Source organism: Geobacillus sp. FSL W8-1251, assembly GCF_038005945.1.
Lineage (GTDB): Bacteria > Bacillota > Bacilli > Bacillales > Anoxybacillaceae > Geobacillus > Geobacillus stearothermophilus.
In genome coordinates, this window is record NZ_JBBOUF010000001.1 from 2432897 (window position 1) to 2548239 (window position 115343).

At 54.5% G+C, this 115343-nt stretch carries 108 protein-coding genes, 1 other RNA gene, 3 pseudogenes and 3 other annotated features (2 of these 115 running past the window's edge); of the genes and pseudogenes, 99 read left to right on the top strand and 13 right to left on the bottom strand.

Going from position 1 to position 115343, the window contains the following annotated elements; all coding sequences use genetic code 11:
- From lonB to yihA, 3 genes are all read left to right on the top strand, one after another.
- Positions 1-1272, top strand: partial view of an ATP-dependent protease LonB gene (gene lonB, locus NSS88_RS12800; protein WP_033014327.1) — the 3' portion only. It extends 402 nt beyond the left edge of the window; only the last 1272 of its 1674 coding nucleotides appear in the window; the start codon falls outside the window, past its left edge; its stop codon occupies positions 1270-1272.
- 230 nt (positions 1273-1502) lie between these two features.
- Positions 1503-3845, top strand: coding sequence for an endopeptidase La (gene lon, locus NSS88_RS12805; RefSeq protein WP_049626414.1), 2343 nt, complete (start codon positions 1503-1505; stop codon positions 3843-3845).
- Positions 3842-4429, top strand: coding sequence for a ribosome biogenesis GTP-binding protein YihA/YsxC (gene yihA / locus NSS88_RS12810; RefSeq protein WP_033014325.1), 588 nt, complete (start codon positions 3842-3844; stop codon positions 4427-4429). The genes lon and yihA overlap by 4 nt, the downstream gene beginning before the upstream one ends.
- Before the next feature lie 115 nt (positions 4430-4544).
- Here the strand turns inward: yihA and NSS88_RS12820 are convergent.
- Positions 4545-6093 (bottom strand): annotated as a pseudogene (locus NSS88_RS12820) (IS1182 family transposase).
- A gap of 149 nt (positions 6094-6242) precedes the next feature.
- The gene (locus NSS88_RS12825; RefSeq protein ID WP_033014324.1) at positions 6243-6728 is read right to left on the bottom strand and encodes a LiaI-LiaF-like domain-containing protein; all 486 of its coding nucleotides are present in this window, start codon (positions 6726-6728) and stop codon (positions 6243-6245) included.
- A gap of 166 nt (positions 6729-6894) precedes the next feature.
- Between NSS88_RS12825 and hemA the strand changes: the two genes are divergently transcribed.
- The 8 genes from hemA (at position 6895) to ysxE (ending at position 15323) form a co-directional block, all read left to right on the top strand.
- Positions 6895-8259 carry a glutamyl-tRNA reductase gene (hemA, locus tag NSS88_RS12830; RefSeq protein ID WP_033014323.1) on the top strand — a complete coding sequence of 455 codons (1365 nt, stop codon included), beginning with the start codon at positions 6895-6897 and terminating at the stop codon, positions 8257-8259.
- A gap of 10 nt (positions 8260-8269) precedes the next feature.
- Positions 8270-9088, top strand: a complete 819-nt coding sequence (ccsA, locus tag NSS88_RS12835; protein WP_050367627.1) for a cytochrome c biogenesis protein — start codon at positions 8270-8272, stop codon at positions 9086-9088.
- A gap of 15 nt (positions 9089-9103) precedes the next feature.
- Positions 9104-10036: a hydroxymethylbilane synthase gene (gene hemC, locus NSS88_RS12840; protein WP_033014321.1), complete on the top strand. Its 933-nt coding sequence runs from the start codon at positions 9104-9106 to the stop codon at positions 10034-10036.
- On the top strand, positions 10033-10800 hold the full coding sequence (locus NSS88_RS12845; RefSeq protein ID WP_049624175.1) for a uroporphyrinogen-III synthase: 768 nt from the start codon (positions 10033-10035) through the stop codon (positions 10798-10800). Before hemC ends, NSS88_RS12845 begins: the two co-directional genes overlap by 4 nt.
- Entirely contained in the window at positions 10801-11775 is a 975-nt protein-coding gene (hemB, locus tag NSS88_RS12850) for a porphobilinogen synthase (protein WP_011232119.1), read from the top strand.
- A gap of 16 nt (positions 11776-11791) precedes the next feature.
- Positions 11792-13081, top strand: coding sequence for a glutamate-1-semialdehyde 2,1-aminomutase (gene hemL / locus NSS88_RS12855; RefSeq protein ID WP_049624176.1), 1290 nt, complete (start codon positions 11792-11794; stop codon positions 13079-13081).
- 118 nt (positions 13082-13199) lie between these two features.
- Complete coding sequence (gene spoVID, locus NSS88_RS12860; protein ID WP_049626523.1) at positions 13200-14249, top strand: stage VI sporulation protein D; 1050 nt, start codon at positions 13200-13202, stop codon at positions 14247-14249.
- A 42-nt stretch (positions 14250-14291) separates the two neighbouring features.
- Positions 14292-15323, top strand: coding sequence for a spore coat protein YsxE (ysxE, locus tag NSS88_RS12865; protein ID WP_049624178.1), 1032 nt, complete (start codon positions 14292-14294; stop codon positions 15321-15323).
- Positions 15324-15361: 38 nt separating this feature from the next.
- Here ysxE and NSS88_RS12870 read toward each other — a convergent pair whose 3' ends face one another.
- On the bottom strand, positions 15362-15550 hold the full coding sequence (locus NSS88_RS12870) for a hypothetical protein (RefSeq protein ID WP_011232115.1): 189 nt from the start codon (positions 15548-15550) through the stop codon (positions 15362-15364).
- 139 nt (positions 15551-15689) lie between these two features.
- Positions 15690-16019, top strand: a binding site (T-box leader).
- A 100-nt stretch (positions 16020-16119) separates the two neighbouring features.
- Between NSS88_RS12870 and NSS88_RS12875 the strand changes: the two genes are divergently transcribed.
- From NSS88_RS12875 to NSS88_RS12885, 3 genes are all read left to right on the top strand, one after another.
- Complete coding sequence (locus tag NSS88_RS12875; protein WP_341084917.1) at positions 16120-18762, top strand: valine--tRNA ligase; 2643 nt, start codon at positions 16120-16122, stop codon at positions 18760-18762.
- Between the two features lie 183 nt (positions 18763-18945).
- Positions 18946-20295: a bifunctional folylpolyglutamate synthase/dihydrofolate synthase gene (locus NSS88_RS12880; RefSeq protein ID WP_049626522.1), complete on the top strand. Its 1350-nt coding sequence runs from the start codon at positions 18946-18948 to the stop codon at positions 20293-20295.
- Positions 20296-20324: 29 nt separating this feature from the next.
- Positions 20325-23207 carry a VWA domain-containing protein gene (locus tag NSS88_RS12885; protein WP_049626521.1) on the top strand — a complete coding sequence of 961 codons (2883 nt, stop codon included), beginning with the start codon at positions 20325-20327 and terminating at the stop codon, positions 23205-23207.
- A 66-nt stretch (positions 23208-23273) separates the two neighbouring features.
- Here NSS88_RS12885 and NSS88_RS12890 read toward each other — a convergent pair whose 3' ends face one another.
- From NSS88_RS12890 to NSS88_RS12900, 3 genes are read right to left on the bottom strand one after another with little or no spacing between them, the layout of a single operon-like run.
- The gene (locus tag NSS88_RS12890; RefSeq protein WP_021321851.1) at positions 23274-24995 is read right to left on the bottom strand and encodes a hypothetical protein; all 1722 of its coding nucleotides are present in this window, start codon (positions 24993-24995) and stop codon (positions 23274-23276) included.
- A gap of 12 nt (positions 24996-25007) precedes the next feature.
- On the bottom strand, positions 25008-25577 hold the full coding sequence (locus NSS88_RS12895) for a PilW family protein (RefSeq protein ID WP_021321852.1): 570 nt from the start codon (positions 25575-25577) through the stop codon (positions 25008-25010).
- Positions 25561-26193, bottom strand: coding sequence for a type IV pilus modification PilV family protein (locus NSS88_RS12900; RefSeq protein ID WP_049626520.1), 633 nt, complete (start codon positions 26191-26193; stop codon positions 25561-25563). The genes NSS88_RS12895 and NSS88_RS12900 overlap by 17 nt, the downstream gene beginning before the upstream one ends.
- 115 nt (positions 26194-26308) lie before the next feature.
- Between NSS88_RS12900 and NSS88_RS12905 the strand changes: the two genes are divergently transcribed.
- Genes NSS88_RS12905 through NSS88_RS12930 form a run of 6 tightly spaced genes read left to right on the top strand, consistent with a single transcriptional unit; the run spans position 26309 to position 33826 of the window.
- Positions 26309-27760 (top strand): hypothetical protein, encoded by a 1452-nt coding sequence (locus tag NSS88_RS12905; protein ID WP_049626519.1) that lies wholly within the window; start codon positions 26309-26311, stop codon positions 27758-27760.
- A gap of 10 nt (positions 27761-27770) precedes the next feature.
- Positions 27771-28541, top strand: coding sequence for a PRC-barrel domain-containing protein (locus NSS88_RS12910; protein ID WP_033025927.1), 771 nt, complete (start codon positions 27771-27773; stop codon positions 28539-28541).
- A gap of 17 nt (positions 28542-28558) precedes the next feature.
- Complete coding sequence (locus tag NSS88_RS12915; protein WP_049626518.1) at positions 28559-29899, top strand: VanW family protein; 1341 nt, start codon at positions 28559-28561, stop codon at positions 29897-29899.
- Positions 29896-31560 carry a GspE/PulE family protein gene (locus tag NSS88_RS12920; RefSeq protein WP_341084925.1) on the top strand — a complete coding sequence of 555 codons (1665 nt, stop codon included), beginning with the start codon at positions 29896-29898 and terminating at the stop codon, positions 31558-31560. Before NSS88_RS12915 ends, NSS88_RS12920 begins: the two co-directional genes overlap by 4 nt.
- A 12-nt stretch (positions 31561-31572) precedes the next feature.
- Positions 31573-32628, top strand: a complete 1056-nt coding sequence (locus tag NSS88_RS12925) for a type IV pilus twitching motility protein PilT (protein WP_341084927.1) — start codon at positions 31573-31575, stop codon at positions 32626-32628.
- Positions 32615-33826: a type II secretion system F family protein gene (locus NSS88_RS12930; RefSeq protein WP_341084929.1), complete on the top strand. Its 1212-nt coding sequence runs from the start codon at positions 32615-32617 to the stop codon at positions 33824-33826. The genes NSS88_RS12925 and NSS88_RS12930 overlap by 14 nt, the downstream gene beginning before the upstream one ends.
- Positions 33827-33890: 64 nt before the next feature.
- On the opposite strand, the pseudogene NSS88_RS12935 reads toward NSS88_RS12930, so the two are convergent.
- A pseudogene (locus NSS88_RS12935) lies at positions 33891-34190 on the bottom strand (zinc ribbon domain-containing protein); the annotation flags it as partial.
- Between the two features lie 117 nt (positions 34191-34307).
- On the opposite strand from NSS88_RS12935, the gene NSS88_RS12940 reads away from it, so the two are divergent.
- The 24 genes from NSS88_RS12940 to pheA all read left to right on the top strand — a co-directional run bounded on the left by NSS88_RS12940 (position 34308) and on the right by pheA (position 52995).
- Positions 34308-35495, top strand: a complete 1188-nt coding sequence (locus NSS88_RS12940; protein ID WP_339239558.1) for an IS701 family transposase — start codon at positions 34308-34310, stop codon at positions 35493-35495.
- Between the two features lie 147 nt (positions 35496-35642).
- Positions 35643-36065 carry a type II secretion system protein gene (locus tag NSS88_RS12945; RefSeq protein ID WP_341084930.1) on the top strand — a complete coding sequence of 141 codons (423 nt, stop codon included), beginning with the start codon at positions 35643-35645 and terminating at the stop codon, positions 36063-36065.
- Between the two features lie 43 nt (positions 36066-36108).
- Positions 36109-36870 (top strand): prepilin peptidase, encoded by a 762-nt coding sequence (locus NSS88_RS12950; protein WP_341084931.1) that lies wholly within the window; start codon positions 36109-36111, stop codon positions 36868-36870.
- A gap of 27 nt (positions 36871-36897) precedes the next feature.
- A complete protein-coding gene (gene pilM, locus NSS88_RS12955; RefSeq protein ID WP_011232100.1) occupies positions 36898-37830 on the top strand; it encodes a type IV pilus biogenesis protein PilM in 933 nt (310 codons plus the stop codon).
- Positions 37820-38395: a DUF2681 domain-containing protein gene (locus NSS88_RS12960; protein ID WP_011232099.1), complete on the top strand. Its 576-nt coding sequence runs from the start codon at positions 37820-37822 to the stop codon at positions 38393-38395. The genes pilM and NSS88_RS12960 overlap by 11 nt, the downstream gene beginning before the upstream one ends.
- Entirely contained in the window at positions 38392-39099 is a 708-nt protein-coding gene (locus tag NSS88_RS12965; protein ID WP_061580783.1) for a hypothetical protein, read from the top strand. The genes NSS88_RS12960 and NSS88_RS12965 overlap by 4 nt, the downstream gene beginning before the upstream one ends.
- Before the next feature lie 21 nt (positions 39100-39120).
- Positions 39121-39582: a type II secretion system protein gene (locus tag NSS88_RS12970; protein WP_341084935.1), complete on the top strand. Its 462-nt coding sequence runs from the start codon at positions 39121-39123 to the stop codon at positions 39580-39582.
- A 116-nt stretch (positions 39583-39698) separates the two neighbouring features.
- A complete protein-coding gene (locus tag NSS88_RS12975) occupies positions 39699-40814 on the top strand; it encodes a stage II sporulation protein D (RefSeq protein WP_328213410.1) in 1116 nt (371 codons plus the stop codon).
- Positions 40815-40924: 110 nt separating this feature from the next.
- A complete protein-coding gene (locus tag NSS88_RS12980; RefSeq protein WP_033014281.1) occupies positions 40925-41512 on the top strand; it encodes a Maf family protein in 588 nt (195 codons plus the stop codon).
- 139 nt (positions 41513-41651) lie between these two features.
- A complete protein-coding gene (gene radC, locus NSS88_RS12985) occupies positions 41652-42332 on the top strand; it encodes a RadC family protein (RefSeq protein ID WP_055357875.1) in 681 nt (226 codons plus the stop codon).
- A 160-nt stretch (positions 42333-42492) separates the two neighbouring features.
- Positions 42493-43515: a rod shape-determining protein gene (locus NSS88_RS12990; RefSeq protein WP_033014277.1), complete on the top strand. Its 1023-nt coding sequence runs from the start codon at positions 42493-42495 to the stop codon at positions 43513-43515.
- A gap of 20 nt (positions 43516-43535) precedes the next feature.
- Positions 43536-44402 carry a rod shape-determining protein MreC gene (gene mreC, locus NSS88_RS12995; RefSeq protein WP_055357874.1) on the top strand — a complete coding sequence of 289 codons (867 nt, stop codon included), beginning with the start codon at positions 43536-43538 and terminating at the stop codon, positions 44400-44402.
- Complete coding sequence (mreD, locus tag NSS88_RS13000) at positions 44399-44917, top strand: rod shape-determining protein MreD (protein ID WP_049624755.1); 519 nt, start codon at positions 44399-44401, stop codon at positions 44915-44917. Before mreC ends, mreD begins: the two co-directional genes overlap by 4 nt.
- A gap of 40 nt (positions 44918-44957) precedes the next feature.
- The gene (gene minC, locus NSS88_RS13005; protein WP_033010588.1) at positions 44958-45650 is read left to right on the top strand and encodes a septum site-determining protein MinC; all 693 of its coding nucleotides are present in this window, start codon (positions 44958-44960) and stop codon (positions 45648-45650) included.
- 2 nt (positions 45651-45652) lie between these two features.
- The gene (gene minD, locus NSS88_RS13010; protein WP_033014273.1) at positions 45653-46456 is read left to right on the top strand and encodes a septum site-determining protein MinD; all 804 of its coding nucleotides are present in this window, start codon (positions 45653-45655) and stop codon (positions 46454-46456) included.
- 263 nt (positions 46457-46719) lie between these two features.
- A complete protein-coding gene (locus NSS88_RS13015; protein ID WP_049624754.1) occupies positions 46720-47487 on the top strand; it encodes a M23 family metallopeptidase in 768 nt (255 codons plus the stop codon).
- Entirely contained in the window at positions 47480-48340 is an 861-nt protein-coding gene (locus NSS88_RS13020) for a M50 family metallopeptidase (RefSeq protein WP_049624753.1), read from the top strand. Before NSS88_RS13015 ends, NSS88_RS13020 begins: the two co-directional genes overlap by 8 nt.
- Positions 48341-48485: 145 nt before the next feature.
- Positions 48486-48565: a sequence feature (ribosomal protein L21 leader region), on the top strand.
- Between the two features lie 15 nt (positions 48566-48580).
- Positions 48581-48889 carry a 50S ribosomal protein L21 gene (gene rplU, locus NSS88_RS13025; protein WP_033010949.1) on the top strand — a complete coding sequence of 103 codons (309 nt, stop codon included), beginning with the start codon at positions 48581-48583 and terminating at the stop codon, positions 48887-48889.
- A 1-nt stretch (position 48890) separates the two neighbouring features.
- Entirely contained in the window at positions 48891-49223 is a 333-nt protein-coding gene (locus tag NSS88_RS13030) for a ribosomal-processing cysteine protease Prp (RefSeq protein ID WP_033010951.1), read from the top strand.
- Positions 49224-49238: 15 nt separating this feature from the next.
- Positions 49239-49529, top strand: coding sequence for a 50S ribosomal protein L27 (gene rpmA / locus NSS88_RS13035; RefSeq protein WP_008881065.1), 291 nt, complete (start codon positions 49239-49241; stop codon positions 49527-49529).
- 177 nt (positions 49530-49706) lie between these two features.
- The gene (locus NSS88_RS13040; protein ID WP_033010953.1) at positions 49707-50267 is read left to right on the top strand and encodes a sporulation initiation phosphotransferase B; all 561 of its coding nucleotides are present in this window, start codon (positions 49707-49709) and stop codon (positions 50265-50267) included.
- Positions 50268-50361: 94 nt separating this feature from the next.
- Positions 50362-51663 carry a GTPase ObgE gene (gene obgE / locus NSS88_RS13045; RefSeq protein ID WP_049624752.1) on the top strand — a complete coding sequence of 434 codons (1302 nt, stop codon included), beginning with the start codon at positions 50362-50364 and terminating at the stop codon, positions 51661-51663.
- 18 nt (positions 51664-51681) lie between these two features.
- Complete coding sequence (locus NSS88_RS13050) at positions 51682-52125, top strand: ACT domain-containing protein (protein ID WP_033010955.1); 444 nt, start codon at positions 51682-51684, stop codon at positions 52123-52125.
- A 21-nt stretch (positions 52126-52146) separates the two neighbouring features.
- Positions 52147-52995 carry a prephenate dehydratase gene (pheA, locus tag NSS88_RS13055; RefSeq protein WP_033010956.1) on the top strand — a complete coding sequence of 283 codons (849 nt, stop codon included), beginning with the start codon at positions 52147-52149 and terminating at the stop codon, positions 52993-52995.
- A 68-nt stretch (positions 52996-53063) separates the two neighbouring features.
- Here pheA and NSS88_RS13060 read toward each other — a convergent pair whose 3' ends face one another.
- Both NSS88_RS13060 and NSS88_RS13065 read right to left on the bottom strand, forming a co-directional pair.
- Positions 53064-53603, bottom strand: coding sequence for a transcription repressor NadR (locus tag NSS88_RS13060; protein WP_033014264.1), 540 nt, complete (start codon positions 53601-53603; stop codon positions 53064-53066).
- Entirely contained in the window at positions 53600-54745 is a 1146-nt protein-coding gene (locus NSS88_RS13065; RefSeq protein WP_047819372.1) for an IscS subfamily cysteine desulfurase, read from the bottom strand. Before NSS88_RS13065 ends, NSS88_RS13060 begins: the two co-directional genes overlap by 4 nt.
- Before the next feature lie 104 nt (positions 54746-54849).
- Between NSS88_RS13065 and nadB the strand changes: the two genes are divergently transcribed.
- The 15 genes from nadB (at position 54850) to yajC (ending at position 69442) form a co-directional block, all read left to right on the top strand.
- Complete coding sequence (gene nadB / locus NSS88_RS13070) at positions 54850-56400, top strand: L-aspartate oxidase (protein WP_049624751.1); 1551 nt, start codon at positions 54850-54852, stop codon at positions 56398-56400.
- A gap of 32 nt (positions 56401-56432) precedes the next feature.
- Positions 56433-57263, top strand: a complete 831-nt coding sequence (gene nadC / locus NSS88_RS13075; RefSeq protein WP_049624750.1) for a carboxylating nicotinate-nucleotide diphosphorylase — start codon at positions 56433-56435, stop codon at positions 57261-57263.
- Positions 57264-57278: 15 nt separating this feature from the next.
- Positions 57279-58382, top strand: coding sequence for a quinolinate synthase NadA (nadA, locus tag NSS88_RS13080; protein ID WP_049626406.1), 1104 nt, complete (start codon positions 57279-57281; stop codon positions 58380-58382).
- A 158-nt stretch (positions 58383-58540) separates the two neighbouring features.
- Entirely contained in the window at positions 58541-60475 is a 1935-nt protein-coding gene (gene safA / locus NSS88_RS13085; protein ID WP_341084962.1) for a SafA/ExsA family spore coat assembly protein, read from the top strand.
- Complete coding sequence (locus tag NSS88_RS13090) at positions 60459-61403, top strand: phosphotransferase (protein ID WP_049624747.1); 945 nt, start codon at positions 60459-60461, stop codon at positions 61401-61403. Before safA ends, NSS88_RS13090 begins: the two co-directional genes overlap by 17 nt.
- Before the next feature lie 34 nt (positions 61404-61437).
- On the top strand, positions 61438-62178 hold the full coding sequence (nadE, locus tag NSS88_RS13095; RefSeq protein ID WP_033014805.1) for an NAD(+) synthase: 741 nt from the start codon (positions 61438-61440) through the stop codon (positions 62176-62178).
- A gap of 116 nt (positions 62179-62294) precedes the next feature.
- Positions 62295-63029 carry a YhcN/YlaJ family sporulation lipoprotein gene (locus tag NSS88_RS13100; protein ID WP_033014804.1) on the top strand — a complete coding sequence of 245 codons (735 nt, stop codon included), beginning with the start codon at positions 62295-62297 and terminating at the stop codon, positions 63027-63029.
- A 138-nt stretch (positions 63030-63167) separates the two neighbouring features.
- Entirely contained in the window at positions 63168-63908 is a 741-nt protein-coding gene (locus NSS88_RS13105; protein ID WP_014196414.1) for a YebC/PmpR family DNA-binding transcriptional regulator, read from the top strand.
- Positions 63909-64135: 227 nt separating this feature from the next.
- A complete protein-coding gene (locus tag NSS88_RS13110) occupies positions 64136-64612 on the top strand; it encodes an intercompartmental signaling factor BofC (RefSeq protein WP_049626408.1) in 477 nt (158 codons plus the stop codon).
- A 103-nt stretch (positions 64613-64715) separates the two neighbouring features.
- On the top strand, positions 64716-65300 hold the full coding sequence (ruvA, locus tag NSS88_RS13115) for a Holliday junction branch migration protein RuvA (RefSeq protein ID WP_033014800.1): 585 nt from the start codon (positions 64716-64718) through the stop codon (positions 65298-65300).
- Positions 65301-65333: 33 nt separating this feature from the next.
- Positions 65334-66335 carry a Holliday junction branch migration DNA helicase RuvB gene (gene ruvB / locus NSS88_RS13120; protein WP_033014842.1) on the top strand — a complete coding sequence of 334 codons (1002 nt, stop codon included), beginning with the start codon at positions 65334-65336 and terminating at the stop codon, positions 66333-66335.
- Positions 66332-66538 (top strand): DUF2905 domain-containing protein, encoded by a 207-nt coding sequence (locus tag NSS88_RS13125; RefSeq protein ID WP_013524224.1) that lies wholly within the window; start codon positions 66332-66334, stop codon positions 66536-66538. Before ruvB ends, NSS88_RS13125 begins: the two co-directional genes overlap by 4 nt.
- A gap of 419 nt (positions 66539-66957) precedes the next feature.
- Positions 66958-67986, top strand: a complete 1029-nt coding sequence (queA, locus tag NSS88_RS13130) for a tRNA preQ1(34) S-adenosylmethionine ribosyltransferase-isomerase QueA (protein ID WP_033014798.1) — start codon at positions 66958-66960, stop codon at positions 67984-67986.
- 17 nt (positions 67987-68003) lie between these two features.
- The gene (tgt, locus tag NSS88_RS13135; RefSeq protein WP_033014797.1) at positions 68004-69146 is read left to right on the top strand and encodes a tRNA guanosine(34) transglycosylase Tgt; all 1143 of its coding nucleotides are present in this window, start codon (positions 68004-68006) and stop codon (positions 69144-69146) included.
- A 23-nt stretch (positions 69147-69169) separates the two neighbouring features.
- The gene (gene yajC, locus NSS88_RS13140; RefSeq protein ID WP_033014793.1) at positions 69170-69442 is read left to right on the top strand and encodes a preprotein translocase subunit YajC; all 273 of its coding nucleotides are present in this window, start codon (positions 69170-69172) and stop codon (positions 69440-69442) included.
- A 163-nt stretch (positions 69443-69605) separates the two neighbouring features.
- Here the strand turns inward: yajC and NSS88_RS13145 are convergent, their stop codons facing one another.
- The gene (locus NSS88_RS13145; protein WP_033006360.1) at positions 69606-69989 is read right to left on the bottom strand and encodes a TIGR04086 family membrane protein; all 384 of its coding nucleotides are present in this window, start codon (positions 69987-69989) and stop codon (positions 69606-69608) included.
- Between the two features lie 66 nt (positions 69990-70055).
- Positions 70056-71618, bottom strand: coding sequence for a stage V sporulation protein B (spoVB, locus tag NSS88_RS13150; RefSeq protein WP_049624741.1), 1563 nt, complete (start codon positions 71616-71618; stop codon positions 70056-70058).
- Positions 71619-71729: 111 nt separating this feature from the next.
- Between spoVB and NSS88_RS13155 the strand changes: the two genes are divergently transcribed.
- The 15 genes from NSS88_RS13155 (at position 71730) to NSS88_RS13225 (ending at position 90205) form a co-directional block, all read left to right on the top strand.
- Complete coding sequence (locus NSS88_RS13155; protein WP_033014790.1) at positions 71730-72017, top strand: post-transcriptional regulator; 288 nt, start codon at positions 71730-71732, stop codon at positions 72015-72017.
- A 112-nt stretch (positions 72018-72129) separates the two neighbouring features.
- Complete coding sequence (gene secDF, locus NSS88_RS13160) at positions 72130-74382, top strand: protein translocase subunit SecDF (RefSeq protein ID WP_049624740.1); 2253 nt, start codon at positions 72130-72132, stop codon at positions 74380-74382.
- 137 nt (positions 74383-74519) lie between these two features.
- The gene (locus NSS88_RS13165) at positions 74520-75428 is read left to right on the top strand and encodes a cation diffusion facilitator family transporter (RefSeq protein ID WP_080985658.1); all 909 of its coding nucleotides are present in this window, start codon (positions 74520-74522) and stop codon (positions 75426-75428) included.
- 57 nt (positions 75429-75485) lie between these two features.
- Positions 75486-77852, top strand: a complete 2367-nt coding sequence (gene recJ / locus NSS88_RS13170) for a single-stranded-DNA-specific exonuclease RecJ (protein ID WP_328063418.1) — start codon at positions 75486-75488, stop codon at positions 77850-77852.
- Complete coding sequence (locus tag NSS88_RS13175; RefSeq protein ID WP_033014788.1) at positions 77843-78355, top strand: adenine phosphoribosyltransferase; 513 nt, start codon at positions 77843-77845, stop codon at positions 78353-78355. The genes recJ and NSS88_RS13175 overlap by 10 nt, the downstream gene beginning before the upstream one ends.
- A gap of 148 nt (positions 78356-78503) precedes the next feature.
- The gene (locus NSS88_RS13180; protein ID WP_061580793.1) at positions 78504-80702 is read left to right on the top strand and encodes a RelA/SpoT family protein; all 2199 of its coding nucleotides are present in this window, start codon (positions 78504-78506) and stop codon (positions 80700-80702) included.
- A 23-nt stretch (positions 80703-80725) separates the two neighbouring features.
- Complete coding sequence (dtd, locus tag NSS88_RS13185; RefSeq protein ID WP_061580794.1) at positions 80726-81184, top strand: D-aminoacyl-tRNA deacylase; 459 nt, start codon at positions 80726-80728, stop codon at positions 81182-81184.
- Between the two features lie 80 nt (positions 81185-81264).
- Positions 81265-81438 (top strand): hypothetical protein, encoded by a 174-nt coding sequence (locus tag NSS88_RS13190; protein WP_201027876.1) that lies wholly within the window; start codon positions 81265-81267, stop codon positions 81436-81438.
- A 230-nt stretch (positions 81439-81668) separates the two neighbouring features.
- A complete protein-coding gene (gene ahpC / locus NSS88_RS13195) occupies positions 81669-82232 on the top strand; it encodes an alkyl hydroperoxide reductase subunit C (RefSeq protein WP_013144645.1) in 564 nt (187 codons plus the stop codon).
- A 13-nt stretch (positions 82233-82245) separates the two neighbouring features.
- Positions 82246-83775 (top strand): alkyl hydroperoxide reductase subunit F, encoded by a 1530-nt coding sequence (gene ahpF / locus NSS88_RS13200; protein WP_055357947.1) that lies wholly within the window; start codon positions 82246-82248, stop codon positions 83773-83775.
- A 332-nt stretch (positions 83776-84107) separates the two neighbouring features.
- Positions 84108-85475 carry an ISLre2 family transposase gene (locus tag NSS88_RS13205; protein WP_341082615.1) on the top strand — a complete coding sequence of 456 codons (1368 nt, stop codon included), beginning with the start codon at positions 84108-84110 and terminating at the stop codon, positions 85473-85475.
- 219 nt (positions 85476-85694) lie between these two features.
- Positions 85695-85926 (top strand) — a binding site (T-box leader).
- A gap of 45 nt (positions 85927-85971) precedes the next feature.
- A complete protein-coding gene (hisS, locus tag NSS88_RS13210) occupies positions 85972-87252 on the top strand; it encodes a histidine--tRNA ligase (RefSeq protein ID WP_055357948.1) in 1281 nt (426 codons plus the stop codon).
- Between the two features lie 4 nt (positions 87253-87256).
- Complete coding sequence (gene aspS, locus NSS88_RS13215; protein ID WP_055357949.1) at positions 87257-89029, top strand: aspartate--tRNA ligase; 1773 nt, start codon at positions 87257-87259, stop codon at positions 89027-89029.
- 76 nt (positions 89030-89105) lie between these two features.
- A non-coding RNA gene (gene ssrS, locus NSS88_RS13220) (6S RNA) lies at positions 89106-89292 on the top strand.
- Positions 89293-89443: 151 nt separating this feature from the next.
- A complete protein-coding gene (locus NSS88_RS13225; RefSeq protein WP_049625201.1) occupies positions 89444-90205 on the top strand; it encodes a tRNA threonylcarbamoyladenosine dehydratase in 762 nt (253 codons plus the stop codon).
- Between the two features lie 50 nt (positions 90206-90255).
- Here NSS88_RS13225 and NSS88_RS13230 read toward each other — a convergent pair whose 3' ends face one another.
- Positions 90256-90906, bottom strand: coding sequence for an RsfA family transcriptional regulator (locus NSS88_RS13230; protein WP_049625200.1), 651 nt, complete (start codon positions 90904-90906; stop codon positions 90256-90258).
- A gap of 181 nt (positions 90907-91087) precedes the next feature.
- Here NSS88_RS13230 and NSS88_RS13235 point away from each other — a divergent pair.
- The 25 genes and pseudogenes from NSS88_RS13235 to NSS88_RS13355 all read left to right on the top strand — a co-directional run bounded on the left by NSS88_RS13235 (position 91088) and on the right by NSS88_RS13355 (position 115216).
- Positions 91088-92679, top strand: a pseudogene (locus NSS88_RS13235) (efflux RND transporter permease subunit).
- Entirely contained in the window at positions 92654-93514 is an 861-nt protein-coding gene (locus tag NSS88_RS13240) for a TetR/AcrR family transcriptional regulator (RefSeq protein WP_055357951.1), read from the top strand. The pseudogene NSS88_RS13235 and the gene NSS88_RS13240 overlap by 26 nt, the downstream one beginning before the upstream one ends.
- 108 nt (positions 93515-93622) lie before the next feature.
- On the top strand, positions 93623-94918 hold the full coding sequence (locus NSS88_RS13245; protein WP_055357952.1) for a replication-associated recombination protein A: 1296 nt from the start codon (positions 93623-93625) through the stop codon (positions 94916-94918).
- 40 nt (positions 94919-94958) lie between these two features.
- Positions 94959-95183 (top strand): hypothetical protein, encoded by a 225-nt coding sequence (locus tag NSS88_RS13250; RefSeq protein WP_055357953.1) that lies wholly within the window; start codon positions 94959-94961, stop codon positions 95181-95183.
- Between the two features lie 19 nt (positions 95184-95202).
- Positions 95203-95619, top strand: coding sequence for a cysteine metabolism transcriptional regulator CymR (cymR, locus tag NSS88_RS13255; protein ID WP_011232042.1), 417 nt, complete (start codon positions 95203-95205; stop codon positions 95617-95619).
- Between the two features lie 27 nt (positions 95620-95646).
- Complete coding sequence (locus tag NSS88_RS13260) at positions 95647-96789, top strand: cysteine desulfurase family protein (RefSeq protein WP_049626599.1); 1143 nt, start codon at positions 95647-95649, stop codon at positions 96787-96789.
- Positions 96790-96888: 99 nt separating this feature from the next.
- A complete protein-coding gene (gene mnmA, locus NSS88_RS13265; RefSeq protein WP_033014767.1) occupies positions 96889-98004 on the top strand; it encodes a tRNA 2-thiouridine(34) synthase MnmA in 1116 nt (371 codons plus the stop codon).
- Between the two features lie 90 nt (positions 98005-98094).
- A complete protein-coding gene (locus NSS88_RS13270) occupies positions 98095-98757 on the top strand; it encodes a tetratricopeptide repeat protein (RefSeq protein ID WP_341084988.1) in 663 nt (220 codons plus the stop codon).
- Between the two features lie 19 nt (positions 98758-98776).
- Positions 98777-101137 (top strand): SF1B family DNA helicase RecD2, encoded by a 2361-nt coding sequence (gene recD2 / locus NSS88_RS13275; protein WP_081130657.1) that lies wholly within the window; start codon positions 98777-98779, stop codon positions 101135-101137.
- Positions 101138-101162: 25 nt separating this feature from the next.
- Complete coding sequence (locus NSS88_RS13280) at positions 101163-101636, top strand: PRC-barrel domain-containing protein (RefSeq protein WP_049625196.1); 474 nt, start codon at positions 101163-101165, stop codon at positions 101634-101636.
- A gap of 15 nt (positions 101637-101651) precedes the next feature.
- Entirely contained in the window at positions 101652-101843 is a 192-nt protein-coding gene (locus NSS88_RS13285; protein ID WP_008881018.1) for a hypothetical protein, read from the top strand.
- An 11-nt stretch (positions 101844-101854) separates the two neighbouring features.
- Positions 101855-101989 carry a YrzQ family protein gene (locus tag NSS88_RS13290; RefSeq protein WP_013144658.1) on the top strand — a complete coding sequence of 45 codons (135 nt, stop codon included), beginning with the start codon at positions 101855-101857 and terminating at the stop codon, positions 101987-101989.
- 118 nt (positions 101990-102107) lie between these two features.
- Positions 102108-103169 (top strand): AI-2E family transporter, encoded by a 1062-nt coding sequence (locus tag NSS88_RS13295; protein ID WP_033014760.1) that lies wholly within the window; start codon positions 102108-102110, stop codon positions 103167-103169.
- Positions 103170-103486: 317 nt separating this feature from the next.
- Entirely contained in the window at positions 103487-106123 is a 2637-nt protein-coding gene (gene alaS, locus NSS88_RS13300; RefSeq protein WP_033014758.1) for an alanine--tRNA ligase, read from the top strand.
- A gap of 67 nt (positions 106124-106190) precedes the next feature.
- Entirely contained in the window at positions 106191-106457 is a 267-nt protein-coding gene (locus NSS88_RS13305) for an IreB family regulatory phosphoprotein (RefSeq protein ID WP_055358087.1), read from the top strand.
- A gap of 4 nt (positions 106458-106461) precedes the next feature.
- On the top strand, positions 106462-106878 hold the full coding sequence (gene ruvX / locus NSS88_RS13310; RefSeq protein WP_055357957.1) for a Holliday junction resolvase RuvX: 417 nt from the start codon (positions 106462-106464) through the stop codon (positions 106876-106878).
- Positions 106879-106893: 15 nt separating this feature from the next.
- Complete coding sequence (locus NSS88_RS13315; RefSeq protein ID WP_044743322.1) at positions 106894-107193, top strand: DUF1292 domain-containing protein; 300 nt, start codon at positions 106894-106896, stop codon at positions 107191-107193.
- A 99-nt stretch (positions 107194-107292) separates the two neighbouring features.
- Positions 107293-108384, top strand: coding sequence for an endolytic transglycosylase MltG (mltG, locus tag NSS88_RS13320; RefSeq protein ID WP_341084999.1), 1092 nt, complete (start codon positions 107293-107295; stop codon positions 108382-108384).
- Between the two features lie 178 nt (positions 108385-108562).
- A complete protein-coding gene (locus NSS88_RS13325) occupies positions 108563-109216 on the top strand; it encodes an O-methyltransferase (RefSeq protein ID WP_033014754.1) in 654 nt (217 codons plus the stop codon).
- Positions 109213-110142, top strand: coding sequence for a peptidase U32 family protein (locus tag NSS88_RS13330; RefSeq protein ID WP_055357959.1), 930 nt, complete (start codon positions 109213-109215; stop codon positions 110140-110142). Before NSS88_RS13325 ends, NSS88_RS13330 begins: the two co-directional genes overlap by 4 nt.
- A gap of 17 nt (positions 110143-110159) precedes the next feature.
- Positions 110160-111428 carry a peptidase U32 family protein gene (locus NSS88_RS13335; protein ID WP_033014753.1) on the top strand — a complete coding sequence of 423 codons (1269 nt, stop codon included), beginning with the start codon at positions 110160-110162 and terminating at the stop codon, positions 111426-111428.
- A 1-nt stretch (position 111429) separates the two neighbouring features.
- Positions 111430-112065 carry a uridine kinase gene (gene udk / locus NSS88_RS13340; RefSeq protein ID WP_033014751.1) on the top strand — a complete coding sequence of 212 codons (636 nt, stop codon included), beginning with the start codon at positions 111430-111432 and terminating at the stop codon, positions 112063-112065.
- 107 nt (positions 112066-112172) lie between these two features.
- The gene (gene greA / locus NSS88_RS13345; protein WP_011232025.1) at positions 112173-112649 is read left to right on the top strand and encodes a transcription elongation factor GreA; all 477 of its coding nucleotides are present in this window, start codon (positions 112173-112175) and stop codon (positions 112647-112649) included.
- A 114-nt stretch (positions 112650-112763) separates the two neighbouring features.
- Complete coding sequence (locus NSS88_RS13350) at positions 112764-114536, top strand: peptidoglycan D,D-transpeptidase FtsI family protein (RefSeq protein WP_033014750.1); 1773 nt, start codon at positions 112764-112766, stop codon at positions 114534-114536.
- A 50-nt stretch (positions 114537-114586) separates the two neighbouring features.
- Positions 114587-115216, top strand: coding sequence for a YrrS family protein (locus NSS88_RS13355; protein ID WP_341085004.1), 630 nt, complete (start codon positions 114587-114589; stop codon positions 115214-115216).
- A 44-nt stretch (positions 115217-115260) separates the two neighbouring features.
- Here NSS88_RS13355 and NSS88_RS13360 read toward each other — a convergent pair whose 3' ends face one another.
- Positions 115261-115343 carry the final stretch of a YrzA family protein gene (locus NSS88_RS13360; RefSeq protein WP_063165193.1) on the bottom strand. 127 nt of this gene lie beyond the right edge of the window, so only the last 83 of its 210 coding nucleotides appear in the window; the start codon falls outside the window, past its right edge; the stop codon is at positions 115261-115263.

The following is a 115343-nucleotide window of genomic DNA, read 5'->3' on the forward strand; positions in this document are numbered from 1 at the left end:
ACGGCGCGTTTTGACGAGCGCGGCATTGCCGATCCGCTCATCGGTTCGGTGCACGACCCGATTTACCAAGGGGCCGGGGCGATGGGGCAAGCCGGCATTCCCCAGCCGAAGCAAGGGGCGGTGACGAACGCCCACGGCGGCGTTTTATTCATCGACGAAATCGGCGAGCTTCATCCGATCCAAATGAACAAGCTGCTGAAAGTGCTTGAGGACCGGAAAGTATTTTTTGAAAGCGCCTATTACAGCAAAGAAAATCTGCAAATCCCAAGCCATATTCACGATATTTTCCAAAATGGACTGCCGGCTGATTTCCGTCTTGTCGGGGCGACGACGCGCACGCCGAACGAAATTCCTCCGGCCATTCGCTCTCGTTGCCTGGAAGTATTTTTCCGTGAATTGGACCAAGATGAGATCGCCCTCATCGCCAAAAAGGCGGCGGAAAAAATCCGCCTGAACGTGTCAGAAAGCGGCATTCGCCTGCTTGCTGCCTATGCGCGCAACGGGCGGGAGGCGGTGAACATGATGCAAATCGCCGCCGGTCTTGCCATTACGGAAAACCGCGACAAAATTTTGGATAAAGACATTGAATGGGTCATTCATTCAAGCCAAATGGCCCCGCGCTATGAAAAGAAAATTGCGTCCGCCCCGGCGGTCGGCGTCGTCAATGGCCTTGCCGTGTACGGCCCGAACACCGGCGCGCTTCTTGAAATTGAAGTGACCGCCTTGCCGGCGAAAGGAAAAGGGACGATCAACGTCACGGGCATTATTGAGGAAGAGAGCATCGGCAGCGCCGAAAAATCGGTGCGCCGCAAAAGCATGGCGCGCGGTTCAGCAGAAAACGTCATCACTGTGTTGCGGGCGATGGGCGTGCCGGCCGACCGTTACGACATTCATGTCAACTTCCCGGGCGGGGTGCCGGTTGACGGCCCTTCAGCCGGGGTGGCGATTGCAGTCGGCATTTATTCCGCCATTTACCAGCTTCCAGTCGATCATACGGTCGCGATGACCGGAGAAATCAGTATCCGTGGCTGCGTGAAACCGGTCGGCGGCGTGTTCGCCAAAATCAAAGCGGCCAAACAAGCTGGGGCGAAAAAAGTCATCATCCCGATTGAGAATATGCAATCGTTGCTAGGCGAAGTCAGCGGCATTCAAATCATCGCCGTCCGCCGCCTCGAGGAAGTGCTCGTCCATGTGTTCGACGAAGAGGCGCTCCGCCGCGGCTCCGCGCTGCTGCCAGCGGCTATGGACCGCTCGGAGAAAAAGCTCGTCTAGCCAAAGGAAACGGCGGCAAGGCGAACGATTGGCAACGAAAGCGGGCGATCCGCTCGCAACCGAGTCGGGCGGTTCGCCCGGCCTCTCTTTTATGTACGGCTTCGGCGCAAGCGGATCGTCGCTGAAGTCGGTTTTTCTTTGCATGCAGATGGAGCGCCGCGCGCTTTTTCGTTCGTCAAATTTTACAAACCCGGCTACCGTACTATACAATAAACGAATAGAAGCGAGAGATGGAGGTGTTCGGCGTGAACGGAAAGAAAAAGGAGACGGTCGTTCCGCTTTTGCCGCTGCGTGGGCTGCTCGTGTTTCCGACGATGGTGCTCCATTTGGATGTCGGGCGCGAGAAATCGGTCAAAGCGCTCGAACAAGCCATGGTTGAGGATCATATGATTTTGCTGACGTCGCAAAAAGACGTTGCCATCGACGAACCGGACATGGATGACTTATATAAAATGGGAACGATCGCGCGCGTCAAGCAACTTCTAAAACTCCCGAACGGCACGTTCCGCGTGCTTGTCGAAGGCGTCGCTCGGGCGCTCATTACGGAAGTGATCAGCGAGGAGCCGTACTTTCTCGTCAAAGTCGAAAAGTTTGCTGATCGGGCGGCGAAAGATTTAGAAGATGAGGCGCTCAAGCGGACGATGCTTGAATATTTCGAGCAGTACATAAACTTGTCCAAGCGGCTGTCGGTCGACATTTACGCCTCGATCGTCGACATCGATGAGCCGGGGCGAATGGCGGACATCATCGCCTCGCACTTGCCACTTAAGCTTGAGGAAAAACAGCGTATTTTAGAAACGATCGACGTGAAAGAGCGCCTCAATAAAATCATCCAAATTTTGCACAACGAAAAAGAAGTGCTCCAGCTTGAGAAAAAGATCAGCGCCCGCGTCAAGCAGTCGATGGAGCGGACGCAAAAAGAGTATTATTTGCGCGAGCAAATGAAGGCGATTCAAAAAGAGCTTGGCGAAAAAGAAGGAAAAACGGGCGAAGTCGAGGAGCTGAAAGAAAAAATCGAGGCGGCCGGCATGCCGGAGCATGTGAAACAAACGGCATTGAAGGAGCTTGACCGCTATGAAAAAATTCCGGCGACCTCAGCGGAAAGCACAGTCATTCGCAACTACCTCGATTGGCTCATCGCCTTGCCGTGGTCGAAAGAAACAGAAGACATCCACGACATTAAGCAGGCGGAAGCGATTTTAAACGAGGAGCATTACGGGCTCGATAAAGTGAAAGAACGGGTGCTTGAATTTTTATCTGTCAAACAGCTGACGAAATCGTTAAAAGGTCCGATTCTTTGCCTCGCCGGACCGCCGGGGGTCGGCAAAACGTCGCTCGCTCGCTCGATCGCCAAAGCGCTCGGCCGCCGCTTCGTCCGCGTTTCGCTCGGCGGCGTCCGCGACGAATCGGAAATTCGCGGCCATCGCCGCACGTATGTCGGCGCCATGCCGGGACGCATTATCCAAGGGATGAAAAAAGCAGGCACGATCAACCCCGTCTTCTTGCTTGATGAAATCGACAAAATGTCGAGTGATTTCCGTGGCGATCCATCGGCGGCCATGCTGGAGGTGCTTGACCCGGAGCAAAATCATACGTTCAGCGATCATTACATTGAAGAGCCGTACGATTTGTCGAAGGTAATGTTTATTGCGACTGCCAACTATTTGGCGGCGATTCCGCAGCCGCTGTTGGACCGGATGGAAGTGATTGAGATTCCGGGCTATACCGAAGTTGAAAAGCTCCATATTGCGAAGCGGCATTTGCTGCCGAAGCAGCTCGATGAGCACGGCTTGAAAAAAGCGGCGCTGCAAGTGCGCGATGATGCGATGCTTGCCATCATCCGCCATTATACGCGCGAAGCTGGAGTGCGGGAGCTGGAGCGACAGTTGGCGGCGATTTGCCGGAAGGCGGCCCGCCTCATTGTCTCCGGTGAGAAAAAACGGGTCGTCATCACAGAAAACAATCTCGAAGAATTTTTAGGAAAACGAAAATACCGCTATGGACAGGCGGAAGCGGAGGACCAGATCGGCGTGGCGACCGGTCTTGCGTACACCGCGTTTGGCGGCGATACGCTCGCCATTGAGGTGTCGCTCGCGAAAGGTAACGGCAAACTTGTGTTGACCGGAAAACTCGGCGATGTGATGAAAGAATCGGCGCAGGCGGCGTTCAGTTATGTTCGATCGCGCGCTGAGGAACTCGGCATCGATCCGAAATTCCATGAAATGTACGATATCCATATCCATGTCCCGGAGGGTGCGGTGCCAAAAGACGGGCCGTCTGCAGGCATTACGATCGCCACCGCACTCATTTCCGCGCTGACGGGCAAGCCGGTGAGCCGCTTTGTTGGCATGACCGGCGAAATTACGCTGCGCGGCAGGGTGCTTGCGATCGGAGGCTTGAAAGAGAAAACGTTAAGTGCCCACCGCGCCGGGCTGAAAACGGTCATTTTGCCAAAAGACAATGAAAAAGATTTAGCGGACATTCCGGAAACGGTGAAGCGCGACTTGCGCTTTGTGCTCGTCTCCCATCTCGATGAGGTGCTGCCGCACGCGCTGGTGGGGTGGAAGCGATGAATGTGAAGAAAGCAGAGCTTGTGACCAGTGCCGTCAAGCCGGAACAATATCCGGACGGCGGACGGCCAGAGGTGGCGCTCGCCGGCCGTTCGAACGTCGGCAAATCATCATTCATCAACAAAATGATCAACCGGAAAAACTTGGCGCGCACCTCCTCAAAGCCAGGGAAAACGCAAACGTTGAATTTTTATTTGATTAACGACTCGTTTTACTTTGTGGACGTGCCAGGTTATGGTTTCGCCCGCGTGTCGAAGCAGGAGCGGCAAAAATGGGGGAACATGATGGAGACGTACTTTACGACGCGCGAGGTGCTTAAGGCGGCGGTCCTGCTCGTTGATTTGCGCCATCCGCCGACGAAAGACGATGTGATGATGTACGAGTTTTTGAAACATTACGAGATCCCGGTGATCGTCATCGCGACGAAAGCGGATAAAGTGCCGCGCGGCAAGCATCAAAAACACGCGAAAATCGCGCGCGAGACGCTGCGGATGGCTGACGGCGACCCGCTCATTTTGTTTTCCGCCGAGACCGGACAAGGGAAAGACGAAGCATGGGCGGCGCTTTTGCCGTTTGTGTCCTCATGACGAAAAGGGGCTGACCCAAAAGTCCGCCAAAAAGCGGACTTTTGGAGTCAGCCCTCTCTGGTTTTTGTATATTTTACCAAACGGAACAAAATTCCGACTCTGTTCTCCCCCTCATTTACGCCACCAAGGACAATTGCTTGTCCCTAGCGGCTTTTTTGAGAAGATTGTGGGCAGCACAAACCAGCCCCCATTCGATGGAAACTTTTTGGAGGCCTCGCAGGACAAAGCGACGAAACCCGCGATTTTGTTTGATTTGCCCAAATACACTCTCAATGTCGGTTTGGCGTTGGCGGTATCGGGCTTGCCCTTCTTCACTCTCCAACCGTTCGCGGGCTTTCTGTTTTTGTTCATGATAGATGGGGTTCCATTGCGTGGTTCGTCCATACTTGGAAGTCGTGCAGGGAACGGAACGGACATCCTTCGCATTCATGGCATTGGTAGTGTCGGGTGACCGAGGTGTATCCTGATTCCGTGGTCTGTTTCGAAGTTCCGGTGCGAACCAGCTTTTTCCCATTGGCGCAAATCCAAACGTCTTCTTCTTCCACATAGGTCCAATTCTGCTGATGATGCGGATTTTTCTTGACCTTGCGCGTGTTCTCCTTCTCATACGTATGGTACTTGATCAAGGCCGATATGTGCTTCTCTTCCAGCTTCACGTAGTTCTCTTCCGAGCCATAAGCCGCGTCAGCGATCAAACGTTCGGGTTCCACGCCGTACTTCTCTCGAACGGTCTCCAAATGCGGGAGAAGACAACGAGTGTCGCCCGGCCTCTGATGAAGGGAATACCCCAAAATAAATTGGCCGGAAGAACCCACCTGTACGTTATAGGCCGGCTTGAGCTGGCCGTTTCGCATGTGATCCTCCTTCAACCGCATGAAGGTGGCATCCACATCGGTCTTGGAATAGCTGTTGCGATCCCCGCATACATGGAGTTGGTGTTCATACTTTTCACTGCGGGGCAAGTAGTCCTCCTTCATCTTCTTGATGGCCTTCTTCAACGGTTGGTTGTCCGGCTCGGCCTCCAACCGTTTTTCCCACTCCTCGGTTTTCTTTCGGATTTCTTCTGACGTAAAGGCCGGCGAAGGGTCGATGTCTTCCGCCTTTTCTTCTTCCACGATCACCTCGATCTGGGCAATCAGCCGATCGACATTGGCTTGGAGTTTCTCCTGGTACTTCTCAGCCGATTTGCGCCAAACGAAGGTGTACCGGTTGGCATTCGCTTCAATTTTCGTTCCATCCACAAAATAATCTTCCATCTTGACATAGCCGTCGGCCACGAGCAGCGTGATCATTTCCCGGAACAGGTCGTCAATCAGGTCTTTCATCCGCTCCGAACGAAACCGATTGATGGAGCGGAAGTCCGGCTTTTGAAATCCACTTAGCCACATGAGGGGAAGGTGGACTTCGAGCTGCCGTGCAATCTCACGGCCATGATACATTTTTTGGGTGTAAGCGTAAAGGAGAATTTTGGTCATCATTTTCGGATGATAGGCGGAGGCGCCCCCTCCTTTGTAGTAAGCAAGAAACGTCTCCATCGGGATGCGTTCAACCATCTCATGAACCACGTGGGCCATGTTATCCCGTGGAATGAGATCGGCGATGTTGCTTGGCAAAGAGAGGTTGTCCATGGTATACTCTTTAAAGGAAATATGATCATGTTTCATAAAAGAATCGCCCTTCTTTCGGTGGTAGTGGTTTTGGTGACTCTATTCTACCAGAAAAAAGGGCGATTCTTCTATATTTGAGGCAAAAAAGTGGGGGCTGATCCCAAAACGCATTCGCGTTTTGGGTCAGCCCCTTTTCACTTCCAAGGCTATTTTCGCCTAGTCCATAATAGATAGACGCCGATGGCGATGAGTCCGAGCGGCCAAAACTTCCAGACAGAGGAAAGTCCGGCTTGGACGAGGTGAAAGAACGGCTGGCCGCGCCCGGAAAACGTCAGCACGACAGCGAGAAGCAAGAAAAGTACGCCAAAGCCGGCCCCGCCTTTTTGTTTGCGGCTGCTGGCGAAAAAAGCGAACGCAATGAGGAAAAAAAACATGTTCACGCCGCGGGGCCAGGCCGAAAATGCACTCGCAAGGAGCAACTCAACGCCAAATCCGAGTAAAAGAAAGCCGGGGAAAAGGTAAGCATATTCACGCGCTGAATGCGCCTGGCCAAGCAAAGCCGCGCCGCAAATGGCAAGCAAGGCCGGCCACCCTTGGAAGAAATGGAAAAGGGGGGATTCCAACTGTCCGGCGAGAAAATACAGCCCGAGGCCGATGAACAAGATGCCGGCGAATACCGTTCGGGTTTTCATGATCGTCGCGTCCTCCGTTTCCCTTTTGGACATGTTTATGATAGAATGATCACTGTCTACAGTTTAGCATAGCTTTGGAGGCATGTTCACAATTTTTTTAAATCGGAACGATGGACAGTTGTGATATAATGATGGAAGGGATTCGGTCAATAAGGGGGATGGCATCGTGCAAATCGTAGTCGTTGGCGTCGACTATAAAACCGCCCCTGTAGAAATCCGCGAAAAGCTCGCGTTTGCAGAAGCGGAACTCGGTGCGGCGATGAAACAGCTCGCCGAGCAAAAAAGCGTACTCGAAAATGTGATCGTCTCGACGTGCAACCGGACGGAAGTTTATGCAGTGGTTGATCAACTGCATACCGGACGTTACTATATGAAAGCATTTTTAGCCGAATGGTTTGGCGTCAAAGTGGAAGCGATTGCTCCGTATTTGCGTGTGCTTGAAGGAGAAGCGGCCATAAAGCATTTGTTCCGCGTGGCGGCCGGCCTTGATTCGATGGTGCTTGGGGAAACGCAAATTTTAGGGCAAGTGAAAGACAGCTATTTGCTCGCTCAAGAGGTCGGGACGAGCGGCACGATTTTCAATCATCTGTTCAAGCAGGCGGTGACCTTTGCGAAGCGCGCCCACTCGGAAACGGGCATCGGCGCGCACGCTGTATCGGTCAGCTATGCGGCGGTTGAGCTGGCGAAGAAAATTTTCGGCCGCCTTGCCGGCAAGCACGTCTTGATTATCGGGGCCGGCAAAATGGGGACGCTGGCGGCGCAAAACTTGTACGGCAGCGGCGTCGGGAAGGTGACGGTTGTCAATCGGACGCTTGAAAAAGCGAAACAGCTTGCTAAGCAGTTTGCCGGCGAAGCGAAGCCGCTCGGCGAATTGTCATGCGCTTTGCTGGAAGCAGATATCGTCATCAGCTCGACGGGAGCCAAAGGCTATATTTTGACGAAGGAAATGGTGGCGCCGCTTGAGAAAATGCGCAAAGGCCGCCCGCTCTTTATGGTTGACATCGCGGTGCCGCGCGATTTGGATCCGGCGTTGGCTGATTTGGAAACGGTGTTTTTGTACGACATTGACGATTTGCAAGATGTGGTGGCGGCCAACTTGGCGGAACGGCAAAAGGCAGCGGCTCGCATTGAAACGATGATCGAAGCGGAACTTATGGCGTTTAGCCAATGGCTGCAGACGCTCGGCGTCGTGCCAGTCATTGCCGCATTGCGCGAAAAGGCGCTGGCCATTCAAGCAGAAACGATGAAAAGTTTGGAGCGGAAACTGCCGCATTTGTCGGAGCGCGACTGGAAAGTGTTGAATAAGCATACGAAAAGCATTATTAACCAGCTGCTCCGCGATCCGATTTTGCAGGCGAAGGAACTCGCCGCCGGCCCGAATGCCGAGGAGGCGCTTTTGCTGTTTATGAAAATTTTCAATATCGAAGATGCGGTGAAAGCCGAGCGGCATATAGAGCAGGCGAAATCCGTGCAATGCGATGAACAAGACGCGGAAGCGGTCCGTGCCGCCCGCCCATCATGGCAGCTGTAAGGTGGGATGGATGGTGGCGCTGTTGTATGAGTTGTCCATTTTGCTTTACATCGCTTCGATCCTATTCTATTTCATCGATTTTTTGCAACAAAACCGGAAGGCGAACGACATCGCCTTCTGGTTGCTTTCTATTGTGTGGCTTTTGCAGACAGTGACGTTTGTTTCTCGCATCATGGAGACGAAGCGCTTTCCGATTTTAACGATGTCGGAAGGGCTTTATTTTTACGCTTGGCTGCTCATTACGCTGTCGCTCGTCATCAATCGGCTGCTGCGCGTCGATTTCATCGTCTTTTTTACGAACGTGCTTGCTTTTTTTATTTTGGCCATTCATACGTTTGCACCGTCTTCGCAGTCGCCGGCTGTTGCGGAGCGGCTCGTCTCGGAGCTGCTGATCATCCACATCACCCTTTCGCTCGGAGCGTATGCGGCGTTTACGCTGTCGTTTCTGTTTTCGGTGCTTTACATGTTGCAGTACAGTTTGCTGAAAAAGAAAAAGTGGGGGGCGCGCCTTTGGCGCATGGCGGATTTGTCGCGGCTTGATTGTTTGTCGTATGTTTTAAACGCGCTCGGCTTACCTATGTTGTTATTAGGGCTCATTCTTGGCGTGATTTGGGCGTATATTCAAATCGACCATTTCCATTGGTATGATGCGAAAGTGCTCGGGTCGTTTGTCGTTCTTCTCGTCTATGGCGTCTATTTTTACAAGCGAGCCGTCCGGCAGATGCAAGGGAAGGCGATCGCGCTATGGAATATCGGTTCGTTTTTATTTTTGCTTGTCAACTTTTTCTTGTTTGGTAGTTTGTCAAAATTTCATTTCTGGTATTCGTAATCGAGGTGGAACGAGATGCGGAACATTGTCGTTGGCTCGCGGCGCAGCAAGCTTGCCTTGACCCAGACGAAGTGGGTGATCAACGAATTGAAACAGCTTGGGGCGCCGTTTACGTTTGAAGTGAAAGAAATCGTCACGAAAGGAGATCGGGTGCTGGATGTTACGCTCTCGAAAGTCGGGGGCAAAGGGTTGTTTGTGAAAGAGATTGAGCATGAATTGCTCGCCGGCGGCATCGATATGGCGGTCCATAGCATGAAAGATATGCCGGCTGTGCTGCCCGAAGGTTTAGTGATCGGTGCGGTTCCGCGCCGCGAAGATGCACGCGATGTGCTTGTCAGCAAAGGAAACCGGATGCTCTCCGACTTGCCGCCTGGGTCGGTCATTGGCACGAGCAGCTTGCGCCGTTCGGCGCAGCTGCTTGCCTATCGCCCGGATTTGACGATCAAATGGATTCGCGGCAATATTGACACAAGGTTGGCGAAGCTCGAAAGCGAAGAGTACGATGCGATCGTGTTAGCGGCGGCGGGTCTTGCGCGCATGGGTTGGGGCGATGACGTCATCAGCGACTATCTTCCTTTTGATGTCTGTGTTCCGGCGGTCGGCCAAGGGGCGCTGGCGGTCGAATGCCGGGAGGATGATGACGAATTGCGCCAATGGCTCAGCCGGTTAAACGACGAGCAAACCGAGCGGGCTGTTCGGGCGGAGCGCGCCTTTTTGCAGCAAATGGAAGGAGGCTGTCAAGTGCCGATTGCCGGCTATGCGGAAGTGAAGGAGGGGACGGTGCGTCTTACCGCGCTTGTCGCCTCCCCGGATGGCAAAGAAATGTATAAAGAAATCGTCACTGGCGCCGATCCGGAAGCGGTCGGCCGACAGGCGGCTGCTGTCTTGATCGAACAAGGGGCGAAAGCGCTCATCGAGCGGGTGAAACAGGAGTTGAGCCAATCATGACACACAGCGCGCTCGCCGGCAAAACGGTGCTCGTGACGCGCGGCAAAGAGCAGGCGGCATCGTTTTCTGCCAAGCTGCGCGCTGTCGGCGCCGTGCCGGTCGAGATCCCGCTCATTGCCATCCGACCGGCGGCGCCGGAAGAAATCGCTTCTATGGTTGAGCGGCTTGGCGAATACCGTTGGCTCGTTTTCACAAGCGCGAACGCCGTCCGCTTCTTTTTTCCGCACGTTTCGTTGCCGCGGCCGCTGCCGAATGTCGCCGTCGTCGGGCGGAAGACGGCGGCCGCGCTCGCCGAGCATGGTCTTTCCCCGGCGCTTGTGCCGGATGATTACACCGCTGAACGGCTGGCTGACTTGCTCATGCCGCGCGTCAAACAAGGCGACCGGGTGCTGTTTGTCAAAGGCAATTTGGCGCGCCCGACCTTGCCTGAGGCGTTGCGAAACGCCGGCGCCGCGGTCGACGAGCTCACGGTGTATGAGACCGAGCCTGATGAAAACGGCCGGGAGCGGTTGTTGTCGCTGCTGCGCCGGCGGGAGCTTGATGCGGTCACCTTGATGAGCCCGTCGGCGGTTGACAGCCTTGTCCGCCTTCTCGACAAAGAAGTGGATGCCCTTCTTTCCGGTGTTGCGGTCGCCTGCATCGGACCGGTGACGAAAGAAGCGGCCGAGCGGGCGGGCATTTCGGTCCATATTTGTCCGACGGATTACACCACGGATGGTATAATCAAAGCGATGGAACAATATTTTTCCATGGAGGGACGATGAATGGCACTGTCATTTGACCGCCATCGCCGTTTGCGGCAAACGGCTGCGATTCGGGCGATGGTGCGTGAGACGCATCTTCGCGTCGAGGATCTCATTTATCCGCTGTTTGTGGTCGAGGGAAGCGGCATTAAGCGGGAAGTGCCGTCGATGCCAGGGGTTTACCATTTATCGCTTGACCGTTTATCTGAGGAAGTGGACGACATCGCCAAGCTTGGCATTCCCGCCGTCATGGTGTTTGGTGTGCCGAATGAAAAAGATGAAGTCGGTTCGCAGGCGTATTGCGAAACAGGGATTGTTCAGCGGGCGATCCGCCAAATCAAAGCTGAACACAAAGATCTAGTCGTCATTGCGGATACGTGTTTATGTGAATATACGAGCCACGGCCATTGCGGCGTCGTCGAAAACGAGCGCGTGCTGAACGACCCGTCGCTCGAGCTCCTCACCAAAACGGCGGTGAGCCAAGCGCAAGCCGGCGCCGACATCATCGCGCCGTCGAACATGATGGACGGCTTTGTCGCCGCCATTCGCCGTGGGCTTGATGAAGCAGGGTTTGAGTATGTGCCGATCATGTCGTATGCAATCAAATACGCTTCGGCATTTTACGGCCCGTTCCGTGATGCCGCCGACAGCGCGCCGCAGTTTGGCGACCGGAAGACGTACCAAATGGATCCGGCCAACCGCCTTGAGGCGTTTCGCGAGGCGGAGTCGGATGTCAAAGAAGGCGCTGATTTCTTGATGGTGAAGCCAGCGCTTGCCTACATGGATATTATCCGCGACGTCAAAAACCGTTTTCCGCTTCCGCTTGTCGCCTATAACGTGAGCGGCGAGTATGCGATGGTCAAAGCGGCGGCGCAAAACGGCTGGATCGATGAGAAGTCGGTCGTCATGGAAATGTTGACAGGGATGAAACGGGCGGGCGCAGATTTGATCATTACGTATTTTGCCAAAGATGTCGCCCGCTGGCTGGCTGAATAGAGAGGAGGGCGGAAGCATGCGAAGCTACGAACGGTCAAAAACCGCTTACGAAGAAGCGGTGAAATTGATGCCGGGCGGGGTGAACAGCCCGGTGCGCGCCTTCAAGTCGGTCGGGATGACGCCGATTTTCATGGCGCGCGGCCAAGGAGCGAAAATTTACGATATTGACGGCAATGAGTACATTGATTACGTACTGTCATGGGGTCCGCTCATTTTAGGGCATGCCAACCCGCAGGTCGTGGAAGCGTTGAAGCGCGTGGCGGAACAAGGCACAAGCTTTGGCGCTCCGACATTGCTTGAAAATGAGCTCGCCAAGCTCGTGATTGAGCGGGTGCCGTCGGTGGAAATCGTGCGGATGGTCAACTCCGGTACGGAGGCGACGATGAGCGCCCTCCGCTTAGCGCGCGGCTACACGAAGCGCAACAAAATTATCAAATTTGAAGGCAGCTACCACGGCCACGGCGATTCGCTGCTCATTAAAGCCGGATCCGGCGTGGCGACGCTCGGCCTGCCGGACAGCCCGGGCGTGCCGGAATCGGTCGCCCAGCATACCATCACGGTGCCGTACAACGATTTCGACAGCGTCCGCTATGCGTTTGAGCGGTTTGGCGAAGACATCGCCGCGGTGATCGTCGAACCGGTCGCCGGCAATATGGGCGTCGTTCCACCAGTGCCTGGCTTTTTGGAAGGGCTGCGCGAGGTGACGAAACAATACGGAGCCTTATTGATTTTCGACGAGGTCATGACCGGGTTCCGCGTCGATTACCACTGCGCCCAAGGGTATTATGGCATTGAGCCGGATTTGACGTGCCTTGGCAAAGTGATCGGCGGCGGCTTGCCGGTTGGGGCGTACGGGGGCAAAGCCGAGATCATGGAGCTTGTCGCGCCGAGCGGGCCGGTGTACCAAGCCGGCACGCTCTCCGGCAATCCGCTCGCCATGACGGCCGGGTACGAGACGCTCCGCCAGCTGACGCCGGAAACGTACGAAGAGCTTGGCCGCAAAGCGGCGCGCCTTGCGGATGGGCTTCATCAGGCAGCAGAGAAATACGATATCCCGCATACGATCAACCGCGCTGGGTCGATGATCGGCTTTTTCTTCACGAACGAGCCGGTGGTCAACTACGAGACAGCGAAAACGTCCGACTTGGAGCTGTTTGCCGCCTATTATCGGGAAATGGCGAATGAAGGCATTTTCCTGCCGCCGTCGCAATTTGAAGGGCTGTTTTTGTCGACGGCGCACAGTGATGATGATATTGAATATACGATTGCCGCTGCTGAGCGGGTGTTTGCCCGTCTGCGCGGATAAGGAAAGGGGCTGCCGACGGTCGGCAGCCCAATTTTTTATCATACCGCCTCGTTTCCGTTCATACAATGGATAATGTCATAGAAACTATTTGCCGAAGGGACGGAAGGAGGAGGCCCGGTTGGAGCAATCGTATTTGCGTTTTTCATTGGAAGAATCGGTCTGGTTTAAAAGAGGACAGGAAGTCGCCGAGTTTTTATCCATTTCTCTTGATCCGGTCATTTCCGTCGATGAGTACGACCAATATATTACGATCCGCGGCGCGCTTGAGTTGAGCGGCGAATTCCACCAAGCGGGCGAAGGGCAGGCTGAAGCGGATGACGACGTGTTTGAGCTGGCTGGTTATCGGTTCATTCAGCACATTTCGGTGCGCGAAGACGGGATCAGCGAACTGTCGCACCGCTTTCCAATCGATATTACGATTCCAAAAAACCGCATTCGTTCCCTTGAGGATGTGTACGTGACGGTTGAATCGTTTGATTATGATTTGGATGAAAACGGAAGATTGCTGATCACTGCCGACATTTCGATCAGCGGCATTAGTGAAGCGCCGCTTGACGATGATTTGCCGGACGATGAGGAGGACGATGAGCCGCTGTTTGCCCCGTTTGAATCAATCGCCCGCAAGGAAGCGGCCGGTGAGGAAACGTTTGCTTCCGTGGATGATCTCACCGATGAGGCGGATGAACAGCCGGCTTTTGCCGCCGACGAAACGACCGTTTCCGTCATGGAGCCGGCCGCCATGCGTCATGAAGAAACGGAGGCTGAGGAAGAAGAGGAGGCCAAAGAGCCGTTTTTGCCGCTTGAGACGGAAACGAAGGAGGTCAGCGCACAGACGGAGGAAGACATCGCTTCGCTGCTGCCGCCAACTGAGGCGAAGGTATCGATCGGGGCGGCGAAAAAGGCGGTTGAGGAAGAAGAAGAAACGAAAACAAAAAGCGAAAATGCGCTTTACTTGACGAAACTGTTTGCGAAAAGCGAGGAGAAAGAGTTTACGAAACTGAAAATTTGCATCGTCCAGCAAGGAGATTCATTGGACAAGATTGCCGAACGGTATGATGTGACCGTCTCGCAGCTTTTGCGCGCCAACGATTTGGAAGGCCCAGATGACGTGCACGAGGGGCAGCTGCTCTATATTCCGGCCATGGCGGGAAGCCGTTCTTTCGCCTGAAAGGGACGCTTTCCGTTTCTGATCAGTAAGGGGGCGTAACGAATGGCCGCACAGGCTGACCGATATGAGGCTGTGCTCGCCCAGTACGGTCTTCGTCCAGAGCGCATGGAGCAGCGAGGCAAAGCCGTCAAGGTATACACGAACCGCGGTGTTTTCGCCTTAAAGCCGCTTGAAAGCGAGCAAGAAGCCGCCGCCGTTTGGCAGTCTCTCCAGCATGGCGGCCCCCGTTGTCTCCCACTTTACCTGACGCGGCGGCGGTCGCTGTTTGCCACAGAAGGCGGCCGTCTTTATTATTTGCAAGCATGGCATGGCGGCGAATCAAAGGTGGAGAAGGATGCGGTGGACGCCTTTTTTCGCGAGCTCGCCCGCCTCCATCGCGCCACCGTCCGTACGATCGAGGTGAGTGAGGAAGAGGCGGCGGCGTACCGAAAGCAAAAAAAGGACGAATGGCAACGGGCGCGGATGGTTTGGGAAGAACGGATTGAGCGGTACGAAGCGGCGTGGTACATGTCTCCGTTTCAGCTCCAATGCTGCACCTATTTTCATGAGGTGATGCGCGCGTACTCGTTCGCTGAAGAACGGCTCGATGTGTGGGAAGAGACGCTCAAAGAGACGAAGCAATGGCGCATCGCCTGGGTGCACGGCAAAGCGCGCCTCTCCCACCATCTCCCGCCGTATTGGATCAGTTGGGAGCGGGCGCATTGGAATTCGCCGCTCTTTGATGTGATCGCCGCGCTCCGTTTTCACGTACAGACAATGCCGCCGCTTGGGCGCGAGTGGCTTGAAGGGATGGGGGAGTACGAGAAGGAGCTGCCGCTGTCCGACGGGGAGCGGGCGTTTTTATACAGCCATTTGGCGGAGCCGCGTGGGTTTGTCCGCTGTTTGGAGCGGTATGAGGCCGCTTCGCGGAACGAGCGGAACGAACGGGAATATGTGGCCGCGTTGCAGCGTCGTTATTTGGCGTTCAAAAATATGGAGGTGCTCGTTATGCACCTTGTCCAACGCGACGCCGCGCGGCAGCAGGAAGAAGCGGTGGACAACGAACCGCCGGTGGATGAAAGCAGCAATGGTTAAATCGATTTTGAATGCAGCCCAAACAAAATGGCGTCCCACTAAATCCATTCCAGATGGAGCGCCACGGCAATGAAAACGAAGATGGCCAATAAAATGACATCAAACGTCGTTGGCAGAAAAATAGTGCGGATCGCTTGAAAAATGGTGAGCGGGATGATCACTTGGGCGCAGACGGCGCGCACTTGCCGAAGCCACGGCGGCCATGAATACGGGTTGAATCGCCGCATCGGTGTTCCCTCCTTCCCGGGTTTACTATACAATATGAAACAACAAAATGTTTGTCACCAACCGCCGGCCAATGGAATAAATAAATAAAAACTTGGCAAAGATGATGGACAATGGTAGTATAATAATCGAATCATGACGACAAAAGCGAAGACGGGGAGGAGTACAGCGGTCCGCGCCTGCAGAGAGGGAAATCGGAAGCTGCGAGATTTCCTAGGATGACGGCTGCTGGAAGGTCGCCCTTGAGCTGCTTCTTTGAAAGGCGCTGCTGCCGAGTAGAGGAAGCCGGCATCATGCCGTTATGCCAATGAAGCGCTTAAGCTTCTAGAAGGCCGGTCAACCAAACTGATTGTGGGCTCGCCAGCCGATGTTTCACCGGTGGGTTGGCCGTGTTGCAGTTCTCTTCATCACCAGCCTTCTAGGCTTAAGAAAAAAGGTGGTACCGCGAAAGTAGCTCCTTTCGTCCTTTTTGGATGAAAGGGGCTTTTTTGCTTGCCGGCTGTGCGGCATTGCTTAGTGGGAAGCCGCCGTCGGCCGCATTGTCCATCATGTTGAAGGAGGGAAATGAAACATGGCACAGCACGAAGTGTCGATGCCGCCCAAATACGACCATCGCGCCGTTGAAGCCGGGCGCTACGAATGGTGGCTGAAAGGAAAATTTTTTGAAGCGACCGGTGATCCGAACAAACGACCGTTTACGATCGTCATCCCGCCGCCCAACGTCACCGGCAAATTGCACTTAGGGCATGCGTGGGATACGACGCTGCAAGACATCATTACGCGCATGAAGCGGATGCAAGGGTATGACGTCCTGTGGCTTCCGGGAATGGATCACGCCGGCATCGCCACCCAGGCGAAAGTCGAGGAAAAATTGCGCCAGCAAGGGCTGTCGCGCTACGATTTAGGCCGGGAAAAATTTTTAGAAGAAACGTGGAAGTGGAAGGAAGAATACGCCGGCCATATTCGCAGCCAATGGGCGAAGTTAGGGCTTGGGCTTGATTACACGCGCGAGCGGTTTACACTTGACGAAGGGCTTTCCAAAGCGGTGCGCGAAGTGTTCGTCTCGCTCTACCGGAAAGGGCTCATTTACCGCGGCGAATACATCATCAACTGGGATCCGGTGACGAAAACCGCGTTGTCGGACATTGAGGTTATTTATAAAGAAGTGAAAGGCGCGCTCTACCATATGCGCTATCCGCTCGCCGACGGCTCCGGCTTCATCGAGGTGGCGACGACCCGTCCGGAGACGATGCTCGGCGATACGGCCGTTGCCGTGCATCCGGATGACGAGCGGTACAAGCACTTGATCGGCAAAATGGTGAAACTGCCGATCGTTGGCCGCGAAATTCCGATCATTGCCGACGAATATGTCGATATGGAGTTCGGATCCGGAGCGGTCAAAATTACGCCGGCGCACGACCCGAACGACTTTGAAATCGGCAATCGCCACAACTTGCCGCGCATTCTCGTCATGAACGAAGACGGCACGATGAATGAAAACGCCATGCAATACCAGGGGCTTGACCGGTTTGAATGCCGGAAGCAGATCGTCCGCGATTTGCAAGAACAAGGCGTTCTCTTTAAGATTGAAGAGCATGTTCACTCGGTCGGCCATAGCGAACGAAGCGGCGCAGTTATTGAACCGTATTTGTCGACGCAATGGTTCGTGAAAATGAAGCCGCTCGCCGAAGCCGCCATCAAGCTCCAGCAAACCGACGGCAAAGTGCAGTTCGTGCCGGAACGGTTTGAAAAAACGTATTTGCATTGGCTTGAAAACATCCGCGACTGGTGCATTTCACGCCAGCTTTGGTGGGGGCATCGCATCCCGGCATGGTACCATAAAGAAACGGGTAAAATTTACGTCGACTATGAACCGCCCAAAGACATCGAAAACTGGGAACAAGACCCCGATGTGCTCGACACATGGTTCAGCTCGGCGCTTTGGCCGTTCTCGACCATGGGCTGGCCGGATGTGGAATCGCCGGATTACAAGCGCTACTACCCGACCGATGTGCTGGTCACCGGTTATGACATCATTTTCTTCTGGGTGTCGCGCATGATTTTCCAAGGGCTCGAATTCACCGGCAAGCGCCCGTTCAAAGACGTGCTCATCCACGGCCTCGTCCGCGACGCCCAAGGGCGGAAAATGAGCAAGTCGCTCGGCAACGGCGTCGATCCGATGGATGTGATCGACCAGTACGGCGCCGATGCGCTCCGTTACTTCTTGGCGACCGGCAGCTCGCCGGGGCAAGACTTGCGCTTCAGCACAGAAAAAGTCGAAGCGACGTGGAATTTTGCTAACAAAATTTGGAACGCCTCGCGCTTTACCTTGATGAACATGGGCGGCATGACGTACGAGGAGCTTGATTTGAGCGGCGAAAAAACGGTCGCCGACCATTGGATTTTAACGCGTCTGAACGAAACGATCGAGACGGTGACGAAGCTCGCTGAGAAATACGAATTCGGCGAAGCGGGGCGTACGCTGTACAACTTTATTTGGGACGACTTGTGCGACTGGTACATTGAAATGGCGAAATTGCCGCTTTACGGTGACGACGAAGCGGCGAAAAAGACGACGCGCTCCGTGTTGGCGTATGTGCTCGACAACACGATGCGCCTGCTTCACCCGTTCATGCCGTTCATTACCGAGGAAATTTGGCAAAACTTGCCGCATGAAGGCGAATCGATCACCGTCGCTCCGTGGCCGCAAGTGCGCCCTGAGCTGTCGAACGAAGAAGCCGCGGAAGAAATGCGGATGCTCGTCGACATCATCCGCGCCGTCCGCAACGTCCGCGCCGAAGTGAACACGCCGCCGAGCAAGCCGATTGCGCTCTATATTAAGGTGAAAGATGAACAAGTGCGGGCGGCGCTCATGAAAAACCGCGCCTATCTTGAGCGGTTCTGCAACCCGAGCGAGCTCTTGATTGATACAAACGTTCCCGCGCCGGACAAAGCGATGACGGCGGTCGTCACCGGCGCCGAGCTCATCATGCCGCTTGAAGGATTGATCAATATTGAGGAAGAAATGAAGCGGCTTGAAAAAGAGCTCGACAAATGGAACAAAGAAGTCGAGCGCGTCGAAAAGAAACTGGCGAATGAAGGCTTTTTGGCGAAAGCGCCGGCTCATGTCGTCGAAGAAGAGCGGCGCAAGCGGCAAGATTACATCGAAAAACGCGAAGCCGTCAAGGCGCGCCTCGCCGAGCTCAAACGGTAGACAAACGATCTTGCTGTTGATTATGATGAAGACGAATCCGCTTGCGGGCGGGTTCGTCTTTTTCGATAGGGATGATGATGCCGAAGGAAAATGCCTTCGACATATACGATCCAGTCTTGGCCCCGATTGCCGCATGAAACCGGAAGCAGGACAAGACAACAACGAACAAGGAGGATGATGAACATGGTTCGAACGTATGAAGAAGCAGTCGCTTGGATTCACGGGCGGCTGCGGCTCGGCATGAAACCCGGGTTGAAACGGATGGAATGGATGATGGAACAACTCGGGCACCCGGAACGCCGCGTCCGCGCCGTCCATATCGGGGGAACGAACGGCAAAGGGTCAACGGTCGCCTATTTGCGCTCGATTTTGCAGGCGGCGGGCTATTCGGTCGGCACGTTCACCTCGCCGTATGTCGAGCAGTTTAACGAACGAATCAGCATAAACGGCCAACCGATTCGCGATGAAGAGATCGTAGAGCTCGTGCAAACGATCAAACCGCTTGCGGACGAATTGGAACAGACGGAACTTGGCGGACCGACCGAGTTTGAAGTGATCACGGCGATGATGTTGTATTATTTCGGCAAACAAAACATCCAAGACATCGTGCTCATTGAAGTCGGGCTCGGCGGCCGCTTGGACTCAACTAACATCATTTATCCGCTCCTTTCCGTCATTACGAACGTCAGCTACGATCATATGAACATCTTAGGCGATACGCTCGATCAGATCGCCGCGGAAAAAGCGGGGATCATTAAATCAGGGATTCCGCTTGTGACAGCGGTCAACGAGCCCGAGGCGTGGGAAGTGATCGCCAAAACGGCGGCGGAGCGGAAGGCGAAAACATATCGTCTCGGCGTTGATTTTACTGTAACAGACTGGAAAACGATCGCCGAAGGAGAGCAGTTTTCCCTCGCCACGCCGTTTGCCGAATATCGCGATTTGCGCATTCAAATGCCCGGCGCCCATCAAGTCGAAAACGCGGCGGTGGCGGTGATGGCGGCCGAACTATTGCGCCTTGGCTATTCGTTTTTGATCGAGCCGGAGCATATCGCCGATGGGCTGGCCACAGCCGCTTGGCCCGGCCGGTTTGAGCGGGTGAGCGGCAAACCGCTCATCATTCTCGACGGCGCCCATAACGAAGCCGGAATTCGCGCCCTTGTCGAGACGGTGCGCGCTCATTATCCCGACAAGCGCGTCCATGTCTTGTTCGCCGCGCTGACCGACAAGCCGCTGGAGCGGATGATTCAACGGCTTGATGAGCTCGCGGATACAATCACGTTTACCACGTTTGATTTTCCGCGCGCGGCAGCGGCGGAACAGTTGTATGCTCTTTCATCCCATCGGCATAAGGCGACTGTTCATCGTTGGAAGAAGTGGATCGGTGAGCAGAAAACACGTTTGTCGGCTCAAGAAATGTTGCTGATTACGGGGTCTTTATACTTTATTTCCGAAGTGAAAAAAAGCTTGTGTAAGAAAAATTTGCTATCAACAACGTCTATGAAATGGTATAATGAAGATAAAGAAAAATAGGTAATTTGTCATGAAACGGGGAGAGGAACATGAGGAAAAGGAGGTTTTTCCAAGCTCTTACAGCGTCGGTCTGGGCATTTTTGCTCATGTTTTGCACAGGTGGGAAGGAGGTTGCCGTTCAAGCCGCTTCTTCCTCTCTGCCATCGCTTCAATTGCAGTTTTCTTCGTCACAATCAGAGTACGCCAAGCCGCCAAACGGCGATGCCCAAGGCCGGCTCGATGTGACGCTCGTTCCACAAGGCGCTGTTTCAGGAATCATCCGCCCGCCGATCGATGTCGTGTTTGTCATGGACGTGTCGGGGTCGATGACGGCAATGAAGCTGCAAAGCGCCAAATCCGCTCTGCAAGCGGCGGTCAACTACTTTAAGTCCAATTACAACCAAAATGACCGCTTTGCTCTTATTCCGTTTTCCGATGGAGTGCGGGAAGCAAGTGTGGTTCCGTTTGGGAAGTACTCGAATGTTGCAAGTCAGCTTGATGCCATTCTCAATACCGGCAACAGCTTGACCGCCGGCGGCGGAACGAACTATTCGGCTGCTTTGTCTCTTGCTAAATCGTATTTCACGGATCCAACGAGGAAAAAGTATATCATTTTCTTAACGGATGGCATGCCGACGGTGTTGAATACAGTCGATACGATTACGTATCGGGAGGTTAAACCGAAATTTCGGGGCGGATATCGGTATACAGGGAATAGAGTAACCGGTTCTCTTTCGGTCACATACGAATTGTACAGCGATGGATGGACTGCCGGTATCCGTTTTACCGACAACAAAGGATATTCTCGCCAATTTTACAGCGATGGGCAAGATTATGTTAATGGATGGTGGGTGTCTTGGGATAACGGCTATTCGTTCACTTACAGCAGCATCGAAAGGAAAATCCGAGCCGATGCCACAGCGGTGGCGAAAACGCTCGGGATGAACAATATCACTCTTTACTCAATCGGCTTCGGCGACAATGATGAAGTCGATATGGACTATTTACGGTCGCTTTCAGCGACTGCCGGCGGCGAGGCGCGGCAAGGAACGACGCAAAATTTGACCGCCTTGTTCCAACAGTTTTCCCAGCTTGCCACCACGCCGGCGATCACCGGAACGATCCGCATCCCGCTTTCGTCGTTTGGCGGCAATGTCGCCGTTGCGGAAAACGGCCAAGTATGGCTGGATGAAAACAAGCAAAACGCGTATATTTCGTTTTCCATCCCATACCAAGTTGGTCAAGGCACTCCGGCGCCGGTGACGATTCCGATTCCCGTGTCATTTAAAGCAAAAGGGACATATACGTTCACTGCTGAACTGACGTATCGCGATGTGTATGGCCAACCACAGCCGGTTGTGACGAAAACGGTGACCGTCACGGTCAAAGACGAAGCGCCGCCGTCGTTTACTGGAACGGTGAAGCTGCAAGGGTTGACCAATGATGTCACAAGCTTAATCAAACGGGGGGCAACCGATGGCGACGACAACCGCTTCCGGGCCACGTATTCGTTGTCGCTTGTCGGGTATGTCGGCAATGCGACCGGGACGATCAGCAATGTGAGCATTGTCCAAGAACTGCCCGATGGCATCTCCGTTGTTCCCGATGGCAAAGTCACAACCTATGTGGAGAATGGCAAGCGTTATGCCAAATGGTCTTTCACCAATCAAACGTTCGACTACAGCCAGCTCAACAAACTGACGCTCTCGGCGCAATGGGTGATGCAGGCTGATTTTGCCATGAACAGTGTTCAATTGCCGCCAGCTTTGGTGACATTCACCGACAGCCGTTATGGTACCAAAACATCGACGCTCGTTCCGCCGGCGGAACGAATCGGCATGACAGTTCGCTTGGATGATTTTCCGAACGTTTACTATGAAGGGAATGGAATGGGGACTATTACCAAACACAAATTTTCTGCTTTATCAGACGACATCGTCGGGCGGGCGGATCCTAATGCAAATGGATTATTGCCGTTGCCTGTCAAAGCGATGCAGTATGACCCAAATGATGACGGCGTGCTGCTTGTCACGTACAGCAACGGCCGGACGGTGCGCGTTGCCTTGAAACCGCAGCTGTCGATCATAACGGAAAGCGGTGTGGCGGAAAGCGGCGCTGTGATCACGGAAGCACCGACTGTCAAAATGGTGGGGCTTGTCGCTGGCGAAGGGGTGAAGTACGAGTACCAAGTCGTACGAAATGGCGTGGTTTCAGACTGGCAGCCGCTCGCTTCGCCGTATATGATTTCCATTTCCGATGACGGTGAGTATACTGTCGCGGTGCGTTCGGCTGGGGGGCTGACGCGCGGTGACGGAACGACGAAGGTAGCGTTCCGTTATAAGAAATTAATCCGCCACTTAGTGCTTGGCGATTACGACCCGACGATGAATGTCGGAGATACGCAGAAGATTTCAGTGACGATCGTTCCGAGCGATGCGACGAACAAAACGCTTGCGTGGACATCAAGCGACCCGAGTGTCGCATCCGTAGATCAAAACGGCATGGTGACAGCGCGAAAGCCTGGAACGGTGACGATCACCGTCCGCGCGACAGACGGAGGAAATGCGTCAGAGACGGCAACGATTCGTGTGATTGATCCGTACGTACCGCTTACAGGCATGGCGTTCCGCAATCCAATTCTATACATGAATGTCGGCGATGATCCACTCGAAGTGGCGTCAGAACTCCGTTTCATTCCGGAAAATGCGACGGACACGGCGCTTCGCTCTGTTGCAACGTCTGACGATCGGTTTGTCAAGGTGGTTCAAGAAAACGGGAAATGGTATTTGCAAGCGGTTGATGTCGGATATGCCACCATCACGGCGACAGCCAAGGTGAAAGCGCTGGATGGCCGGGATATTCAAGCTGAGGCGACCGTCATTGTCCGATCGCCTTCCACCAACCAAAATGGCGGGAACGGCGGCAAATGGTAGCCATGAATAAAGCGCGGCCTCCCTTTCGGGAGCGCCGCTTTCCGTTTTGAATCAAAAATGCCTCCTTCATTCTACTTCCAATCGGTCGACCACGAGCGAAATGCGATTGACAAAAGGAAGTCCTGTCCCTTGTTCAACAAGCATTTCAGGACGATAGCGGACGACGAGGCGTGAGGATAACGGATCACTTCCTGGCGTAAACCGGTCCGGTTCTCCGTTTTCCCCATTGACTTGACCGCGGAATGCGTTGACGACAAGCCCATTGATGTCTGTGTCTGGAGCTGTTGCTCTGTTTCCGCGGGCGAACAGCCCGCCTTCGATATACAAGTAGGATCCAACGGCATAAATCGTGGCGCTGCTGTCTGTGTAAAAGTATCCTTTCAAATTCGGTGTCGGAATGGTTGGGTTATTGAATTCATTAATACGGGAAATATCGAGCGGACCTTTCGACAGCAACACAACACCTTTGTTGTTTAGCGCCCGTTCGATCCGGCTTTGGTAAATTTTCGTGCTCCCGGTGACGTAGATGCTTGCGTCAAGCCGCAAGTTGCCTGTCAAAGTTAAATCACCGAGGACGATAAAATTTCCGCGTACGCTGACAAATGTACTGGGATTTGTCGGCCCATCAAGGCGAAGATCGCCGTTGACAATGAGCCATTGGTTGACTCCGCTGTTCTGAATATCGACATCTCCTCTCAAAACGCTGTTTCCATCGAGGTAGAGCGGTTTGGTTTTGGACTGCTCTTTGATCACTTCTTCAAGCGTTTTACGTGGATCGTTTGGATCCGGTTGATTCGATTGGATCGAGGTCCATTGATTGGACAACTCTGCCACTAACGTGTGAAGTTGGCTATTTTTGTCCCCGGCTTCTTGAATGGATTCCATTCGCTCAATGTAATCGGATGACGGGGGCAAAATTCCCGATGCTTGCAACAGTTTGTCGGCCACAGTAAGGTCAAAATCGACATCGATAAAATCTTCGTTTTCTTGCCTGATGGTTGGCGCCGGTTCTGGCACATCCGTCGGCCAACGAGGCGCCCAATTGGTCTTCATGCGAAAACGGCCTTGTGATGCTTCCCAGCAACCGGTCGTTTGCCCGCATGCATTCAATTGTCCGTCGTTTGTATACCAAATCGAGGAAGAGGATAAAAGCGGCATGCCGGCGTTAGACGAATTGACGGTCAGCTGTCCGTTTGCCTTCACATAGTTGGTCGCGTTGCTGGCATAGGCGTTTTGCCCTGTGTATACATTCCCGTTTTCGACATAAACCCCGCCGTTGAGGACCACTGTTTCCTTTGAGCCAAGCGCATATTTCAAAAAGCTTGGCGTATTGGTCACAAAGACGAGCCGCTTGACGGTTCGCGTCCGATGGCCGTCATTGAACGTTTTCGTTAAACGAAGGGCGCGAAGAAACACTTGGTTTTTGGGAATATCATATTGCTCGCTTTCATCTTCCATGATCACCCCGTAGCGGTCGCGCAGGCGGCCGGCGATCGTGTCTTCTCCAGGAGACGAGCTGCCAAGCCCGAGAAACTGATCCCATTGGTCAGGCGCAAAAATACGATGGCGGACCAAAAAATTTGGATCCGATAACTCTGCTTTCAGATCGGCGACCGCCTCGTTGACATCCGTCTTCGCCTCATGCAGCGATTGTACGTCATCCACGCGCACGGTGGTGAATTGGGCGTGCTCGACGGCGGTGGTGACAATGGTTAGACCTAGCAATAAAAAGACGGTGATGACCAACAATGTTGTAATCAAACTATATCCTCGCTGATCTCGGCGCATAGGGCCTCCCCCCTAAAAACCGAATTCCGTCTGTAAAGTGAAAGGTTTTATTGAAAGCATCCCGTTGTTATTCCCATCTTTGATCGTTAAGATGATGGTGATAACCCCACTTCGGCAAATTTCTCCGTCTCTGCGCGCGCAACGGAACGAAAAGGAGGAAGAATCGTCCAGCAAAAGGCGTGTGGATGTAATCGCTTCCCCGTCCATCATCAGTTTTCCGTCTTTAATCGAAATGATTCGATGGACCGATTGCGCCGCGGTTTCGCGGGAAACAAGACCGACTTGGTTGTTCGTTTTGAATTGCTCGTTTTTGACAAACGACAGTTGACTAAGCGTTTTGTTTTCTTGGCTCCGATCGGCTTCAAGGCCGTCCGGCGAGAACATGTACAAGGCATTCATGATGCGTGCCACCGCGTAATCCGCCTCGCTCCGCAATTCACTTTCAATGCCGATGTGCTGATAAACGCGAATGCCCGCTAGAAAAACAGTATAGATGGCGCCAATGATCAACATGGAAATGGAAATGGCGGCCAACAGCTCGACAAGCGTCATCCCATCTTGGGTGTTAACGGATCGTCTCATCGGTCACCACTCCTTCCACCCATGTGATGTCGCCGTTTCGTTCTCCCCAACGGACAACGGCGTACAGTTTCGCCATGTAGGTGCCGGCTTCGGAGGAGATCATGTTGTTTCGTTCAAGACGGATCTCTTCTTTGAGCCGCTCCGGCAATGACGCAAATTCAGAGGAGGTGAGGAATCCGTCCCATCCTTTTTGATCGCAGCGGATGATGTACACCGTTGTTTCGTATTGAACATCATTGATTGTTGGGGCGAGCTGGGCGGTGCATGATTGTTGAGAGCTTATCGTTTCGCCCTGATTTCCGCTTGGAAACAATAAAGAGGACAAGGCTTCATGGCTGCAGCTGTTTTTCTCTACTTTAAGAAATGAAAGATTGTTCTCTGTCATGTAATTCGATAAGGAAGAAAAGAGAACATTTTTTTCAAAGTACGCCATCGTTCCACGCGCCACGTTGATGGCCACCGTTCGTCGTTCGTTATCGGCTGTATACGTCATAGCGTGGGTGAAAAAGGAAAACAAGCCGATCGCCACCGCAGACAACAGCGTGATGGACAACAATGTCTCGATAAGGGTGAACCCTAAAGTGCGTCGGCAGGAAAAAAAATTCTTGTCCGTCATTGATCACAACCTTCTTTCAAAATATGTAACTTTATTATACAATAAGTAAGAGTCGAATGTTGCAGATTTTTAGTATAAAAGAGGTCTTTTGTCATAGAAGAAACGGGGGGGCATGATGAAAGAGGCGCTCATGTATGCCGGTGCTTTTGTCGTGGCGCTGCTGCTGATTTGGCTTCTTCCGCTTGGCTTCAGCCGGCTTGGGGGGCTTACAGCGGTTGTTATGGCGCTGTTGGCTGCGCTTTTGGCCGAATTTGCTAGTTCGATCATTCCGCTTTGGCAGGCCGGGCTTCTTGTTCTTTTGTTGTTGGCGGCTGCATCGTATTTGCTTGACCGCCGATTTGGCGCTGTTCTTTACCGCGCCGGGGCTTCTCGTGAATCAAGTTTTGTAAAAGAAGAAAAAGAGGAGCGGTCGGCGCCGGAATCTTTGGCTTCTGTCCCTGTTTTGCCAAAGGCGCCGTTGCCGTCGATCCAGTTTGATCAAGCGCCGCCCCTTTCTGAACCTAATGAATCATCATCGATAGAGCAGACAGCAGAACGGTCGGAAGAAGTGAACCATTCTCCCGCTGACTTGTTGATGGAGGCAGCGGCAGAAACTGTTCCACCGTGGGAGCAAGCGGAAGAAATCGTTGGAGCGTCCGAACCGCTGCGGCGTGTTTCCGATTGGTTGGATCAGTGGCCGGGCGCTGTGACGCCGGACCTTGAGACAGCGGTGCTTGATGAAGTGTCAAAAGAGAGCGGAAATGAAGGATCGCAAGCCGATGAGCCGGTTCTGAATGCAGCAGAAATCGTTAAGGGTGAGAGCCGCGGCGAGAATGAATGGGATGCATGGATGAGCATGGATGATCGTTTCTCAGAGCGCGTGGAAGGCGGAGAATACGAGTTCTCTTCAACGGACAGCGTCAAACGGGAGCACGGAGGCGTCTTTTTCGAGGCGGCCGTGGCTCCGGATGAGGATGGATTTGCCGGAATCCATGACATCTGGCATCATAAAGAAGGACAACGCGTGGAGGCGGAAAGCTTCGAGGACGATGGCGTGATGTTTGCTGATGGCCTTGAGATTGGACATGATCAAGACAGCGGTGCGGTCGATTGGATGGATCGGCTCGTGGATGATGCCGTTTCGTTGAGATCAGCTGCTGAAGCGATGGTCAGCGAAAAAACAGCGGACGCTTCCGAGCAGCAAGAGGAACAAAAGGCGGATTCCGAAGAGAATCCTCAATATGAAGAATGCGTCGAGGCGGCAGATGAGCCGTTTGCTGAAGAACCAATGCATTTGGTTGCTTCGGAAAAAGCGCAAATGGCGGCAGCGGAATTGATGCTGAGCCGCCGCCGTTTGACGGCCGATGCGTATGAACAATGCCTGCATCAATGTTTGCAAGCCCCGCTTTCCGATCGCGATTACTACGTATTCGCCCGCCTGCTGTTGGAGCATTATGCACTGGAACAAAATGGCCAACAGCTTCGTGCGTGGGTTGACCAGCTCGAGCGACGTTTTTCAAACTATCCAGCTATCGCGGCTGAACTGGCACTCTGGCGGGAAATCGCCGCTACATTAGCAAATGGTTGAGGTGAAGAGGATGAAAGCGAGCGCGCAAATCATCGGATTGCCGATCATCAGCATTGCGGATGGGATGCAAATCGGCGCCGTGAAAAGCTTTGTCATTAATCCTGATAAAGGTTCCATCGATTTTTTGACTGTCGAGCAAGAAGATGTGCAACTCAGTTTAAAAGCGATTCCGTTTAAAAAAATCGTCGGAATCGGCGAATTCGCCGTTACGGTGGCAAGCAGCCATGATGTCATTGATTTGGCGGAAATTCCGATTGCCAACCAGCTTGTCAACAAGCAAATCCGCATCAAAAATACAAAAGCCATCACGCGCAAAGGACAGCTTTTGGGGGAAGTCCATGAGTTTTTCCTAAACGAAGAGACAGGGGATATTATCGGCATCGCCCTTCGCCTTGAAAGTGGAGAAGCGGTGTTGCCATCCGCCCAAGTGTTGACTTATGGAAAGGATATATTGATCGTCAGCGACGACGCTTCGGGAGCTCTCCTTTCCGATGCGTCGATGCTCATTCAAAAGAATGAAAAAGAAACAGAGGCCAGCAACATTCCTGAACAGATCCAAGCTATGTCGGAGACAGCGGAAAATGTCGAAGCGCTTGAATCGCTCCGTGAAAAGCAAGTGGCGCTTCTTGCGGGGAAACGGGTGACCAAGGATATTTATGATTTGAACGGCGAACTTCTGTTTCCAGCGGGAACGACGCTTCGCGAAGAAGATGTGAGAAAAGCGCAAGAGGCGGGTCCAAGCGTCATTGTTGATGTGTCGATGAACATCGAAGCTGAGTGAAAAAGGGGGAGCTCGAGGTGAGAGCGGCTTCCATAGGAAAACTGTTTATCGTGATGGCGGTTTGCACCGTTTATTTCCTCACCTTTGCCCGCTTGGGCGTTTTGGCTTATGAGTCGTTTGGCCCTGATCAAGACCGCTATCGCTCCGGGACGTACGTCGGGCCGATTTCGCTTGCTGGGATGACGAGAGCGGAAGCCCAACAGGCGGTGGCAGACAAGGTGAGCGACTGGCGATCGACAGCTTCGATTTCGGTCCGCTATCAAGAAAAGAAAGCCGAGCTGCCGGCTGACATCTTTACATTTCGCTTGTCGGAAAGCACAAAAAACGTGGTCAACGGCCGTTCCTCGCCGCTTCTTGTGTTGGCTGACATGAGCGCTTGCATGGAAACCGTTGAACGCCTTCTCCCGCCGGCGGCAGTCCCCGCCTTGGATCTCAAAGCGTTGGAAGCGGATTTGGAGGCGGCGGCGTCCCAGCTTGCCGTTCCGAACAAGCCGCTCGACTTGGCCCATTATCTTCCCTCTTCCGGGAAGGGGCAGACGGTCGTGAGTGAAGCGGCTGTTGCCGTTCGCGATCAAAGTCTCTCCCGTTTTCTTGCTTCGGAACGCCGTGTCGTCCTCCGCTCCAATCAATTGGTCTCGTTGCGCGCCGTGATTCAGCAGGCTGGTGGCGGGCTGTCGAATCAGGCTGTCGACGCATTGGCATCAGCGGTGTATCGTGCTGTGCTGTCGACGAATTTTTTGTTGATGGAACGGTATGCGGGAAGTTCGCTTCCAGATGGCATTCCTCCGGGATTTGAGGCCAAGGTGGATGACAAACGCGATTTACAATGGTTGAATCCGAACTCGACGGACTATACGCTCATTCTTCGCTACGATGGCCGCCAAGTGAAAGCGTTAGTGTACGGTTGGCCGTTTGCGTATCAATATATCGTGCGCACGAGCGGGCTAGAGCGGATCGAACCGCGCAAAATCATTCAATACGATGCCCGGTTGGCGCCGGATGAAACCGTGACGAAACAAGTCGGCCGTTCTGGATTGCTTGTAAAAGTCGAACGCGAAGTGCGCGATGGCTCCCGGCTGATCCGCAAAGAGACGGTGAGCGAGGATTTTTACCCTCCGACGTATGCGGTTGAGGTAAGAGGGCTTGAAGTCCCAGAATCTTCATCCAATACAACGGGGGAAGGAAGCGAAACGCCATCTTCACCGTCTGATGCAACGAATAGCGGTCAGACTGAAGCGGAAAGCGGTCAAGAGAAATCAGAAGTCCAAAACGGCGAAGGGCAAAGCGGCAGCGACCAGACCAACGCAGCCCCTTCAACCGAATCGAAGCAAAGCGGGGAAAGCGGGGGAAGCCGATGAACAAAAAACGTGAGCGGAAACGCCTCGGTGATTTGTTGGTGGAAGCGGGGCTGATTACGGAAGAACAGCTGGCTGAAGCGTTGCGTGAGAAAACGCCTGGGCAAAAGCTTGGCGATGCGTTGCTGCAGCGAGGTTACATCACAGAGCAGCAGCTCATTGAGGCGCTTGAGTTTCAGTTCGGCATTCCTCATGTCAGCTTGTATCGCTACCCGATTGATCCGAAAGCGACGAGCCTAGTGCCAAAAGAGTTTGCTCGCCGCCATCTGATCATGCCCCTTAAGGTGGAAGACGATCGATTGCTCGTTGCAATGGCTGATCCAATGGATTTTTTTGCTATTGATGATTTGCGCTTGTCAACGGGGTTTCAGATCGAAACAGCGATCGCTTCAAAGGATGATATTTTGCGGGCGATCAATAAATATTATGACATGGACGAATCGTTTGATGATTTGCTGCCAGCGCCGCCGACGGAGATGCGCGAAGACGGGCGGACGGCCGAGGACGATTCCCCGATTGTTCGCCTAGTGAACCAAATTTTGCAGCTTGCTGTCGAACAGCGGGCAAGCGATATTCATATCGATCCGCAGGAGACAAAAGTGCTCATCCGTTATCGAATTGACGGCTTGCTTCGAACGGAGAGGGCGCTGCCGAAACATATGCAAAGCATGTTGACGGCGAGGATCAAAATTTTGGCCAACATGGACATCACCGAGCATCGTGTGCCGCAAGACGGGCGGATCAAAATGAACATCGATTTTCATCCCGTTGATTTGCGCGTGTCGACATTGCCGACGGTGTATGGGGAGAAAATCGTGATGCGCGTCCTCGATTTGGGTGCGGCGTTAAACGATATTCATAAACTTGGCTTCAACCCGGTCAATTTAGATCGGTTCATCCGTTTGATCGAGCGTCCGAACGGCATCATTTTGATCACCGGGCCGACCGGTTCGGGGAAATCGTCGACGCTTTACGCGGCGCTCAATCATTTAAACAGCGAACATGTCAACATCATTACGATCGAAGATCCGGTTGAATATCAGATCGAAGGCGTCAACCAAATTCAAGTCAACCCGAATTTCGGCTTGACGTTCGCCCAAGGGCTCCGCTCGATTTTGCGTCAAGACCCGAACATCATCATGGTTGGGGAGATTCGCGACCGCGAGACGGCGGAAGTGGCGATCCGCGCCTCACTCACCGGGCATTTAGTGTTGAGCACGCTCCATACGAACGATGCATTAAGCACGATCACCCGCCTGATCGATATGGGGATTGAGCCGTTTTTAGTGGCCACATCACTCGCCGGCGTTGTCTCGCAGCGGCTTGTGCGCCGCGTCTGCCGCGACTGTCAAGAGGTGTATGAGCCGACGAAGCGGGAGCGGGACATTTTCGCCCGCCGCGGCATTGAGGTTCATCAACTTGTCCGCGGCCGCGGCTGCCCGATGTGCAACATGACCGGTTATCGCGGACGGCTGGCGATTCACGAGCTGCTTATTGTCACCGATGAGATGCGGCGCGTCATTTTAAACAACGAGCCGTTTTCGAAATTGCGAGAGCTTGCCCTGCAAAACAAAATGATTTTTTTGCTGGATGATGGGCTGTTGAAAGTGAAGCAAGGGTTGACCACGCTTGAAGAAGTGCTGAAAGTGGCCATTTTGCATTGATGGGTGAGACGGATGAAGGAAAAGCTTGAGGCGTTATTGCGCGCGTCCTTTGAATGCCGCGCTTCCGACGTGCATTTGACCGTCGGCGCGCCGCCGATTTTTCGCGTGAACGGGGAGTTGAGAGCTTACGGCCATGAGCGCCTGCACCCGGAGGAAACAGAGCAAATGGCGAAAGCCGTCATTCCGGCGCCGCTTTGGCAGCAGTTTCAGGAAACCGGAGAGCTTGATTTTTCGTATGGCATTGCCGGCGTTTCCCGCTTTCGCTTAAACGTGTTTAAACAGCGGTCATGCGTGTCGCTCGCCGTGCGCCTCATCCCGGTGCGCATCCCGACGCTGGAGGAACTTGGCCTGCCGGATGTTTTAAAGCGCATCGCCGAAAAGCCGCACGGACTCGTGCTTGTCACCGGACCGACCGGCAGCGGCAAATCGACGACATTGGCGGCGATGATCGACTATATGAACAAAACGATGTCGAAACATATCATCACGCTGGAAGATCCAATCGAGTATTTGCATAAACACGGGAAATCGATCATCGACCAACGCGAGGTGGGATTCGACACTGGCAGTTTTGCCGCCGGATTGCGCGCTGCGCTTCGTCAAGATCCAGACGTCATTTTAGTCGGGGAAATGCGCGATTTGGAAACAATCCAAACGGCAATCACCGCCGCGGAAACGGGCCATTTAGTGCTTGGCACGCTTCATACGGCGAGCGCGCCGGCGGCGATTGAGCGGATGATTGACGTCTTTCCGCCGGCCCAGCAGGCGCAAATCCGGCTGCAGCTTGCTTCCGTGCTCGTGGCCATCATCGCTCAGCGCTTGTTTCCAAACAGACACAAAACCGGGCGGACGGCAGCGCTGGAAATTTTAGTGAACAATGCGGCCGTCGCCAACTTAATCCGAAACGAAAAAGAACATCAAATCATCAACATTATGCAAACGAGCCGCAGCCTCGGCATGCAGACGATGGAAATGAGCGTTAAGGAACTTGCAGCCGCTGGACGCATCGATCCGCTGGCGGCTGAAGTGTATTTGGCGGGGGAGCGTGGGGACGATGGCGCAGTTTAAGTACGAGGGGCGCGACCGAAGCGGACGGAAAAAAGCGGGAGTGATCACTGCCGTTTCGCGGCGCGAGGCGGCGGCAAAGCTTCGGGAAAAAGGAATTCGCCCGCTGGCGCTTGCCGAAGTGCCGCCGTCCATATGGAACAAAGAAATTTCGTTTGGCCGCGCCGTCAAACTGCAGCACTTTGTCATCTTTTTGCGCCAGTTCGCAACGCTTGTGCGCGCCGGAGTGACGATCGTCGATTCGATCCGCATTTTGGCGGAGCAAACGGAAAGCAAGCCGCTCGCTAAGACGCTTCTTGACATCGAACAGTCATTGCGCGGCGGGAACCCGCTCTCAGCGGCAGCGGCGAATCATCCGCGCATCTTTCCGCCGCTGTTTGTCAACATGGTGCGCGCCGGTGAAGCGAGCGGCACGCTCGATGAAACGCTCGACCGGCTTGCCGACCATTTTGAAAAAATGCATCGGACGCGGCAAAAAATCGCCTCGGCACTCGCCTATCCGATTGCCGTTGCCATCGTTGCCACCGCGGTTGTCATTTTTTTGCTTGTCGCCGTTGTGCCAACGTTCGTCGAGATGTTCGCTGAGTTCCATGCTGAACTGCCGGCGATTACGAAGTTTGTGCTCAAAGCAAGCAGTGTGATGCAGCGGTATTGGTGGGCCGTCGTCCTGCTTTTTGCCGGCGTGTACGCATCGTTTGTGGTTCTTCGGCGGCAAAAGACAACGAAGTACTATTTGGATTATGCCGCCTTGCGGCTGCCGATTTTTGGCACGCTCGTGCAAAAAGCGGCGCTTGCCCGCCTGACGCGGACGCTCAGCTCGCTTGTTGCAAGCTCGGTGCCGATTTTAGAGGCGCTTTCTATCGCCGGGCGCGTCGTGGAAAATGAAGTGATCGCATCTGTGCTGGCTGAAGCGCGAACCTCCCTCGAGCGCGGGCAATCGCTCTCGGAGCCGCTCCGCCGCCATTGGGCGTTTCCGCCGCTTGTTGCGCAAATGATCACGATCGGCGAACAGACCGGTGCGCTTGACGCCATGCTCGGCAAAGTCGCCGATTTTTACGAAGCGGAAGTCGATGCGGCCACCGACCGATTGAAATCGCTCATCGAACCGCTTATGATCGTGCTTCTCGCCGGCGTCGTCGGGACGATCGTCACTTCGATCATCGTGCCGATGTATGATATTTTCAACCATATTCAACAGTGAACTACCCCCACTTAATTTTCTAGCGAAAATTTGAAGTGGGGGCTTCCAAAGAAGTTTGACTGCTTCAAGCAATCCTTATTCTTTGAGGCGTGTCCACTTCGCCGCTAGAGCATAAGACACTCAGGTCTACAGCTTTACTTTTCTTTAAGATGTTTAATGCGCCATTGACATCAGCATTCATTAGTTTGCCAGACTTTGTTCGATACAAGCCGCGCTTAATACGTTTGCCGCTGAACTTATATTCTTTTGGATTGTCGGCATTATATTCAGGAATCTCATCGCCGTCAAAAAAGCTGGCTTGAGACGTATATGATTCTTCCTGTTTCAAGAATTCAATGCCGTAAAATTCACAAAGATATTCTACTGTAGATGAGTAAATTCACTGACATAAATTGACAACTAAACAAAAAAGGAGACATGAACCCGATTCCTTGGTTAGAATAGATGTACCACCAACTATCCACAAGGAGGTTCATGTCTCATGAATAGATTAGCACATCACCAAGGAATCCACAAGTTTTTCTTCACGCTGGGGTTGACGCTGCAGCTTTCCAAACCGGTCATCAAGCATCTCATTCATATTGTCGATGCCTTGACCACCAAGGGATTCTCGGGAACATTGACTGATATTCATTACTGGAGCTTTCATCCGAATCATCGAACGACGCTCCGTCACTTTTTCACGAAAAGCCCTTGGAACGAGGAAAGGCTGCTTGGGAAGCTTCAAGAGTGGATCCTTTCCCAGGTCGAACGACTGGCCAAACGGAAGAATCAACCCCTTTTTGTTTCGATTGATGATACGATTTGCCAAAAAACAAAGCCTTCGTCACGGGCTGTGCACGCCATTCAAGGGTGCGACTGGCACTACTCGCATAAAGATCATCAATCGGTCTGGGGGCATTCGCTCGTTTGGCTGATGGTGCACACCTTCACGCAGGCGTTCCCATTTGCGTTCCGCCTGTATGACAAGAAAGCGGGAAAAAGCAAGATCGACCTGGCGATCGAGATGCTTTCCTCGCTCAAGGTGAAGCGGGCTCAGCCGGTGTATGTGCTCATGGATTCGTGGTATCCGTCCAAAAAGCTCATCGAAGCCTGTCTGAAACAGGGATTCCATGTCATCGCGATGCTCAAGACGAACCGGATTCTCTACCCGAAAGGCATCGCCATCCAAGCCAAGCAGTTTGCCCGCTATATCGAGTCCAAAGACACCCGCCTCGTCACGGTGGGGCAGGAGCGTTATCGCGTGTATCGCTATGAGGGGGCCATCCATGGCCTCGATGACGCGGTGGTGCTGCTGGCTTGGAAGGCGGATCAGCCGATGGCGCCGGAACATCTTCATTGCATCTTGAGCACCGACCGGGAACTCGGGGACGAAGACATCTTGCGTTACTATGCTCAGCGTTGGACGATCGAGTGCTTTTTCCGGCAGGCGAAAGATCAACTGAAGCTGGATGGATACCGCGTTCGCCACATTCGGGCGGTGAAACGGTATTGGGCGGTGGTGCTGCTCTCCTGCGTGTACAGCATCGCCGAATCCCGCCAAAACCTCTCCACCGGGCTGGAGCTTCTTCGGTCGCGGAAAGACCACAGCGTCGTCGAGTTCATTTATGACGCTGCGAAGCAAGAGATTCCTATTGATGTGATCAAAAAACAGCTCCGTATCGCGTAAGGGGTACCCTGTTTGTCTCTCTAACCATGGAAATTATTGTAATGAAAAATGCTCATCTACAGATAAGAATATATTCCTATTTTTCTTCCTATGTTGTAGAATAAATAGGGAAAACAGGCTAAAAATGAAAGAAAGGGAGAGTGAACCATGTTCAAACGGGTGTTGAAAAACGAGCGCGGCTTGACGCTCATCGAACTGCTCGCCGTCATCGTCATTTTAGGGATCGTCGCGGCGATTGCGATTCCGGCGATTGGGGGGTTGATTAACAAGTCAAAAGATGACGCCAAAATTGCTGAAGGAATTCAAATTATCAATGCAGCGAAATTGTATATGACGGCCAATACTCCAGCAAACTTTCCGCATACTTTAAGCAAAACGGAATTAGATTCTTATTTAGACAATGTCAAAGACCAAGATTATGAGGTTGAGGTCAGCAAAGACGGTGTAAACGGAAAGTATTCTTATGTATTAAAAAAACATGACGCTAACACCGTGCTGAATGATGCTGAATTGACAGAAGAAGAATTGCAAAATAAAAAAAGTGACAAAGTAATCAACAAGAAAGAGTAATAATAACACGGGTAATTTAGAATAAATTATCGGGGCTCTTGTAATGGCAAGTGACGTTGGAGTATATGTATATATTGCTTTAGTAGGATTGCTCCTCGCCTCCTTTTTCAACGTCGTCGGGCTGCGGGTGCCGGCCGGAGAGTCAATCATCAGGCCGCGGTCGCATTGCCCGGCGTGCGGACGGACGCTATCGGCTGGGGAGCTCATCCCGGTTGTTTCGTATGTCGCGCAAAAAGGAAGATGCAAAGGGTGCGGGGGGCGCATCTCCCCCCTTTACCCGGCGATGGAATTGGCCACCGCTGCCTTGTTTACGGCCGCGCCGATGTGGGTCGGCTGGAGCGGGCGGCTCGTTGTGGCGTGGACGTTGATCAGCTTGTTTGCCATCATTGTCGTCTCCGATCTTCGCTACATGCTCATCCCCGACCGGGTGCTTTTGGTGTTTGTCGGTTTGTTTTTGGTTGAGCGGCTTGTGATTCCGTTTTTGCCGTGGGCCGATATGCTCCTTGGGGCGGCGGTCGGATTTTCGCTTTTATGGCTGATCGCCGTTTTGTCCAAAGGCGGGATGGGCGGCGGCGATGTGAAGCTGTTTGCCGTGCTTGGGTTTGTGCTCGGTTGGAAAATGGTGTTGCTCGCGTTTTTCTTGGCGACGTTGTACGGAACGGTGATCGGGCTTGTCGGCATGGCGTTGGGCCGCGTGCGGCGCGGAAAGCCGATGCCGTTTGCGCCGGCGATTGCGCTCGGGTCATTGACGGCGCTGTTTTTCGGTGATCAGCTTGTCGATGCGTATATGGATCTTTTTGTGTAAGGATGGGAAGAAAGGGGGCGAACGAGAATGGCGTTATGGTGGGGAAAGTCCAAATATGTGAACATCGTCGTAAAAGATCATGCCATTCGCTATGTGGAAGTCAAGCTAGGGCATCCGCCTGAAGTGAAACGATGGGGCGAACGGGCATTGCCAGTAGGGGTTGTTCGCGACGGCCGCATCGTCGATGGGGAAACATTGGCCATGATTTTGGACGAATGCGTGGAGGAATGGAAAATAGACGGCCATCGCGCGCGCTTTGTCGTCCCTGATCCATTCGTCATGATCCGCAGTTTGCCCCTTCCTTCTCATTTGTCGGATGAAGAAATTCGCGGCTATTTATTTCTGGAGCTTGGCGAGTCGATTCCGCTTCCTTTTGCCGATCCGGTGTTTGATTATGTGGTGATGGAGAGAACGAGCGAGGCGGTGTCGATTTTGCTGTTTGCGGCGCCGGAAGAGGCGGTGTCGGAATACGCGGCGCTTTTGGAAGAAGCCGATTTGCGCCCGGTGGCCGCGGATGTATCGCCGCTTTGCGCTTATCGTCCGTTTTATGCGGCGGGACAAGCTGCGCCGGACGATCATATTTTGCTTGTGCAGTTTGACGAATCCGCCGTGAATTTGAGCGTGTTTCATCGTCATTTGCCGTTGTTTATGCGCCATTTGCCGCTTGAAGCCTATCGTGACCGGACGGCGGCGATTGTGGATCCGTTCGTCGATGTGTATAAGGAAATGGAACGGATCATGAGCTTTTATTCGTTTTCCCTCCAACAAGGCAAACAGTCCATCACACGCCTGTTTCTCGCCGGCGATCATCCAGAGTTGGGCCATGTGTTCACGGCTTTGACAGAGCGGCTTGAAGTGCCTGTAGAACGGCTCAGCGCGTCTCTTGATCCGCTGCCGGACCGCTTTCATCTCGCCTGGGGATTGGCGTTGAAAGAAGGAAGGGCTGACGATGATCGCTGAAATCAATTTATTGCCGAAAAAAGAAACGAGGCAGCCGATCCGTCTCGTTTTGTTGTTCGGGGCGGCGCTGCTTCTCCTAGCCGGTTCGGTGCTGTATTGGTTGATCGATCGTGCGGATCATCGCCAGGCCATGTTGGAGGCGGAATTAAAAAAAGTGCGAGCGGAGCAAGATGTACTGGCGGCGAAAATGAAAAATATAGACGAACAGAAGGAGCAAGAAGAGCTGGCGAAGGCGGTGAAATGGGCGGAACGCTATCCGCTGAAATCAGTGCCGTTGCTGCGGGCATTGACAAAGCAGCTTCCCGAACGCGGATTCATGATGAATGTGACGTACTCGGATCAGACAAAGATGACCATGGTGGTGCAGTTTGATGCGCCGGAAGAGGCGGCCTATTATTTGGATCGATTAGAAAAAGTGAGAATGGTGAAAAACGTCAAACTGGTCAATGTGGCGGCCAATAGCGAGACGAGTGGCGAACCGGAAGATCATCAAGTCGTGCCAAGATATATGGCGCAATATGAGCTGGAGCTGCAACAGGCTGATGGGGAGGGAAAAAAATCATGAGCCGCTTTGGCAAATGGCCGCTTCTTGTTGCGGCAATGGCTGCGGTCACCGCGCTTTTGTTTGCGGCCGCCTATTCATGGCTGGTCATGCCTCGCTACAGCCAGCTCGAGCAGATGGAGCAAACGGTGCAAAGCGAGAAAAAGGTGCTCGCCGCTTTGAAGCAAAAGCTGCCTCCTTCTTCAGAGGAAACAGCACAAACCGTTGCTTCATTGCAAAAAAAAGTCCCTGTCCATCCGCTTACGGACCAGTTGTTGCTCTTGTTTCAGAAAGCGGAATATATCGCTGACAGCCAGCTGGTGAGCGTCAATTTTTCTGATGAAGGAGCAGCATCTTCACAGCAGAACGACAGTGGAACGAACAACGGAAGCGAAGGAAATCGAGCGGTTTCTCCGTCAAGCAGCATTCAATCCATCACCGCCCAACTGACCGTGCAGTCGCCTTCCTATTATCAGCTTGAACGGTTTTTAGAGGTGTTGGAGCAGTCGGAGCGCATCGTGGCGATTGAAGGGTTGACCGTCACTGGGCCTCCGGAGCTGATGTCCATCGCTGATGAAGTCCAACCGTTGACGTATTCGGTGACCGTTCGTGCGTTTTATGCTCCGAAGCTTGAGAAATGGAAACAGTTGTCTCCCATCCGCGATGTCCCTCCGCCAAGCGGTAAAGACAATCCGCTCGTGGAAATGGCGCCGTCTTCGGACCGATAGAGAGGATGGTGGAAGTCCGATATGCTCATTCGCATGAAGAGGGGAATGACCCTCATCGAGCTCTTGGCTGTGCTTGTGATCATCGGCATGGTGGCGATGATCGTCGGTCTTGCTATGTGGACGGTGATCGACCGTGCGCGCGAGCGGGCGTTTGTTTCCGATGCGTATGGACTATATGAAGCGGCGCGGCTGTATGTCGGCGCCGAGAAAATGGAATTTTTGACAGCCCGTTCTTCTGCCATATTGTTGTATGGCGAATTGGTGGGCAACGGTTTGTTGGATCCAATCGAAGATCCGTTTACCGGAAATGTATTGCCGCCGGAAACAAATCCATCGTACGTGCTTGCCACAAAGCGGGAAGACGGCGGGATTGAGTACGCTGTCTGCTTGAAAGGCGAGACAAAGCAGCTTTGCACCTATGAGGGGCGCGAGCAGCCGATTCCTGTCGAAGCGCTGGGGACGGAGATGATTCGTGACCGATAATGTCGGAAAATGAAGAAAAGAAGCAGGAACAAGGCGACAAATGTCTTGTTCTTTTTTTTTCTCTTTATGGTAAGATAGGCGAAAGAAATCGAAGTGTGAAAAAGGACGGTGGCAAAATGGACAAGCAGCGTCCGGGCATTATGGTGAACATTAACGGACAATCGCGGCCGTTTACCATTGAACAACCATCGGACGAGCAACAGGATGAACCCAGCGGACAGAAGCACAGAGCGGCTTCGCCGGCCGCTTCTTCCGTTGGTGGAACCTCGGTCGGATATCTTTCGCTCAGCCCTCGGCAGGGGGGCAGCCTTCCAGACGGTGGAGACGCAACGGATTGCGGGCGCAACGGCGGACAAGAAACGGAAACAGAAGTGATGGCCGTTGCTGAAAAGGAGGGGGCTGCCGCTATGGAAGATGATGAACCGATCTTTTCCATTTCAGAGGCAGTCCCCAAGAAGAAAGTCGGCAAAACGCGCCGGCCGTGGCTGCCGTCGCACGTTAAGCCGCTGTTTCTCGCGGCGGCAGTCGCGGCGCTTGTCGGCATGGCATTTGGCATGGTGATGCTTCGTCTTGTCCCGAAGGAAAAAGCGGAGCCATCGCCGGCGGCGGAAGCGTTGACAGAACTGACGGAGGATGGAGCGGTTTCGGGCAGAGGACGTGCGGAAAGCGAGTTGCCCGCCCCGTTTTCGGTCGATGTCATTCAGGCCGGCGTCTACTCAAATGCGGATTCGGCGGCGCGGGCAGCCGAATCGATTCGACAGGCCGACGTGCCGGTCGTGGTGGCTGGAAAACAGCCGGCGGCTCTCTATATTGCGGTTGGCGCGGATAAGGAAGCGCTGCGGGCGGTCAACGACCAATACCGAGGAGCGGTGCCGAGCACGTACGTAAAGGAGCTGTCGTTTGCGGCCGACACGAAGGCGCGCCGGTCGGATATCGTCCAAAAAGGAGAGGCGCTATACAAAAGCATGGCAGCAGTTTCCGCCGCTTTGCTCGCCGGCAAGGATGTGAGCGACGGGGAATGGGAGGCGCTGAGCAAGGTGTACGGCTCGTTTGAAAAAAGCGAAACACCCAACGACAACACGGTCAAGAAATATGCCGAGTCGCTGAAGCAGGCGTATTTGGCGCTTGTTGCCTACAAGGAGGGGGAGGAAAAAGAGCTGCTGAACAAAACCCAGCAGCTGCTGCTTGAGGCGCTTGCCGTTTACATGGAGTTGGTTCCGCTGCGGAGCTGAACGGCTCCGTTTTTTGTTTTTTCGCCCACCTGCAGAAATTGCCTTTCACCGCAAAATTTGCTACGATACAAATGAATCTTCCGAACCGAAACGAAGAAAGGAGAATGACGATGCCCCCACGGTTCGTGCTTGCCTCTCGTTCCCCGCGCCGCAGGCAAATCCTCGAGCTGGCCGGCTGGGCGTTTGACGTGCAGGAAAGCCAGGCCGATGAGACGATCCCCCCCGGAATGCCGCCCGACGCAGCCGTTCAATTGCTGGCCCGCCGGAAAGTGGGAGCGGTTGCGCCGTCTGCGCCCGGTGCCTTCGTTCTTGGCGCCGACACGATCGTTGTGTGCAACGGACGCTTGTTGGGAAAACCGCGCACCGAAACAGAAGCGTTTGACATGCTGCGGCTTTTGTCCGGACGAACGCATGATGTTTGGACCGGTGTCGCGATCGCGGCGCCGCACGGGAAGACTGTGTCATTCGCTGAAAAAACAGCGGTGACGTTTTGGGAGTTGAGCGATGAGGAAATCACATCCTACATCGCCACCGGAGAGCCGATGGACAAGGCGGGGGCGTACGGCATTCAAGGCCGGGCTGCCTTGTTTGTCAGGCGGATTGAGGGGGATTATTTGACGGTCGTCGGCTTGCCGCTGTCGCGGACGGCACGGGAGCTGCGCCGGCTTGGATGGCCGCCTTACGGAATGGAGACGTGATTGTTTCAGCAAAGGATGTTCAGTCTGGGGCTTCGCCATGGCCGCGAGACGGCATGGGGACGCGATGTGGCCAAGCAGCTGGGCGCCTGCAGCGCGCCAGCCGTTTGGTCGAACAAACATACGAAAAGGGAGGAATACAATGGCGTGGATGATCCGCGATGTGCCGAAAGACAGCCGTCCGCGCGAACGGATGTTGTCGTCGGGGCCGGAAAGCTTGGCAGACCATGAACTGCTGGCGATTTTGTTGCGCACCGGAACGAAGGACGAGTCGGTCGTGCAGCTTGCCCAACGCTTCCTTCGCCACTTTGAAGGGCTAAGGTTGCTCAAAGACGCAACAGTGGAAGAAATGACGAATATTAAAGGAATCGGGCCGACAAAAGCGGCGCAAATTTTGGCGGCGTTGGAACTCGGCCGCCGCATCCACCAATCCGGCTATAACGACCGCTATGTGATCCGCTGCCCGGAGGACGGAGCCAAATATGTGATGGAAGATATGCGGTTTTTGTCGCAAGAACATTTTGTTGCGATTTATTTGAATACAAAAAACCAAGTTATTTATCGCAAAACGGTGTTCATCGGCAGCTTAAACGCTTCAATTGTCCACCCGCGCGAAGTGTTTAAAGAGGCGATCAAACGATCCGCCGCCTCTGTCATTTGCGTGCACAACCACCCCTCCGGTGATCCAACCCCAAGCCGCGAAGACATCGATGTCACCAAACGGCTCGCGGAATGCGGCCGCATTATCGGCATTGAGCTGTTGGACCATCTTATCATCGGCGATCAAAAATTCATCAGTCTGAAAGAAAAAGGCTATGTCTAACGGTTCTCATTTTTTGTCGAATCAGTTATAATATCAACTATGAGTTTTTCCGAATCCGTTTAGGCGGTGCTGTACAATTTATAAATGACTGACATCCGACCAATTGGGCCAATAGAAAAATGATAATACGCATTTCGTTTCGGAAAGGAAGATCAACGATATGTTTGGGATTGGAACGAAAGATCTTGGGATCGATTTAGGGACAGCGAACACGCTTGTTTATGTCAAAGGAAAAGGGATCGTCTTGCGCGAGCCGTCCGTCGTCGCCATTCAGCGCGACACGAAGCAAATTGTTGCGGTCGGCAACGAGGCGAAAAACATGATCGGGCGCACGCCCGGCAACATCGTGGCGCTGCGGCCGATGAAAGACGGCGTCATCGCCGATTATGAGACGACAGCGACGATGATGAAATATTATATTCGCAAAGCCATCAAGACGAAGGGATTGTTTGCCGGCAAGCCGTATGTGATGGTGTGCGTGCCGTATGGCATTACAGCGGTCGAGGAGCGGGCGGTCATCGATGCGACGCGCCAGGCCGGAGCGCGCGACGCCTATACGATTGAAGAGCCGTTTGCGGCTGCAATCGGCGCTAACTTGCCGGTATGGGAGCCGACTGGCAGCATGGTCGTCGACATCGGCGGCGGCACGACCGAAGTGGCGGTCATTTCGCTCGGCGGCATCGTGACGAGCCAGTCGATCCGCATTGCCGGTGATGAAATGGATGAAGCGATCATCCAATACATTCGCAAGTCGTATAACCTCATGATCGGCGAACGGACAGCCGAGGCGATTAAAATGGAAATCGGTTCAGCCGGAAATCCGGAAGGAATCGGAAACATGGAAATTCGCGGCCGCGATTTATTGACGGGCTTGCCGAAAACGATCGAAATCAGCGCCGAGGAAGTGGCTGAGGCGCTTCGCGACACGGTTTATGCCATTGTGGAATCCGTGAAAAACACGCTTGAAAAAACGCCGCCGGAGCTAGCGGCCGACATTATGGATCGCGGCATCGTCCTGACGGGCGGCGGAGCTTTGTTGCGCAATTTGGATAAGGTCATCAGCCAAGAAACGGATATGCCGGTCATCGTCGCCGAAAATCCGCTTGACTGCGTGGCCATCGGCACAGGAAAAGCGCTCGACCACATCGACTTGTTCAAAAACAAGGCGAGAGACCATCGCTGACAGCAAGAAGGTGCCGACGCATGCCACAGTTTTTCGGAAATAAGCGCCTCATTTTTTTGCTTGTCAGCATCGTCATTCTCGTCATGTTGATCGGGTTTTCGCTGCGCAGCCGCGAGCAACTGACGTGGCCGGAGCAGTTTGTGAAAGACACGGTTGGTTTTGTCCAGCTTCTGTTCGGGAAGCCTGCGCAAGTGGTCGCGGGCTTCCTTGAAAATGTGAGCGACCTTCGCCATACATATGAGGAAAATCAATTGCTGAAGGCGAGGCTTGAGGAGTATGCGGCGCTGCAGGCCGAAGTGGAGTCGCTGCGCCAGGAAAACGAACGGTTGCGGGCGCTTCTCGATAAAAAAGAGAGTTTGCGCGATTTTATCCCCATTCAAGCGACCGTGATCGGACGGAATCCAGACCGTTGGCGGGAGACGGTGATTGTCAACAAAGGTGCGCAACACGGGGTGAAAAAAGATATGGCCGTCATTACCCCGGCTGGACTTGTCGGCAAAGTGCAGCATGCTTCCCAATTCACATCCACCGTCCAGCTGTTGAGCGCGCTTGACCAAAACAACCGCATTTCCGCGTATGTCCAAGGAAACGAAAATGTATTCGGCTTAATTGAAGGGTATGACAGCAAACGACGCGAACTGATCCTTGGCGAAATTCCAATTGACGCCAAAGTGAAGGAGAAGCAAAAAGTATTGACTTCCGGCCTCGGCGGCGTGTTTCCAAAGGGATTGCCGATCGGTGAAGTGACGGAAGTCAAACCGGATCAGTACGGGCTGACGCAAGTCATCTATGTCAAGCCGTTTGCCAACTTGTACGATGTGGACGACGTTATGATTGTGAAACGGACGATCGATGCAACACTGCAAGAAAAGGAGGAGGCAAAGTGAATAAGTGGCGTCTCCCTTTCCTTGCGGTGTTATGTTTTGTCAGTGAAAGCATTTTGGTTGATGTATGGCCGAAAGGCGATGTATACATCCGGTATTTTTTTGTTCCCCGCTTTTTTCTCATTTTTTTGGTGCTGATGGCTGTGCACTTCGGCGGAACGCGGGCGATGGGATACGGGGTTGTTTTCGGGTTTCTGTATGATTGCGTCTATACGGAGCTGCTCGGCGTTTACGCGTTTGCCTATGCGCTCATCGCCTATGGAGCGGGCAAAGTGATGAGATGGTTTCACCAGAACTGGCTCGTTCTTTTTTTGTTGTCGTTGTTGGCTGTCGCGGTGCTTGACAGTTATGTGTACGGCATCCAGCTGTTGATCGGACGGACGGATTGGCCGTTTGCCGTCTTTTGGGGGCGCCGCTTATGGCCAACGCTGCTGTTAAACGCCGTGTTTTTGCTCGTCTTTTTGCACCCGCTTGAACGGTGGATGGCAAAAATTCGCCGGTCGGAGCAGGAAGAATAAAAGAGGAAAAACGGCCCGTTTTGTAGAATTATTCGTTGGGGTGAACGTTGTGGCAAAGCAAAAGCAGCAGTACGTGACGATTAAAGGGACGAAAGACGGGCTGACGCTGCAGTTGGATGACCGCTGTTCGTACGAGGACTTGTTGAAAGAAATCGAAGAGCGGCTCATCAAACGCGCCGGCGTTGCGCCAAACAGTCCGCTCGTCTCCGTGCATCTCAAAGTCGGGAACCGTTACTTGACGCCCGAACAAGAAGAGGAGCTGCGCGCGCTCATCCGCCGTTCCAAAAACTTGGTCGTCGATTCAATCGAAAGCAATGTCATATCGAAAGCGGAAGCGCTCGAATGGGTGCAAAAAATGAAAATTTCGGCTGTCCCGCGCATCGTCCGTTCCGGGCAAGTGCTTCATGTCGAAGGGGATTTGCTGCTGATCGGCGACGTCAACCCTGGCGGAACAGTCATCGCCGGGGGGAACATTTTCATCCTCGGCGCTTTGCGCGGCATTGCTCATGCAGGGTATAGCGGGAACAAAGAAGCTGTCATCGCCGCGTCGGTGATGAAGCCGATGCAGCTGCGCATCGGCGATGTGATGAACCGCGCTCCCGACTACAAAACGGACGAAGGAAATGAAATGGAATGCGCTTATGTTGATGAACATAACCAGATTGTTGTCGACCGCTTGCAGCTGCTCATGCATTTGCGGCCGAATTTGACGCGCTTAGAAAGGAGAATGTGACCGTGGGAGAAGCGATCGTCATCACTTCCGGGAAAGGCGGCGTCGGCAAAACGACGACGACCGCGAACCTTGGGACGGCCCTTGCCATTTTGGGGAAGCGGGTGTGCCTGGTCGATACGGACATCGGGCTGCGCAACCTTGATGTTGTGCTGGGGCTTGAAAACCGCATTATTTACGACTTAGTCGATGTCGTCGAAGGGCGCTGCACCGTGCAAAAGGCGCTTGTCAAAGATAAGCGGTTCGAAAACCATTTGTATTTGCTGCCGGCTGCGCAAACGAGCGATAAATCGGCGGTCAATCCGGGGCAGATGAAAGAGCTGATCGAGCAGCTGAAGCAAGAATACGACTATGTGCTCATCGACTGTCCAGCTGGCATTGAGCAAGGATACCGCAACGCCGTCGCCGGCGCGGATGAGGCGATCGTCGTCACGACGCCGGAAGTGTCGGCCGTCCGCGACGCCGACCGCATCATCGGCTTGCTTGAAGCGGAAGAGCACGTCAAGTCGCCGCGCTTGATCATCAACCGCATTCGCAGCCATATGATGAAAAACGGAGATATGCTCGATGTCGATGAAATCGTCATGCATTTGTCGATCGAGCTGCTCGGCATTATTGTCGACGATGAAAACGTGATCAAAGCGTCGAACCGAGGCGAACCGATCGTGCTCGACCCTAACAGCAAGGCGTCGATCGCTTACCGCAACATCGCCCGCCGCATCCTCGGCGAATCGGTGCCGCTGCCGCCGCTTGAGGAAGAGGAGAAGGGGCTGTTTTCAAAGATTCGGAAAATATTTAGTTTGAAATAATAGAGTTGGCGCAAGAAGGCCGTTGAATGGGCCTTCTTTTTTTATTCATAATTGTTGTGCTGTTTGGAATTCCTGATCTGTAACAACGGAAGCAGATGGTATCGATCGGTTGCGGCGCTCAGCCGAAACGTTGGTGTGAAACCGTTTGAGGGATTTGTTCGCGGACGTGTTCGGCGAGGCGCGGCGAAAAACGCTCGTTCATATTCCATGAGGTTGTCTCATAAATTAGTACAAACGTTGTTGGAAAGGTGGAGGGGGGACGTATGGATCGACGCGTCCGTGAGATGAAAAAACGCATTGAAAAACGAAGAAGGGAACGTCAATATAAGGGGCAGGATCCAAAAGAATCTAGATGGAGCGCCGCTGATGAGGAGCGGTACGGGCTGCCGGTCGTTACGTACGACCGCTATTCGTTTGAATCGGGGCCGCACCCGCTGTTCCGCAAAGAGTGGTTTCTTTTTCAAACGCTCATCGCCGCTTGCCTTGTGCTCGTCACCGCCATTTTGTTCAAACATCCGTCCGCTTCGCTCGAGCCGGCCCGGCAGTTTGTCGCTCGGACGATGGAGACGGAATTTCAGTTCGCCGCTGTCTCGGCTTGGTATGAACAAACGTTTGGCGAGCCGCTCGCTTTTTTTGCCCCGAAAAAGGAAGAAAAGGTGAAAACGGCTTCATCCTATGCAGTGCCGGCTTCTGGACGGATTCTCGAAAGTTTTGAAAAAAACGGGGAGGGTGTGACGATCGAAACTGAGAATGGAGCCAAAGTGGAAGCGATGAAAGAAGGGATCGTCACCTTTGCCGGCATGAAAGAGAATCTCGGGAAAACAGTCGTCATTCAGCATGCCGACGGCAGCGAGACGTGGTATGGCCATTTAGGGACGATATCGGTGAAACTATACGATTTTGTCGAAATGGGAAAAGAGATCGGCACCGTCCAAGCGAGCGAAACGGATAACCAAAAAGGGCTGTTTTATTTTGCCATTAAGCAGGGAGATAAATTTATTGACCCCATCCAGGTGATCTCCTTTGAATAAGTATATCGGGCTGCTTGGCAAACTGCATGTTCATCCGTTGTTATGGCTGATCGGCGGCATGGCGGTGCTGACCGCCCATTTTAAGCAGCTTTGTTTGCTGTTTTTTATCGTCCTTGTTCATGAGCTCGGCCATGCGGCGGCCGCGGCGTTTTTTTCGTGGCGGGTGAAACGGATTTTGCTGCTGCCGTTTGGCGGGGTAGCGGAAGTGGAAGAGCATGGAAACCGGCCGTTTCGCGAGGAGTGGATCGTGACGCTCGCCGGGCCGGCGCAGCATCTTTGGCTCGGGGCCGCAGCGTGTTTTTTCTGGAAGGCCGGTTGGATGGATGACGGGAGCTGGGAATTGTTTTTTCACTATAACGTTGCTGTCTTCGGGCTGAACCTGCTGCCGGTTTGGCCGCTTGATGGCGGCAAACTGTTGTTTTTGCTGCTTTCGTATCGCCGCCCGTTCAGTGAGGCGCACCGGAATATGGTTGCCATCTCAGCGGCGATGCTCGTTGCCGGCGTGATCCTTTTGCTCGTCGCGGTGCCGCGCCAGTTGGAGTTGTGGGTGATCGCCGCTTTTTTGGCGCATGCCGTCTGGCAGGAGTGGAAGCAGCATCCGTATATCGTGATGCGCTTTTTGCTTGAACGGTATTACGGAAAAAAAGGCGACTATACAAGGCTGCAGACAATCACCGCCTCCGCCGAGGAGCGCATCTCGGCCGTGCTGCACCGCTTTTACCGTGGACAAAAGCATGCGATCGAGGTCACTGGCGGGAGCGGCGAGCGGATGACGCTCGATGAAAATGAGCTGCTGCATGCGTTTTTTGCGGAAAAGCGGACCGACGCGCCACTAGGTGCACTCATTTATTAAAGCGGCGACCGCCGCTTTTTTGTTGGCTTTTGTGGGGAAAATAGTGGTTGACGATAGGCTGTTTCTATGTTATTATAAATGACGTTGTAGACTTTTTGTCCCTTTCGGAAAGGACAAAAGAGGGCGGCTGTCGCAAAAAGACGCACCCGTACTACAACCGCTCAGCGCGGGTTGTGAAGCGTTCCATTCGGAACCGCCTTGACGCTGGCGAGTCTGAGTATTATGAAGGAGGTGCGATGCATGTACGCAATTATCGAAACTGGTGGCAAACAATTGAAAGTGGAAGAAGGCCAAGAAATTTACATTGAAAAATTGGATGCCAATGAAGGCGATACGGTCACGTTTGACAAAGTGTTGTTCATCGGCGGGGAAACGGTGAAAATCGGAAACCCGACGGTCGAAGGCGCAACCGTGACGGCGAAAGTGCAAAAACATGGCCGGCAAAAGAAAATCATCGTCTTCAAATATAAAGCGAAAAAGAACTATCGCCGCAAACAAGGCCACCGTCAGCCGTACACCAAAGTCGTGATCGAAAAAATCAACGCATAAGATGATTCGCGTCACGATTGAACGGGAGGCGGACGGCTGCATTCGCGCGTTTACGATGGAAGGGCATGCCCATTTTGCGAAACGCGGAGAGGACATTGTATGCGCCGGTGCTTCGGCGGTTTCGTTCGGCACGATCAACGCCATTGAGGAGCTCACCGGCGTCCGCCCGAATGTGTCGCTCGGCCAAGACGGCGGCTATCTTCGCTGTGAGCTTCCGGAGCTGGAAGAAGCAGCGACGGCAGAAAAAGTGCAGCTTTTGCTCAAAGCGATGGTCGTCTCGCTGAAGACGATCGAACGCGATTACGGAAAATTCATCCGTGTAACATGGAAGTAGCAGGAGGTGACTGCCATGCTGAGACTCGATTTGCAATTTTTCGCTTCGAAAAAAGGGGTCGGTTCGACGAAAAACGGCCGCGACTCGATCGCGAAACGCCTTGGCGCGAAACGCGCTGACGGCCAATTCGTCACGGGCGGCTCGATTTTGTACCGCCAACGCGGAACGAAAGTCCATCCGGGCTTGAACGTCGGCCGTGGCGGCGATGACACGCTGTACGCCAAAATCGACGGCATCGTCCGTTTTGAACGGCTCGGCCGCGACCGCAAACGCGTGAGCGTCTATCCGGTCAGTCAAGAAGCGTAATATTGTTTCGAAAAACTCTAACCGTGGCGGTTAGAGTTTTTCTTTTTCCCCTCGAAAAACCGCTCCCGTTCGCTGTCAGAAAATGCTATAGTAAAAGTAAACTGTCCTCTCTAAAAAGGGAGAAGGAAACAACAGGCGGCGCGGGAAGCTGCGCTGCATTGAATAGGGGAGCGTTGCATGGAAAAGCGATGGACTGTCGTCGAAGTGATGCGCCATGCCCGCCATGACTGGCTGAACAAAATCCAGCTCATTAAAGGCCATTTGGCGCTCAATAAAGTGGAGCGGGTGCAAGAAATCATCAACGGCATTATCGGCGAAGCGCAGCAGGAAACGCGGTTAACGAACTTAAAGGCCGAACGGTTTGCTGAGCTGATGATGACGTACAACTGGGAGCCGCACCCGATTTTTCTTGAGTATGAAATTGTCGGCGGCGAGGCTGATTTGTCGCCGTATGACGAACAATTGAGCGAATGGTGCCGCCGGTTTTTTCGTCTGCTTGAGGCGCAGGCCGATGAGCAGGCGGAAAACCATTTATGCGTGACGATTGAGATTGCGGATGGGCGGGTGGGGCTCTTTTTTGACGGCCGCGGCGCATGGCGGGATGGTGATGCCATTCGCGCCTGCCTCGAGCGCTGTGAGCCATCAGCACCGCTTCGGCTCGTGTCGTTTGCTGTCGGGGCGGACGAATTGACGGTGGAGCTCGAGCTGCCGCTCGGCTCCGGGTCGCCTTATTGGTAAGCACATATTGACAGCATTGAATTGGCTCTGTATACAATAATAAATATTAGCTACACTCATTTTGTCATGATGGAAGCGAATCGGAGGAACAGCCATGTTTGTCGATCAAGTGAAAATTTATGTAAAAGGCGGGGACGGCGGCAACGGCATGGTCGCGTTCCGCCGGGAAAAATACGTCCCGAAAGGCGGTCCGGCCGGCGGGGACGGCGGCAAGGGCGGCGACGTCGTCTTCGTCGTGGACGAAGGGCTGCGAACGCTAATGGATTTTCGCTACCAGCGCCATTTTAAAGCGCCGCGTGGCGAAAACGGCATGTCGAAAAACCAGCATGGGAAAAATGCGGAAGACCTGCTCGTCAAAGTGCCGCCTGGGACGGTCGTTATCGATGCCGATACAAATGAGGTGCTCGCCGATTTGACGGAAGCCGGACAGCGGTTTGTCGTCGCCAGAGGCGGGCGCGGCGGGCGCGGCAACACCCGGTTCGCGACTGCGGCCAATCCGGCGCCGGAAATCGCCGAAAACGGCGAACCGGGCGAAGAGCGAAACGTCATTTTGGAATTGAAGCTGCTTGCCGATGTCGGGCTTGTTGGCTTCCCAAGCGTCGGCAAATCGACGTTGCTGTCGGTTGTTTCCGCCGCGCGGCCGAAAATCGCGGAATATCATTTTACAACGCTTGTGCCCAACCTAGGTGTTGTCGAAACAGAAGACGGCCGCAGCTTTGTCATGGCCGACTTGCCGGGGCTGATTGAAGGCGCCCATCAAGGGGTGGGGCTTGGGCATCAGTTTTTGCGCCATATTGAACGGACACGCGTCATCGTCCATGTCATCGACATGGCGGCGGTGGAAGGACGCGACCCGTATGACGATTACGTCGTCATCAACGAGGAGCTGAAACAGTACAATTTGCGCTTGACCGAGCGGCCGCAAATTGTTGCCGCCAATAAAATGGACATGCCAGGTGCCGAAGAAAACTTGCGCCGCTTCAAAGAGAAAGTCGGCGAGGCGGTGCCGATCTTTCCAATTTCAGCCGCGACAAGGCAAGGGGTGCGCGAGCTTTTGTTTGCCATTGCGGATTTATTGGAAACAACGCCGGAGTTCCCGCTCCATGAACCGGAAGAGCCGGCTGTGCAGCGTGTCGTCTATAAGTATGAGAAAGAGAAGCCGCCGTTTACGATCACCCGCGGCAGCGACGGAGCGTTTATTCTATCTGGCGATAAAATCGAAAAGCTGTTGAAAATGACCGATTTTTCGCGTGAAGAATCGGTGCGCCGCTTCGCCCGCCAGCTGCGGGCCATGGGGGTGGACGATGCGCTGCGCGAGCGCGGGGCGCAAGACGGCGACACCGTCCGGCTGCTCGATTACGAGTTTGAGTTTGTCGACGACTGGGATGAACGGTAAAAAGCGGGGGAAGGTGCGGTGGAGAAAAAATTTTACTTGGTGCGCGAAGATGTTCTGCCGGAAGCGATGAAAAAAGTCGTGCTGGCTAAGCAGCTGCTTGAGCGGAAAAAAGCCGCCTCGGTCGCCGAGGCGGCGCAACTTGCGAACATCAGCCGCGGCGTCTTTTACAAATACCGCGACGCCATTTTTCCGTTTCAGGCGGTGACGAAAGAAAATATCGTGACGTTGTTTTTCCATTTGGAAGACCGCTCGGGCACGCTGTCACAGCTGCTTGGCGTCGTGGCGGCGGCCGGCTGCAACGTGTTGACGATTCACCAGACGATCCCGCTGCAAGGGCGGGCGAACGTGACGCTTTCCGTCAGTACGAACGATATGCATGAAGACATCGATGACCTGTTGGGGAAGTTGAGAAGGCTTGAATTTGTCGAAAAAGTGGAAATTGTCGGTTCAGGAGTGTATTAAAGCAAGGGAGAGGCAAGCGAAATGAAAATCGGCTATTTAGGACCGAAGGCGACGTTTACCGAAGCGGCGGTCGCGGCGCTGTTTCCGTCGGAGCCGCGCGAGCCGTACAATACGATTCCCGACTGCATCGACGCCGCCGCCGCTGGGGAAATTAAGGCGGCCGTTGTGCCGCTTGAGAATGCATTGGAAGGGTCGGTCAACTTAACGCTCGATTATTTGATTCATGAACAGCCGCTGCCGATCATCGGCGAAATTGTCGTCCCAATCGAGCAGCATTTGCTTGTGCACCCGTATCATGCCCCACACTGGCGCGAAGTGAAAGAGGTGTACTCGCACGCACACGCCATCGCCCAATGCCGCAAATTTTTACATACGGTGCTCAAAGGCGCCAGTCAAGTGCCGATGACATCGACGAGCGCTGCCGCCAAATTTGTGAGCGAACACCCCCACTTGCCGGCGGCCGCGATCGCCAACCGGCTCGCTGCCAACGAATATGGGCTGGTGATCGTCCAAGAGAATATTCACGACTATGACTACAACCATACGCGCTTCATCGTTGTCAGCCGGCGGAATGAGCCGCTTTCGCCCAACTCGCCGCTTTATGCCGGCGACAAAACGACTGTCGTTGTGATGTTGCCGCAAGACCATCCTGGCGCGCTCCATCAGGTGCTGTCGGCGTTTGCCTGGCGGCGGCTCAACTTGACGAAAATTGAGTCGCGTCCGGCGAAAACAGGTCTCGGAAACTACTTTTTCATCATTGATATCGACGCGCCGCTCGACGAGGTGCTCATTCCGGGAGCGATCGCCGAAATCGAAGCGCTCGGCTGCACGGTGCAGCTGTTGGGCAGTTATCCATATTATTTTGCCTAAAACAGGTGAAAAACGCGAACGGTGTGTTCCTGTCCGCGTTTTTTTCTTTACGTGCATGCGGTTTCCGTTTAGGCTTCAATTAAAAAGCCGGCTTGTTTCAAAGCGTGGCAGGCGGCATCCAGTTTCAGCGGTGAGTCGGCCTCAAGCGTATGCAAATGCGTCCCATCCGTCAACTGAAGCAAATACGACGATTTCGTCGCTTCGATTTTGGCGATAAACTGGTCCACTTCCAGGCGGTTGCTGACCATGATCGACGCGGTCAAGTCGCCGTAGACCGGATGTTCGATTTTGACGTCTTTCACCGTCACGCCGCAGTCCACGAGCAAATACAGCTCTTCTTTCGTCCGCTCGGGTGTATGGAAGCAGGCGACCGTTCGCGTATACGTTTTGGCCGGCTCAGCCGGCTTTAAATACAGATATCCTTGGCTTGTCGCGATAATCGGTTCGTTGCGCGCCTTTAACAGCGAAATGTCTTGGACGATCACCTGGCGGCTGACGTTCGTTTTCGCCGCCAACTCGGCGCCGGTAAGCGGTGTGTCGCTTTCTTTCAGCCACTGCAAAATGAGCTGGCGCCTTGCTTCCCCTAAAATTTTCTTTTCCTCCTTCATCCTGTCCATCCCCCCTTTTGCGGCAAGATCATCTGTTCGAGCGTGGATACGAGTTCGTCAATGTCAGATTGTGTCGTCGCCATGCCGAAGGAGATGCGGACGAACTGCTTCGCTTCTTCCGGCGTTTTTCCGACGGCGAGCATCGTCCGCGACGGCGCCTGCTGTCCAACCTGGCAGGCGCTGCCGGTGGAAATGGCGATGCCGGCGCGGTTGCATTCGAGCATCACCAGCTGCCCGTCCAACCCGTTAACGGTCAAACCGACAATGTGGGCGAGCCGGTAGTCGGGATGGCCTTCGACCGTGATCGGCAGCTGTTTGACGGTGATGGCGTCAAGCAGCCGGCGGCGCAGCCGTTCGAAGTGCGCTTGCTCGCTTTCCATCCGATCGTACAGCTGCTTTGCGGCTGTGATGAAGGCGGCGATGCCCGGCACGTTGACCGTTCCCGGGCGAAAGCCGGATTCATGCGTCGCTCCCCGAAACACCGGACTCCAATGGCGGCGCGGATCGATATACACCGCTCCGACGCCTTTCGGCCCGTACACTTTATGGGCGGACACCGAGATGCTGTCAATCGCCATGGCTTTGACGTCTAGCTGTATTTTAGCAAAAGTTTGGACGCAATCGCTATGGAAAAGGACGCCGCGCGCCCGCAGCAGGCGGCCGATGTCGGCAAGCGGCTGGGTGGTGCCGATTTCCGAGTTGGCGTGCTGGATGGAAGCGAGAATCGTCTGCGGCGTGATCGCCCGCTCCAAATCTTCGAGACGGATGCGTCCAAAACGGTCGACCGGCAAGTAAGTGACACGGTACCCCTCTGTTTCCAACTGTTTGAACAGATGATGGAGAGAGGCGTGCTCGATTTCCGTCGTAATCAAATGATTTCCGTTCTGCCGGCGGGCGGCGACGAGCGAACGGACCGCGAGCACGTTCGCTTCCGTGCCGCCGCTTGTGAAATACACCCCTTCCGCTTCCCCGTTGATCATGGCGGCCAACTCGCGCCGGCATAAGGTGAGCAGTTGTTTTGCTTTCGTTCCGATGTCATGCAGGCTGCTTTCGTTGCCAAAATAAACAGCTGCTGCTTCGGCGTAGGCCGCAATGGCTTCTTGGCACATCGGTGTAGTCGCTGCATAGTCCAAATAAATCATCGTTTCCCGCCTCACTTCATTTTTTTCAGCCAACCTCTTGCCATTAGTTTAAATATGTGTAAATATAGATGTCAAGACAGTAGGAAAGAAAGGAGCGTCCAAACATGGGAGAAGGCGGCGTTGTGATTGTCGGCAGCGGACTGGCGGCGTTAACGGTCGCTTACTATTTGCCGCGGCATGAAAATGTGATGATCTTCACAAAGAAAGGCCGATCGGACAGCAACTCATGGCGGGCGCAAGGCGGGGTGGCGGCGGCGTTGGCGGAAGGAGATGGTTGGCGCAGCCATTTTCACGATACAATGACCGCCGGTTGTCTCCATAACGATGAACGAATGGTTGAGCTCATCGTCCGCGAGGGGCCGGAGCGGCTGCAGGAATGGATGAACGCCGGCATGGCGTTTGATCTCGACGAATCAGGCCGGATTTCTGTCGGTCTTGAGGGCGGGCACAGCTTCCGCCGCATTTTGCATGCCGGCGGCGACCAAACCGGAAAGGCGCTCGTTTCGTTTTTGCTTCAGCAGCTGAATGACCGTGTGCCGATCGTCGAGGGGGAACAAGTGATTGACTTGTTGATCGAAGACGGCCGTTGCGTCGGGGTGAAAACGAAGCGGGAAGACGGCCGTGTTTCGGTCTGGCGTGCGTCCGCTGTCGTATTGGCGTCCGGCGGCTGCGCGGGGTTGTACACGTTTACTTCGAATGCGCCAACGGCAACAGGCGACGGCATTGCCATGGCGTATCGCGCCGGTGCGGCGGTGGCGGATATGGAGTTCATCCAGTTTCATCCGACGATGTTGGCCGCCATGGGAAAAGCGGTCGGGCTTGTATCGGAGGCGGTGCGCGGCGAGGGAGCGGTGTTAGAGACGGAAGACGGGCGGCGCGTGATGGACGGCGTCCATCCGCTTGGCGATTTGGCGCCGCGCGATATCGTCGCGCGCGCCATCGCTGCCGAGATTGACCGCGGCGGCTGCGTCTATTTGAATATTTCCGCTGTCCCCCATTTTCGCCGCCGCTTTCCCACGATTGCCGCGCTGTGCGAAGCGCATGGGATCGATTGGGAAGCCGGCCGGCTTCCGGTCGTGCCGGGCGCCCACTTTGTCATGGGCGGCATCGTCGTCAATGAGTGGGGGCAGACGACCGTACCGGGTTTATACGCTGTCGGGGAAGCGGCATGCACCGGCGTGCACGGCGCCAATCGGCTTGCCAGCAATTCCTTGCTTGAAGCGATTGTATTTGGCGCCCGCGCCGCCTGTTCGATCAGCCGCCGGGACGACTGGCCGGCGAAAGGAGGGCGCGCCCGAAGGTCCAATTGCCCATTCGGCCCGACGCTGCCGGAGCGGGCGTTGATTCGCGAACAGCTGTCTACACGCGTCGGCATCGTGCGTGATGGCAGCCGGCTTCGTGAGGCGGTTGATTGGCTGGAACAATTTTCTCTGCCGTATTGGCTTGAAGGTGATGTCGAGACGTTGGCGGCCGAGGACATCGAAACAGGGTATATGCTGCTTGCCGGGTGGCTGATCGCCTCTTCGGCGCTTCGCCGCACAGAAAGCCGCGGCGGCCATTACCGGAGCGATTTTCCGCATCCGCATCCGAGCTGGCAAGGGCGGCGCCTCGTGCGGACGAAAGAAGAATGGGCCTGTTTGCCGGCTGGACGGTGAATGAGCCAAGTGAACAAAGAGGGGGATGGGACATGAACGAGGTAAAGCTTGAGCAATTGCTGCGGCAGTTTTTTCTTGAAGATATCGGCGATGGCGATATCACATGTGAAACGGTTTTTCCCGCTGATGAGCGGGCGGCGGGCGTGTTTGCCGCGAAAGCGGACGGGGTCATAGCAGGCGTCGGCATCATTGCAGCCGGATATCGGCTGCTTGATCCGCGCGTCGAAGTATCGATTATGAAACGGGACGGCGAGCGGGTCGCAGCCGGCGAAGCGATCGCCGCTGCATCCGGCCCGGTCAGAGCGCTGTTGTCCGGCGAGCGCGTCATTTTGAATTTGCTTCAGCGCCTAAGCGGCATCGCCACCGTGACGCGCCAAGCCGTCGATTTGCTCGGTGACAGTCATACGCGCATTTGCGACACAAGGAAAACAACTCCCGGGCTGCGCATGCTTGAAAAGTATGCCGTCACGTGCGGGGGCGGCTACAACCATCGCTTTGGCTTGTATGATGGCGTCATGATCAAAGACAACCATATCGCCTTTTGCGGATCGATCGCCGACGCGGTCAAAGCGGTGCGGGAGCGGCTCGGCCATATGGTGAAAATCGAGGTGGAAACGGAAACGGAAGCGGAAGTGCTCGAGGCGGTCGAAGCGGGGGCAGACGTCATTATGTTTGACAACCGGACGCCGGATGAAGTGCGTTCGTTTGTCCGGCTCGTGCCAAAGCCGATCATCACCGAAGCGTCCGGGGGAATTACGCTCGCCAACGTAGCAGCGTACGGCGCGACCGGCGTCGACTACATTTCGCTCGGATGTTTAACCCATTCCGCTCGAGCGCTTGACATTAGTTTTGATTTACAATGACGGGGGGAGAAAATAATGAACGTACTGGAGCAGCTAAAACGGCTCGATGACATGCCAGAGCGCTATAGAACGATGGAAAAAAGCGAGCTCGAGGCCCGCGCTCGGTCGATAAAAGAGCGGCTCGGCCGCCGCTTGTTTATCCCTGGGCATCACTACCAAAAAGATGAAGTCATCCAGTTTGCCGGTGCGACCGGCGATTCGCTTCAACTGGCCCAACTGGCGGCAAAAAACGATGAAGCGGAGTATATCGTATTTTGCGGCGTCCACTTTATGGCGGAAACGGCCGACATTTTGACGAGAGAGGAACAAGTGGTCATTTTGCCCGATATGCGCGCTGGCTGTTCGATGGCCGATATGGCTGATCTTTTCCAAGTCGAGCGGGCGTGGGCAGCGCTCACGGATCTATTTGGCGAAACGATCATCCCGCTTGTGTATGTCAACTCGACGGCGGCGATTAAAGCGTTTGTCGGCCGCCATGGCGGGGCGACGGTGACGTCATCCAACGCGAAAAACATGGTCAAATGGGCGTTTTCGCAAAAAGAGCGGGTTTTCTTTTTGCCGGATCAACATTTAGGGAGAAACACCGCCTATGCGCTCGGCGTCAGTCTCGATGAGATGGCGGTCTGGGATCCGCGTGAAGAGTCGCTGCAATGCAGCGGGCCGGTTGACAATGTCAAAGTCATCCTTTGGAAAGGGCATTGCTCGGTGCATGAAAACTTCACCGTCCGGCAAATCGAACAAATTCGGAGGACGAAACCGGAAATGAACATTATCGTTCACCCGGAATGCAGCTGGGAAGTCGTCCAGCAGGCGGATTACGCCGGATCGACGAAATATATTATCGAAATGATCCGCAACGCCCCGCCCGGCAGTCAATGGGCCATCGGGACGGAAATGAACTTGGTCAACCGGTTAAAGAACGAACATCCGGATAAGGAGATTATTTCTTTAAATCCGTACATGTGTCCGTGTTTGACGATGAATCGGATTGATTTGCCGCATTTCGTTTGGGCGCTTGAATCACTGGAACAAGGTGTGGTCGTCAACCGCATCACCGTTCCGAACGAAGTGGCCTGTCAGGCGAAAGCGGCGCTTGACCGCATGCTTGCTCTTGCCTAGTTCCCCAACCCGGCGTGACGGAATCGCTTCCGTCCGGCCGGGGATTTTTTTATCATAAATGGGCGCTCATCGTCATACATTGTGTTGAAAGACGATATCGGGAAACAAGCATCGGTCGGATAGAGTGCAAACAGTATCGGTGTAGGAGGGGGAGCGGAGTGAAAATCCATATTGTTCAGAAGGGAGATACTCTTTGGAAAATAGCCCAAAAATATGGGGTTGATTTTGAACAATTGAAAAAAATAAATGGGCATGTAAGCGACCCGGATATGATTATGCCCGGAATGAAAATCAAAGTGCCGACGGCGGGAGTGCCGGTCAAAAAAGAAACAAAATGGCAGGCGCCGCCGAAAAAAGCGAAAATAGAAGAGCACCCATACGCGGAAGCCAAGCCGTTCGTTTCGATCGACATTGATACAGAGTTCGGCGCCGTTGCTCCAGAAGGCAAAACGCCGGCGAATGACGCACCGGCCAACGAAGCGTCGAAAGCGGTGGTGAAGGAAGCACCGAAGGCGCCGGTGAGCGAAGCGCCGAAAGCGGCGGTGAAGGAAGCACCGAAGGCGCCGGTGAGCGAAGCGCCGAAAGCGGCAGTGAAGGAAGCACCGAAGGCGCCGGTGAGCGAAGCGCCGAAAGCGGCGGTGAAGGAAGCACCGAAGGCGCCGGTGAGCGAAGCGCCGAAAGCGGCAGTGAAGGAAGCACCGAAGGCGCCGGTGAGCGAAGCGCCGAAAGCGGCGGTGAAGGAAGCACCGAAGGCGCCGGTGAGCGAAGCGCCGAAAGCGGCAGTGAAGGAAGCACCGAAGGCGCCGGTGAGCGAAGCGCCGAAAGCGGCGGTGAAGGAAGCACCGAAGGCGCCGGTGAGCGAAGCGCCGAAAGCGGCGGTGAAGGAAGCACCGAAGGCGCCGGTGAGCGAAGCGCCGAAAGCGGCGGTGAAGGAAGCACCGAAGGCGCCGGTGAGCGAAGCGCCGAAAGCGGCGGTGAAGGAAGCACCGAAGGCGCCGGTGAGCGAAGCGCCGAAAGCGGCGGTGAAGGAAGCACCGAAGGCGCCGGTGAGCGAAGCGCCGAAAGCGGCGGTGAAGGAAGCACCGAAGGCGCCGGTGAGCGAAGCGCCGAAAGCGGCAGTGAAGGAAGCACCGAAGGCGCCAGTCAGCGAAACACCGAAAGCGACGGGGAAAGGGGAGCTGAAAGTACCTGTCAACGAAACACCAAACGCACCAGTAAATGAAACACCGAATGTGCCGGTCAATGAGGCGCCAAATGCCGCGAACGCCGAGGGAGCGAAAACGCCGACTGTCGAACCGCCGTTTGTGCATACGATCCCGCCGGCCGCTGCGTCCTCTCACGTTTCATTTGCCAAATCGTTGTCGAATCTGCCGCCGATTCCGCCGAAGCCGAGCAATATTTTACCTGGCATTATGAAAGAGGAAACAGGAGAAAGCCCGGATAAACTGAAAGGGGAGCAGATGGAACCGGAAAGTGATGAAGCGCCGCCGCTTCCGAACATTCCATACGTTCCGGTCGCGCCGCCGCCAGCGCCGGCGTTTGGCAGTGATCAAGGATGTGTGCCGGTGACGCCGATTTTGCCGGGGCCAGGGTTTTATGTGCCGCCGTTGCCAGCGATGCCGCCGTATTCTCCGCTGCCCAATCCGCCGGCCGGGGAAAGCCCAGAAAGCGGTGCAGCACCTTATCCAGGCATCAGTGAAAGCAGCAGTGAATCGGCGGAGTCCCCACCGCTTCTTGGGCCGGGTGGACATGGGGCTGCCATCCCGCCGACGCCGCCAGCGGGAGCCGCTTTCGCTTCGCCGGGATACGCGCCGCCCGGGGTGTATGCGCCTCCGGCTGGGTATCCGCCAGTTGCCTATATGCCTGTATATTCGCCGGTTCCGCACTATGGGGGGTATGCACCGCCTGGCGTGTACGTGCCGCCGGCTCCATACGGGTATGCCCCACAACAGGCGGCGCCGCTTCCGTGGCCGGGCGTCGTCTACCCGACAAGCCCGCCTGGGTATGCGCCTTCGCCTGCTCCGCCGGCCGCCAGCCCGCGCCTGTTTGCCGGGCCGCCGGATGAGGAGAGCGAACATGGTGAAGAACAATAATCCAATCGAAAGAGACGCCGTCGGCCGTCTCTTTTTTCTTCTTGACCGCCAATATCGGCTTGTTATTCAACAAGTTGTGGCATTGAAACCGCATGTCTTCGCCATTGCCGCCCGGCAAGGAATGTTTGTCGCCAAAGCGTATCGCTTTCCTGTTGCGGCCGCGCGGCACGCCTGGCTTCTTGCCGCATTAAGGAAGACCGGTTTTTCCGACGCGCCGGCCCCTATGCCGATCGGGCGCGGAGGAGTGGTTGAAGCCGGCGGATGCTATTGGCTGCTGACGGAATATGTAGCCGGAGCGCGTCCAATCTCGTTTGCCGCTTGGGCTGACGCCGCTGACGGACTTCATTTGCTCGAACGTTACCATACCATAACGGCAAACATCGCCAGCAGCAAGCAGGAGGCGATAGGGCTACCGCGTGCGCAGCTGTATGACAAATGGCGGCGCTGCTATGAGGAGTTTTGCCGACATTTGCCTGTTGTTGAAACGATCATGGACAAAGAAGACATTTTATTTACGCTGCGCTGGGCGGATTACTGTCTATCAACGTGTCGCGAGCATGCTCCAGAGTTGACGGAGGATTCTGCTGCCATCATTCATGGTGATGTCGCCTCCCATAATTTTTTGCGCACCACAACCGGCCAGATGTACCTCATCGACTATGACGCGGCCGCTCTTGCCTCGCCCGGGCTTGACTATTGCCAATACGCCAATCGCCTCTTGCCGTATATCGGTTGGTCATATTCAACACTCGCCCGTTTCGCTCCGCTTCGCCGTTGGTTGGAAAAACGCTGGTTTTTGCATGCGCTCTTATTTCCGGCTGATGTGTTTCGTGAATGGCGGTCAGCCGCCGCGCGCCGCCGCCCTCTTGTGTTTGACCGCAAGCGGAGAGAACGGTTTGTCCGTAGCCTTTATGCTATGCTACAATGAGAAATGGAATCTTTGGAAAAGGAGTCGAGGGCGGATGCAAGAAAAAATTGACAAACTCGTGCAATGGTTGCGTGACCAAGTCTCATCAGCCGGTTTAAACGGGGCGGTCGTCGGCATCAGCGGCGGCATCGACTCGGCGGTTGTCGCCCATTTGATTAAGCGTGCCTTTCCGGACGATTCGCTGGGGCTGATCATGCCTTGCAAAAGCAATCCGAAAGATATGGAAGATGCGCTGAAAGTGGTGAAAAGCTGCGGCATCCGGCATTTGGTCATCGATTTGACCGAGGCGCACCGGACGTTGTTTGGCGCGGTCGAGGCCGAGCTGAAAGCCATCGGGGAATGGAGCGAAGAGCGCGCGCGCCTCGGAGATGCGAATACAAGGGCGCGTTTGCGCATGACAACGTTGTATGCGGTCGCCAACAATTACGGCTATCTCGTCGTCGGTACGGACAACGCCGCCGAATGGCATACGGGCTACTTTACGAAATACGGTGACGGTGGAGTCGATTTAGTGCCGCTCATTCACTTTACAAAAGGCGAAGTGCGCGAAATGGGTCGTCTGCTCGGCGTCCCGGAAGAAATTATCAAGAAAGCTCCAAGCGCCGGACTGTGGGAAGGGCAGACGGATGAAAGCGAAATGGGCACGACGTATGAAATGATCGATAAATATTTAAAAGGGGAAGAGATTCCAGAACGCGATCGGAAAATTATTGAACGGCTTCATGAACGTTCGCATCATAAACGACAGTTGGCGATTGCGCCGCCGAAGTTTTAAGCTGTCATCTCGTTGGGTTGAACTAACAGCGATAAACCCCCCGCGTTTGCCGCAAGCTAAACGTAAGGCTGGCTTCATGCCAGCCTTGGGCGAAGGAAACCAAGGGGGGTTTTCCATTGAGATACGCGGTCAGATGGATCGGCGTGTTGTCGGTCGCCGGATTGCTCGCCTCATGCACCAACTACCGGGCGAATGAGGAAGGGGCGCAGCGTTATCATGATGCGGCGAGACCGATCGGTTTTTACTCGACGGAGCGAGGCGACGATTTCCGCTATGGCCAATATGGGACGAATGCGCTCAATTATGACAACCGTTATATATGGGCGCGCCGCGGTCCGGTCACCGATTATTTGACGGACGACGGCCGCCTCGGAGGACCAGCAGCGACCCGGTTTGACACGGACGTTCCGGCTCTTCCGCCCGACGTCGATTTCGGTGACAGTGATTACAACTACCATGGGCATTTGCACTCGCTAAACGTCGATCCGCACCCGTCGTACTACCGAAGCTATGCCGGCGGTTTGGCTGAGAAGCTTTCCCGCCGCGCCGCAGCGGTGAACGGAGTCGACGATGCCCGCGCGGTTGTGTATGGCGATCAGGCGCTCATCGCGATTGCCACAGACGCCCGCCATCCCAAGCGGCTTGAGAAGCGTGTCGAGCAAGCGGTCGCTCCGTACGCGGACGGCAAGCGGGTGCGCGTCACCTCGAATCCGAGCATGTACCACCGCATTCGCACGATTGACAACGCGCTTCGACGCGGGACTCCAATCAATATGGAAGAAATCCGCCGTGATTTGCGCACCATTTTTATCGATGGCACGATTCAAGAACGGCCGGAAAACACTCGGTGACAAACCGAAAAAGGCGTCCCAAAAAAGCGGGGCGCCTTTTTTCATGGCTGCTCCTTCGCTGGAGCTGGCTGACAATTTCCGCGTTTTTTGCTATAGTAATAATCGGAACATTCCGTTGCGATGAGAGGAGAACTGTCGATGGCTGGACATTCGAAGTGGAAAAATATCCAACGGCGGAAAAATGCTCAAGATGCCAAACGCGGCAAACTGTTCATGAAACTGGCGAAGGAAATTTATGTGGCCGCCAAAAGCGGCGGAGGCGATCCAGCGTCCAATCCGAGCCTGCGCCTTGTCATTGAGAAGGCGAAAGCGGCCAACATGCCAAGCGAAAACATCGAACGGGCGATTAAAAAAGCAACTGGAACCCAAGAACATACCAACTATGAGGAAATTCGCTACGAAGGATATGGACCAGGCGGCGTTGCCGTCATGGTCGTTTGCCTGACCGACAATAAAAACCGCACTGCCGCAAACGTACGCGCCGCTTTTTCGAAAAACGGCGGCAATTTAGGGGAAACGGGTTGCGTCTCCTATTTGTTCGAGCGCAAAGGGCTGCTCGTGATTGACCGCGAACAGCATAACGTTGATGAGGATGAATTGCTGCTGTTGGCCATTGAAGCGGGCGCCGAGGAGATGGAAACAACGGACGAATCGTTCGAAATTTATACAGCGCCCGAATCGTTTGAAACGGTGAAAGACGAGCTGGAACAGCAAGGATTCACGTTTGCCAGCGCGGAAATTACGATGATTCCGCAAACGTATACGACGCTTGAGGGCGACGATTTGAAAAAAATGCTGAAGTTGATCGATACGCTTGAAGATGATGATGACGTCCAAGAAGTGTACCATAATTTGGACGAATCGGTGCTTGAGGAGTAGCGACGTCCGTCGGCGAAGCCGGCGGATTTTTTTGTACATACGTTCGAAGGTCGTGGAACATAATGGAATATGATGATCGAGCGCCGTTGGCTCGAATCCCCGCCCCACTTTTTGGATCGGCGGCAGCTTGCTTGGCAAAAAAGCTGATGGATCAAGGAATAAAATGGCGTCCGCTGGTAAAACTAGTGGCGTAAAGGAACCATCATCCGAGAAGAGAGGAACAAACGATGCGAATTCTTTCCCTCATAATGTGGATCGCCGCCATCGTGTTACCGGTTCATTCGGCCTCCGCCGCACCGGTTAAGATGACGATTGTGCTCGAGCGGCAATACTTGGACGGAGAGATGAGCGAAGAGAAAGTCACCGAAACCGTCGATTCGATGACAGAAATATGGAAAAAATATCGCGGTTGGCAACTCGTGACGCTCGATGATCAGACGATCGTGTTTCTCAAAACAATCAACGACATTTCGCCGTTGTTAAAAACAAACGGCTACTTCGGAATTACGGACGATGGCACGTTGTCTATCTTCAACGGCAAACCGGGCCAGTCGAGCGAAATCATCCAGTCGTTTTTCCAAATCGACGTGCAAAAGCTCGAAAGCCGTCAGCAAGAAAAGCTGAAGAAAGGAATTCGCGTCCTCTCGAAAGAACAATACGAACAAGTGATTGAAATGTACCGCCATTTTGCGGTTGTCCAGTAAAGCGGCAACAATCCCGTGGTGCGATGCGCATCACGGGATTTCTTTTTGCTATAATGAAATCATATGATACAATGAAAGGACGAGAAAAGGAGAGGAGCATCCATTGATCGAGTTTATCCGCGGGTACGTCGACTACGTCTGCCCGGAATATATCGTCATTGACCATCATGGCATCGGCTACGAAATTTTTACGCCGAATCCGTTTGCCTTTCGCGAGAGCCGCGAGGCGGTGGTGACGGTGTATACATACGAATATGTGCGCGAAGATGTGCACGCTTTATACGGGTTTTCCACGCGCGAAGAGCGCAACTTGTTCACTAAGCTGCTTCAAGTGTCTGGCATCGGTCCGAAAGGGGGTCTTGCCATTTTGGCGGCCGGGCGTCCGGATGAACTGGCGCGGGCCATCGAGGAAGAAAACGAGGCGTTTTTATGCAAGTTTCCAGGCGTAGGCAAAAAGACGGCTCGGCAAATGATTTTGGATTTAAAAGGGAAGCTCGGAGCGCTTGCGGCGCCGGCGGCTGCACGTTCGGCCGCCCCGCTTTCCGGAGAGCTGGCTGAGGCGGTCGCTGCGCTCAAGGCGCTCGGTTACGCCGAGCGGGAAATTGAAAAAATCATTCCGGCGCTCCGCAGTGAAGCGATGTCGACGGAGCAATATGTGAAGCGGGCGTTGGCACTCTTGCTCAAGTAAGGAAAGGAGGAAACCAAGAAGGGAGGGATGGCGATGGATGACCGGATCGTATCCAGCGCTGCCCTAGGCGGCGAGGCGGCATTGGAACCGAGTTTGCGTCCGCAATATTTGCATGAGTATATCGGGCAAGATAAAGTGAAAGAAAACTTGCGGGTGTTCATTGAAGCGGCCAAGCTGCGCGAGGAGACGCTTGACCATGTGCTGCTGTATGGGCCGCCGGGGCTTGGGAAAACGACGCTGGCCGTGATCATCGCCAATGAAATGGGCGTCAAGCTGCGAGCGACATCTGGACCGGCGCTCGAGCGGCCGGGAGATTTGGCGGCGCTTCTCACTTCGCTTGAGCCGGGGGATGTGCTCTTTATTGATGAGATCCACCGGCTGCCGCGGGCGGTGGAAGAGGTGCTCTATCCGGCGATGGAAGATTATTGCTTAGATATCTCGATTGGCAAAGGGCCGGATGCGCGCACGCTTCGCCTCGACTTGCCGCCGTTTACGCTCGTCGGGGCGACGACGAGAGCCGGGGCGCTGTCGGCGCCGCTTCGCGACCGGTTTGGTGTCATCAGCCGGCTCGAATACTATCACGTCGACCAACTCGCCCAAATCATTGAGCGGGCGGCGGCCATCTTGCAAATCGGCATCGAGCGCGAAGCGGCGCTTGAGCTTGCCCGTCGGGCGCGCGGCACGCCGCGCATCGCCAACCGTTTGCTGCGGCGCGTCCGCGATTTTGCGCAAGTGCGCGGGGACGGTGAAATTACCCTGCCGCTCGCTGTCGAGGCGCTCGAGCGGCTGCAGGTCGACCGGCTCGGGCTTGATCACATTGACCATAAGCTGCTTTTAGCGATCATTGAGAAGTTCGCCGGCGGCCCGGTCGGGCTTGAAACGATGGCGGCGGTGATCGGGGAAGAGGCGCAGACGATTGAAGAAGTGTATGAGCCGTATTTGCTGCAAATCGGTTTGCTGCAGCGGACGCCGCGCGGGCGCGTCGTCACGCCGGCTGCGTATGCCCATTTCGAAATGGAGGTTCCGAAGCGGTGAACAGCTTGCCAAAGTTGATCATGACGATCGGCGTTGTGCTCATCATTGTCGGGTTTGTCATGCAGTTTGTCAAACTCGGCCGCTTGCCGGGGGATATCGTCATCCGCAAAGGGAATATGACGTTTTATTTTCCCGTTGTGACATCCATCTTGCTGAGCGTTGTGTTATCGTTGATTTTTTACGTACTCGGACGATTTCGCTGAAGGAAGGAGAACTGCGTCAACTACCCCCACTTAGCTAACGCTTGAAGTGGGGGCTTGCAACTCCCCAGAAGTGCAAACGGACTTCGTCCTCCTTCCTTGACTTGGGGTTGCATCAGGGGGCAGGTTGACGACTACCCAACGACGCAGGTCATGCCTGCATCGTTACCGATTCTCTCGGTGTGTCTGTTGGCAGTACTTGGCTTCCACACACAACAGACGGACCTACGCTCGATGTTTTACGGTTACAACGTTTCCTGTAACCAACTCCATACATCGAGTAGCCGTGATTGGAGTGCCTTTATTGAACGGTTTTCTCCACGCCTTTATTATATCATACACAAAAGAAAGGGGGGAACGCGCATTCCTCTCCCACTTACTCCCTTTGGTCGTTGAAGTGGGAGTCTCCTGCGCGAAATAGGATGAAAGTCGATTTGTTTGATTTTCATTTGCCGGAAGAGTTGATTGCGCAAACGCCGCTTCCAGACCGGGCGGCATCAAGGCTCATGGTGCTCGATAAACGAACGGGCGCCATTCGCCATGAAACGTTTCGAAACATTATTTCGTACTTGAATCCGGGCGATTGCCTCGTGTTAAACGATACGCGCGTCATGCCGGCGCGTCTTTACGGCGAAAAAGAGGAAACGGGCGGGACGGTGGAAGTGCTGCTTTTAAAGCACCTTGACGGCGACCGTTGGGAGACGCTCGTTAAGCCGGGCAAACGGGTCAAGCCGGGGACGAAGCTCACCTTTGGCGGTGGGAAGCTTCAAGCCGTCTGCCTCGATACGCTGGAACACGGCGGGCGAGTGCTTGAGTTTTCGTATGACGGCCTGTTTTATGAAGTATTGGCCGAGCTTGGCGAGATGCCGCTGCCGCCGTACATTAAAGAAAAGCTCGACGACCCGGAGCGGTATCAGACGGTGTACGCCCGTGAAATTGGTTCGGCAGCGGCGCCAACCGCCGGTTTGCATTTCACCGAAGAGCTGCTTGACGCCATTCGCGAAAAAGGGGTGCATATCGTCTTCATCACCCTTCATGTCGGGCTTGGCACGTTTCGGCCAGTGCAAGTGGACGAAGTCGAGAAGCACGATATGCACGCCGAATTTTATCAAATGAGCGAGGAAACGGCTGAGACGTTAAACCGCGTCCGGGAGCAGGGCGGCCGCATCATCGCCGTCGGCACGACGTCGACACGGACGCTCGAGACGGTCGCCGGCAAACATAACGGCCGATTTGTTGCAGAAAGTGGCTGGACCGACATTTTCATCTATCCGGGCTATGAGTTCAAAGGGATTGATGGGCTGGTGACGAACTTCCACCTGCCGAAATCGACGCTCATCATGCTCGTGAGTGCGCTCGCCGGGCGCGAAAATATTTTGCACGCGTATCAAGTAGCGGTCAAAGAGCGATACCGCTTTTTCAGCTTCGGTGATGCGATGCTCATCATTTGAGAAAGGAGAAGAGCACGTTGACGACACCGATTCGCTTTGAACTGATCAAAACGTGCCGGCAGACGGGCGCGCGCCTTGGCATCCTCCATACGCCGCACGGCTCGTTTGAAACGCCGATGTTTATGCCGGTTGGGACGCTCGCCACGGTCAAGACGCTGTCGCCGGAAGAGCTGAAGACAATGGGGGCCGGCGTCATTTTAAGCAACACCTATCATCTTTGGCTGCGCCCGGGGCATGACATTGTCGCGGAAGCGGGCGGATTGCATGCGTTTATGAATTGGGATCGCGGCATTTTGACGGATTCCGGCGGCTTCCAAGTGTTCAGCCTCAGTGAATTCCGCCGCATCGAGGAAGAAGGCGTCTATTTCCGCAACCATTTAAACGGCGATAAGCTGTTTTTATCGCCGGAAAAAGCAGTCGAGATTCAAAATGCGCTTGGCGCCGACATCATCATGGCGTTTGATGAGTGCCCGCCGTATCCAGCGACATATGAATACATGAAACAGTCCATCGAGCGGACGAGCCGTTGGGCGGAGCGCTGCTTGAAGGCGCACCGCCGCCCGAATGAGCAAGGGCTGTTTGGCATCGTCCAAGGCGGTGAATATGAAGATTTGCGCCGGCAAAGCGCCCGCGATTTAGTGTCGCTCGATTTCCCGGGCTATGCGGTCGGCGGGTTGTCGGTCGGCGAGCCGAAGGAGGTCATGAATCGGGTGCTTGAGTTTACGACGCCGCTTCTGCCGGCGGACAAGCCCCGCTATTTAATGGGCGTCGGTTCGCCGGATTCGCTCATCGACGGGGCGATCCGCGGCATCGACATGTTCGACTGCGTATTGCCGACGCGCATCGGCCGCAACGGCACCGTGATGACGAGCGAAGGACGGGTGGTGATCAAAAATGCCCAGTACGCTCGCGACTTCTCGCCGCTCGATCCGAACTGCGACTGCTACACGTGCCGGAACTATACGCGTGCGTACATCCGCCATCTCATCAAATGTGATGAAACATTTGGCATCCGCCTCACGTCTTATCATAACGTCTATTTTTTGATAAAATTGATGGAGCAGGTGAGACAAGCGATCCGCGAAGATCGACTCGCCGATTTCCGTGAGGAATTTTTCGAACGCTACGGCTTCAACAAGCCGAATGCAAAAAACTTTTGACGACCGGAAAGGAGGGGGATTGCATGAACGCAGTGATCGCCAATTTGTTGCCGATTGTGCTGTTTTTTGTGTTTTTCTACTTTTTGCTCATTCGCCCGCAACAAAAACGGCAACGCGCCATCCAGCAAATGCAGGCGAATTTGAAAAAAGGCGATAAAATCATCACGATCGGTGGATTGCACGGCATCATCGACTCGGTCGATGAGGACAAAATCATCGTTCGCGCCGGCGACGGCACGCGACTGACGTTCGACCGCTCCGCGGTGAGAGAAGTGGTGGCGGAAAGTAAGGCGTAGCGAAAGCGCGGCCATCGGCATCTAAGCTTGAGCGCCGATTTGAACGGCGGTGTGAAAAGCGCGAGCGAGACGCAATCTCGTTTCTTACCATCGCGCTCTCCATCACAAAAGGTGTCCCGTTTGCCTTGAGGACACCTTTTGCTTTTGCGATGGTTTGTCGTTTTTACGTCCGTTCATAGCGCGACGATGACAAATTGACTCCGACGATGCCACCTAAGGAAGCAGCGGCGAAAAAGGCAAGGTGGTACAGCCATTGTTCGACGGTAAACGATTTTTCCATGCCAAGAAATTGAAACAAAAAGATGATCGCCGTAAATAAGAGGCCGGTCAGCCCGCCGGCGAGCCATCCTTTTTCTTGGCTTTTTCCGCCGGCGACAACGCCGCCGATAAACAGCGAGACAACCGAGGCGGCAAACACGATCCAGGTGAGCGACGATTCGTGAATGTCCGTCCATTTGAGCAACAACGAAAAAATGAAGCTGACGAGCGCCGCCAACACAAAAACTGTGGCGATTCCATACACCAGTGCGCTGCCAAGCCGTGACACCGCAATCCCTCCTTGGCCCAAACGCTTTTTACCACAATATATTCACCGCCGGACAGGTTTAGACGTTTATTTTCGCTTGTTTTTTCCGGCCAGCCAGTGCAGCCCCGGAAGGTAGACGAGCTCTTCGCGCCGGATGAGCCGGAACAGAATGAGGCAGGCGGCATATAGGGCGGCTGTCGCGGCCATGGCAAGCAGCGTCCAAAGCGGTGCGGGCACCGCCAAAAGCGGATGGCGGGAGAGCGCATAGCCGATTGCGCCCGCAGCGATGATGGCGCCAAGCGCTTTGATGTACTCGCGTGCATCGATGGAAAAAGACACCATCTTGACGACCGTGGCAAAGTGAAGCAACGTCACAAGAACGGTGCTGACTGCAGTCGCCAGCGCCGCGCCCATAATGCCCAAACTTGGACGGGAAGCAAGGACGAAGATGCACACGAGCTTCACCACTGCTCCGATCAAGCTGTTCGTCATGGCGGCTTTCGCCAAGTCCAGTCCTTGCAAGACCGCCTGCAGCGGGCCTTGGAAATAATACAATAAGAAAAACGGCGCCATCACTTGAATAAAGATCGCGGCTTCACTTGTGCCGTACATCCAGCGCATGAGCGGATCGGCGAACAAGTAAAGAATGACGGTGGAAAGGCCGCCGGTGATAAGCGACAAGCGCATCGCCTGGGTGATCCGGTATTCGACCAAAAGCAGCTTGCGTTGCGCCATGGCTTCGCTGATGGCCGGCACCAGGGTGGTCGAAAGCGCGTACGTAATAAACGACGGCAACGTCAACAACGGCAGCGCGTAGCCGACAAGCTGTCCGTATTGCCTTGTGGCAGTGGAGGCGGCGATGCCGGCCAATGCCAAGCTGTTGGCGACGACGATTGGCTCAAAAAACCAAGAAAGCGAGCCGATCAAACGGCCGCCGGTCGTTGGCAAGGCAATGCGCATGAGGCGGACGAACGTCTCTTTGCCGGCTTGGACGTAGTGAAAAAACTTTGTCCGCAGGCGAATCGATTTTTTAACCTTAAATAAAAACAGTAAATACAATAATGCTGCCAGCTCGCCGAGAACGGAAGACGCCATGGCGCCGGCGGCGGCATACTCGACGCCGTACGGCAAAAGCGGCTGTGTGCATAAGGCGATCAAGCTGATGCGGACGATTTGTTCCAGCAAGAGCGAGTAGGCGTACGGTTTCATTTGCTGGCGTCCTTGAAAGTAGCCGCGCAGCACCGAAGAGATGGCGACGATCGGCACAATTGGAGCGATGGCAAGAAGCGGATAGTACGTACGCGGGTCGGTGAACATCGTCCGGGAGAGCCATGGCGCAACAGCGATCAACGCCGGCAGAAGCACGATGCTTAGCGCGCCGGTGGTGGCCAGCGACACGACGAGAATTTGTTTCACCCGTTGCCGGTCGCCGGCCGCCTCTGCTTCGGCGACGAGTTTGGAAATGGCGACCGGAAGCCCGATCTGCGTCGCGGTAATCGCTAAAACGAGCGTCGGCACGGCCATCATGTACAGCCCGACTCCTTCATCGCCGATCATGCGGGCGACGACAATTCGGTTGATGAAGCCGAGAATTTTCGTAATAAAGCCAGCGACGATTAAAATGACCGTACCTTGTAAAAATTTAGACATTTTCTCCCCCTGCCTTCTCAAATGCCTCCATCTTTTATACAATATATGCAAGGCCCATGGCCAAGCATGACAAGATTGGCAGGCGGCAATGGATACAAGGGGGTATGGGGGATGGATGAAAACCGGAAGCTGCGCGAACAGCTCATGCCGGCGCTCGAGTCGAAGTGCGATGAGTTTCGTCTTCTCGGCTATACGCAAGTGACGATGGACGGGCTGTGGGAATGTTTATGTTCCCGAAAGTGGAAGCATCGGCCGGCGGAAAAAAAACTGCATGAGTTGGTCAGCGACATTTTCTCTCTTTCGCCGAGCGAGTATATGATATTTTTGACGATGCGTTCGTATAAGCAGCAGGCGGCCGGCGATGATGAGTTGGAGCGGGTTTTAAAGGAGTTGTTATAGTGGAAAATTGACACTTGCCGGCTGCTGTTTCATAATGGAAGGCGAGGCCAATGTTTTGCTTGGCGCGACACCGGACGGCTCTGAAGCAAGTTGAAGGAGGATCTTAAGGAGAATGGTAAAACGAAACCGCATCGTCGCCTTTTTTCTGCTCCTGCTTTTGTTCGCCGGAGTGATGGGGCCGACGATTCAAGGAATTGTACATAACATCAAACTGGGCCTTGACTTGCAAGGCGGTTTTGAAGTGCTGTATGAAGTGAAGCCGGCCAAAAAAGGCGATAAGATTGACCAAGAGACGCTGCAAAGCACCGTCAGTGCGCTGAATAAACGGATCAACGTCCTTGGCGTCAGCGAGCCGCGCGTTGACATCGAGGGAGGAAACCGCATCCGCGTCCAGCTCGCCGGGGTGAAAGACCAAAATGAGGCGCGCGAAATTTTGTCCACGCAGGCGAAATTGACGTTCCGCGATGTCAATGACAACGTGCTTATGGATGGAAGCGACCTCGTCCAAGGCGGAGCGAAGCTGTCGTTTGATGAAAACGGCCGGCCGAGCGTCGCTCTGAAATTGAAAGACGCCGACAAGTTCCGCCAGGTGACGGAAAAAGTATATAAAATGGGGCCGCCAAACAACATTTTAGTCATTTGGCTCGATTTTAAAGAAGGGGTGGACTCCTACCGGAAAGAAGCGGGCAAAACGGATCCGAAATTTATTTCCGCCGCTTCAGTCAACCAAGTGTTCAATCAGACGGATGTGTCGATCGTCGGCAATTTTACGGTCAAAGAAGCGCAACAGCTGGCCGATTTGCTCAATGCCGGCGCGCTGCCGGTCGAGCTGCATGAAATTTACTCCACGTCCGTCGGCGCTCAGTTTGGGAAAAACGCCCTGCAAAAAACGGTGTTGGCCGGCATCATCGGTGTGGCGGCGATCTTCTTGTTCATGATTTGGTTTTACCGGCTTCCCGGGATCATCGCCGTCATTACGCTGTCGGTATACATTTATTTGATTTTGCTTTTGTTTGATTGGATGAACGTCGTGATGACGCTGCCGGGCATTGCCGCCCTGATTTTAGGGGTTGGGATGGCGGTCGATGCCAACATTATTACGTACGAACGGATCAAAGAGGAGCTGAAGCTCGGCAAGTCGATGCTGTCGGCGTTCCGTGCTGGCAACCGCGGGTCGTTTGCGACGATTTTTGACGCCAACCTTACGACGATCATCGCCGGCGCTGTTCTTTTTATTTACGGGACAAGCTCGGTGAAAGGGTTTGCGACGACGCTCATCATCAGCATCGTCGTCAGCTTTCTCACCGCTGTTTATGGCACGCGGCTGTTGCTCGGACTGCTTGTGTCAAGCCGCTGGCTCGATAAAAAGCCGGAGTGGTTTGGCGTCAAAAAGTCGCAAATCTTAAACATTGCCGAAACGACCGAGGAAACGGAAGTGCCGACGAAGTTTGACCGCTGGGATTTTGTCAAACATAGCAAAAAGTTTTTCATTTTCTCTGGCGCATTGGCGATCGCCGGCGTCATCTCGTTGTTTGCCCTGGGGCTGAATCTTGGCATTGACTTCACGAGCGGAACGCGCGTTGAGGTGAAGAGCAGCCAGCCGATCGATGCGAAAGAGTTGAGCGACTATTTCGAGCGGCTCGGCTACAAGCCGGAGGATGTCGTCCTGTCCGGCACGGATGGGAAAACAGGCGTCGTCCGCTTGATTGGCGTGCTCGATAAGCAAGAAATTGCCAAGCTGAAAAATGAATTGAAGCAAGCGTATGGCAACGAACCAAACATCAGCACCGTCTCTCCGGTCGTCGGCAAGCAGCTGGCCCGCAATGCGCTCATTGCTGTGCTGATTTCCTCGATCGGCATCATTCTTTACGTGACGATCCGTTTTGAGTGGCGGATGGCGTTGGCGGCGATCGTTGCCCTGTTGCATGACGCCTTTTTCATTGTCACTGTGTTCAGCTTGACGCGTCTTGAAGTCGATTTGACATTCATCGCCGCGGTGCTGACGATCATCGGGTACTCGATCAACGATACGATCGTCACGTTTGACCGCATCCGGGATTTGATGAAAAAGCGGAAAGTGAAAACGGTTGACGACTTGAAGTATATCGTCAACCGGGCGTTGCAGCAAACATTTACGCGCTCGGTCAATACCGTATTGACCGTCTTGTTTACGGTCATCGCGTTGCTCATCTTTGGCAGCGAAGCGATCCGCAATTTCAACCTCGCCTTGCTCGTTGGACTTGTGTGCGGCGTCTATTCGTCGCTTTGCATCGCGTCTCAGCTTTGGGTCGTTTGGAAAGGACAGGAGCTCAAAAAAGGGAAAGGAGCCAAAAAAGCGGCGGCCGAGGCCGAACCGCAGGTGTAACAGCGCGCCGGAAAAGTGAATGTGCTTTTCCGGCGCCTTTTTTGTTCGGTGCAATGCTCGGGGCGGAAAATGGATATACTAACCATCAGATGCAACATAGGCAGCGTGTGAGGCTGCTGAATGCAAAGGTGGGGGAGATGGCCATGGAACACGAACAGCGATTCAAGCAGGCGAAAACAGCAGCGGTCGTCGGCATCGCCGGCAACATGGCGCTTGCTGCTGTCAAGGCGGCGGTCGGTGTGTGGAGCCAAAGCCAAGCGTTGATCGCTGATGCCGCCCATTCAGCGTCCGATGTTGCCGGCTCGTTCGCCGTTTGGGTTGGACTGCGGGCCGCTGCGCGCCCGCCGGATGAGGATCATCCGTACGGGCATGGGAAAGCGGAATCAATCGCCGCCATTATTGTGGCGGTTCTTCTATTTCTCGTTGGGATCGAGATCGGGCGCTCGGCGTTTCTGTCATTTTTCGCCCCACTGTCGCCGCCCGGGGCGGCCGCCATTTACATCTTGTTGTTGTCGATTGCTGTCAAAGAAGCGATGTTTCACTATAAATACCGGCTCGGGAAAAAGCTAAACAGCGATGCGCTGATCATCAACGCCTATGAGCACCGATCGGATGTGTTTTCGTCGTTTGCTGCGCTCATCGGCGTCGGCGCCGCCATTGTCGGTGGAAAATGGGAGATTGACTGGCTTGTATATGCCGACCCGCTCGCCGGATTGTTCGTCTCGCTGCTTGTTCTGAAAATGGCATGGGACCTTGGCCGACAGTCGGTCCATACGGCGATCGACCATGTGCTTCACAAGGAAGAGGCTGGCTATTTGCGCGAGGCGGTCTTGTCCATTCCCGATGTGCGGCAAATCAATGAGCTGCATGCACGCGAGCACGGCCATTACGTCATCGTCGATTTGAAAATCGCCGTCGATCCGCGCTTGACGGTCGAAGAGGGGCACCGGATCGGAAAGAAAGTGAAAGAAAAACTACTGACGCTGCCGCGCGTCCGCAATGTCATGGTTCACATCAACCCGTACAACCCGGAAAAAAAACCGTAATGTCGTTGCCTGCCCTTTTCTCCTTTTTGTATAATAAGGAGAGTTGAGGTGGGAGACATGTTGAAAGCGAAAACGCGTTGGGAGGTGGAGCGCCTCGATGAGCAGACGGTGAGGCGGCTGGCTGAGGAAGCCGGCGTCACGCCCTTATTGGCGAGGCTTCTCGTCCGCCGCGGGGTGCGGACGGCCTCGGAGGCGGCGTCGTTTCTCAATCCGCTTGAGCAATCGTTTCATGATCCGTTTTTGCTTGACGGGATGGAGCGCGCGATTCAGCGTCTAAAGCGGGCGATCGACGCGGGTGAACGCGTGTTGGTATACGGCGATTACGATGCCGATGGCGTTTGCAGCACGTCGGTGATGGTGAGTGCTCTCAAGGAGGCGGGGGCGTCGGTCGAGTTCTACATTCCGAACCGATTTACGGAAGGATACGGGCCGAACATGGCGGCGTTTCGCTCCGCAAAAGAGCGCGGCGTTTCCGTCATTGTGACCGTCGACAATGGGATTGCGGCGGTCAAGGAAATTGCGGCCGCCAACGAGTGGGGGATGGATGTCATCGTAACGGATCACCACGAGCCAGGTCCGGTGTTGCCGGAGGCGCATGCGATCATCCATCCGAAGCAGCCGGGAAGTACATATCCGTTTCGCGATTTAGCCGGCGTCGGCGTTGCGTTTAAGGTAGCCCATGCCTTGCTTGGGCGGGTGCCGCGCCATTTGCTTGATTTGGTCGCGATCGGCACGATCGCTGATTTGGTTCCGCTTGTTGGGGAAAACCGCCTCTTTGTTGCACACGGGCTTGAAGCGTTGCGAGCGACGGAGCGCATCGGGCTGCGCGCTCTTTTTCGGCAATGCCGCATTGATGCGGCGGCCATCAACGAACAGACGGTCGGATTTGTCATCGCTCCGCGCTTGAACGCGGCGGGGCGCCTCGGCGGCGCCGATCCGGCAGTGGCGCTCTTAATGACGGACGATGAGAACGAAGCGGTGCAGCTGGCGGCGGAGATGGACGAGTTAAACCGCGAACGTCAGCAGCTTGTGGCACAAATCGCTGAAGAAGCGGCGGACATGGTGCGCCGCCAATTTCCTCCTGAGGAACATCGCGTCTTGGTTGTGGCAGGCGAAGGATGGAATGCCGGAGTGGTGGGCATTGTCGCTTCTAAGCTTGTTGAGCAGTTTTACCGCCCGGCGGTCGTGCTTTCAATCGACCGGGAAAAAGGGATCGCCAAAGGGTCAGCCCGTAGCATTCATGGGTTTGACTTATTCGCCAGCCTGTCGCAATGCCGCGACCTGTTGCCGCACTTTGGCGGCCACCCGATGGCGGCGGGGATGACATTGGCGCTTGATGATGTCGAAGAATTGCGGCAACGGCTGAACGCCATCGCCGCCGAAACGTTGTCTGAGGACGATTTTACGCCGCCGACGTTCATCGATGCTTCCTGTTCGATTGCTGAGTTGACGCTGTCGACCGCCCGCGGCCTTGAGCGGTTCGCTCCGTTTGGCGTCGGCAATCCACGGCCGCTTGTTCTCATTGAAGGGGCGTCGGTTGAAACCATGCGGCGCGTCGGGGCGAACGGAGCCCATATGAAAGCCGTCTTTTCCCAAGACGGGGCCGCGATCGATGCTATCGGCTTCGGCCTCGGGCCGTTATGCGAAGAAATCGCTCCGGATGCGCGCATTTCGGCGGTCGGGGAGCTGTCGGTGAACGAATGGAACGGGTTCGCCAAGCCACAGCTGTCGTTGTGTGATCTGGCGGTCAGCGACTGCCAGCTGTTTGACGTCCGCGGCTGCCGCGACGTCCGTCCACTTCTTGAGCGGCTGCCAAAAGAGAAGCGGCTAGTCGTCTCCTTTCGCTGCGAAACTGGACAGCGCCCGGACGTGGCGCCATTTCGCGGGGAGCTTCATTGCGTGCCGACCGAAGAAGAGGCGGGCGCCTTATCGATTGACGACCGCTATGTCGTGCTACTTGACGTGCCGCCGCGGCTGGCCTTGCTGTCGGCGCTTCTTGGCAACGGGCGGCCGGCGCGCATTTACGCGGTGTTCGCCCAGCCCGAGGCGCAATTTTTCCGCACGTTTCCGACGCGCGAACATTTTAAATGGTTTTACGCCTTTTTGCATCAACACCGTTCGTTTCCGCTCGCCAAGCGCGGCGGTGAGCTGGCCCGCGCCCGCGGTTGGACGGAAGAGACGGTTCATTTTATGGCGAAGGTGTTTTTAGAGCTTGACTTTATCAGCGAACAAAACGGCGTCATTTCGCTCGTTCATCAGCCGGCGAAGCGCGATTTGCACGAATCGCCGACGTACCGCCGGCGGCGGGACGAACTTGAGGCGGAGCATCAGTTAGTCTATTCCACTTACGAGCAATTGAAACGCTGTTTGGCGGAAATGACACGTTCGCAAACGCACGAGGAGGCAAACGTATCATGGACTTAAAACAATACATTACGATTGTGCCCGATTTCCCGAAGCCGGGCATCATGTTTAAAGATATTACAACGCTGATGGACAACGGTCTGGCGTACAAATACGCGATCGACCAAATTGTTCAATATGCGCGCGAAAAACAAATCGATATCGTCGTTGGTCCGGAAGCGCGCGGCTTTATCATCGGATGCCCAGTCGCCTATGCGCTTGGCGTCGGGTTTGCGCCGGTGCGCAAGGAAGGGAAGCTGCCGCGCGAAGTCGTCCGTGTGGAGTATGGCCTGGAATATGGAACAGATGTCTTGACGATGCATAAAGATGCCATTAAGCCAGGGCAGCGTGTGTTGATCACCGACGATTTGCTCGCGACGGGTGGGACGATGCGGGCGACGATCGATTTGGTGGAACAGCTCGGCGGAGTAGTGGCCGGATTGGCGTTTTTGATTGAGCTCACCGAGCTTGGCGGCCGCAAAAAATTGGAAGGCTACGACATTTTGACGCTGATGCAGTTTTAAACAGTCGACATTGTTCGCATCTTCGGATACAATAAAGAAAAAAGGGGCACTCACACATGAGTGCTCTTTCTTATTAACCGTATGAACGCAACGGACCTCTGTGCTTTGCAGCTTCAATTTTAATCGATTAAAAAGGTGATTCAACCCTATGGCCAATGAACAAGTGCTGACAGCGGAGCAAGTGTTTGAACGAGCGAGCTGTTATTTGTCGGAACAAGACGTCGCCTTTTTGAAAAAGGCGTATGAGTTTGCCAAGCACGCCCATCGCGACCAATTTCGGAAATCGGGCGAACCATACATCATCCATCCGATTCAAGTCGCGGGCATTTTGGTGGACTTAAAGATGGACGCGACAACGATCGCCGCCGGGTTTTTGCATGATGTCATCGAAGACACTGAGGCGACAAAAGAAGACCTCGAGCGCGAGTTCGGCGCGGAAGTGGCGATGCTTGTCGACGGGGTGACGAAGCTTGGGAAAATTAAATATAAATCGCAGGAAGAACAGCAGGCGGAAAACCACCGGAAAATGTTTTTGGCCATGGCGCAAGATATCCGGGTCATTTTGATCAAGCTCGCCGACCGGCTGCACAATATGCGGACATTGAAACATTTGCCGGCCGAAAAACAGCGGCGCATTGCCAATGAGACGCTCGAAATTTTCGCTCCGCTCGCGCATCGGCTCGGCATTTCGAAAATCAAATGGGAGCTTGAGGATACGGCGCTTCGCTATTTAAACCCGCAGCAATATTACCGCATCGTCAATTTAATGAAGAAAAAGCGGGCTGAGCGCGAGCAATATTTGGAGGAAGTCATTCAAGAAGTGCGCGAACGGCTCAACGAAGTGCATATTCCTTGCGAAATTTCCGGGCGTCCGAAACATATTTACAGCATTTACCGAAAAATGGTGATGCAAAACAAACAGTTTAATGAAATTTACGATTTGCTTGCCGTCCGCATCATTGTCAACAGCATTAAAGACTGCTACGCGGTGCTCGGCATCATCCATACATGCTGGAAGCCGATGCCAGGGCGCTTCAAAGACTACATCGCCATGCCGAAGCCGAACATGTACCAGTCGCTCCACACGACGGTGATCGGCCCCAAGGGCGAGCCGCTTGAGGTGCAAATCCGCACATTCGAAATGCATCAAATCGCCGAGTTCGGAATTGCCGCCCATTGGGCGTACAAAGAAGGAAAGACGATCAAACCTAATTCATTTGAAGAAAAGCTGTCTTGGTTTCGGGAAATTTTGGAGTGGCAAAACGACGCGAGCAATGCCGAAGAGTTCATGGAATCGCTCAAGATGGACTTGTTTTCCGATATGGTGTTCGTTTTCACGCCAAAGGGCGACGTCATCGAGCTGCCAGCCGGGTCGGTGCCGATCGATTTCGCCTATCGCATCCATTCGGAAATCGGCAATAAAACGATCGGCGCCAAAGTGAACGGCAAAATGGTGCCGCTTGACTATAAGCTTCAGACGGGCGACATCGTGGAAATTTTGACGTCGAAACATTCGTACGGTCCAAGCCAGGACTGGCTGAAGCTCGCCAAGACGTCGCAGGCGCGCAACAAAATCCGCCAGTTTTTCAAAAAACAGCGGCGTGAAGAAAATATCGAAAAAGGAAAAGAAATGGTCGAAAAAGAAGTGCGCAGCCTCGGTTTTGAACCGAAAGAAGTGATGACGGCGGACAACGTCAAGCGTGTTGCGGAAAAATTTAATTTTTCGAATGAAGACGATATGTATGCGGCAGTCGGCTATCATGGCATCACAGCGGCGCAAATCGCCCATCGGTTGACGGAAAAATGGCGGAAGCAGCGCGATCTCGAGGAACAGCAGCGCAAACTGGCCGAAGCGGTCTTCGAAGCCAAGCTGCCGGCTGGAAAAAAGCGCGACTGCGGCATTCGCGTCCAGGGGGTCGACAACTTGCTCATCCGCCTGTCGCGTTGCTGCAACCCGGTGCCGGGCGATGAGATTATCGGCTTTATCACCCGCGGCCGCGGCATTTCCGTCCACCGCGCCGACTGCCCGAACGTCCAGACGGAAGAAGCGGCCGACCGGCTCATTGCGGTCGAATGGGAAAGCGGAACAGGCGGCGAGCGCGAGTATAACGTCGACATTGAAATCACCGGGTTTGACCGCCGCGGCTTGCTGAATGAGGTGCTGCAGGCGGTCAATGAAACGCGAACAGACATTTCCGTCGTCTCGGGACGCTCCGATCATCGCCATAAAATCGCGACGATCCATATGACGATCGCCATTCATAATTTGAGCCACTTGCAAAAAGTAGTCGATCGAATCAAGCAAATTCCCGACATTTATTCCGTCCAGCGTTTGATGAACAACTAAGGGCGGCGAAAGGAGGAAGGCGAGTGAGAGCGGTCATCCAGCGGGCGAAAGAGGCCAAAGTCACCGTCGACGGCGAGACGGTCGGAGCGATCGATGCTGGGCTTGTCGTCCTTCTTGGCGTTACACACGAGGACACGGAGGACGATGCTGCCTATTTGGCTGAGAAAATCGCTCATTTGCGTATTTTTGAAGATGAAAACGGAAAAATGAACCGCTCCTTGCTTGACGTCGGCGGGGCGGTGCTGTCGGTGTCGCAGTTCACCCTTTACGGCGACTGCCGAAAAGGCCGGCGCCCGAACTTTATGGCGGCGGCAAAGCCCGACCATGCCTTGCCGCTGTATGAAGCGTTCAACGCCGCTTTGCGCGAAAGAGGCGTTCATGTAGAAACCGGCGTATTCGGTGCGATGATGGGCGTATCGCTCACAAACGACGGGCCGGTCACCTTGATCATCGACAGCAGCGAGAAACCGGGAAACCGATAAAGTTTCCCGGTTTCTTTTTTATTTTCGGCGAAAAATGGGAAAGATGAAAACAAGTGCGGCAATAAGAAAGGAGGAGCGCGATGCGGCAAACCAAAAGAGGCGAGCAGGCGCATCGGGCGGACGATGTGTTGTCCGCCGACTTTCACGAATGGGTGCGGCTCGAGGCTCAATATAGAGCGTTTGAGTTGGCATCCGAATTCGGTGTGGTGCCGAAAGACGTACAAATGTTGAAAAAACAGCAGCCCCGTCCGTAAGCATGGCGAGTTGGAAGGAGCGCACGCGGCGTGTGGATGTTTCGTGGGCCGAGGCGGTGTGGCCGTTCAGACGAAACAGCTGCGAATGAGCGCTGCGCATCCGCTCAACACTGATCCGGATCGGTAGAGGAAAAAATCCATTGCATATGTATTGACAAACACATGCCCCTATATGATAATAAGTATTGGTTTAAAATTATTATAAAATAGTCACAGGAGGTAGATGAAGAATGTCACTCGTAGGGAAAAAAGTGCAACCATTCCGTGCCCAAGCGTATCACAACGGCGAATTCATCGAAGTGACAGAGCAAGACTTCATGGGAAAATGGAGCATCGTCTGCTTCTATCCGGCGGACTTTACGTTCGTCTGCCCGACGGAGCTCGAAGACTTGCAAGACCACTACGCTACGTTCAAAGAACTTGGCGTAGAAGTGTACTCGGTTTCGACCGACACTCACTTTACTCATAAAGCATGGCACGATACATCGCCAGCTATCGGCAAAATCGAATACGTGATGATCGGCGACCCGTCGCATCAACTGTCGCGCATGTTTGATGTGCTCGATGAAGAACAAGGATTGGCGCAACGCGGCACGTTCATCATTGACCCAGACGGCGTCATTCAAGCGGTGGAAATCAATGCGGACGGCATCGGCCGCAACGCCAGCACGCTGATTGATAAAATTAAAGCGGCCCAATACGTGCGCAACCATCCGGGTGAAGTCTGCCCGGCGAAATGGAAAGAAGGAGCGGAAACGCTGAAGCCGAGCCTTGACCTTGTCGGCAAAATTTAAGGGGGCTTAGGAGATGCTGTTGGATGCTGACATCAAGGCGCAACTAGCTCAGTATTTGCAATTGCTTGAAAATGATATTGTCTTGACGGTAAGCGCGGGAGACGACAACGTTTCCCGCGATATGCTTGCTTTAATCGATGAATTAACGGCGATGTCGCCGAAAATCAAAGTGGAAAAAGCGAAGCTGGAACGAACGCCAAGCTTCAGCGTCAACCGGGTCGGCGAAAACACCGGCATCACCTTCGCCGGCGTGCCGCTCGGTCATGAATTTACGTCCCTCGTTTTGGCGCTGCTTCAAGTGAGCGGGCGGCCGCCGAAAGTCAGCCAAGACGTCGTGGACCGCATTCAACAAATCAGAGGCAAACATCATTTTGAAACGTACGTCAGCCTGACCTGCCACAACTGCCCGGACGTCGTGCAAGCGCTCAACATTATGAGCGTGTTGAACCCAGATATTTCGCATACGATGATCGACGGGGCGGCGTTTAAAGAAGAAGCGGAGCAAAAAGGGATTATGGCCGTACCGACGGTGTTTTTAAACGGCAAACTGTTCGCGAGCGGCCGCATGTCGCTTGAAGATATCCTCGCCAAATTAGGGAGTGCTCCGGACGCTTCTTCCTTCGCCAACAAAGAGCCGTTTGATGTGCTGGTGATCGGCGGCGGCCCTGCAGGTGCGACAGCAGCCATTTACGCAGCGCGCAAAGGCATTCGCACTGGCATTGTCGCGGAGCGCTTCGGCGGACAAATTTTAGATACGCTCGGCATTGAAAACTTTATCAGCGTCAAATATACGGAAGGACCGAAGCTTGCGGCCAGCATTGAAGAACATGTAAAGCAATACAACGTCGACATCATGAGCTCGCAGCGGGCAAAACGGCTCGAGAAAAAAGACTTGATTGAAGTCGAGCTGGAAAACGGCGCTGTGTTGAAAAGCAAAACCGTTGTCATCGCAACGGGCGCCCGTTGGCGCAACCTTGGCGTGCCGGGCGAGGACGAGTTCAAAAACAAAGGCGTCGCCTATTGCCCGCACTGCGACGGCCCGCTGTTCGAAGGGAAGCACGTGGCGGTCATCGGCGGCGGGAACTCTGGAGTCGAAGCGGCGATTGACCTCGCTGGCATCGCCAGCCATGTGACGCTGCTGGAGTTCGCCCCTGAACTCAAGGCGGATGCTGTGCTGCAAAACCGGTTGTACAGCCTGCCGAACGTAACGGTGATAAAAAACGCGCAAACGACGGAAATCACCGGCACGGACAAAGTCAACGGCTTGACGTACATTGACCGGGAAACAGGAGAAGAACATCATATCGAATTGCAAGGCGTGTTCGTGCAAATCGGCCTTGTTCCGAACACCGAATGGTTGGGAGAAACGGTGGAACGGAATCGCTTCGGTGAAATTATCGTCGATAAACGCGGCGCGACGAACATTGAAGGCGTCTTTGCCGCGGGCGACTGCACGGACAGCGCCTATAAGCAAATCATTATCTCGATGGGCTCGGGTGCAACCGCGGCGTTAAGCGCGTTTGATTACTTGATTCGCCATTAAAGAGAGCCGAAGGTGGACCGCCTCTTCGATCCCATGGAGGGGCGGTTCAATGAATCGGCTCTCTTTTTTTACAACAAGGAGAAAAATGCGATGAGACATCATGGTTTTTCTCTTTGCGAACAACCATGGATCACAGCTGCTAGTGTGAGTAAAATATTTGTGGGTGACATTCCGGAATGATTCCCCGACGAGGGTTGCGAACTTTTGTTCGCGACGCTCGTCGGGGCCACCAAGCGAAGCGCGGTAGAAAAAAGCAAATGTCATGCAAAAAGGACTCTCTCCCTGCTATGATGGTGATGACCAACATCCATAAAACAGGAGGGAGAGAGTCCATGAAACATCTTACCACAGAATGGCCTTTATTAAAAGAGCTGGAGGAACAATTAGTCAGAACTCTTCAAAAGGTGTTCGCTGTCTTGTTGGCGGCCCTTTTGGAGGAGATTGATCAACAACTGGCGGAAGCGCGGGACAAGCGCCGGTATCAGCTGAAAGACAAACGGCCGACTACGATCCAAACGCTGTTTGGAGAAGTGACGTTTCGACGGAACTACTACTATGACCGGCAAACGGGGAACTATACCTTCTTGCTGGATGCCGAACTGGGCTTTGATGGAGCGCAGTCGATCAGCCCTTGCCTCGAGGAAACGGCGGTCGAGTTGGCCGTAGAGTGCTCTTCCTACCGCAAAGCGGCCCGTACGTTGGAGTCGATCGTGGGGTATGCGGTCCTAAGCCACGAGGCGATTCGCCAACTGGTGCTGGAGGCCCCTGTCTCGCTGCACCGCCCTGTTTCCCAACGGCACGGCCGAGTGCTATTTGTGGAGGCGGATGGGCTGTTCATTTCCCGCCAGGGGAAAGGGAAACGGGCGAAAGAAGAGAAAATCCTGGCGGTTCACGAGGGATGGAAACGAAACGGTTCGCAGCTCGAGCTCGTGAACCGGCGCCACTACCTCCATGAAGGGGCGGGAGACGTGTGGGAACGGTTTGAAGAGTGGCTGATGAACGAATATGCCTATGATCCGTGCCGGGACCTTTTGATCATCAACGGCGACGCGGCGTCGTGGATCACGGCCTGCCGGGAGTATTTTGGGAAGCGGGCGTGCTTTCAGCTGGATCGATTTCATGTGGCGCGGGAGCTGCGTCAGTGTCTGTCCGGCCATCCGCGTTGGCGGGAGGTGCGGAGGAAGCTGGCGAAACAAGACGAAGAAGGACTTTTGGTCGAGCTGAACAGCGCGGTCGGCACGTTGGGGGACGAAGGCAAAGAACAACAGCTGGCCGCCTTGATTCGCCGGATCGAGTCGATGCCGGGATGCATCCGGGACTATCGGGAGTGGCTGTCGGAGCAAGGGGTGGAGACGACCGGCATGCGTCCGATGGGCCACGCCGAGAGCGTGATGAGCCGGTTTGCGCATCGGGTGAAATCCCGCCGCAGCTGGAAAGACCAAGGGCTTCGGGCGTTTCTGAGGGCGATGGCGGCCCGAATCGACGGGATTTGGCGGAGAAATGGGCAGTTGGTGGAGGAAGAAGAGACCCGAACGGCGGCCTCGGCCTCAACAAAGTCCAAGCGGATCGAACAGGCCAAACGGAAGGCCGGACGGTTATGGGCAGATGTGGTGCGTCAGAATCTACCGTGTCTGCAGCGGTCATCCGGGACGCCGATCCATCAAGCGTTGTCGGCGCTCCGGGATGGTGGTTGGGTGTAAAAAAATGGAATACAATATCATCACTTCAAGATGAGGGATGAGAGTCCGAAAGCGCTTACGATATGAATTCCTTAAAATGGTTCGCTAACTAGTGATTGACAACGCCCGTAGTGAACCGAAAAAATGTTCTCCACAAAGTCTTGACTGACTCCAGCTGCTAGGACAACTTGACAAACGGGCGAGATTGTCCGTAATATAAAATTACATCTTTCTCATACGGAACAACCGATGATGGAGAAAAGTAGTTAAGGTCCACATGGCCAGAGAGGAAGCGCCCAAGGCTGCGAGCGCTTCTCCATGATGGCTTAACGAAAGACACTCCGTAGGTTTCCCTTTGAACGCGCTTTGCGCCAGTAAAGGGGAACGTGTGCCATGCGTTAATGGCGACAAGCGGAAGCCGGATCGGCTTCAATTAGGGTGGCACCGCGGGAATGACGCTCTCGTCCCTATGATCATGGGGACAAGGGCGTTTTATTTTGGGCAAAGGAGGATGAGCATGGCTTTTCAAATTCCAAGAGGGACACAAGATGTGCTGCCGGGTGACTCGGAAAAATGGCAATATGTCGAGCACATTGCCCGCAGCCTCTGCAGCCGGTATGGGTATCAGGAAATCCGGACGCCGATTTTTGAACATACGGAGCTTTTTTTGCGCGGCGTGGGGGATACAACGGACATTGTGCAAAAAGAAATGTACACGTTCGAAGACAAAGGGGGGCGCGCGCTGACGCTCCGCCCGGAAGGAACGGCGCCGGTTGTCAGAGCGTTTGTCGAGCATAAGCTGTACGGCAGTCCGAACCAGCCGCTGAAATTGTATTACAGCGGGCCGATGTTTCGCTACGAGCGTCCGGAAGCGGGACGGTTCCGCCAGTTCGTCCAGTTCGGCGTCGAGGCGCTCGGCAGCAGCGATCCGGCGATTGACGCCGAGGTGATGGCGCTAGCGATGCATATTTACGAAGCGCTTGGCTTAAAACGGATCCGGCTTGTCATGAACAGCTTGGGCGACCTTGACAGCCGCCGGGCGCACCGAGAGGCGCTTGTTCGCCATTTTTCAAACCGCATCCACGAGCTGTGCCCGGACTGCCAGACGAGGCTTCATACGAATCCGCTCCGCATTCTCGACTGCAAAAAAGACCGCGATCATGAGCTGATGGCGACGGCGCCGTCGATTTTAGACTATTTAAATGACGAATCGCGTGCCTATTTTGAGAAAGTGAAACAATACTTGACAGCGCTCGGCATCCCGTTTGTCATCGATGCGCGGCTCGTGCGCGGGCTTGACTATTACAACCACACGACGTTTGAAATTATGAGCGAAGCGGAAGGATTTGGCGCGGCGGCGACGCTGTGCGGCGGTGGGCGTTACAACGGGCTTGTCCAAGAAATCGGCGGTCCGGAGACGCCGGGCATCGGCTTTGCCTTGAGCATCGAGCGGCTGTTGGCCGCCCTTGACGCCGAAGGAGTGGAATTGCCGGTGGAGAGTGGGCTTGACTGCTATGTCGTCGCTGTCGGTGAGCGGGCGAAAGACGAGGCGGTCCGCCTCGTTTATGCATTGCGCCGCTTCGGATTGAGGGTCGATCAAGATTATTTGGGCCGAAAATTGAAGGCGCAGCTGAAGGCCGCCGACCGGCTTGGGGCATCGTTTGTCGCCATTATCGGCGATGAAGAACTCGAGAGACAGGAAGTGGCGGTAAAGCATATGGCGAGCGGCGAGCAAACGAATGTACCGCTCGGCGAGTTGGCGCACTTTTTGCATGAACGGATCGGGAAGGAGGAGTGAGCGAATGGAACGCACATATCATTGTGGAGAAGTGCCGGAAACGGCCGTCGGCGAGCGCGTCGTGCTCAAAGGCTGGGTGCAAAAGCGCCGCGACTTAGGCGGCCTCATTTTCATTGACTTGCGCGACCGAACGGGCATCGTCCAAGTTGTCGCCAGCCCCGATGTCTCGGCCGAGGCGCTGGCGGCAGCGGAACGCGTGCGGAGCGAATACGTTTTAAGCGTCGAAGGAACGGTCGTCGCCCGCGCGCCCGAGACGGTCAATCCGAACATCGCGACCGGCCGCATTGAAATTCAAGCGGAACGAATCGAGATCATCAACGAGGCAAAAACGCCGCCGTTTTCGATTTCCGATGACACGGATGCGGCGGAAGACGTGCGCTTAAAATATCGGTATTTGGATTTGCGCCGCCCAGTCATGTTTCAAACACTGGCGCTTCGCCACAAAATCACAAAGACGGTGCGCGACTTTTTGGATAGCGAACGCTTTTTGGAAATTGAAACGCCGATGTTGACGAAAAGCACGCCGGAAGGGGCGCGTGACTATTTGGTGCCAAGCCGCGTTCATCCGGGCGAATTTTACGCCTTGCCGCAGTCGCCGCAAATTTTTAAGCAGCTGCTCATGGTCGGCGGCGTGGAACGGTACTACCAAATCGCCCGTTGCTTCCGTGACGAGGATTTGCGCGCTGACCGCCAGCCGGAATTTACGCAAATCGACATCGAAATGTCGTTTATCGAACAAAAGGATATTATGGATTTAACCGAACGGATGATGGCTGCCGTCGTGAAAGCAGCAAAAGGGATCGACATCCCGCGCCCGTTTCCGCGCATCACGTATGACGAGGCGATGAGCCGCTACGGCTCGGACAAGCCGGATATACGCTTTGGTCTTGAGCTCGTCGACGTATCGGAAATCGTCCGTAATTCAGCATTTCAAGTGTTCGCCCGCACGGTCAAGGAAGGCGGGCAAGTGAAGGCGATCAACGCGAAAGGCGCTGCAAGCCGCTATTCGCGCAAAGACATCGACGCGTTAGGCGAATTTGCGGCCCGCTACGGGGCGAAAGGGCTCGCCTGGCTGAAAGCGGAAGGAGATGAGCTGAAAGGGCCGATCGCCAAGTTTTTCACCGATGAGGAACAGGCGGCGCTGCGTCGAGCGCTTGCTGTCGAAGACGGAGATTTGCTTTTGTTTGTCGCCGACGAAAAAGTGATCGTCGCAGCGGCGCTTGGGGCGCTCCGGCTGAAGCTTGGCAAAGAGCTCGGCTTGATCGACGAAGCGAAGCTCGCGTTTTTGTGGGTGACGGATTGGCCGCTTTTGGAGTATGACGAAGAAGAAGGGCGCTATTACGCCGCCCACCATCCGTTTACGATGCCGGTGCGCGACGACATTCCGCTGTTGGAGACAAACCCGGGCGCCGTTCGCGCACAGGCGTACGATTTAGTGTTAAACGGGTACGAGCTCGGCGGCGGTTCGCTCCGCATTTTCGAGCGCGACGTGCAAGAAAAAATGTTCCGCGCCTTAGGGTTCAGCGAAGAAGAAGCGCGCCGCCAGTTCGGATTCTTGCTTGAGGCGTTTGAATACGGCACTCCGCCGCACGGCGGCATTGCGCTTGGCCTTGACCGGCTGGTGATGTTGCTCGCTGGGCGCACGAACTTGCGCGATACGATCGCCTTCCCGAAAACGGCGAGTGCGAGCTGCTTATTGACGGAAGCGCCGGGGCCGGTCAGCGACAAGCAGCTCGAGGAGCTGCATTTGGCCGTTGTGCTTCCTCGTGAGGAATAATGGCGCCGTTGGAAGGAGAAACATTGACGGCAGAGGTTCACAAACGCGAAAAAATATGATACAATCAAAGCAACACACCGTCCTAATGTGTTCGTCGAGTCACCCATCGTTTTGACCGAACAGTAGATGATCCGGGAGCCCGGGGTTTCCAAGCGGCGTGCACGCCCCTTCGTCACAGGGGAAGCGCAAACCTTGGAACAGGGCACCCACCTATGGGAGAGCGGGTTCAAAACGAAGGTATCGACGGCACGATTGGGACTGGCGACATTAAGGAATCAACAGCATTTCCCCTATGCGGATGGCCGCATAGGGGTTTTGTTTTGCCAGCAAAATGCCGTTGCCTCTTTTGCTGTCTTGATGGTAGGATAAAAAGCGGCATAAACATCAATTTTGAAGCAAACGGAGAGGAGAACGATGCTGCACCAATTTTCCCGCAATGAACTCGCGATTGGCCCTGAAGGGTTGGAACGCTTAAAAAACGCCACCGTCGCCGTCCTTGGCGTCGGCGGTGTCGGGTCGTTCGCCGTCGAGGCGCTCGCCCGCTCCGGCGTCGGCCGGTTGGTGCTTGTTGATCGCGATAACGTCGATATCACCAACATCAACCGGCAAATCCATGCGTTGCTCTCGACCATCGGGCGTCCGAAAGTGGAGCTCATGAAAGAGCGCATCGCCGACATCAACCCGGCGTGCGAGGTGATCGCTTTGCAAATGTTTTATACGGAAGAGACGTATGAGCAATTTTTCGCCTATGATCTGGATTTTGTCATCGATGCGTCCGACACGATTGTGTACAAAGTGCATTTGATGAAACAATGCCTCAAGCGCGGCATTCCGATCATCTCCAGCATGGGTGCGGCGAACAAAATGGATCCGACCCGCTTTCGTATTGTCGACATTTCAAAAACGCACACCGATCCGATTGCGAAAGTCATCCGCGCCAAGCTGCGCAAAGAAGGGATTCGCCGCGGCATTCCGGTCGTCTTTTCCGATGAGAAGCCGGTGAAAATCCGCGAAGACGTTCGCCAAGTCGTCGGCAACGATGCTTCGCCGATCCGCAAAGCGAAAATGCCGCCATCATCGAACGCGTTTGTTCCGTCGGTTGCCGGGCTTATTATGGCGTCTTACGTCATCAATGAATTGTTAAAAGACATCCCCATCGCCCGCGTCGGCGAATGAGGAAACGATGGGCAGACAAGGAGCGATGCATGCCATTGCCTCTTGTTTTGTTATGAATGAGCCATCGGTTCGACTTGTCCACCCGTTTCGGAGAGAAGAAGCTGGGCGAGGGAAAAGCGGTCGCCTTCTTCGGAGGCAAGCTGACGGGCGCGGGCCATAATTTTGACGAGCGCCTCGTAATCTTCGTGCACCGTCGTCTGGCGCGCTTCCAAGCGTTCGGCCTTTTTGGCCAACTGTTCATTGCGAGCCTGCCACTCCGCCCGTTCCCGTTTCAGTCGCTCGTTTTCCCGGCGGGCGGCTTCCAGCTGCTCAACATCGTTCCGCAGCCTTTGCAAAAAGGAAATGCACTCGTCAAGCGTCAACGGGGCAGCCGGGAGAAACGGGGACGATCCCTCGGCAAGCTTCGGATCGTCAGGGGCGCCGAACGATACGGCGGCCGCCTCCTTTTGCCATTTTTTCATCATTTCCAATGCCCGTTTCCGTTCTTTTCGCTGTTTTTTTGCCTGTTCAATGGCTTCAAGGTGCCGTTTCCGCACCTCGGCGTTCCAGCGGAACCCGCATGCCGCCGCTGTGCGGTGCAGTTGTCTCCCAACGACTTCAAAAGCGGCAAGTTGCGTTTTTCCTTCGCGTATATATTGCAGCACCGTTTCAGCCAACAGTACATCTTCTTCATGTGACCAAGCATCCTGTCTTGTTTTCATGTTGTCCACCCCATCAAATGGTAATGTTGATATGGTCATAGTTTTTCCGTTTGATTTCCACTTTAAACTTCGCCCTTTTCATTTTTCCCATTTTCATGTATCATAGAAATAGTTTTGTATGACCGGTCAGTTCAAAACAATTAGACTGATTGGTCAAAATCGTGGGATGAGAGGTGGCATGATGACGTTTTTGACCAGGTTCAGTTTGAAAAATGCGGCAGCTGTGTTTGTATGTTCGTTTTTGCTCATGTTTCTAGGACTGTATTCCTTCTCCTCCTTGAAGGTCGATTTGCTGCCGAACATTGAATTTCCCCAGTTGTCGATTGAAGTGGTCTATCCTGGGGCTTCTCCGCAAGACGTGAATGAGGAGGTCACGGCCAAGCTCGAGGAAAAACTGAAGTCCCTTGACGGGCTTAAGCAAATGCAGAGTTCTTCCTATGAAGGAATGGCCGTTATGAATCTTGAATTTCCGTTTCGGACGGATATGGAGAAAATGGAGCGACAGGTCGAATCGCTCATTGATAAGGCAGGATTGCCCGATAATGTGCAAACGGAAGTCAATCGGTTTTCATTCGGTTCCATCCCGGTTTTCAACATTTCCTTGTTTGCCAAAAACGGAACCGATCTGCAAACGTTGCTGGAAACCGAAGTGATTCCAGAATTGAATAAAATCGACGGGGTGAATTCCGTTTCGATCGGTGGAGACAGCGAGCGCCTCATCCGGATCACAGTCGATCGGAAAAAGGCTGCTCAGGCGGGATTGAACTTGTCAGAGATTAAAAACCAAATCAATGAAAAGGTGTTGGCGTTCCCGGCTGGAACGTTGCAAACCGATACATGGCAAATTCCTGTTCGCGTCGAGGAAAAATTGAACACCATCCATGAGTTGAAAAATCTGAAACTCGTGCCGACAGCTGTTCCTATGGCGGCGAATGGATTGCAGCGCGTTGCGTCCGTGAAGCTTGGGGATATTGCGACGATTGAGGAAGTCAACGAGCAAAGCGAATTCGCCCGCTATAATTTGAAGCCATCGCTGTCGATGGCGGTGACGAAAAAACAAGATGCCAATACGAAGGACAGCGCTGACACCGCGAAAACCGTGGCCGTTTTCGAAAAAAAATGCGCCGCATCGCGAATCAGCTCGCGCCCGGGGCAAAAGTGGGCGTGCAAGAGATGTCGAGCGGAGGGCCGCCAACGAATAATAACGTGAATATTGACTTATACTCCAATGATTTGGAGGCGCTCCAAACAGCAGCCAAACAGGTCGAGACGTATTTAAAACAACGCGATGATGTCAAAGATGTGACGAATAACTTGACGGAAAAGCAAAAACAAGTGATTGTCGCCATTGATCCGGAAAAGGCGGCCGCTTATGGCGTTTCGGGCATGCAATTGCTGGGGGCGGTGGCCGATGCGACCAAACCGGTCGATGTGGGGACGCTGAAACTCGGCGGCAAGGATGAGCAAGTCGAACTTTCGTATGATGAAACGTTGGGATCGATCGATGAGTTGAAAGAGCTTCCGATCGTGACGAGAAACGGAGTGATTCCACTTTCAGCTGTCGCCGAAGTGAAAGAGGCGGACGTGTATACGTCCATTCAAAAGCTGGACGGAAAAGTGTTTGCCCGCGTATCCGCCCAGATTGTCGGCGACAACATTCAGAAAGTAACGAATGATATTTCGAAACATGTAAATGATTTGAAAATCCCATCCGATGTCACAAGAAGGAGTAAGGAAGGAGAAAACATTGGGACGGAAAGAGGACATCATTGAAACGGCGATGAAATTATTCGCCGAAAAAGGCTATCACGCTACCTCCATGCAGGAAATAGCCGAGCGGAGCGGAGTAGCCAAAGGTTCGATTTACAATTATTTCAAATCAAAAGAAGAGTTGGCTGTATCGATTTTCCGCTACCATTATGAAGTCTTGTTTCGCCAGCTTAAACAAATCGAGGCTGATCCCGCCTTAACCGCGCGCGAGCGGTTAAGGCGTCAGTTGACTGTACAAATCCAGCTGTTTGACGAACATAAAGAGCTGGTGCAAATGCAGTTGGGCGAACAAGCTGTGAAGGTGAGCCATGAGGTGCAGCATCTGGTGTTTCGCATCCGCGCCCATACGCTCCACTGGTATCGCCGGGCGATTGAAGACATATACGGCGAACAAGTGCGTCCAGTTTCGTTTGATTGCGCGACGATGCTCAACGGAATGCTGAAAGAATATCTGATTTACTTGGCGGTAGACCGAAAGCCGCTGCTTCCTGAGAAGCTTGTCCCCTTCTTGCTCGATCGGCTTGATGCCATCGTTGCCAGCCTGCTTGACGGCAAGACGGGATTGCTCGATGAAACGGTGATGGCGGATTACATTGCTGCGGCGACCCAAGAGCGGAGTCAATGGAAAGAACGGGCCATCAGCTGTTTAGAGCGCATGGCGGCGTTGCGACCGGTTGAAGACGATATTCTTCGCTCGCTGCGCTTATTGAAGGAAGAACTCGAGAAAGGGGAGACAGCTAGGCGGTTTATGGTGGAGGCGCTTCTGCTCTATTTGGCGAAATACTCGCTTCCGCTGTACAATGAGTTGAAGGAGGCCATTGAACGCTATTTTTATTAAAACCACCGATTTTCCCACGGGGAGACGCCCCATTCGCCGAAAATGAATAGGCGGCATCGGAGGATGTCTGTGAACATAGCATCATCAATCTCAAGGAGGGGGGTCGGCATGCCCAAAACGACGGAGCCGCTTGCTTGGCGGATGCGGCCGCGGACGATCGATGAGATCGTTGGGCAACAGCACATCATTGGCCCTAGTACGCCGCTTTATAAAATGGTCAAAAAAGGTCATGTTCCATCGCTTTTGCTTTACGGAGAGCCGGGGACAGGGAAGACGTCGCTCGCTTACGCCATTGCCCGCACCGCCAGGCGCGAATGGGTCGCTATCAATGCGACGGCCGCCGGCAAAAAGGAAATCGAAGAGGCAGTCGAAGCGGCGCGCTGGTCAGGGAACGTCGTGTTGTTTATCGACGAAATCCATCGGCTGAATAAAGCGCAGCAAGACGTTTTGTTGCCGCATCTCGAATCCGGGCTCGTGACCTTGATTGGCGCCACAACGGAAAACCCGTTTCACGAGGTCAATCCCGCCATTCGCAGCCGCTGCGGGCAAATCCAACAACTGAAACCGCTCAAGCCAGATGACCTCATGATCATTCTGAAGCGGGCGCTCGCTGATCCGGAACGAGGGGTCGGCGAGCCGCCGGTTGTCATTGACGAGTCGTTGTTATGGCGCATCGCCGAGGCAGCCGGTGGGGATGCGCGCGTCGCGCTTTCGCTTCTGGAGGCGGCGGTTGCGGCTGCCGATGAGCGCCACGGCCGCTTGTATATTGATGAGGATATCGTGGCTTCATGCACCGCAAACCGCGGTTTTACCCATGACAAATATGGCGATCATTATTATTCGTTGTTGTCCGCGTTTCAAAAAAGTGTGCGCGGCAGCGATACCGATGCCGCGCTTCATTATTTGGCCCGTCTGCTTGAAGGCGGAGACTTGGCGTCCGTTTGCCGGAGATTGCTTGTGATGGCTTATGAGGACATCGGACTTGCCAATCCGATGATGGGAGTGAAAGTACAGGCAGCGGTCGAAGCGGCGGAACGCCTCGGACTGCCGGAAGCGCGCATTCCGCTCGCGGTTGTGACGATTGAACTCTGTTTAAGCCCGAAATCCAACAGTGCTTACAAGGCGCTGGACGCTGCCATTGCCGATGTCCGTTCCGGCAAGCTTGGCGATATTCCGGATCATTTAAAAGACGCTCATTACAAAGGGGCGGCTGCACTCGGGCGTGGACAAGGCTACTTGTATCCGCACGATTATCCGAACGGCTGGGTGGCGCAAGCGTATTTGCCCTCCGCTCTGGAAGGCGTCCGCTATTATGAACCGAAAGAGCATGGCGAGGAAAAACATTACGCCAAGGTGTACCGGCGGCTTGAGCAGTTGAAACAAGAGGTCAAGGTTCAGCCGTGAAGGGAAAGGGATTTTTATGATATAATAACATAGGCGTTTCATGCTCGCTTTGACCGAGCTGACCGGATGGAACGTGGCGTACATTCGCATCGGGATCGAAGCGTTCGTGCTGTTGGCCGGCTGGTTGCTCGGCGGCCCGGTGTCGTTTGGCACGTTCCTTTTTTGTGTGACGATCGGTTCGATGCCGGCTTGGTGCTGCCGTAATGCCAAAAGGTCGCAAGCCGCCTGCTTGGACCGGCCGCCGGCACTCGGCCGCAAGGGTTAAGCGGTTAGGAGGGATATGAATGAAGATTTCGACGAAAGGCCGATATGGCTTGACGATTATGATTGAATTGGCCAAAAAATATGGCGATCGTCCGATCTCGCTTCGTTCGATCGCCAAGGCGAACAATTTATCTGAACATTATTTAGAGCAGCTCGTCACGCCGTTGCGCAACGCCGGGCTCGTCAAAAGCATTCGTGGAGCGTATGGCGGCTATGTGCTCGCTGAGCATCCGGCGAAAATCACCGCCGGCGACATTTTGCGCGTGTTGGAGGGGCCGCTGACCCCGGTCGAGGAGCTCGAGGAGGAAGAGCCGGCGAAGCGCGAGCTATGGATTCGCATCCGCGATGCGGTCGAGGAAGTGCTCGACAGCACAACGCTCGAAGATTTGGCGAAGTATAGCGACGGGGATGAAGGGGCATATATGTTTTATATTTAAGCAACAGAAAGGAAAGGAGAATGACCGTTGGAACGGATTTATTTGGACCATGCGGCAACTTCCCCTGTCCATCCAGACGTAGCTGCCGGTATGGTTCAGTGGATGACGGAACAGTTCGGCAACCCGTCAAGCATCCATCATTTTGGACGGCAGAGCCGCCGCGCGGTCGATGAAGCGAGGGCTGTTGTCGCCCGCTCGATTGGGGCGAAAGAGACGGAGATTGTGTTTACAAGCGGCGGCACGGAAGCGGATAACTTTGCGGTCATCGGAACGGCCATAGCGAACCGTGGCCGCGGCAATCATATCATTACAACCGCCATCGAGCATCATGCGGTGCTGCGCGCTTGTGAATATTTAGAGACGCAAGGGTTTAAGGTCACGTATTTGCCCGTTGACGAACAAGGGACCGTATCGGTCGAGGATGTCAAGGCCGCGCTGCGCGATGAGACCGTTTTGGTGTCGGTCATGTTTGCCAACAACGAAGTCGGCACGATCCAGCCGATTCGAGAAATCGGGGCGCTGCTTCGCGATCATCCGGCTTATTTCCATACGGACGCCGTCCAGGCGTACGGGCTTCTTCCGATCGATGTGAATGAATACGGGATCGATTTGCTGTCGATTTCTGCTCATAAAATCAACGGCCCGAAAGGAAGCGGAGCTTTGTATGTCCGGGAAACGGTCCGCATCACTCCGCTCTTTTTCGGCGGCGAACAGGAGCGGAAGCGGCGCGCCGGCACGGAAAACGTCCCCGGCATCATCGGCTTGGCGCAGGCGGCGGAAATCGCTGAGCGAACAAGGGAAGAGAAACGTCGGCAATATGCGGCGTGGCGCGAGGCGATGCTTGCGATTTTCCGCTCCTCAGGGATCGATTATGCGGTCAACGGCCGCCCGGATGGCCTGCCGCATATTTTGAATGTCGCCTTCCCGGGAACGAATGTCGAATCGCTGCTCGTGAACTTGGATTTAGCCGGCATTGCCGCCTCGAGCGGGTCAGCATGCACCGCCGGATCAATCGACCCGTCGCACGTGCTTGTCGCGATGTGCGGAAAAGAGTCGGAGCGCATCCGTTCGTCTGTGCGCTTCAGCTTCGGGCTCGGCAATACGATGGAACAAATTGAGCGGGCGGCCGAGGAAACAGTGAAGATCATAAAGCGGCTCACAAACCGCTAAAGGAGGATGTAAGGGATTTTGTCGAAAAATATTTTTTGGACACCCCTGAGAGGCCGAAAAGCCTTGATAAATCAACATTTCTAGAGGGAGGGAAACAGCATGAACAAAGCGCCGCACGAAACGCGCGTCGTCGTCGGCATGTCCGGCGGGGTCGACTCGTCGGTCGCTGCGCTGCTATTGAAAGAACAAGGATATGATGTGATCGGCATTTTTATGAAAAACTGGGATGACACCGATGAAAACGGCGTTTGCACGGCGACTGAGGACTACGAAGACGTCGTGCGCGTTTGCAATCAAATCGGCATCCCGTATTATGCGGTCAATTTTGAAAAACAGTATTGGGACAAAGTGTTTACGTACTTTTTGAATGAATACAAAGCCGGGCGCACGCCGAACCCGGACGTGATGTGCAATAAGGAAATTAAGTTCAAGGCGTTTTTAGAGCACGCCATGTCGATCGGCGCCGATTACATCGCAACTGGCCATTACGCCCGCGTCGAGTTTCGCGATGGCGAATATAAAATGCTGCGTGGAGCCGACCCGAACAAAGACCAAACGTACTTTTTAAACCAGCTCGGCCAAGCTCAGCTGTCGAAAGTGATGTTTCCGATCGGCCATTTGCAGAAAGCGGACGTGCGCCGGATCGCCAAAGAGGCTGGACTCGCCACCGCTGGAAAAAAAGACAGCACGGGCATTTGCTTTATCGGCGAACGCGATTTCAAAGAATTTTTGAGCCATTATTTGCCGGCTCAGCCGGGAGTGATGAAAACGCTCGATGGCGAAGTGAAAGGGCGGCATGACGGCGTCATGTATTACACGATCGGCCAGCGCCACGGCCTTGGCATCGGCGGCGGCGGCGAGCCGTGGTTTGTCGTCGGCAAGGATGTGCGCGAAAACGTGTTGTATGTTGCCCAAGGGTTTGAAAACGATTATTTGTACTCCACATCATTAAAAGCGATCGATGTCAACTGGGTGTCTGACCGCAAACCGGAAGCGCCGTTCCGCTGTACGGCGAAATTCCGCTATCGCCAGCCGGATGTCGGCGTCGAAGTTCGACCGCTTCCAGACGGCAAAGCCGAAGTCGTGTTCGATGAGCCGGCGCGGGCGGTGACGCCGGGGCAGGCGGTTGTGTTCTACAACGGCGAGGAGTGTCTTGGCGGCGGCATCATCGATGAAGTGTTCCGCAACGGCGAAAAGCTTTGGTATGTTGGTTGACGGATGTGCCGGTGCGCACGATCTTCAACCAGGCTATTAGGCTGGAGGCCATTGCTTGAAAATCACGTTGAATCAGGGAGGGGATGGGCGGTGGCCAATTTCAACGAACAAGGCTTGAGGTATATGCGCGAGGGGAAGTATGAGGAAGCCATCCGCTGTTTTTCCGCTGCGGTCGAACAGCATCCGGACGATCCAGCCGGGTACATTAACATTGGCACGGTTCTCGTTGCTGCCGGTGAAGAAGAGAAGGCGCTTGACTGTTTCCGGCAGGCGTTGAAAATTGACAAGAAGGCGGCGGCCGCGTATTACGGCATGGGTACAGTGCATTATAAGCGTGAGCAGTTCGCGAAAGCGAAAGATATGTTTGAGCGCGCGCTAGGGCTTGGTCTTGACGATGCCGATACGCATTTTATGCTCGGCATGTCCTTATGGCGGCTCGAGATGCCGCGGCTGGCGCTGCCGTATTTGCAGCGCGCGGCTGAGCTGAACGAGACGGATGCCGAAGCGCTGTTTCAGCTTGGCCTTTGCCTCGCCACGCTCGATTATGTCGATGAGGCGAAGCGTTATTTCGAAAAAACGTTGGAACTCGATCCGCGCCACGCTGATGCGTACTACAATTTAGGCGTCATTTATGCGTACAAAGATGAGCTCGATGCCGCCCGCAATATGTTTGCCGCTGCCTTGGAAGCCAAGCCCGATCACGTGCTTGCCGGATACGGAAAGAAACTGATGGAAAAGCGGCTTGCGCCGTAAAAAGGCAGGGGGATGGCTGTTGCAAGAGCAACAAATCCTCGCCCTTGACGGACGCACGTTCATTAAAGGAGTGTGCTTGGCGGTCATTTTTCATAATGAGGAAACATTGTACACGGTCGTCCGCGTGCGCGTTGAGGAAACGAACGAAGCGCCCGTTGAGGAGGAAGTCGTCGTCACCGGCTATTTTCCGCGTTTAAACGAAGGGGACGTCTACATCTTTTACGGACAATTCCGCCAACATCCGCGTTTTGGCCGCCAATATGCGGCTAGTCAGTTCCGCAAACAGCTTCCGAACACGAAAGAAGGAGTCATTCATTATTTATCGAGCGGTTTGTTTAAAGGAATCGGCAAAAAAACGGCTGCGGCGATTGTCGAGACGCTCGGCGAAAACGCGATCGCCGCGATTTTGCGCGACCCCAGGGCGCTAGAGCGTGTGCCGAAGCTGACGAAAAAAAAGGCGAAGCAGCTGTACGATGCGCTTCGCGCCCACGAAGGGCTTGAGCAAACGATGATCGCCCTCGCCCAGCTCGGTTTTGGCCCGCAGCTGGCCATGAAAATTTACCAAGCGTATGGCGAAGAAGCGGTTGACATCATCCACGAGAACCCGTACCAGCTCGTTGAGGATATCGAAGGGATCGGCTTTGGCCGCGCTGATGAAATCGGGCGCCAGCTCGGCATTTCCGGTAGCCATCCGGCCCGGCTGCGCGCCGCCTCGTTGTTTGTTCTTGAACAGGCGTGCTTGCAGGAAGGGCACGTTTATTTGCGCGAGGAAGAGCTGATGGAGCGCATCGGGGAGCTGCTTGACGGAAGGCTGAGCGGTGCGGTGGATGGACGAGCGATCAGCCAAACGCTTCTGATGTTAAGCGAAGAAGGGAAGCTGATCGCCGAGCAAGGGCGTTATTATCTCCCTTCCCTTTACTTCGCCGAGAAAGGGATCGTCTCCAACATTAAGCGGCTGCTCGGGCAGACGCCGCCGTCGGCGTTTGCCGAGTCGGAGTTTTTGCTGGCGCTTGGGGCGCTTGAGGAACAGCTTGGCATGCAATATGCCCCCCAGCAAAGGGAAGCGATCCAACAAGCGCTTTCTTCGCCGCTGTTTATTTTGACCGGCGGTCCGGGAACGGGGAAAACGACGGTCATCAAAGGCATCGTCGAGCTGTTTGCCGCCCTAAACGGCCTGTCTCTTGACCCGGCTGACTACAAACAAGGCGAGCCGTTTCCGGTGCTGCTGGCCGCACCGACCGGCCGAGCGGCGAAGCGGATGAGCGAGGCGACCGGGCTGCCGGCGGCGACGATCCACCGCTTGCTTGGCTGGAATGGGGCGGAAGGGTTCAGCCGCGACGAGAACGAACCGATTTCCGGCAAGCTGCTTGTCATCGATGAGATGTCGATGGTCGACACGTGGCTCGCCAACCAGCTGTTAAAAGCCGTGCCAAACGGCATGCAAGTCATTTTTGTCGGCGATGAGGATCAATTGCCATCCGTCGGGCCAGGGCAAGTGCTGAAAGACTTGCTCTCTTCAGGCGTCATTCCGTTCGCTCGGTTGACCGAGGTGTATCGCCAGGCGGAAGGATCATCGATCATCGAGCTCGCTCATGAGATGAAGCGCGGCGTCGTGCCGGACGATTTGACCGCTCCGAAGGCAGACCGTTCATTCATCCGCTGCCGTGCGGGCCAGGTCGTCGATGTCGTGCGGCAAATCGCGGACAACGCGCGCAAAAAAGGGTTTTCCGTCAAAGATATTCAAGTGCTCGCCCCGATGTACCGTGGTCCAGCGGGCATTGACCAATTGAACAAAGCGCTTCAAGAGCTGTTCAACCCGCCGGCTGAGGGGAAGCGGGAGCTGTCGGTCGGTGAGGTCGTCTACCGCGTCGGCGATAAGGTGCTGCAGCTCGTCAATCAACCGGAAGACAATGTGTTTAACGGCGACATCGGCGAAATCGTTGCCATTTTTTACGCCAAAGAAAATATCGAAAAGCAAGACTTGCTCGTCGTCTCGTTTGATGGCATTGAAGTGACGTACACACGGCAAGATTTAGGACAAATCACCCATGCGTACTGCTGTTCGGTTCATAAGGCGCAAGGAAGCGAGTTTCCAATCGTCATTTTGCCCGTCGTCAAAAGCTATTACCGGATGTTGAAACGGAATTTGTTGTATACTGCGGTGACAAGAAGCAAGCAGTTTCTCGTTTTATGCGGGGAAGAGGAAGCGTTTCGATTCGGCGTCGCAAAACAAAGCGACGGAGCGCGCCAGACGGCGCTCGCTGAGAAGCTGGCGGGGGCGGCGGCGCCGTTTGTCGAGGTCGAACTGCCGTTTGAAGAGGCGAACATGGGGATGGAAAACGTTACGCCGTATGACTTTATGGGCGATGAGCCAAGCTAAAGGTGGCTGGAAAGGTGGGAGAACGATGCGGACGTTTTCCGACGTCAAAGGGCTTCCCATTTATGAGCAAACGACAGGGAAAGCGGTCGGGACGATCGCGGACATTTGGTTTACCAGCCACGGCACGGTCAAAGGGTTGGTAGCGGAACGGGACGGTTTGTTTGGCCGCCGCCGCTACTTGCCGCTTTCCGCCGTGCAGTCGTTCGAAAACGACCGAGTCATCATCTGTGATGCCGATAGCTTCCAGTTGTTTCCTTCTTCTGACAGCGGCCACTCTCTTTACGGCGAACGCGGCCTCGCCGGCAGCATGGTTGTCGCCGCGGACGGAACAACGATCGGACTGTTGGATGACGTATATTTTGACGGGCAATTGGGCAAAATTGACGGATACGAGATCAGCGAGGGATTTTTTTCCGATTTGACCGAAGGAAAGAAACGGATGAAGGCAGTTCCGTTCACCGCCAGGGAAGGCGTGATCACCGTGGAAACTATGATGTAAGGAGAGTGGCTGTCGATGCTCATTTGCCCCAATTGCAAGCGAAAAAATCTGGGGAAAATTGGTGTCAACCAGTATTATTGCTGGGATTGCTTCATTGAGCTGTCCGTCTCGAAAGGGATGATCCACGCCCATCAAGTGGAAGAAGACGGAACGTTGAGTTCTCTTGACGACTTGTTTGACGACCACGAACGCACGATCCAATTTTAGGGGGGACACGCATGAACCGGATGATGACGTCGCTGTTAGCAGTCGGATTAGGCGTCGCCGCTTATCAGCTCGCCCAACGAAACGATTGGATGAACGGTCGCACGATGCGGAGGATGCGCCGCCGCTTGATGCAAGCGATCCGCTGACGGCGCTCGCCCTCGCCTTTGCGCGGGGGCGTCGCCTTGTGGCTGTCAAATAGTGCTAAAAGCGGTGAAGGCATATTTCCCGCCGCATCTCCTACACTAAACGGTAGGAGGTGTGGCGATGGGCGAGCAACAATGGCTGTCGTTCTTTCGCATCGGAAAATGGCTGCTCATGACGGCAATCATCTATTTGATCGTTCGGATGAAAGACGTTTGGCGGCCGGTCATTGATTTTATCGCAACGGTGTTGACGCCGTTTTTGCTGGCGTCGTTTATTACGTATTTGCTCTACCCGCTTGTGGAATCCATCCATCGCAAAGGAATGCCGCGCGCCCTTGCCATTTTGTTGATTTATTTGTTGTTTTTCGGTTTGGTCGGTTACGGCTTGTACCGCGGCGTGCCGCTATTCATCGCCCAGTTGCGTGAACTGGATGAACAGCTGCCGTCTTTGATGAATACATACCGCCAATGGGTGCGCCACATCCACGACGAGACGTCGAATTGGCCGCTTGAGGTGCACACACGCATCGAGGCGATGTTTGGCGAGATCGAGCAGGCAGCGGCGGCCGCCGTCGCGATGGCGATCAACGCCGCCAAATCGTTCATCGGTTCGGCGGCGACGCTGTTGATCATTCCGTTTATCGTCTTCTATATGTTAAAAGACATCGATGTGTTGAAAAAAGCGATTTGGTACATGACACCGAAGCGGTGGCGTGGGCCGGGGATGACGTTTTTGAAGGATGTCGATGAATCGCTCGGCGGCTACATTCGCGGCCAGCTGTTCGTCTGTGCAGCGATCGGTCTTGCGGCGTCGCTCGGCCTTTGGCTCGCCGGCATGGACTATCCGCTTTTGCTTGGATTTATCATCGGGCTGACGAACATCATTCCGTACTTCGGCCCGTTGCTCGGCGCGATTCCGGCTGTGATTTTGGCGGCGACCATCTCGCTCAAAATGGTGATCATCGTGCTGATCATCATTTTTGCCTTGCAGTTTCTTGAAGGGAACGTTTTATCACCGTTCATTGTCGGCAAAAGCGTGCATATGCATCCGCTTGTCATTATGTTCGCGCTGTTTGCCGGCGGCGAGCTGGCCGGCGTGCTCGGCCTCATCCTCGCCGTCCCGACTGCAGCAGTGCTGAAAGTGGCCGTATCGCACTGGAAAGAACATTACGCCCCGCATTGACAAACGCTTGCTGCTTGTCTATAATCTTTCAATGAACAAAGCGAATACATAACGCGATGACGGATCGAGTATGTTGCAGTCCATCTTAACGCGCAACCGGCGCACAGAGAGGAATTTCCGCGGCTGAAAGAAATTCCAGATGAAGGGCAACAGAAGGCTAATCCGGAGCGCAGGCAAAACCTGACGCAAGGCTGCGTTACGGCCGAAGAGGTGATGGGCATTTTCTGCCCATAAACAGGGTGGTACCGCGAGCGCAACTCTCGTCCCTGCCAAGGGATGGGAGTTTTTTTATAGAAAAAACAAAGGGGAGGATCATCATGAAGAAACTGACATCTGCCGAAGTGCGGCGCATGTTTTTAGAGTTTTTCCAGGAAAAAGGCCATATGGTGGAGCCGAGCGCATCGCTCATTCCGGTTGACGACCCGTCGCTGCTGTGGATCAACAGCGGCGTCGCGACGTTGAAAAAGTATTTTGACGGCCGCATCATTCCCGAAAATCCGCGCATTTGCAATGCGCAAAAATCGATTCGCACGAACGATATCGAAAATGTCGGGAAAACGGCGCGCCACCATACGTTTTTTGAAATGCTCGGCAACTTTTCGATCGGCGATTATTTCAAGCGTGAAGCGATCCATTGGGCATGGGAGTTTTTAACGAGCGACAAATGGCTCGGTTTTGATCCGGAACGGTTGTCCGTCACGATCCATCCGGAAGACGAGGAAGCGTACAACATTTGGCGCAACGAAATCGGCTTGCCAAAAGAGCGGATCATTCGCCTTGAAGGCAACTTCTGGGACATCGGCGAAGGCCCGAGCGGCCCGAATACGGAAATTTTTTATGACCGCGGTGAAGCGTTCGGCAACGACCCGAACGACCCGGAGCTGTACCCAGGCGGGGAAAACGAGCGCTACTTGGAAGTATGGAACCTTGTCTTTTCGCAGTTCAACCATAACCCGGACGGCACGTACACGCCGCTGCCGAAGAAAAACATCGACACCGGCATGGGCTTGGAGCGGATGTGCTCGATTTTGCAAGATGTGCCGACAAACTTTGAAACCGACTTGTTTATGCCGATCATCCGCGCCACCGAGCAAATTTCCGGCGAACGGTATGGCGAAGATCCGGAGAAAGACGTCGCGTTTAAAGTGATCGCCGACCATATTCGCGCGGTGACGTTTGCGATCGGCGATGGGGCGCTGCCGTCCAACGAGGGCCGCGGCTATGTGCTGCGCCGCCTGCTCCGCCGCGCCGTGCGCTACGCGAAACACATCGGCATTGAGCGTCCGTTTATGTACGAGCTCGTCCCGGTTGTCGGCGAAATTATGCATGACTATTATCCGGAAGTGAAAGAAAAAGCCGATTTTATCGCCCGCGTCATCCGCAGTGAGGAGGAGCGGTTCCATGAGACGCTTCACGAAGGGCTCGCCATTTTAAGCAACGTGATCGAGAAGGCCAAATCCGAAGGAAGCGACGTCATCCCCGGCGAGGACGTGTTCCGTCTGTACGATACGTACGGCTTCCCGATCGAGCTGACGGAGGAATACGCGGCAGAAGCGGGAATGAAAGTCGACCATGACGGGTTTGAACGAGAAATGGAACGGCAGCGCGAACGGGCACGCGCCGCCCGCCAAGACGTGGATTCGATGCAGGTGCAAGGCGGCGTCCTTGGCGACATTAAAGACGAAAGCCGCTTCGTCGGTTACGATGAGCTCGTCGCTTCTTCCACCGTTCTCGCCATCGTCAAAGACGGACAGCTTGTCGAGGAAGTCCGCGCCGGCGAAGAGGCGCAAATCATCGTCGATGTGACGCCATTTTACGCCGAAAGCGGCGGACAAATCGCTGACCAAGGCGTGTTTGAAAGCGAAACAGGAACAGCGGTCGTCAAAGATGTGCAAAAAGCGCCGAACGGCCAACATCTTCATGCGATCATCGTCGAGAGTGGTACGGTGAAAAAAGGTGCGGTGTATACGGCGCGCGTTGATGAAGCGAAACGGGCCCGCATTATCAAAAACCATACGGCAACCCATTTGCTCCATCAAGCGCTAAAAGACGTGCTCGGCCGCCATGTCAACCAAGCGGGGTCGCTTGTCACCCCGGACCGGCTTCGTTTTGACTTCACCCATTTTGGGCAAGTGAAGCCAGAGGAGCTCGAGCGCATCGAAGCCATCGTCAACGAACAAATTTGGAAAAGCCTCCCGGTTGACATTTTTTATAAACCGCTCGAGGAAGCGAAAGCGATGGGCGCGATGGCGCTGTTTGGCGAAAAATACGGCGACATCGTCCGCGTCGTCAAAGTCGGCGACTACAGCCTCGAGCTGTGCGGAGGCTGCCATGTGCCCAACACATCAGCCATCGGCCTGTTTAAAATCGTCTCCGAATCGGGCATCGGCGCCGGCACGCGTCGGATTGAAGCGGTGACCGGAGAAGCGGCATACCGCTTTATGAGTGAACAGCTGGCTATTTTGCAAGAGGCGGCGCAAAAGCTGAAAACAAGCCCGAAAGAATTGAATGCGCGTCTTGACGGACTGTTTGCCGAGCTGAAAGAGCTCGAGCGCGAAAATGAATCGCTTGCTGCCCGCCTCGCCCATATGGAAGCTGAGCACCTCACCCGTCAAGTGAAAGATGTAAACGGCGTGCCGGTGTTGGCGGCAAAAGTGCAGGCCAATGACATGAATCAACTGCGGGCCATGGCTGATGATTTGAAACAAAAGCTCGGCACGGCGGTCATCGTGTTGGCGTCCGCCCAGGGCGGAAAAGTGCAACTGATTGCCGCAGTAACGGACGATTTGGTGAAAAAAGGATTCCATGCCGGCAAGCTGGTGAAAGAAGTAGCGTCGCGTTGCGGTGGGGGCGGCGGCGGGCGCCCGGATTTGGCGCAAGCTGGCGGCAAGGACCCAAGCAAGGTCGGCGAAGCGCTCGGTTATGTCGAAACATGGGTGAAATCCGTTTCCTAATTGGCGCGGATCGTGTACAATGGATGTAAAAGGACGGGGTGCCTGAATAAGGAGCGAGGTGGAAACGGTGAGCTCGTTTGACCAAACGATGCAGTTTCATTTTTCCGAAGAGCCGGCGGAAACGAATGTCCGCGAAGTGTTGTTGACGGTGTATGACGCCTTGAAAGAAAAAGGCTACAACCCGATCAACCAAATTGTCGGCTACCTGCTGTCCGGCGACCCGGCTTACATCCCGCGCCATAAAGATGCGCGCGCGCTCATCCGCAAAATTGAACGCGACGAATTAATCGAGGAATTGGTGAAATTCTATTTACAGGGGCAACGAAAGGATTAACCTGATGCGGACGCTAGGATTAGATTTGGGAACGAAAACGCTCGGCGTTGCCGTTAGCGACGAACTCGGCCTTACAGCGCAAGGATTGGAGACGATCGCCATTGATACGGAGCGCGGCGACTACGGCTTAAAGCGGCTGCGCGCCCTTATCGATGAGTACGGCGTCGATGCGATCGTCGTCGGATGGCCGAAAAACATGAACGGCACGCTCGGACCGCGCGCTGAGGCAAGCGAGCGGTTCGCCGCCAAACTGCGCGAGGAGTTTTCTTTGCCCGTTGTGCTTTGGGATGAACGGCTGTCGACGATGGCCGCCGAACGGATGTTGATCGCTGCCGACGTCAGCCGGAAAAAGCGGCGGAAAGTGATCGACAAAATGGCGGCGGCCGTCATTTTGCAGTCATATTTGGACAGTAAACGATAAATTGGAGGAGAAAACATGGAACACGGAGACCGTCATATTACCGTTGTCGACGAACATGGCAACGAGCAGCTGTGCGAAATTTTGTTTACGTTTGAATCGGACGATTTTGGCAAATCGTACGTGTTTTACTATCCGGTCGGCGCCGAAGCCGAAGATGAGGACGGCGAGACAGAGGTGCACGTCTCAGCCTTTGTCCCAGGCAATGAAAACGAAGAGGGCGAGCTGCTCCCGATCGAAACGGAAGAAGAATGGGATATGATTGAAGAAGTGTGGAATACGTTTTGCGCCGAGCAAGAAGGAGAAGACGAGGCGTAACGGACAAAACGGCTGCCTGCGGGCGGCCGTTTTTTAGCGTCCAAAGGCGAAAAATGCCGAAAGTTGTAGTATAATATGGCCGATGAAAGGAGGCTGGAAATGAACCGGAATGGTTTCAAGGCGCCCAAGGCGCGGCTTGGACGGAAAACCGTCTTGATCGTCTGCGCCGTCCTGCTGGCTGCAATCGTCATCGCCGGCGCCGGCAGTTTTTTCTACATCCGTTCGGCGTTCCAGCCGGTTGCTCCGAACGATCGCACTCCTGTCCATGTGTCGATTCCGGTCGGCTCATCGGCGGCGGATATTGCCGAACAGCTTGAACGAAAGCGGCTCATTAAAAGCGCGGCCGTCTTTCGCTTCTATGTTCGCTGGAAAAACGAGTCAGGCTTTCAAACGGGGGAGTATGAGCTGACGCGGGCGATGCCGATGGCGCGCATCATCGAGCTATTGCAAACCGGCCGGTCGCTAAAAATCGGATTGAAGCTCACCATTCCAGAAGGATCGCAGCTTGTGCAAATCGCTGCCATCATCGCCGCCAAAACCGGGTACAAGCAGGAAGACGTGATGAAGCTGTTGAACGATCGCGCGTATATTGAACAGCTTCGCCGCACGTACCCTGAGTTGTTGACAGCGGACATTTTTCAGCGCGGCATTCGTTATCCGCTTGAAGGCTACCTGTTTCCGGCCACTTACGTGTTTGCCGACCAAAAGCCGCCGCTTCCGGAGATCATTGAGGCGATGGTCGCGAAAACGGCGGAGGTGCTCGGTCAATACAAAGAGACGATGAAAGAAAAACAATTGTCGCCGCATCGATTGTTGACCATGTCGTCGTTAATCGAAGAAGAGGCGACCGAGAAAGCCGACCGCGAAAAAATCGCCAGCGTCTTTTACAACCGGCTGCGCATCGGCATGCCGCTGCAAACCGATCCGACCGTCCTGTACGCGCTCGGCAAACATAAAGATCGGGTGCTGTATAAAGACTTGCAAGTTGATTCGCCGTATAATACCTACATTCATCAAGGGCTGCCGCCCGGTCCGATCGCCAACGCCGGCGAGATGTCGATCGAAGCGGCGCTTCAGCCGGCTGCGACCGACTATTTATACTTTCTGGCCACTCCGGCGGGCGACGTCATTTTCACGAAAACGCTCGCCGAGCATAACCGCGAAAAAGCGAAATACATTGGGAAACAATAGCGCAAACTGGAAGTTGCTTGCTCAATGGGCAAAACGGCTTCGCTTTTTTGCCCGTTTATGATACTATAATAAAGTTGAACAGCGCCCCCGCCTGAATCGGGCGGCGGCCAACGATAAGAGTCGGTTGGCGGCTCTTATTTTTCATGCTGATGACATGATCGACGGAGGAGGAGTCCTCTTGCTTTCAGAACATATCGTCCGTTATTTGCGGCAGTTGCGCCCGGCGCCGGATGCAGAAATCGCGGAAATGGAGCGGTACGCCCGCGAACAGCGCGTGCCGATCATCGATCCGGTGAGCATGGAAGTGCTGCTGTTTGTGTTGAACTTGGCTGCGCCGCGCCGCATTTTGGAAATCGGCACCGCGATCGGCTATTCGGCGATCCGGATGGCGAAGGCGCTGCCGGATGTGCGCATTGTGACGATTGAAAAAGACCGGGAGCGGTACGAGCGCGCCCGTTTTTATATCGAGAAAATGAACATAGCCGGACGGATTGAGGTGATTTTGGGCGATGCGCTTGACGCTGTGGCGGATGCGGCAGCGGCGGCGCCGTTTGATGTGCTGTTTATCGACGCGGCCAAAGGGCAATATGAGCGCTTTTTTACGCTGTATGAGCCGCTTCTGGCCGAGGGCGGCCTTGTCATTAGCGACAACGTGCTGTTTAAAGGGCTTGTCGCGGCTGAAGAGCCTGCGGGCAATAAGCGGCTGTGGAACATCGCGCAAAAAATCCGGCGCTACAATGAATGGCTGATGGCCCGGAGCGATTACGACACGGTCATCATTCCCGTTGGAGACGGGCTGGCTATATCGAAAAAACGAGGTGAACGAGAATGAAAAAACCGGAATTGCTCGTCACGCCGACGAGCGTTTCCCATATTGAGGAATTGGCTGAAGCGGGAGCGGACGCTGTAATGATCGGCGAACAGCGCTATGGCTTGCGGCTTGCCGGCGAATTTTCCCGCGCCGACGTTGCTGCGGCCATCGAAGCGGCTCACCGGCACGGCATGAACGTGTATGTGGCGATGAACGCCATTTTTCATAATGACAAAGTCGATGAACTGGGCGATTATATCGCTTTTGTCGCCGCCGCCGGCGCTGACGCCATCGTGTTTGGCGACCCGGCCGTGCTGTTGACGGTTCGCGAGGCCGCCCCTCATATGAAGCTCCACTGGAGCACGGAAACGACGGCGACGAACTGGTATACGTGCAACTATTGGGGGCGAAAAGGAGCGAAGCGCGCTGTCTTGGCCCGCGAGTTGAACATGGACGCCATTTTGGAAATCAAAGCCCATGCCGAAGTGGAAATCGAAGTGCAAGTGCATGGGGCGACGTGCATGTACCAATCGAAGCGTTCGCTCATCGGCAACTACTTCGAGTATCAAGGAAAAGTGATGGAAATTGAACGAAAAAAATATGAAAAAGGGATGTTTTTATACGACAAGGAGCGCGACAACAAATATCCGATTTTTGAAGATGAAAACGGCACGCATATTATGAGCCCAAACGATGTTTGCATCATCGACGAGCTTGGCGACATGATCGAAGCCGGCATTGACAGCTTCAAAATCGATGGCATTTTGCATGAGCCTCGCTACATTACGGAAGTGACAAAGCTGTACCGCCGCGCCATTGATATGTGCGCCAAAGACCGCGAGCAGTATGAGCGGAAAAAAGAGGAGCTGCTTGCCGCTGTTGAGGCGCTCCAACCGCCGCACCGCCGATTGGACACCGGATTTTTCTTCAAAGAGACGATTTATTGACAAAGGAGGGAGAACGAATGCTGCTGAAAAACGACCGCATTTCCGAAATCGTTGACGGCAAGCGCGTCATTGTGAAAAAACCGGAATTGCTTGCGCCGGCCGGCAACCTGGAAAAGCTGAAAATTGCCGTCCATTACGGGGCGGATGCCGTCTTTATCGGCGGCCAAGAGTACAGCCTGCGCGCCAACGCCGACAACTTCACGATTGACGAAATTCGCGAAGGAGTTGAATTTGCCAACCGATACGGAGCAAAAGTATACGTCACGGCCAACATTTATGCGCATAATGAAAACATTCCCGGCCTTGACGACTATTTGCGGGCGCTCGAAGATGCCGGCGTCCATGGCATTATCGTCGCCGACCCGCTCATTATTGAGACGGCGCGCCGGGTGGCGCCGAAGCTTGAAGTGCATTTAAGCACCCAGCAATCGCTTTCGAACTGGAAAGCGGTCCAGTTTTGGAAAGAGGAAGGGCTCGAGCGGGTCGTGCTCGCCCGCGAGGTAAGCGCCGAGGAAATTCGGCAAATCAAAGAAAAAGTCGATATCGAAATCGAGGCGTTCATCCACGGAGCGATGTGTTCCGCCTACTCGGGCCGCTGCGTGTTGAGCAACCATATGACGGCGCGCGACTCGAACCGCGGCGGGTGCTGCCAGTCGTGCCGCTGGGACTATGACTTGTACCAGCTGGCTGACGGACGGGAAATCCCGCTGTTTGCTGAGGGCGATGCTCCGTTTGCCATGAGCGCGAAAGATTTAAACCTCATCCGCGCCATTCCGGCGATGATTGAGCTTGGCGTTGACAGCTTGAAAATTGAAGGGCGGATGAAGTCGATCCATTATGTGGCGACGGTTGTGAGCGTCTACCGGAAAGTGATTGACGCCTACTGTGCCGACCCGGATCATTTCACGATCCGCGAAGAGTGGGTGCGGGAGCTTGACAAGTGCGCCAACCGCGAAACAGCGCCGTCGTTTTTTGACGGGTTTCCGGATTATACGAACCATATGTACGGTACGCACAGCCGGAAGACGACACATGAGTTTGCCGGCCTTGTGCTTGGCTACGATCCGGAGACCGGCATCGCCACCATCCAGCAGCGCAACCATTTTAAACCGGGTGATGAGGTCGAATTTTTCGGCCCGGAAATCGAAAACTTTACCCAAGTGATCGATACTATTTGGGATGAAGATGGCAACAAGCTCGATGCGGCCCGCCACCCGCTGCAAATCGTCAAAGTGCGAGTCAAACGCCCTCTCTTCCCGTACAACATGATGAGAAAGGAGAATTGAGATGGCGGACAAGCCCGTTGTTATCGGCGTCGCCGGCGGTTCCGGCTCGGGAAAGACGAGCGTCGCCCGCGCAATTTATGACCATTTCGGCGATCACTCGATTCTTGTGCTCGAGCAAGATTTTTATTACAAGGACCAAAGCCATCTCCCGTTTGAAGAGCGGCTGAAGACGAACTACGACCATCCGTTGGCGTTTGACAACGACTTGTTGATCGAGCACGTTCATCGGCTGCTTCGCTACGAGCCGATCGACAAGCCGGTGTATGACTATAAGCTGCATACCCGTTCGAACGAAGTCGTCCGCGTCGAGCCGAAGGATGTCATTATTTTGGAAGGCATTCTCGTTTTGGAGGATGAGCGGCTCCGCAATTTGATGGACATCAAAGTGTACGTCGACACCGACCCGGACATTCGCATCATCCGCCGCCTCATCCGCGATATGAAAGAGCGCGGCCGCACGTTTGATTCGGTCATTGAGCAGTATTTGTCCGTCGTGCGGCCGATGCACAACCAGTTTGTCGAACCGACGAAACGCTACGCGGACGTGATCATTCCAGAAGGCGGGCAAAACGCAGTCGCCATCGATTTAATGGTGGCAAAAATTCGCACAGTTCTTGAACAAAAAGCGTTTTTATAATAACATAACAGAGACAAAACAATATATTATATACCAAGTAAGCGTACGAACAGTTGTTTTTCTGTTCGTACGTTTTACATAATGCAAAACATAGAGGAGTGAGACAAATGGCGAATGAAAAGCAGTATCCAATGACGAAAGAGGGAAAAGAGAAACTGGAACAAGAGCTTGAGTACTTAAAAACGGTCAAGCGGAAAGAAGTCGTTGAACGAATCAAAATCGCCCGCGGGTTCGGGGATCTGTCGGAAAACTCGGAATATGACGCCGCGAAAGACGAGCAAGCGTTTGTGGAATCGCGCATTCAAATGCTTGAAAATATGATCCGCAACGCCGTCATCATTGAAGAAGACAAAGAAAACCCGGATGTCGTCTCGCTTGGCAAGTCGGTGACGTTCATCGAGCTTCCGGACGGCGAAGAAGAGACGTACACGATCGTCGGCAGCGCCGAGGCCGACCCGTTCGAAGGGAAAATTTCCAACGACTCGCCGATTGCCAAATCGCTTCTCGGCCGCCGCGTCGGCGATGAGGTGACGGTGCAAACGCCGGGCGGAGAAATGCTGGTCAAAATCGTGGCGGTCAAATAAACAGGCGGACCGCCGCGTCCGGGCCGCTCCGAATGAAGGTTGCAGCAAATCGCCGCCGACGGCACGTTTGAAAGGAAAGCACCTCGTCGAAACTGATGATGAGGTGTTTTCATTATGTGGAAAAAACGGACAATCGTCACCATCGCGCTCATCCAGGCTGCCTTGCTGTTGCTGATCGGCCGGTTAGCGCAAATCCAGCTCATTGATTCGGAATCGTTTGCCGGCCGCAATTTAATCGCGGAAAGCGTCGCCCAGCGTACGCAGGAGCTGACAATTGACGACGGGCGCGGCTCGTTCGTCGATCGGAATGGCCGCCCGCTGACAAAGCGGTACGTGCCGTCGCTTGTGCTGTTTCCGTTTTTGGCGACGATGAAATGGCCGATTGAGCAAGTCGCCCGCATCGCCGGCGTTACGGTGGAAGACATCCGCCGCCAGCTTGAGGAGGCAAACGGCCCGTTCATCCTGCAGCAAGACGGCGAGCCGCTCGCCTTAAGCGCGAGCCAAATGAAGCAAATTAACGACTTGCGCATCCCCGGGGTTTTTGCCGTCAAGAAACAATATCCGCTTGAGACGGTGTATGCGCCGCATTTGCTTGGCTTTACCCGGAAGGATGAGAAGCTTCTGCGCATGCGCTATCCGAAGCGTTCGCTCCCGCCGCAGGCTGAAGTTGGCATTCAAGGGCTTGAGAAGGCGTTCGACGAGTTTTTGCTCACAGATGGCGAAACGAAGCTGTTGTACCACGTTGACGCTGAAGGAAGGCCGCTGTTTGGGCTTGATGTGAAATACAGCGACCCGGGCAATCCGTTTTACCCGGCGACTGTCCAAACGACGCTCGATCGTGATATCCAGCAAGAAATGGAGCAAATCGTGGACCGGTACGGGTTGAAAAAAGGCGGGCTCGTCCTGCTCGATGTGGACGACAGCAGCGTGCTCGCCATGGTCAGCCGCCCCAATATGAATCCGCGCGACCCGTATAAAAACAGCGGGGCGGAAAATCAAATGGTGCTGCCGCAAATTCCCGGCTCCGTCTTTAAAACGGTTGTCGCCGCCGCGGCGCTTGAGGAAGGGCTGGCTTCGCCTGCTGCGATGTTTGATTGCAGCAAAAAAATTGACAGCACGACGCTGGATGAGGAGCACGACTACGGCATGCTCAACTTGGCCGACAGCTTTGCCGTCAGCTGCAACAACGCGTTTGCCGCGCTCGGCAAACAGCTCGTTCGCCATGACCCGGATGCATTGGAAACGTATGCGGAAAAGCTCGGGTTGTATCCGACAGCCGGCTGGGAAGGAGCCGTGTACCATGAGGAACATTTCCGTCAATTTCCAGAAGAGCAGAAAGGAACGATTTGGCACGACAAGCGCGATAAGCGGGTGCCGCTTGCCGTGGCGCAAACGGCCATTGGGCAAAAAGATGTGCGCGTCTCCCCGCTTGGCGTCGCCAACATGATGGCGACGATCGCCCGCGGCGGCGAGGCCTTGAAGGTGCGGGTCGTGGACAAAGTGCTGTATAAAAACGGGACGACGTTGTTTTCGTTTTCACCCGAGCCGGCGACGGACAAGGAGCCGCTTGCGCCGCAAACGGCAAGGCAGCTCCAGCAGCTGCTGCGCGGCGTCGTCATCAATGAAGACGGCACCGGCCGCCGCTTTCGCTCGCTTCCGTACGAAGTGGCCGGCAAATCCGGGACGGCGGAGACAGGAAAAACGAAGGGCGGCAGCGAATTAATCAATAAATGGTTTGCCGGCTATTTCCCAGCTGACCGCCCGAAATACGCCCTCGCCGTCGTCGAGCTCGACTGCCCGAGCGGACAGGCGGCCACGAATGATGTGTTTGCCGCGGCGGTTGAGGCGCTTTATGCGTATGACCGAAACAAAAACGACCAGGAGTGACGAATCGATATAATGAATTCGTTGCGGCCACATAAAGGAGGGGGAGGCCGATGCAACAAACCGGAACACGTTTTGCCACCCGCGCCAAGCGGCGGAAAATCAACCGCTGGCTCAATGGAGCAATCGCCGTTGTGGTGTTGCTCATTCTCATTGTCGGTTGGAACATATTGTTCGGCGGCGAGCCGAGCCATAAAGCGGCGGATGCTGAGGCGAAGCCGGCTGCGGGGGCGGATGGGGCGAAGCGGGTCGAAATCGAAACGGGAGAACCGACCGCGCCGTCTGAAACGGAGGAAGCTGCTTCCGGGGACGAGTCCGAACCGGCTGAAGAGGAAGCCGAACAAGACGTGACGGCAACGCCGGGGCCGCCGGGGTCGAATATTGAAAAAGAAATCGTCAACCCGGCATGGCAGCCGGTCGGCACGACGCAATCAGAGCCGCATGAAACGGTGTTTAAAAAAGATTCGGTGGACTGGAAGGAAATGCTCGATGCGGTCAGCTATGCGACCGGCATCGCGCCGGACGATATGATCGTTTGGTTCATCGGCAACAATGGGCCGAACAAAGCGGTGGCGACGATTTCAACGAGAGACCAGACCGCCCATTACCGAGTGTATATTGAATGGGTGACGAATGAAGGATGGAAGCCGACGAAAGTGCAAAAGCTGCGGAAAAAACCGTAGCGATTTTTGAAGGGGAACAGGTGCCCGCTTAGAAGGGGCGCCTGTCATTTTTTTGCCTTAAAGTGGACGACGGCACTGTAAAACCGCTTCCCGTTTTCCATGACATGCATTTGGTGCGACACATGAT

What these genes read in the sequence shown, in the direction of transcription:
- lon (WP_049626414.1), top strand. Translation starts at nt 1,503, where the DNA reads ATGGAGGTGTTCGGCGTGAACGGAAAGAAAAAGGAGACGGTCGTTCCG.
- yihA (WP_033014325.1), top strand. Translation starts at nt 3,842, where the DNA reads ATGAATGTGAAGAAAGCAGAGCTTGTGACCAGTGCCGTCAAGCCGGAA.
- NSS88_RS12825 (WP_033014324.1), bottom strand. Translation starts at nt 6,728, where the DNA reads ATGAAAACCCGAACGGTATTCGCCGGCATCTTGTTCATCGGCCTCGGG.
- ccsA (WP_050367627.1), top strand. Translation starts at nt 8,270, where the DNA reads ATGGTGGCGCTGTTGTATGAGTTGTCCATTTTGCTTTACATCGCTTCG.
- hemC (WP_033014321.1), top strand. Translation starts at nt 9,104, where the DNA reads ATGCGGAACATTGTCGTTGGCTCGCGGCGCAGCAAGCTTGCCTTGACC.
- NSS88_RS12845 (WP_049624175.1), top strand. Translation starts at nt 10,033, where the DNA reads ATGACACACAGCGCGCTCGCCGGCAAAACGGTGCTCGTGACGCGCGGC.
- hemB (WP_011232119.1), top strand. Translation starts at nt 10,801, where the DNA reads ATGGCACTGTCATTTGACCGCCATCGCCGTTTGCGGCAAACGGCTGCG.
- hemL (WP_049624176.1), top strand. Translation starts at nt 11,792, where the DNA reads ATGCGAAGCTACGAACGGTCAAAAACCGCTTACGAAGAAGCGGTGAAA.
- ysxE (WP_049624178.1), top strand. Translation starts at nt 14,292, where the DNA reads ATGGCCGCACAGGCTGACCGATATGAGGCTGTGCTCGCCCAGTACGGT.
- NSS88_RS12870 (WP_011232115.1), bottom strand. Translation starts at nt 15,550, where the DNA reads ATGCGGCGATTCAACCCGTATTCATGGCCGCCGTGGCTTCGGCAAGTG.
- NSS88_RS12875 (WP_341084917.1), top strand. Translation starts at nt 16,120, where the DNA reads ATGGCACAGCACGAAGTGTCGATGCCGCCCAAATACGACCATCGCGCC.
- NSS88_RS12880 (WP_049626522.1), top strand. Translation starts at nt 18,946, where the DNA reads ATGGTTCGAACGTATGAAGAAGCAGTCGCTTGGATTCACGGGCGGCTG.
- NSS88_RS12885 (WP_049626521.1), top strand. Translation starts at nt 20,325, where the DNA reads ATGAGGAAAAGGAGGTTTTTCCAAGCTCTTACAGCGTCGGTCTGGGCA.
- NSS88_RS12890 (WP_021321851.1), bottom strand. Translation starts at nt 24,995, where the DNA reads ATGCGCCGAGATCAGCGAGGATATAGTTTGATTACAACATTGTTGGTC.
- NSS88_RS12895 (WP_021321852.1), bottom strand. Translation starts at nt 25,577, where the DNA reads ATGAGACGATCCGTTAACACCCAAGATGGGATGACGCTTGTCGAGCTG.
- NSS88_RS12900 (WP_049626520.1), bottom strand. Translation starts at nt 26,193, where the DNA reads ATGACGGACAAGAATTTTTTTTCCTGCCGACGCACTTTAGGGTTCACC.
- NSS88_RS12905 (WP_049626519.1), top strand. Translation starts at nt 26,309, where the DNA reads ATGAAAGAGGCGCTCATGTATGCCGGTGCTTTTGTCGTGGCGCTGCTG.
- NSS88_RS12910 (WP_033025927.1), top strand. Translation starts at nt 27,771, where the DNA reads ATGAAAGCGAGCGCGCAAATCATCGGATTGCCGATCATCAGCATTGCG.
- NSS88_RS12920 (WP_341084925.1), top strand. Translation starts at nt 29,896, where the DNA reads ATGAACAAAAAACGTGAGCGGAAACGCCTCGGTGATTTGTTGGTGGAA.
- NSS88_RS12925 (WP_341084927.1), top strand. Translation starts at nt 31,573, where the DNA reads ATGAAGGAAAAGCTTGAGGCGTTATTGCGCGCGTCCTTTGAATGCCGC.
- NSS88_RS12930 (WP_341084929.1), top strand. Translation starts at nt 32,615, where the DNA reads ATGGCGCAGTTTAAGTACGAGGGGCGCGACCGAAGCGGACGGAAAAAA.
- NSS88_RS12940 (WP_339239558.1), top strand. Translation starts at nt 34,308, where the DNA reads ATGAATAGATTAGCACATCACCAAGGAATCCACAAGTTTTTCTTCACG.
- NSS88_RS12945 (WP_341084930.1), top strand. Translation starts at nt 35,643, where the DNA reads ATGTTCAAACGGGTGTTGAAAAACGAGCGCGGCTTGACGCTCATCGAA.
- NSS88_RS12950 (WP_341084931.1), top strand. Translation starts at nt 36,109, where the DNA reads ATGGCAAGTGACGTTGGAGTATATGTATATATTGCTTTAGTAGGATTG.
- pilM (WP_011232100.1), top strand. Translation starts at nt 36,898, where the DNA reads ATGGCGTTATGGTGGGGAAAGTCCAAATATGTGAACATCGTCGTAAAA.
- NSS88_RS12960 (WP_011232099.1), top strand. Translation starts at nt 37,820, where the DNA reads ATGATCGCTGAAATCAATTTATTGCCGAAAAAAGAAACGAGGCAGCCG.
- NSS88_RS12965 (WP_061580783.1), top strand. Translation starts at nt 38,392, where the DNA reads ATGAGCCGCTTTGGCAAATGGCCGCTTCTTGTTGCGGCAATGGCTGCG.
- NSS88_RS12970 (WP_341084935.1), top strand. Translation starts at nt 39,121, where the DNA reads ATGCTCATTCGCATGAAGAGGGGAATGACCCTCATCGAGCTCTTGGCT.
- NSS88_RS12975 (WP_328213410.1), top strand. Translation starts at nt 39,699, where the DNA reads ATGGACAAGCAGCGTCCGGGCATTATGGTGAACATTAACGGACAATCG.
- NSS88_RS12980 (WP_033014281.1), top strand. Translation starts at nt 40,925, where the DNA reads ATGCCCCCACGGTTCGTGCTTGCCTCTCGTTCCCCGCGCCGCAGGCAA.
- radC (WP_055357875.1), top strand. Translation starts at nt 41,652, where the DNA reads ATGGCGTGGATGATCCGCGATGTGCCGAAAGACAGCCGTCCGCGCGAA.
- NSS88_RS12990 (WP_033014277.1), top strand. Translation starts at nt 42,493, where the DNA reads ATGTTTGGGATTGGAACGAAAGATCTTGGGATCGATTTAGGGACAGCG.
- mreC (WP_055357874.1), top strand. Translation starts at nt 43,536, where the DNA reads ATGCCACAGTTTTTCGGAAATAAGCGCCTCATTTTTTTGCTTGTCAGC.
- NSS88_RS13015 (WP_049624754.1), top strand. Translation starts at nt 46,720, where the DNA reads ATGGATCGACGCGTCCGTGAGATGAAAAAACGCATTGAAAAACGAAGA.
- rplU (WP_033010949.1), top strand. Translation starts at nt 48,581, where the DNA reads ATGTACGCAATTATCGAAACTGGTGGCAAACAATTGAAAGTGGAAGAA.
- NSS88_RS13030 (WP_033010951.1), top strand. Translation starts at nt 48,891, where the DNA reads ATGATTCGCGTCACGATTGAACGGGAGGCGGACGGCTGCATTCGCGCG.
- rpmA (WP_008881065.1), top strand. Translation starts at nt 49,239, where the DNA reads ATGCTGAGACTCGATTTGCAATTTTTCGCTTCGAAAAAAGGGGTCGGT.
- NSS88_RS13040 (WP_033010953.1), top strand. Translation starts at nt 49,707, where the DNA reads ATGGAAAAGCGATGGACTGTCGTCGAAGTGATGCGCCATGCCCGCCAT.
- obgE (WP_049624752.1), top strand. Translation starts at nt 50,362, where the DNA reads ATGTTTGTCGATCAAGTGAAAATTTATGTAAAAGGCGGGGACGGCGGC.
- pheA (WP_033010956.1), top strand. Translation starts at nt 52,147, where the DNA reads ATGAAAATCGGCTATTTAGGACCGAAGGCGACGTTTACCGAAGCGGCG.
- NSS88_RS13060 (WP_033014264.1), bottom strand. Translation starts at nt 53,603, where the DNA reads ATGAAGGAGGAAAAGAAAATTTTAGGGGAAGCAAGGCGCCAGCTCATT.
- NSS88_RS13065 (WP_047819372.1), bottom strand. Translation starts at nt 54,745, where the DNA reads ATGATTTATTTGGACTATGCAGCGACTACACCGATGTGCCAAGAAGCC.
- nadB (WP_049624751.1), top strand. Translation starts at nt 54,850, where the DNA reads ATGGGAGAAGGCGGCGTTGTGATTGTCGGCAGCGGACTGGCGGCGTTA.
- nadC (WP_049624750.1), top strand. Translation starts at nt 56,433, where the DNA reads ATGAACGAGGTAAAGCTTGAGCAATTGCTGCGGCAGTTTTTTCTTGAA.
- nadA (WP_049626406.1), top strand. Translation starts at nt 57,279, where the DNA reads ATGAACGTACTGGAGCAGCTAAAACGGCTCGATGACATGCCAGAGCGC.
- NSS88_RS13090 (WP_049624747.1), top strand. Translation starts at nt 60,459, where the DNA reads ATGGTGAAGAACAATAATCCAATCGAAAGAGACGCCGTCGGCCGTCTC.
- nadE (WP_033014805.1), top strand. Translation starts at nt 61,438, where the DNA reads ATGCAAGAAAAAATTGACAAACTCGTGCAATGGTTGCGTGACCAAGTC.
- NSS88_RS13105 (WP_014196414.1), top strand. Translation starts at nt 63,168, where the DNA reads ATGGCTGGACATTCGAAGTGGAAAAATATCCAACGGCGGAAAAATGCT.
- NSS88_RS13110 (WP_049626408.1), top strand. Translation starts at nt 64,136, where the DNA reads ATGCGAATTCTTTCCCTCATAATGTGGATCGCCGCCATCGTGTTACCG.
- ruvB (WP_033014842.1), top strand. Translation starts at nt 65,334, where the DNA reads ATGGATGACCGGATCGTATCCAGCGCTGCCCTAGGCGGCGAGGCGGCA.
- queA (WP_033014798.1), top strand. Translation starts at nt 66,958, where the DNA reads ATGAAAGTCGATTTGTTTGATTTTCATTTGCCGGAAGAGTTGATTGCG.
- yajC (WP_033014793.1), top strand. Translation starts at nt 69,170, where the DNA reads ATGAACGCAGTGATCGCCAATTTGTTGCCGATTGTGCTGTTTTTTGTG.
- spoVB (WP_049624741.1), bottom strand. Translation starts at nt 71,618, where the DNA reads ATGTCTAAATTTTTACAAGGTACGGTCATTTTAATCGTCGCTGGCTTT.
- NSS88_RS13155 (WP_033014790.1), top strand. Translation starts at nt 71,730, where the DNA reads ATGGATGAAAACCGGAAGCTGCGCGAACAGCTCATGCCGGCGCTCGAG.
- secDF (WP_049624740.1), top strand. Translation starts at nt 72,130, where the DNA reads ATGGTAAAACGAAACCGCATCGTCGCCTTTTTTCTGCTCCTGCTTTTG.
- NSS88_RS13165 (WP_080985658.1), top strand. Translation starts at nt 74,520, where the DNA reads ATGGCCATGGAACACGAACAGCGATTCAAGCAGGCGAAAACAGCAGCG.
- recJ (WP_328063418.1), top strand. Translation starts at nt 75,486, where the DNA reads ATGTTGAAAGCGAAAACGCGTTGGGAGGTGGAGCGCCTCGATGAGCAG.
- NSS88_RS13175 (WP_033014788.1), top strand. Translation starts at nt 77,843, where the DNA reads ATGGACTTAAAACAATACATTACGATTGTGCCCGATTTCCCGAAGCCG.
- NSS88_RS13180 (WP_061580793.1), top strand. Translation starts at nt 78,504, where the DNA reads ATGGCCAATGAACAAGTGCTGACAGCGGAGCAAGTGTTTGAACGAGCG.
- NSS88_RS13190 (WP_201027876.1), top strand. Translation starts at nt 81,265, where the DNA reads ATGCGGCAAACCAAAAGAGGCGAGCAGGCGCATCGGGCGGACGATGTG.
- ahpC (WP_013144645.1), top strand. Translation starts at nt 81,669, where the DNA reads ATGTCACTCGTAGGGAAAAAAGTGCAACCATTCCGTGCCCAAGCGTAT.
- ahpF (WP_055357947.1), top strand. Translation starts at nt 82,246, where the DNA reads ATGCTGTTGGATGCTGACATCAAGGCGCAACTAGCTCAGTATTTGCAA.
- NSS88_RS13205 (WP_341082615.1), top strand. Translation starts at nt 84,108, where the DNA reads ATGAAACATCTTACCACAGAATGGCCTTTATTAAAAGAGCTGGAGGAA.
- hisS (WP_055357948.1), top strand. Translation starts at nt 85,972, where the DNA reads ATGGCTTTTCAAATTCCAAGAGGGACACAAGATGTGCTGCCGGGTGAC.
- aspS (WP_055357949.1), top strand. Translation starts at nt 87,257, where the DNA reads ATGGAACGCACATATCATTGTGGAGAAGTGCCGGAAACGGCCGTCGGC.
- NSS88_RS13225 (WP_049625201.1), top strand. Translation starts at nt 89,444, where the DNA reads ATGCTGCACCAATTTTCCCGCAATGAACTCGCGATTGGCCCTGAAGGG.
- NSS88_RS13230 (WP_049625200.1), bottom strand. Translation starts at nt 90,906, where the DNA reads ATGAAAACAAGACAGGATGCTTGGTCACATGAAGAAGATGTACTGTTG.
- NSS88_RS13245 (WP_055357952.1), top strand. Translation starts at nt 93,623, where the DNA reads ATGCCCAAAACGACGGAGCCGCTTGCTTGGCGGATGCGGCCGCGGACG.
- NSS88_RS13250 (WP_055357953.1), top strand. Translation starts at nt 94,959, where the DNA reads ATGCTCGCTTTGACCGAGCTGACCGGATGGAACGTGGCGTACATTCGC.
- cymR (WP_011232042.1), top strand. Translation starts at nt 95,203, where the DNA reads ATGAAGATTTCGACGAAAGGCCGATATGGCTTGACGATTATGATTGAA.
- mnmA (WP_033014767.1), top strand. Translation starts at nt 96,889, where the DNA reads ATGAACAAAGCGCCGCACGAAACGCGCGTCGTCGTCGGCATGTCCGGC.
- NSS88_RS13280 (WP_049625196.1), top strand. Translation starts at nt 101,163, where the DNA reads ATGCGGACGTTTTCCGACGTCAAAGGGCTTCCCATTTATGAGCAAACG.
- NSS88_RS13285 (WP_008881018.1), top strand. Translation starts at nt 101,652, where the DNA reads ATGCTCATTTGCCCCAATTGCAAGCGAAAAAATCTGGGGAAAATTGGT.
- NSS88_RS13290 (WP_013144658.1), top strand. Translation starts at nt 101,855, where the DNA reads ATGAACCGGATGATGACGTCGCTGTTAGCAGTCGGATTAGGCGTCGCC.
- NSS88_RS13295 (WP_033014760.1), top strand. Translation starts at nt 102,108, where the DNA reads ATGGGCGAGCAACAATGGCTGTCGTTCTTTCGCATCGGAAAATGGCTG.
- alaS (WP_033014758.1), top strand. Translation starts at nt 103,487, where the DNA reads ATGAAGAAACTGACATCTGCCGAAGTGCGGCGCATGTTTTTAGAGTTT.
- ruvX (WP_055357957.1), top strand. Translation starts at nt 106,462, where the DNA reads ATGCGGACGCTAGGATTAGATTTGGGAACGAAAACGCTCGGCGTTGCC.
- NSS88_RS13315 (WP_044743322.1), top strand. Translation starts at nt 106,894, where the DNA reads ATGGAACACGGAGACCGTCATATTACCGTTGTCGACGAACATGGCAAC.
- mltG (WP_341084999.1), top strand. Translation starts at nt 107,293, where the DNA reads ATGAACCGGAATGGTTTCAAGGCGCCCAAGGCGCGGCTTGGACGGAAA.
- NSS88_RS13330 (WP_055357959.1), top strand. Translation starts at nt 109,213, where the DNA reads ATGAAAAAACCGGAATTGCTCGTCACGCCGACGAGCGTTTCCCATATT.
- NSS88_RS13335 (WP_033014753.1), top strand. Translation starts at nt 110,160, where the DNA reads ATGCTGCTGAAAAACGACCGCATTTCCGAAATCGTTGACGGCAAGCGC.
- udk (WP_033014751.1), top strand. Translation starts at nt 111,430, where the DNA reads ATGGCGGACAAGCCCGTTGTTATCGGCGTCGCCGGCGGTTCCGGCTCG.
- greA (WP_011232025.1), top strand. Translation starts at nt 112,173, where the DNA reads ATGGCGAATGAAAAGCAGTATCCAATGACGAAAGAGGGAAAAGAGAAA.
- NSS88_RS13350 (WP_033014750.1), top strand. Translation starts at nt 112,764, where the DNA reads ATGTGGAAAAAACGGACAATCGTCACCATCGCGCTCATCCAGGCTGCC.
- NSS88_RS13355 (WP_341085004.1), top strand. Translation starts at nt 114,587, where the DNA reads ATGCAACAAACCGGAACACGTTTTGCCACCCGCGCCAAGCGGCGGAAA.